Consider the following 113,999-nt stretch of genomic DNA (forward strand, 5'->3'; position numbering starts at 1 on the left):
GCATTGCAGCCGGCGGATACGAGGCACAAAGCTCGGCAAACAGAACCCATACACAATATCAGCCGGCAACGGACACCAACACCCCCGCCCACCAGCGGGGGCGTTCGCGTCTCAAAGCCCAAAAGTGTCGCGGGGTGGAGCAGCCCGGTAGCTCGTCAGGCTCATAACCTGAAGGTCACAGGTTCAAATCCTGTCCCCGCAACCAGTTTCGTAGAACTCGATACGCCGCCCCCAAGGGCGGCGTTGTCGTTTGCGGCACACGCCCGAACGATCTCAGCGCACCCCGCCAGCAAACAACCGCAGCGGTATCGCCGCAGCCATCGCACCATACCCCGCCTCGCTCGGATAGGGTGCGTCGTCAGGAGAACAAAGGGAGGCAGCCGGCACCCGCCCTCTGCACGTTGTGAAATGACGATCCACCACGGCCGCGTATTGGCCGCAGTCGAATGTCGCCTGAGCGACAGGGGCCTGCTAATGCGCATCATTGGGTAGGTAGCGGCTGTAGAGCCAGCCCACCCCGATCAAGCTGAAGCCGAGCGCTGCGAACGAAACAATGCGCGCCAAGCCGCCGAGCCCCGCGGCGTCGAACAGGAACACCTTCACCACCGCGATCAGCATCAACGCCAGGCTGGCGATCCGCCAGTCGCGGAGCGAGCGCACGATACCGATCCAGAGGAACAGGCCGGCGAGTGCGAGTGCGAGGATCGACCGCGCGATCTGCTCGCCCTCGCCGGTTCCGGCATCGAGGGGGGGGAGGGTTTGGCGTAGGAGTGTGAAACTGCCTAGTGTGATTAGCGCCATCAGGGCCAAATCGCGGGTCCGGGACGCGTTTGGGAGCGCGCGGGGGGCGGCCCAGACGAGGAATCCGGCAACCCCATAGGCCGGCACCAGCCAGACGCCGACCTGTTGCGGCACCCAGAGCGGATTGGCGATGATGACGGTGAACCAGAGGAAGTGGGCCACCGCCGTGCCGCCGCAGGCGATGGCGAGCAGCCGCGCGTGGCGGCGCCAGGCGAGCACGGCAGCCGCGGCGAGCAGCATCTGCCAGACGGTTCGTTCGGCCATGGCATAGCGAAACGCGTCGGCCGGCGTGTGAAGTGCGAAGAGCTGCTTGTACGCGACATGCGCGGCGAGCATCAGCGCGGCGCCCGCGATGGCATAGCCGATCCGCCGCATCCGCCTGCGCGGCAGCGTCTCGGCGGGCAACAGGGCCGCGGCCGCGAGGATGGCCAGCCCCGGCAGGCCGATCCGCAGCGTCGCTTCGAGCAGCGGGGGCCATGCCTGTACGGCGACGAAGCGACCCGCCAGCGCAGCGACACCCGCGAACACCCAATGTTCGACCGGCACCGCCGCCCACGCCGTCATCAGCACCACCGCGGTATAGACGGCGGGGATCAGCAGGCCCCGCCGCGTCGCGGCAAGCAGCGCCGTGATCGCCGCCGGCACGAGCGGCAGCCAGAAAGCGGAGACGACCTGCGCCGCGGCGCCATAGCCGATCAACACGGCCGCCGGCGGCCACAGCCACGTGCGCCGCGGCGCCATGAGCCAGCCGAGCAGCGCGGCGACGACCGTCGGCACGCCCCAGGTGACGCAGGTGGTGAGATCGACCGGCTGGGCCACGCCGACAAGCCGCGGCAAGCCCGGATCGGCGAGGAGCAGCAGGGCGGTCAGCAATGCGGCCGCGTCGCCGCTCCGGACGATCCGTTCGTCCTGCGCCCCCACGCCGAGCCGGATCAAGGCGAGCGCGAGCAGCGCGGCGGCCGGTGCCCAGGCCCATTGCGGCAGGGCCTGCATCACCGCAATCTGAAGCAGGGCGGCGGTCGTCATCGTAAGCAGCGCGAAACGGGCGTCGTCGCGTCGCTGCGGATGATGCCAGCCGCGCCAGGCGTTCGCCGCCGACAGCAGCGCGCCAAGGAGCGCAGCGACCGCAGCGGCGCTGCGCGACAGCGTCAGCAAGGGCAGCAGGCCGGCCGCGACTGAGACGGCGGCGATCGACGGCGCATCGATCCTGCGGCTGTCGGCGCGCCAGACCCGCAGCGTGGCGGGCGCGCCGTAGATCGCGGCCATCCCGATCAGCAGCAGCACAAGGCCGGTGCTGTCCGGGTTCGGCCAGGCGAGGCCGAGCAGGATCGCGACCGCGAGGCCGGCGGCCGGCATGTCGGCGAACAGCGGGTCGCGGCGCGACAGCCAGACGATCGCGACCGAGATCAGGCCGAACAGCGCCCAGTGCAGCGGGGCGAAGCCGTCGACCGCCACCAGCGCGGCGAGCTGCGCGCAGCCGACCAGCGCGCCCGCCAGTCGCACCATGCGCGCGCGCTCGCCGACCAGCAGCAATGGCAGCCCGATCGCGAGCGCGAGCGTGTAGAGACCGACCGCCAGCACGTCGGCAATGTCGAACGCCTTCCCGAGTATGAGGAGCGTTCCCCAGCCGAAGCCGCCGACGAGCGCCGCTGCACCGAGCCACCACCAGCGCTGCTGCCGGCCCAATGCGCACAGCCCGCCGACCGTCAGCGTCAGATAGAGGGTGAGCAGCGGCACGTCGGGCTGCGATGCGCCGACGAGCGCCGGCGCGGCGAGGCCGCCGACCAGACCGAGCAGCGCGCTCGGTGCGCCGAAGCGCAGTGACAGGCCGGCAGCGAGCGCGGTGATCGCCGCCAGACCGGCGAAGGCGACGGTCGATCCGACGAGATGATAGAGATTGGCGGCGGCGATCGTCGTGCCATAGAGCGTGGCGATCCCGGCGCCGGCGAGCGCCTGCCGCACGCGCGCGTCGCCGACGCGCTCCGCATATCGCAACGCCGCCTCGGCACCCGCGATCAGGCCGCCGCCGAAGAGCAGGCCCAGGCCGATGCGGACCAGCGGCGAGAGCAGCCCTGCCTGGATCGAATAGCGGACGATCAGTACGCCGGCGACCGCAAGCGTGATGCCGCCGGCCCAGATCGGTAGCCGTCGCCCGAAAATCTCCTCGAACCCCGCGCGCTCGCGCGGGCGGGTGACCGCGTCGGCGGTCGGTGCCGGACGCGGTGCCGCGGGTTTCGGACGTTCGCCGATCACCAGCCTTGCCGGCTCGTGCCGCCGGGCCGGTGCCTCCGCGGGCGGGTGGGGTGGCGCCGGGACCGGGGCGGGGACCGGGAATGGAACCGGGACTGGCGAAGGTGCCGGAGGCGAGCCTTCGTCGACGAGGGGCTCGGCCGGCATTTCGATCGCCGGGGCCGAACGGGCGCCCTGTTCGAGACGATCGATACGCTGCTGTAGCAGCGTCACCTTTCGCCAGAGCGCAGCAAGCGCCGCGATCATGAGGATCATCAGCACGTCCATCGGGCAAGCTCCCTGTGTTGCAGCAAGCATAGCGCCAATGGAGTGCCGGCCAACGCGATTGTCTGTATTTCCCCCGGCCGGCGCGCGCACCCCGCTGTTGCGGCACGCCGTTGCCGACGGTAGCGTCATGGCGATTGGGGACAGCGATGGAAACGATTGGACGCGATCTCAACGAGATGCAGCGCATCCCGTTGGAGGCGGCGCACGTGGCGGCGATCCGTGCGGCGGGTGTGGTGCGGCATTACGCCAAGGGCGACCTGCTCGCCAAGATCGGCACGCCCGCCGACCGTTTCGCCTATGTCGAGGACGGCGAGATCGAGGTGGTCGATCCCTTCACCGGCGAGCGGCTGGTGCCGTCGACACTCGGCCCGACGCAATTCATGGCTGAGATCTCGCTGCTGTCGGGCGGCAGCTGGTCGATGACGATGCGCGCCGCCGCCGATACCCGCGTCGTCGAGGTGCCACGCGAGGACATCCTGCGGCTGATGTCCGAGATCCCGGAGATGTCGGACATCATCATCACCGTGCTGGCGGCGCGGCGACGCCGGCAGCTCGACGCGGGCACCGGCATGCTCGTGCTGGTCGGCGAGGAGGTCGATCGCGCGGTGCGCCGTGTGGCCGAATTCGCGACGCGCAACCGCATTCCCTACCGCTCCTATCCGCTCGGCAGCGAGGATGCCCGCCGGGTCGCGGTGAGTTGCGGCACGCCCGACGATGCGCCGGTGGTGCTGTTCGGCCGCGACCTGATCGTCACCGATCCGACGCCGGAGAAGGTCGCCCGCCTGCTCGGGCTCGACCGCGACATTCCCGATCACGAGCCCTTCGACCTGCTGATCGTCGGTGCCGGACCCGCCGGGGTCGCAGCGGGCGTCTATGCCGGTGCGGAGGGCTTGCGGGCGCTGGTGGTCGACGAAACCGCCATCGGAGGCCAGGCGGGGGCGTCGAGCAGGATCGAAAACTATATGGGCTTCCCGACCGGCATTTCCGGCGCCGATCTGGTCTGGCGTGGCGAGGTGCAGGCGATGAAGTTCGGCACGCGCTTCGTGATGCCGCGGCGCGTCGCGTCGCTGGAGGTGCTGCCCGACGCGCAATTCTGCGCGACCTTCGCCAATGGCGAGCGGGTGCGCGCGAATGCGGTGGTCGTCGCCACCGGCGTGCAATACCGCCGCTTGCCGCTCGATCGGCTTGCCGAGTTCGAGGGGGCGGGCGTCTATTATGCCGCGACCGAGAACGAGGCGCGCTTCTGCCGCGATGCGGAGGTGGTGGTGATCGGCGGCGGCAATTCGGCCGGGCAGGCGGCGATGTTCCTCAGCCGGAGCGCGCGCCATGTCCGGCTGCTGGTACGCGGCGATTCGCTCGCGACTTCGATGTCCAACTATCTGTCGAGCCGGCTGGAGGCCGATCCGGCGATCACGATCGAATATGGCGCGCATGTCGCCGCGCTCCACGGCGGCGACCGGCTGGAGGCGGTGACGATCCGCGACAAGGAGGGGGATCGGCGCGTCGACACCTGCGCGATGTTCGTCATGGTCGGGGCCGCGCCCAATACCGGCTGGCTGGCGGAGCTGGTCGCGCTCGACGACAAGGGGTTCGTGCTGACCGGTGGGGACGTCGGGGCCGCGTCGCCCTATGCGACGTCGCGCCACGGCATCTATGCCGTGGGCGACGTGCGCGCAGGGTCGGTCAAGCGGGTCGCGTCGTCGGTCGGCGAAGGCTCGGTCGTCATCTCCAAGGTCTGGGACTATGTCCGCCGCTGAGCCGCGCCGCCGGTCAGAACAGGGTGGCGCGTTCCGGGTGCAGGCGGTTGATGACGCTGTAGTTGAGCGCCGTCCACCATTCGGAGCCCTCGCCGATCAGCTCCGCCTCCGCGGCGGCGATCGTCGCGGCATCTCCGCTCACCAGAAAGTCTTCGACGTCGTTCATCGAGGCGAAGGCGAAGATCGACACCGCATCGATCTTGCTGCCTTCCGGATCCTTCTGCGTCGAGCCGATCGTATGGAGCTGCGCATAGCGGCGGACGAATTCTCCGGTCGCCGGCTGCGCCATCACCAGCCGTGCGTGGTCGTGCAGCAGGCGTTGCTGGAACGCCTCGCGCGATAGCTCGGGACGGCGCATGTGGATCTTGACGAGGCTGACCGCGTCGCGATGCCGCTCGCTGGGGATGAGGATATATTCGCGGGTGATCTCGCGCGTCACCATGCGGAACGCGGTCTGTTCGTCGGCGATGATCCGCTTGGCGAATTTGTCCTGCCCGAGCGTGCGCTCGATGTCGGCCTCTTCGGCATAGGCGATATAGGCGAGGCCGTCCCAGCGCGGACGATCGAAGGCGGGCACGCGCTGCCACGGATCGGCGGGGAGCAGGCCGTGGTCGTCGACCATCGCGCGATAGGGCGGCGGGAAGGCGGAGGAGGGGCCGCTCGCGATCCGGTGGAGCTGATCATAGCGGACGACCAGCTCCGACGAGCTGCCCGGCTCGTCCCACGCGAATTTGGGGCCGTGCACCTTGCGCCAATATTCGTCCCAGTGCTCGAAGGCGAGGTTGGGGTCGCCCTCGATCGCCAGCGCGTGCGGGCGCCAGTCGGGCAGATGCACCTCATGCCCGTGGCGGCTCTTCGCCGAACCCGCATCCTGCGGGCGGTCGCCGCGCGGCGTAGCGTCGACGCGGCTGACGAAGGTCGGGGTGACGATCAGCGGCTTGCCGCTAGGCGCGTGCGTCTTGCCGAGCGGGGGGCGGTGCAGCGTGTCGCTTCGGTCGAAATCGGTGGGCATGTGCCCCTCAGCGGATGAGCCGCGCTCCTGTTCCCGCGAAAGCGTGATCGCTAGCCGAGCCGGCATGAGCCGGGCCGGCCGGGCGACCGGACGATCAGGCGCCGAGCGCGGACGCGGTCAGCGCCGAGACGCTCGCTGCCAGTTCGGCGTTGCGGAAGGGCTTGGTGAGGCGGGGGATATCGGGATCGATGCCGTCCTCCTCGGCATAGCCGGAGACGATCAGCACCGGCAGGCCGGGATGCGAGGTCTTCAGTTCGCGGGCGAGCTGCGCGCCGCTCATCCCGGGCATCAGGTGATCGGTGACGAGGATGTCGGGGACGAGACCGCCGTCGAGCAACTGCAGCGCCTCCTCGGCCGAAGCCGCCTCGATCACCTCGTAGCTCATGTCGGCGAGCATGTCGGCGGTACTGAGCCGCACCAGCTCCTCGTCGTCGATCAGCAGCGCGGTACCCAGCCCCTTGGCGGCGGGCAGCGCCTCGGCAGCGGCATCGTCGCGACTGACCGCGGTGGCGCTGATCGGCAGCCACAGGCTCATCGTCGTGCCCTCGCCGGGGGTGCTCTCGATCGTCAGGCCGCCGCCGAGCTGCGCGGCGAGGCCGTGGACCATCGACAGGCCGAGGCCGGTGCCCTTGCCGACGCCCTTGGTCGAGAAGAACGGCTCGATCGCGCGCCGCTGCGTCTCCGCATCCATGCCGACGCCGGTGTCGCGGACGCTGAGCCGCACGTAATGGCCGCGCGGCAGGCCACGGCCATCCCGCTCGCGGACGCTCTCGCGCCGTGCCGCGATGGTCAGCTCGCCGCCGTCCGGCATCGCATCGCGCGCGTTCACCGCCAGGTTGAGCAGCGCCATTTCGAGCTGGTTGAGATCGGCCTTGGCCGGCGGCAGTTCGGGCAGGTCGACGTGCACCTCGATCATCGGCCCGAGGGTCGAGCCGATCAGGCCCATCATGCTGTCGACCACGCGCACGACATCGACCGCGGTCGGCTGCAACGGCTGGCGGCGGGCGAAGGCGAGCAGCCGCTGGACCAGCGTCTTGGCGCGTTCCGCCGATTGCAGCGCGCCGCCGATCAGCCGTTGCTCGCGGTCGCTGCCGATCCCCTTGCGCACCAGCATGTCGAGCGAGCCGATGATCGGGGTGAGCAGATTGTTGAAATCATGCGCGACGCCGCCGGTCAGGCTGCCCATCGCCTCCATCTTCTGGCTTTGCCGCAGCGCCTCGCGCGCGACCTCCAGATCGGCCTCGCGCGCCTTGCTGTCGCTGAGGTCGCGGCCGACCGCGACGAAATTGACCCCGTCCGCCTCCGGCGCGACGGTCCATTCGATATCCTTCCAGCCGCCGTCGCGCGTCGCGATCCGGTTCTCGAAGCGCGTCGGCCGCCGCGTCTCGGCCATCCGGCCGATCGCCGCCAGCGTCTGCGGCTCGTCCTCGGGATGCATGAAGCTGGCATAGCCGCGGGTCAGCAGCTCCGCCTCGCTCCAGCCGAGCACCTGTGACCAGGCCGGGCTGACCGCCGACATCATGCCGGCATAATCGGCGCGGGCCAGCATGTCCTGCGACAGCGTCCACAGCCGGTCCCGCTCGGCGGAGCGCAGCGCAATCTGCTCTTCGAGCGTCTCGTTGAGCCGGCGCAGCCCTTCTTCGGCACGGGCGCGCTCGACCGCGGTCTTGACGCGTTCGGCGACCTCCTGGACGAGGCTTTCCTCGGCCGGCGTCCAGACGCGCGGCGTCGCCGACTGGACGGCGAGCAGCCCGACCCGCTCGCTCGCCTCGAACAGGATCACGTCGATGAACGCACCGACCTGACGCTCGGCGAGCCCTGCGCGTGCCTCCGCGCTCAGCCGCGCGTCGGTGTCGACGTCGCGCACCACCACCGGCGTGCCGATGCGATAGGCGCCGAGCAGCTCGGGACCGAAGGCCTCGAGCGAATGCTCGCCGACGATCGACGATACGCCGCGCGCGTGATCGCAGGCGACCGTCATGCGGCCGCCGACGATCTCGGCATAGAAGACGCGGCTGGCGTCGAGCCGCTCGCCGAGCCGCGTGGCGGCAAGGCTGGTGATCGCATAGGGCGTGTCGAGCGGGCGCAACGCGTCGGACAGCGACAGCAGGAAGCCGATCCGCCGTTCGCTCGCGACGCGTTCGGTCGTCTCGCCGAGGATGCAGATCACGCCGCCCGGCGCGCCGCTTTCGTCGAGCACCGGCGAGTAATCGAGATCCATCCACACCTGCTCGGGCCGGCCGTGGCGGTAGAGGGTCAGTTCCTGGTCGTGGTAATGGAGCGTGCCCCCGGCGAGCCCGACCTTCATGACATGATCGTTGAAGTCGGCGACCTCGGGCCAGCCCAGCCGCACCTCGGAGCCGAGCAGCGCGGGGTGGCGACCGCCGGCAAAAGCGGAATAGGCGTCGTTGTAGAGCATCACGCCCGCCTCGCCCCACAGCATCACGATCGGCACCGGCGACCGCAGCAGGATGGCGGTCGCGGTGCGCAGGCTCTGCGGCCATGCTGCGATCGGCCCGAGCGGCGTCGTCGACCAGTCGCGTTCGCCGATCAGCCGGCCGCATTCGCCGCCGCCGTTGAGGACGTCGATACCGGCAGCGTCGGCGATAGTGGATGGCGCGGGAGGGGCCGACATTATGGCAGTAGGATCCTGCAGACTCTCGTGATCACGCAAACGTTTAGTCCCGCGCGCCGACGATGGAAGGGCCAATGTAGCCCAGTCTGTCCCGGCTGTCGCGCCGTTGGTCCCGCGGCGGGCCGCATCCCGCATCGGCCGATGCGGCAGGCCGGGCCGTTTTGGACGCTTCGTGCTTCCCCTCGTACAGGATTGATATACATCAGCGCGCTTATGCACGGGCGGATGAGGATGTCGGCACGGCCATCGATCGCGACCGGATGGTGCGGCCGGTATCGTCAGGGTGGCCGCCGGGCGCATCATCGTAACAAAGGTTTGAGACGTTGGGATGCACGCTGATTCTATGACGATGCCCGATATTGCCGCGACGGATCATCCCATCCAGGCGCCGATCGCGCCCGCCCCGGCGCTGCGCCCCGAGGAACCCTATGCGCGCGACGAACTGCTGCACGAGCTGTTCGATGGCACCTGCCGGCGCCGCGGGGCCGCCGTCGCGCTGCAACTGATCGGCGCCAGCGAGGAATTCGGCCGCAGCACCAGCTGGACCTATGACACGCTCGCGCGGCGCAGCCTCGCGCTGGCGCAGCGGCTGCGTGCGATGGGGATCGGTCGCGGCGACCGGGTGGTGCTGTGCCTGCCGCGCGGGCTCGACCAATATATGGCGATCCTCGGCGTGCTGCGCGCCGGCGCCGCCTATGTGCCGGTCGACTGGGGCTATCCGCAGGATCGCATCGACTACATCATCGAGGACAGCGGCGCGGCGCTGACCCTCACCGTCACCAGCCGGGCCGAGGCGATCGGCGGCGCGACGCTGGCGCTCGACGCCGAACTCGGCGACCTCGCCGCCGAGCCGATCGTCCCGCTCGGCCGCGACCAGACCGGCAGCGTGCCCGGCGACCTTGCCTATATCATCTACACCTCGGGCACGACGGGCCGGCCCAAGGGGGTGATGATCACCCATGCCAATGCGTGCCACCTCGTCCGGTCGGAAAGCGCGATCCTGGCGCTCGACCCGGGCGACGTGGTGTTCGGCGGGTTCAGCCTCGCCTTCGACATGTCGGTCGAGACGATGTGGAGCGCCTTCTTCGTCGGCGCGCGGCTGCTCGTCGCCACCGAGGCGCTCGCCACCAGCGGCCCCGACGTGGCGATCGCGCTGGCGGAGGCGGGGACGACGATCTGGCACGTCGTGCCGTCGCTGATCGCGCTGGTCGAGCATCCGGTGCCGACGCTGCGGCTGATCAACATGGGCGGCGAGGCGTGTCCGCCCGACCTGCCGCGGCGGCTGGCGCGGCCGGGGCTGCGGCTGCTCAACACCTATGGCCCGACCGAGACGTCGGTGACCGCGACCTGGACCGAGGTGCAGCCCGGCCAGCGCATCACGATCGGCAAGCCGCTGCCCGGCTATACCGCGTGGATCGTCGACGAGGCGTTGCAGCCGGTGCCCGCCGGGCAGGAAGGCGAGCTGGTCATCGGCGGCCCCGGCGTCGGCGTCGGGTACGTCAACCGGCCCGACCTTACCGCCGAGAAGTTCACGATGACGCCGTTCGACACCGTGTCGGGCGTGCCGGAGCGCATCTATCGCTCGGGCGACCTCGTCCGGCTCGATGCGGCGGGCGACATCGACTTCGTCGGCCGGATCGACACGCAGGTGAAGATCCGCGGCTTCCGCGTCGAACTCGCCGAGATCGAGGCGGTGATCGGCGAATGGCCCGGCGTGGCGCAGGTCGTCGTGCATTTGTTCAACGACGACGACGGCGCCGAATTCCTCGCCGCCTTCCTCGTCACGCGGGCGAACGAGACGATCGACCTCGCCGGCCTGCGCACGCGCGTCGCCGAGCGCCTGCCCAATTACATGCGGCCCGCCGCCTATCAGACGCTCGCCGCGCTGCCGACGCTGCCCGCATCGGGCAAGGTCGATCGCAAGGCGCTGGTCAAGCCGGCGATCACCGTCAGCACCGACCGCGCGATCGTCGCGCCCGCGACGCCGATGGAGGAGACGCTGCACCGCGTCTGGGCGGAGGCGTTCGCGCCGCAGCCGGTGTCGGTGCTCGACGATCTGTTCGAGGACCTTGGCGGCCATTCGCTGAAGGCGGCGCGGCTGGTGTCGGCGGCGCGCAAGGTGCCGGGGCTCCAGGGGCTGTCGCTCGAGGATGTCTATGCCGCGCCGACGATCCGCGCCCTCGCGCTCCGCGTCGGCGGTTCGGCACCGGTCGCGGTGCAGCAGGCGGACAGTTTCCACCATATCGCGGCGTGGAAGCGCCGGCTGTGCGTCGCGGCGCAGACGGTGGCGCTGCTGCCGATCTACACGCTCGCCGGGCTGCAATGGTTCTCGCCCTATATCGCCTACACGCATCTGGCCGGGCGCGTGGACCGGATCAGCGCGCTGGTGCTGAGCGCCTTGTTCTTCACGATCGTGCCGATCGCGTCGATGTTCCTGTCGATCGCGCTCAAATGGCTGATCGTCGGCCGCTTCAAGGCGGGCGATTATCCCCTGTGGGGCTTCTATTATTTCCGCTGGTGGCTGATCCGGCGGATCATCGGCGTCACCGCGACGCCCTATCTGGCGGGTACGCCGATGATCCGCGGTTATTACCGGCTGCTCGGCGCGAAGGTCGGCGCGCGCGTCCATATCGGCACCGGGATCATCGATACCGCCGATCTGCTCGACGTCGGCGACGATGCGATCATCAGCGACCAGGCGGTGCTCGCCACCAGTTCGGTCGAGCGCGGCTTGCTGCGGCTCGGCACGGTGACGCTGGCGCCGGGCGCCTTCGTCGGGTCGCAGGCGGTGGTCGGCCGCAATGCCGTGCTCGGCGAGGATGCGGTGCTCGACGACATGTCGGCGCTGCCCACCGACGCGGTGATACCGGCGCGCCAGCGGTGGAGCGGGTCGCCCGCCGCTTACGCCGGCGAGGGGCCGGCGCGGCCACCCCGTCATGGCCGCGAGCCGCTCGGCCCGCTGCTCGGGCTGCTGTTCGGCGCCTTCATGCTGCCGATCATCGCCATCCTGCCGATCGCGCCGGGGCTGATCGCGCTGATCGAGCTCGACTGGGCGACCACGGGCTATGCCTATATGCTCGTCGCGCCGTTCCTCGCGACGACCTATGTCGTGATGATGTGCGTGCTGACCGTGGCGGCGAAGCGGCTGATCCTCGGCAAGGTCGCGCCCGCCACCTATGCGCTCGATAGCTGGTTCTACGTCCGGTACTGGCTGGTCAAGCAGATCAACGATCTGGCGCTGCGGCTGCTCCACCCCATCTTCGCGACGCTCTACGTCATTCCCTGGTATCGCGCGCTCGGCGTCAAGGTCGGGCGCCGGGCGGAGATTTCCACCGCCAGCGCGATCGTCCCCGATCTCGTCGAGATCGGCGAGGAGAGCTTCATCGCCGATTCGGTCATCTTCGGCGCGGCGCGGATCGGCCACGGCACGATCGAGCTGGCGCATACCCGCATCGGCCGGCGCAGCTTCATCGGCAATTCGGCGCTGCTCCCGTGCGGCGCGCAGATCGGTGACGAGGTGCTGATCGGCGTGCTCTCCAAGCCGCCCGAGGACCCCGCGCTGGCGCTGGAAAGCGGCAGCACCTGGTTCGGATCGCCGGCGTTCAAGCTGCCGGTACGACAGGTCGCGACGATGTTCGACGAGGGCGCGCGGTTCAATCCGTCGCGCGGGCTGATCGCCACCCGCCTGTCGATCGAGGCGGTGCGCACGACCCTGTCGCTGACCGCGTTTCTCGTCTTCTTCAGCGTGCTGCTGTCGGTGGTTGGCGATCTCGACGATCTCGAACGCGGCGGGCTGGTGATCGGCCTGGCCTTCCCGTTCCTCTACATGGGCTTCTGCCTCGCCTGCGGCGCGTTCGTGCTGGCGCTGAAATGGCTCGTCGTCGGGCGCTACACGGCGACGACCGCGCCCTTGTGGAGCACCTTCGTCTGGCGCAGCGAACTGGTCACCGCCACCTACGAGAATCTGGCGGTCGCCAATCTGCTCGAACCGCTGCGGGGGACGCCGTGGATCGGCGTCTACCTGCGGCTGATGGGAGCGAAGATCGGCAAGCGCTGCTATATCGACACGACCGACCTCACCGAACATGATCTGGTGACGATCGGCGACGATGTCGCGCTCAACGACTTCGCCGGCATGCAGACGCATCTGTTCGAGGACCGGGTGATGAAGGTCGGCCCGATCCGCGTCGGCGACCGTGCGACGATCGGCTCGCTCGCCATCGTCCTCTATGACGCGGAGATCGGCGCCGACGCGCAGCTCGGCGACCTGTCGGTGGTGATGAAGGGCGAGACGCTGCCCGACGGCACCAATTGGGAGGGCAGCCCCGCCCGGATCGCGATGGGTGGATGACGCCGCTGTGGCATGACGGACCGCTCGCCGCGCTGCACTGGGACGGTGCGTCGCCGGTGGTGTGGCGTGCGGCGGCGGAGGGCGCGGGCGCGCGGCAGCAGCTCGCCCAAAGCCTGATCGCGCATCTGACGGGGCGGCAGGGGCAGGAGGTGCGGCTGGCGCGCACCGCCGCCGGCGCGCCGCGCGTGGCGAGTCCCGGCGGCTGGCATATCGGCCTGTCGAGTCGCGGTGGCCATTGTCTGATCGGCGTGGCGACACGGCCGATCGCGGTCGACCGCGAGCTGGTCGATGACGCGCCGCCGTTGTGGGACATGCTGAGCCCGCGGGAAGGGGACGATGTGCGCCGCCTGCCGATCGACGCACAGCCGCGCGCCTGGCTGCGGTGCTGGACGATCAAGGAAGCGCACGCCAAACTGGTCGGCGAACCGCGCCGCATCGCGCCCGAGGGGATCGAGACCGAAATCATCGATCCGGTGCATGCCGTCGCCCGTTACGAGGGGGTGTCGCGATGCTGGACGCGCGCCGACACCGCCGCGATCGAGACGGTGGCGATGTGGGAGGTGACGGCATGAGTCGCGTCGTGGTGCGCCCGTACGAGAGGCCGGACCGTGCGGCGGTCCTGGCGATCTTCGATTCCAACCTGCCCGAATATTTCGGTGCCGGCGACCGCGGCTGGCTCGAGGAGACGCTCGACGACCCCGATGGGCCCGCCTTCGTCGTCGCCGTCGACGGCGTGCCCGCCGCCTTCGGGGGCTATGAGGTCTGGGAGCATTACAACAAGGCGCTGCTATATTGGGGCATGGCGGCGCGGCGCTATCACCGCTGCGGACTCGGCCGGCTGCTGCTGTTCGAGCGGCTGGTGCATGTCGCGCGTTTCGCCGATCCGCCGACCCGCTATGTCACGGTCGACACCTCGCCGCTGGTCGCGCCCTTCTTCCGCCGCTGCGGCTTCGCGCTGACCGCGGTGTGGCCCGAGGGCTATCGCTCCGGCATGGAGATGCACGAGCTGCACATCGACCTCGCCGCGACGACGGTTGCGGCGCTCGATGCGCAGCGCCGCGCGGCGCTGACCGCGGTCGAGGCAGCAATCGCCGGGCGCTGACCCCCGCGCGGCCTCAGTCGCTGCGTTCCTCATGCGCGAGGTGCAGCGCGACGAGGCGTGCCAGCAGCGTCGCCGGAAACAGCTGGCCGATCACCGATTCCAGATTGGCGAGGCTGCGCGCGAGCGGCGCGAGCGGTACGATATCGCCAAAACCGGTGGTGGTGATCGTGGCGAGGCTGAAATAGGTGAAGGCGGCGGTCGAGGTGTTGGCCATATGCGGGGTGAAGCCGCTGCCGCCGAACGCGCCGGGGGCGTGCGTCTGGATCGCGCCATAAGCGATGGCGAACAGCGCCGAGACGTTGAGGTAGAGCAGCACCGCGCCACGGATGCGGTGCGCGGTCACCCGCCCGGCGGCGAAGACATGCGGTGCGACCACCGCGGTCACCGCCGCGTTGAACAGGAAGGCGACGATCGCGATCGCCTCATGCTGTTCGGTGACGGTGAGCTGGAGCGACGCGGAGACGATGCGGCCGAGCGCCGGCCACGCCGTCAGCAGCCCGATCGATACCACCAGCAGCATCCGCCACAGCCGCTGGCGCGTGAAGACGGTGACGCAGATGACGGCGAACGCGATATGGCAGGCGTCGAGCAAGGTACGACCGAACGGCCAGCCTTGCGCGAGCGGTACGACCACGAACAGCGTGATGCCTTGCAGGATGAGCAGCGCGGACAGGCTATGATCGATGCGCCGGTCGCGCTCGGCGAGCGCCGCGACGGTTTGCCCTGGGATCCTCGCGCTGGTCATCGCATCCTCGTCTCCGGCCGCCCTGGCGGGCTAGGCGCGGGCGGCTGAACGGCGGGTTGATGGGCGGACACGATCGCGCGGCGGGCTTTGCCCCAAGATGGTACCGGAATGGCCGCGAGCGCTGATCGACAGGCGCGGTACATTCAGGCACAAGCTGCGCCGATGAGCCACCCAGAGATCGTCAGAGAGCAAGAAGAGGCGGCCGAGCAAGGGGTTACCACCGCCAGCCGGGATATCGATCGCTATCGCTCGATCGTCTTCCCCAATGCCGTGCGCGAACTGCGCAAACAACAGGGTTTCGCCAGACTGCTCGGTTTGTCGGCCGTATTGCCCGACATCCCCTATGTCCGATTGTCCAAGATCGAGCGTGGCGAGGTGGTCGCCAAGGCGAGCGAATTGCGCAGTATCGCCGTCGCGATGCGCGTCGCTCCCGAGGATCTGCTGCTCGACATCGACGATCCCGCGTTCGACATCGCCGATTGGGCGACCGAGTTGCAGGGCTGGACCGAAGAGGAGATCGCCGAGGACCGCTTTGCGGTGCTGCTCGCCGCGGCGATCCGGGCGCGGCGCGACGCCGACCGGACGCTGTCGATCGCCAATGTCGAACGCCGCTTCGGGATCGCGCCGGTGATCCTGTCGCGGCTGGAGAACGGCTACAAGCCGCTCGGCCGCTGGAACGCACAGACGGTGCGGGCGGTGTGCGCCTTGCTCGGCGTCGCCGATGCGCGGGCGCTGCGCGCGTATATCGCGCAAGCCGATGCGGAGGGCGCGCTTCACCCCTATCTGCCCGTCGCGGCGAGCAGCGCTGCGCGTATCGAGAAGACCCGCGCGCGCGTCGCGCTGTTGCGCAAGGAATTGCAGGATCCGATGCAATTGCCGACGGCGCGCACCAAGGCGGCGCAGCCGCTGCGGGTCGTGGCGAGCGCGCCCGAGCCGAACGAGGCGGACACCGCCGTGCTCGCCGCGATCGAACAGTCGGAGACCGCGACGGTGCGGCTGGTCCCGGTGTTCGGCGCGCCGCTCGCCGATGGCCTGATCGACCGCGTGCCGGTCGGCCGTACGGTCGAGGCGCCGCGGCATGCCCAGCCGAACAGCTATGGCCTGCGTGTGTGCCGCGCGACGCTGGGGCCGGCGCTGCCCGCGCATGCCATCGTCGTCGTCGACCCCGACCGCTTCCCCTCGTCGGGCGGGCTCGCCGTCATGCGGGAACCGGGGGGCCTGCGGCTGCTGGTCGTCACCTTCGACCGCCAGGGCCGGATGATCGGCTACAGCCTGAACCCGGATCGCGAGATCGAGCTCGATTCGCTCGAACCCACCGATCTCGGCACCGTCGTCGCGGTCCTGCTCGACTGACGCCGCCGGTCCCGCCCGCGACGGCCGGCGGCCTCAATAGCTCGAATTCACCGCGATCGGCATCGTCGGATCGAAGCGCGACAGAGTGCCCTGCGCACCGTAAGTCGACGTCGCCCGGCCCGCGATCCGCTTCGCCTCGGTGGTGATCGCGCCGATCATCTCGACCGACAGATCGATCTGCCGCTCGAGCGCCGCCGCATTGGCGGCCGAGGTCGTCTCCAGCCGGGCGAGCAGCTCCTCGAGCCGTACCCGCTGCTCCTCGTCCAGTGACCGGTTCCAGTCGACCGTGCTGCGGCCATAGGCCGCGGTCATCTGTTCGAGCTGGCCGACCAGGCGCACCTTGGTCGCGGCCAGTTCGGGCAGGCCGGCGCCGAACGGATTCTGCTGCAGATGCTCGGTTTCCTCGTCCATCAGCGTCAGCAGCGAATGCAGCACGTCGGTCAGTCGCTCGATCATGCCCCTGCTCCCTGCAACCGGATGATCTGGTTGAGCACCGCCGGCGCCAGGCCGAAGCCGCCGCGGCGGGCGATCGCGTCGCCCATCTTTTCGGCGAGCACGCCACGGAACATCTCCTCGCCGTGGCCGCCGCTGAACGCGCCCTCCGACGGCGTCGTGTCCATCATGATGCGGACCATCTGGCCGACGAACACCGCCTCGAACGACTGCGCCGTCGCTGCCGGATCGTTGGCATGATGGGTCGGCTGCGGCGCCGGTATGGCGGGCAGGGCCGCCGCGGGAAGCGGGGCGGAAAGCGTGCTGTCCATCATTGTACCTCGATTTCGGCCTGGAGCGCGCCGGCGGTGCGCAGCGCCTGCAGCACGGTGATGAGATCGCGGGGGCTGACCCCGAAGGCATTCAGGCCGGCGACCAGCGATACCAGCGAGGTCGCATTGTGCAGGATGCCGAGCCCGCGGCCGTTACCGTCGGTCACGCCGATCTGGGTGCGCGGCAGCACCTCGGTGGTGCCGTTGGAGAACGGCCCCGGCTGCGACGCGACCGGTGTTTCGGCGATGCTGATCGTCAGCCCGCCCTGGGCGATCGCGACCGGGCTGATCCGCACGTCGGCGCCCATCACCACCGTGCCGGAGGCCTCGTTGATCACGACGCGGGCGGGCAGGTCGACCTCGACCGGCAGCTCCTCGATCCCCGCCACCAGGTCGATGACGTGATCCGCGGACCCGGCGGGCGGCGTCAGTTCGATCGTGCCGGGATCGAGCACCCGCGCGGTGCGATCGTAGCGGCGGTTGATCACCGCGGCGATGCGATAGGCGGTGGTGAAATCGGGATTCTTCAGCGCCAGCTTGAGCGTCGTCGCCGAGCGCAGCGTATAGGGCACCTCGCGTTCGACGATGGCCCCGCCGGCGATCCGTGCCGACGTGGTCACGCCGCGGCTGATCGACGCGGCGGCGCCCTGCGCGCGGAAGCCGGAGACCGACAGCGGACCCTGCGCCACGGCGTAGATCTCGCCATCGAGGCCGCGCAGCGAGGTGACGAGCAGCATCCCGCCTTGCAGGCTGGTGGCGTCGCCCATCGCACCGATCTGCACGTCGATCGCGCTGCCGGCGCGGGCGAAGGCGGGTAGCGTGGCCGTCACCGACACGGCGGCGACGTTCTGCGTACGCATCGTATCGCCGCGGATGTTGACGCCCATCCGTTCCAGCATCGACTGGATCGTCTCGACGGTGAAGGGGACGTTCTGCGTCCGGTCGCCGGTGCCTTGCAGGCCGACGACCAGGCCATAGCCGACGAGCTGGTTGGGACGGACGTTCTGGACGTCGACGATATCCTTGATCCGCGAAACGGGTCCGGCCATCGCCGTGCCGCACGTCATCAGCGCGACAAGGGCGGCCATTAGGGCGGTCAAATGACGGAATGTGCGTGGCATCACAATCATTATAGGACGGACCGACCCCCCGCGGGCGCGGCGCATCACGCAAGTCGCCGTGCGAGGCGCATGACGTAGCTGATCACTTCGGCGACCGCGGCATAATGTTCGACCGGGATCGGGCGGTCGACCTCCGCGGAGGCGTAGAGGGCACGCGCCAGCGGCGGGCTCTCGACGATCGGCACGTTGGCCTCGCTGCCGATCTCGCGGATGCGCAACGCCATCGTGTCCATGCCCTTGGCGACCACCACCGGCGCGGCCATGGCGCCGTGATCGTATTTCAGCGCGACGGCATAATGGGTCGGGTTGGTGACGATGACGCTGGCGGTCGGCACCGCCGCCATCATCCGCTTGCGGCTGCGCGCCATGCGGATGGCGCGGATGCGCGCCTTGATCTTGGGGTCGCCGTCGCTCTGGCGATATTCGTCCTGCACCTCCTGCCGGCTCATCCGCATCCGGCTCATGAAGGCATGGCGCTGATACATATAGTCGGCGGCGGCGAGGACGATGACCGCCAGCCCGACCGTGCGGACGAGGTCGAAGACGAGCGTGCCGGCCGCCGTCCCGATCGCCTGCGGCGAGGCGCCGATCAGCTGGTCGAGCGCGACGAGATGCGGCTTGAGCAATTGTTCGGCGATGAAGATGATGACGACGAACTTGGCGAGCGTCTTGACGAACTCGACCATCGCCGACTTGCCGAAGATGCGGTTGAGCCCGCCGGTCGGCGACAGCTTCGACCATTTCAGCCCGATGCGGCTCCAGATCAGCGCGGGCGCGCCCTGGAGGAACAGCGGTAGCAGCGCCAGCCCGAACAACAAGGCGAGCAGGGGCCAGGTCGCGCGCAGCATTTCGAGCAGGACCGCGGTGATGACGTCGCGCGCGCCGTCGCTGGTCATCGCATAATCGTCGGCGCGGCTCCACAATCGCACGCACATCGTCCCGAGCCGCGCGAGCGTCCATGAGCCCATGCCGCCGGCCACGATCATCGCGCCGACGAACATCACCGCATGGCGGATCTCCGGCGCGGTGGCGACCTCCCCCTTCTTGGCCGCATCGCGCAGGCGCTTGTCGGTCGGCTGCTCGGTCTTCTGGTCCTTGTCGCCCTCGGCCATGCTACAGCAACTGCCGGTGGAGGAAGGTGATCATCGCATAGCAGAAGCCGGTCAGCGCCGCCCCGAAGGTCATCGCGAACAAGGTCAGCCCGAACAGGATGTTGAGCGGTTGCGCGACGAAGAACACCTGCAGGGTCGGCGCCATCCGTGCGGCAAGGCCGAGCGCGGTGTTGAACAGGATGCCATAGACCACCAGCGGCGCCGCCATGTTGACCGCGAGCTCGGTCGCCCGCCCCAAGTGCGACGATCGCGAGATGCGCCAGATCGGCGGCCGGCGGCAGCGCGCCGACGGGGAACTGGTCGTAGGAATGGACGATCGCGGCAATCCAGAGATGGTGGATGCCCAACGCCATGCACGCGACACCCGCCGCGACCGCGATGAAGCGCGACAGGATCGGCACCTGCCCGCCAAGCGCGGCGTCGGGCACGAGCACGGAGGACAGGCCGATCTGCAGGCTGATCACCGCACCCGCCATCGTCGCGGCGCTGAACAGGACGCGGACTAGCAGCCCGATCGCCAGCCCGACGACCACCTGCGTCACGACGGCGGCGATCAGGGCGCCGCCGCCATCGGGCGGCACGGTCACTCGCTGGTGGAGGAGGCCGTAGAGGCCCAGGGTCAGGCCCAGCGCCAGGACCAGCCGGATCTGCGGCGGGACGCTGTCTTCGGCGAAGACGGGCAGGGCCATCACCACCGCGCCGATCCGTGCGAACAGGATCAGGAAGACGGTGACCTGGATCGACAGGTCGGCCATGCGTGCGTCAGCCGCCGACGATGATCGCGTCGGCGATGCGCGCCATGAACCCGCCCAGCGCCTTGCCGATCATCGGCAGGCTGACGATCAGCACCGCGCCGATCGCGAGCAGCTTGGGCACGAACGTGATGGTGGTTTCCTGCAATTGCGTCAGCGCCTGGAACAGGCTGATCGCGACGCCGACGACAAGGCCGGTGAGCAGCATCGGCCCGGCGACGGTGAGCACGAGCAGCATGGCCGCGCGGCCGAACTCGGCGGCCTGGAACGCGTTCATCCGCTCAGATCTGCATGCGCATGATTTCGGAATAGGCGTTCACCATGCGATCGCGCACCGCGACGATGGTGTTGAGCGCCGATTCCGCCGCACCAACGGCAGTGACGACATCGATCAGATCGCCCTTGCCGGCAACCTGCTTGGCGCTTTCGGTTTCTGCGACGCGCAGCGTGGCGGCGGTGTCGCCGATCATCGACTGCACCATGCCGCCGAAGCTCGTCGGGCCGGTCGCGGCGGCGTCGGTCGGAGCGGCGACGGACGAGACCGCGCCGGCGGCCATCGGCGCATCGTCGGCGGCCGATCCGATGCCGGGCAATGCAGTCAGCGTGCGGCCGTAGGCGGCCGCCGCGTCAAGGGCGCCAATCGACATGGACGTTTCCTTCTTACTTGATGAGATCGAGCGTGCGCATCGTCATGTTGCGTGCGGCTTCGATGGCATTGAGGTTGGCCTGATACGACCGTTGCGCCGCGCGCATGTCGGCCATCTCGATCGGGCCGTTGACGTTGGGCATCTGGACATAGCCGGCGGCGTCGGCCGCCGGATTGCCGGGCTGATAGACCCGGCCGAAGTCGGATTTGTCCGGCGTAATCGACGCGACCTGAACGGTGGTGCCGCCGATCGCGCGATCGACATGCGCCTTGAAGGTCGCGACGCGGCGTCGATACGGATCGCCGCCCGGCGTCTTCGCGACGGAATCGGTGTTGGCGAGATTCTCGGCGATCACCCGCATACGCAAAGCCTGCGCGTGCAGGCCCGATGCAGAGACGTCGATCGACGTGTGCAGGTCCATAGGTCCCCCGGATGGCGCACGGCAGCGGGACATCCGCCATCATGCTTTCACCTCGGCTTATAGGAAGATTTTGCCGGGCGGCCGCCGGCGGCCGCAAAATAATCCTATAAAATCCTCGAAGGAGAGCCGAATGTCCGTGCTTGAAGCCATTCCGGTCGAACTGTCGATCGTGCTGGGATCGACGCAACTGCCCGTCTACCAGATTCTCAAGATGAGCCGCGGCGCGATGATCCCGCTCGATAGCGGGCAGGACGATCCGACGCTGGTCTATGTCAACGACGAGCTCGTCGCTCGCGGCCGCATCCTGGTCGAGGACGAGCGCATGTCGCTCGAGATCACCGACATCATCCAGAAGGCATCCTGATCGATGGAGCTTCTGTCCGCGCTCCGCGCGCTCGGCGCGCTGGGGCTGATCCTCGGCATGCTCGCCGGGGCCCTGTGGGCGGTGCGCCGCTACGACATCAAGCTGCCTTCGCAATGGCTCGGTAGCCGCACCGAGGAACGTCGGCTGGCGCTGGTCGAGCGGTTGGCGCTCGACGGACGGCGTTCGGTGGCGCTGATCCGCTGCGACGGACGCGAACATCTCGTGGTGATCGCGCCGGAAGGCGTCGTCGCGCTGGGCGATGGCGCGCCGACGCGGGCGCCGCTGATCCGCCGGGGGTTCTATGCGTAAGGCGCTGTGGCTGCTGCCCGCGCTGGCGCTGCTCGCGATTCCCGTCCCGGCGCTCGCACAATCCCTCGGCCAGGCCGCCGGTCAGGCGCAGGGCGCCGCCGCCGCGCTCGGCCAGGGATCGATCTCGGGCAAGGCGCTGCAGATCCTGCTGACGCTGACCGTGCTCAGCCTGGCGCCCGGCATCCTGATGACGGTGACGTCCTTCACGCGGATCGTCGTCGCTTTGTCGCTGCTGCGCTCAGGGCTGGGCGCGCCGGGCACGCCGCCGAACCCGGTGCTGATCAGCTTCGCGCTGTTCCTGTCGTTCTTCGTGATGGCGCCGACCTTCACCGCGGCGTGGCACAATGGCGTCGATCCATACAACCACGGCAAGATTACCGAGGCGCAGGCGCTCGAAGAGACGTCGAAGCCGTTCAAGACGTTCATGCTCCAGCATGTCCGGCGCGACGATCTGCACATGTTCGTCGAGCTGTCGCGCGCGCCGGCGGTGCCGATCGCGCAATTGCCGCTACCGACGATCATGCCGGCCTTCATGATATCGGAACTGCGCCGCGCGTTCGAGATCGGCTTCCTGCTGTTGCTGCCGTTCCTGGTGATCGACATCGCCGTCGCGGCGGTGCTGATGGCGATGGGCATGATGATGCTGCCGCCGACGACGATCTCGCTGCCGTTGAAGATCATCTTTTTCGTGCTGGTCGACGGCTGGTCGCTCGTCGCGGGGTCGCTGGTCCGAAGTTTCGGGCACGGATAGCCCGCCGACACCCCTTAGCCGCGCTGCGCGAACCGCAGCGCGCGGGTGTCCAGCCACGGGGCGAGCGTGTCGAACGGCAAAGGATGCTCGAAGATCACGCCCGCCTCGCCTGCGGAGGCCCAGCAGAGCCGGGCGGCGACCAGTGCCGGCAGTCCAGGCCCCGACAGCAGCAAAGGCCGGCCGAGCCGTGGGGTGGTCGGCGTTGCAAACCGCGCGCCGTCGGTTGAAATCTCGATCATCGTTGTGGCGATTGCCGTACTGCCCTGCCACAGGTCGACCGGGCACGATGTGACGAAATGCGGTGTGCGCGGCGACAGCGCCGGCGGTGTGGACTCGTCCGGGAAGCAGCGGGCGAGAAACTGGTCGAGATCGCCGATCGGCACGGCGAAGGTCACGCCGACATGGTCATGCGCCGTCCAGTCGACCTGCCCGGAGGCGGACTGTCCGTTGGGCAGGTCCACCCGGACCCAGTCGTTGCGACCGAGCAGCGTGCAGGTCTGCGCGGTCATCTCGCGGCCCGACATCGCGTGAATGCGGCACAGCGCGTCGCCGCGCGGGCCGACCAGACGAGCGTCGAGCAGGATGGTACGGCGTAATCCTGCCGCGCTTCGGCCGGTAATCTGGGACGATGGCATGGCTGGCCTTCGCTGTTCCGGAAGGGGCGATCAGGCGGGCTGGACCTGCATAACCACCGCCCGCCGGACGCCTTCGCGTCCGAATGTGGCGATGGCGGCATCGAGCACCAGCTTGCGGAACGCATCCACCCGCGGGAGCTGACCATCCGCTCCGGCGGCGAGCGGCGTCCGATAGGCGCGCATGTTGATCGCGTCGAGCAGCAGCGGCATATCGGAACGCACCTTCTCCTGCGCCGCCAGCGTCACCTCGATCTGCGTCGTGATGTTGACATAGCCGGACAGTCGCCCGTTCGGGAGCACCAATGGCAGCAGGATCGTGCCGGCCGAGCAGCGCCGCGACCACGCCGAACGCCTTGGGATCGCTCCCCAGCTGTTCGGTCAGCGTGCTGCCCGTCTTGCCCTCGATACTGCCCTTGGAGACGAGCAGACCGGCCGCGGTCGAGACGATCAGCGCAGGGATCTGGCTGACCAGACCGTCGCCGGCGCTGAGCACGGTATAGGTCCGGAACGCCTCGCCGATCGGCACGCCATGGAAGACGACGCCGACGATCAGGCCGACGACGATGTTGATGCCGGTGATGACCAGCGCCGCGACCGCGTCGCCCTTCACGAACTTCGAGGCGCCGTCCATCGCACCGAAGAAGCCGCTTTCCGCTTCCAGCTCCGAGCGGCGCTCGCGCGCCTGCCGTTCGTCGATCAGGCCGGCGTTGAGATCGGCGTCGATCGCCATCTGCTTGCCGGGCATCGCGTCGAGGCTGAAGCGTGCGGCAACCTCGGCGATGCGGCCGGCGCCCTTGGTGATGACGACGAAGTTGATGACCACCAGGATCAGGAAGATGGTGAGGCCGATCACCGTCTGTCCGCCCATCAGGAAGGTGCCGAACGCGCCGATCACCCCACCGGCGGCCTGTGGGCCTTCATGGCCATTGCCCAGGATCAGCCGCGTCGAGGCCAGGTTGAGGCCAAGCCGCAGCATCGTCGTGATCAGCAGGATCGTCGGGAAACTGGACAGCTGCAGTGGCTTGTCGATGAACAGCGCCGTCATCAGGATCAGCACCGATGCGGTGATCGACAATGCAAGGCCGAAGTCGAGCAGCCAGCCGGGGATCGGCAGGATCAGCATCGCGATGATCGCGACGATGCCGAGCGCCACCGCGATGTCGCGGCTGGGGCCAAAGTTCTGAAGTAACTGCTTGAGTTTAGGCGGCATCATTGATCTCTGGGCGATCCGGCCGGAACCGATGGTCAGGCACCGGCGCCGACGGGGGTCGGCTCGCTGTCCTGCAGGAAGCTGCGCAGCTTGTTACGCATCGTACGCACCGAAATCCCGAGCATTGCCGCCGCCGAGGTGCGATTGCCGCGGCAGCGTGCCAGCGTGTGCAGGATAAGATCGCGTTCGACCTCGGCAATCGTGCGGCCGACGAGTGCGTCGAGCGGATCCGCCGCCGCCGGCTCGACCCGCGCCATCCGCCGCTGTCCGCACAGCCGTGCGAGCACCTCGGGTAGGTCGAGCGTCATGTCGATCGCTACCAGGTTGCGGCGGCGGCGACGATAGATGCGCAGCAGGTCGGGCGCGCTCCAGCCGACCGACATCACCGCGCGCGGGGTACGCGACAGTCCTGCCGCCAGGTCGAGGACCGGACCTGGCGCGCCGATCAGCAACAGGTGATCGGCATCGGCACTGGTCGGCATCAACCGCGGTCCTGGTGGATGATCTCGGTCAGGGTGACGCCGAGCGTACCCTCGATCAGCACCACTTCGCCACGCGCGATCAGCCGGTTGTTGACGAAGATGTCCGCCGGCTCGCCGACCCGGCGGTCGAGTTCGACGACGTCGCCGGTCTTGAGGCGCAGCAGCGTGCCGATGTTCATCCGCGAGCGCCCGAGCACCGCCTGGACGCGCACCGGCACGTCGAACACCGCCTGGAGGTCGTTCGCACTGGGCGGCGCCTCGGGGTCGATATCCGGCGCGTCGTGCACCTCATTGTCGAACTGGGTCGGGGCAAGCTGGCTCAGCTGGGCGTCCTGATCGAGCGTATCGTCGTCGTTCATGCGTTCATCCAATTACGAATAACCGAAGTCGATTCGGCGGGATTGGTCGCGATGACGTCGCCGATCTTCTTGATGGTGGAGGCGCGGATGCGGCCATCGACATTCGCGAGCGAGATGTCGTGGTCGAGCAACGTCATCTCCTCGTCGGCAGGCGCGGCGAGCTGGCCGGGACCGCCCTCGTCGCCGACCGGCGGCTGCGCGGTGAGGTCGATCGGCGCGGCCGGGTCGGTCGCCCCGGCCTCGGCCGGGCGCAACCGCGACAGCGCCATGCGCAGGCCGACCAGCAGCAGTCCGCCGACGATCGCGACCTCGGCGAGGTTGATCAGCATCGACGCGGTCAGCCCGAAGGGCAAGGCGGCGCGTGCGGCCTCTTCCTCGGGTGTCGGGACGAACGACATGCCCTCGACCGCGACGCTGTCGCCGCGCTGCGCATCGAAGCCGACCGCATTCTGGACCAGCCGCGTCAGCCGCTGGCTCTGCGGCACCGGCAGCGGCTTGCCACCGGTATCGATCATCACCGCGACGGTCAGCCGCTCGATCTGGCCCGGAGCGCGGACGCTGACCGAATGCTTGCTGCTGTTCTGGTAGCTGGTGTCTTCGGACGTGTCGGTCTTCGCCGAACGCTGGCTGTCCTGACCGGTGCCATTGACTGCGCCGTTGCTGTCGGGAAGCTGGCTGCTCACCGTCGCGCCGGGGGCGTTCGCCTGGTTCTGCTGGTTCTGGTCGTTCGATTCGACCGTCACCTGATGCGCGATGACCTGCTGGTCGGGGTCGTAGGTCTCGGCCTCCTCGCGCGTCTGATCGCGATTGAGGTTGACGGCGACCTGCGCATGCACCTTGCCCGCGCCGACCACCGGCTCGAGCAGATGCTCGATCTCGCTGCGCAGGCGCCCCTCCATCGAGGCCTGGCGCTCCTCGATCTGCGACGATGTCGCGTCGGTGGAATCGCCGGCGCGCGCAAGCAGGGCACCCTGTTGGTCGACGACCGAAATGCTCTCGGGCGACAGGTCGGGGACCGAGGAGGCGACGAGATAGCGGATCGCCTGTACCGCCTCGCCAGACAGCCGGCCCCGCGTCTTCAGCGTCACCGCCGCGGTCGCCTTGCGCTCCTGGGTCGAGAACAGGTCGCGATCGGGCATCACGATGTGAACGCGCGCCTTGTCGACGTTCTCGAGGCTCTCGATCGAACGCGCGAGTTCGCCTTCGATCGCGCGGCTTTCGTTCAGCTTCTCGCGCGACGAGGAGACGCCGAACGGCTGTTCGTTGTCGAGGATCTCATAACCGATCTTGCCGCCCAGCCGCTCGGACGCGAGCTGCATGCGCAGTTCGGCGAGCTTGTCGACCGGGGCGAGCACGGCGGTGCCGTCGGGCGAGAGCTGGAAGGGCGTGGACTGCGCCTTCAGCTTCTCGGTGATCGACGCCGCCGCCGACGGGTCGAGATCGGTGAACAGATACCCCATTTGCGGGGAGGAACCGTGCAGGGCCAGCGCGCCGACGCCGACGAGCAGCGCCAGGGCCACTCCTCCCATCAGCATTAGACGACGCATGCCGAGCTGCGCGATCAGGGATCGCAATCCATTCAAGGGCGGCCTCACTTGTAGAGCAAGGACACGCCGTCCCTGTTGCTTCCATTATAGTACCGGTCGCCTAGGCAAAACTTGCCGAGAGCAAATTTTCTAGCCCTGGTCTTCGCCGCGCAGCGCCGGGTCGAGCTCGGCCATCACGGCGGCGCGGCGGGCGGCGGCGTCTACGGCCAGCCCTCCTTCGTCCCAGAAGATGACCGCGTCCCCCGGTGCGACCGCCGGGTCGGCCATGGCGGCAAGGTGCAACTGACGGCGATCGTGACGCTGGCGTTCGGCCAGCAGCGTCGTCAACGCCTCATGCTGGTCGGGGTTGATGCGCACGCATAGCCGCGTGCCGCGGGCGACCTGCCCCAGGACGCGGCCGAGCGCCTCGTCGACGGCGCGCAACGGCGCCTGATCGAGCGCATGGCCGGCCAGCGCCTCTGCGGCGGCGAGGGCGACGTCGGCGGCGGCCTGCGACTGTTGGGCAATCGCGTCGGCGAACCGCGCGTCGAGGTCGTCAATTGCGGCGTGGATCGCATCAGCGGCGGACAACAAAGCAGTCGTCGCCTCGTGGCGCGCCTGATCCAGGCCCGCCTGGAACGCCTCGGTCCGCGCGCGGGCCAGCTCATCCTGGTGGTCCCGCTCCATCACCGCCAGCCGCGCGAGCAGATCATGGACGTGATCGGCGAGATCGTTGCTGCCGGCCGCAGCGGGTTCTGCATTGGCCTGGAAGACGCGATCGAAGCCGAACGGCTCGACGCGGGCACGGGGATCCATCATTGGTCAGCAAACCTCATGCAGCAGGCGCACCACCGGCGTTCGGTGGTCAGTAGATCATCGCATCGTCGCTCTTCGAATCGAAGAGCATGATCTCGCCGCGGTCGCTGAGCGTCTTGGCCAGACGTACCAGATTGGCCTGCGCCTCGTCGCAATCGCGCGCCCGGACCGGGCCCATCGACGCAATGTCGCTGCGCACCAGCTTGGCGGCGCGCTCGGTCATGCTCGACAGGAACAGCTGCCGGATGTCTTCCGACGCGCCCTTCAACGCCAGCGTGAGTTCGCGCTTGTTGGCGTTGCGCACCAGCGTCTGCACCGCCGGGGGCAGCAGCTTGCCGAGGTCCTCGAAGGTGAACATCAGGCTGCGGATGCGCTCGGCGGATTCTGGTACGCGTTCGTCGAGCGCCGCCATCATCTGCTCTTCCGACGTGCGATCGAGCGCGTTGAAGATTTCCGCTATCGTCTCGTGCGGATCGGTGCGGTTCGCCCGCGCGAGGTTGGACATGAACTCGCTGCGGAGCGTCTGCTCCACCTCCTGGATTACGTCCTTCTGCACCGTGTCCATGCGCAGCATCCGCAGGATGACGTCCGCCGCCATCTCCTGCGGCAGCTCGGCGAGCACGCGTGCGGCGTGGTCGGGCCGCAGCTTCTGCACGATGACCGCGACCGTCTGCGGATATTCGTTCTTCAGGAAGGCGGCGAGCAGGCTCTCGCTGACGTTGGACAGCTTGTCCCACATCGTCCGGCCGGACGGACCCCGGATGCCTTCCATGATCTCGCGCACCCGGTCGTCGGGCAGGATGCCCGAGAGCAGGCGTTCGGTGGTATCATAAGAGCCATGCAGCGAGGTCATGCCGGTGACCTCGCCCGAGAACTGGACGAGCAGATGCTCGACGACCGCCACCGGCACCCGGCCCAATTGCGAGATGCACGAGGACAATTCGGTGATTTCCTCGAGCGTCAGCTGCTCCCAGATCGGCGCACCATGGGTCTTGCCCAAGGCTAGCATCAGGGCACCAGCCCGTTGCAGCCCCGAGTATTTCTTGAGTTCGACAGGTTCGACGACCGGCGCCATCATGTTCATGCGTACCTCGAAATTCAGCCGTTCATGTCGGCGAGCGCGCGTTTGCGTCTATCTTATAGGAAGAATGCGCACCTGCTTCGTTAGGGAACGTGAAAATGGCAAATCCTTCTTACGGTTTGACGGGCGTGAACTACACTAACGAGACGGCCGCCGTCCGCACCGCGCGCAAGGCGTTCAAGACGCCGCCGACCAAGGCGCCGTGGAAGCAGGCAGCGAAAGAGTCGACCGCCCTGTCCGCGGTCACCGCTGCGGCATCAGCCGTTCGGTCAATGCGGTCCATCATCGATCCCCCGAACAACCAGGAGTCGAAGGGGATCGGTGATGTGGAGACAAGCTTCATCACCTATCGCGCGCTAACCCGGCTGAAGTCCTTGGCGCAGGCAGCACAGCAGCCCGGTCTGCCGGACTCGGAACGCAAATCCCTGCAGAAGGCGTTCAGCAAGGGGATGTCCGATCTGCAGACGTTTATGGCCGCGGCGCCGAGCAACGCACTGACGCTCGTCTTCGGCCCCATGCAGAGCCGTGTCAAAGGCGCCATGACCCTCCCGACGCAGGACAGGACAGTCGGCAAAGGCGCGGGCGTCGTCGACGACTTCACCGCACCGATGACGACGCTCACCGGCAAGGAGGTTTTCACCATCCAGCTCGACGACGCAGGTCACCACGATACGGTGACCGTCGACCTGTCCAAACTCGCTTCGCAGCCGCCATCGCTGGAGCAAGTCACCAAGGCGTTCAATGAGGCAGTCGCCGCGCCGGCGAGCGGCTATGCCTATAAGGTCACGTTCGCGGTCGCCATGATCGACGGGAAATATGGCCTGACGATGAAGTCGGACGCGGGTGCGACGGTGTCGTTGCAACAGGCAAACGCCGGGGATGCGTTGATGGTAGTCAGCGGCAAGGCGGTCGGGGGGAAGCCGGGCGCGGCGGACATCAACCGCTGCACCGATGTCAACGATGCGTTGAAGCGGGAGATGATCGGTTCGATCGCTGCGACCGATCGTACGGCGAGTGCCGATGCTCAGGCCACAGCCAAGGCCAAAACGACAGATGATGCGAAAAGGACCCATACCGACGGCTCGGACACCAAGTCTGCGCTGCCGACCGTCTTGGCGAACTTGCAGCCGCAGGCATCAACGACGGCCGCAGACGGCTTCACCTATGTCGTTGGCGCGACGAGCGGCGATTTGGGCACCTATCGGTCGAAGGGAAACAAGGATCTCTTCCTGACCAAGGTCGACAGCGAAGGGAAGATCGTCTGGCAGCACGGGCTGGGGGTAACAGGCACGGCCGAGGGCAAGGCAATCAGTGTCGCGCCCAACGGAGACGTGATCATCGCCGGATCGGTGACCGGCCCTCTCGCTGGCAATGCCGGCTACGATCGCGACATGCTGGTGGCCAAGTACAGTGCCAGCGGTGAAAAGCAATTTGCCACCTCCATCCCATCGTCAGGGGACGATGAAGCGACGGCAGTCGCCGTTGCCAACGACGGCTCGATCTATATCGGCGGCCGCGTCGCCGGGACGGGTGACGGCGGCGCCTATGTCGCACACCTGGATACCACCGGAAAAATCGTTGAAGAACGGCAAATCGACACCCCCGGCTTCGACAAGCTGAGCGCGCTGAAAATCGACGCGTCGGGCAATCTGTTGGCTCTCACGCGCGAAAACGGTGTCGCCCGCCTGCGGCGTATGGACGCGAACAAGCTGGCGACGGATCTCGGGATGGTCGAGCTTGGCAGCGCGGATGCACGCGCCCTCGCTGTCGGCGCTGATGGCACGATCGCCGTCGCCGGCGCAACGCAGACCGCGCTGCCCGACAACGCCAATCTTCCCGCGGACAACAAGCAGGACGGGTTCGTCACCACGATCCGGAGCGATCTGACCGGCGCACGGACGACCTACATCGGTTCTGCGGGTGATGATGAGATCGACAGCGTCGCCTTTCTGGGCAGCCAGATTTTCGTGGGTGGCCGGACGACCGGCATTCTTGATGGTAAACGTGAAGGCACAGTCGACGGGTTTGTCGCGCGTATCGATGCCGCCAGCGGGAAGATCGGCAACATTTCGCAATTCGGGAGCTATGAGGGGGCGTTGGAGCCCGTCATGGTGTCGGCAGCGACTGGCGGCGCGAATGCGCTTGGTGCGCTAGGTCTGCGTCGCGGTGCGTGGAATGATGAAATTGCCACCTCGCTGACCGCCCAGTTCGGGCTTGCCGAAGGCGACAGTTTCAAGGTGCAATTGGATGGTGGTACCGCATACAGGGTGCGGATCGGCACCAACGAAACCTTGGGCAGCTTGAGCCTCAAGATTCGCACTGCGCTCGGCAGCAGCGCCGTCACGCTGACGACACCCCGCAACTCGGATGGATATAACCAGCTGACGTTCAGCGTCGCGCAGGGGCACACGCTCAGCCTGACAGCAGGCCCGAAGGATCGGGATGCGCTCGCCAAGCTGGGCATCGATCCGGTGCGCCTGCATTCCGATCCGCCCCGCAAGCCTACCGATCCGAAGGTGACGCCTGGCGGGAGCTTTGGACTGTCGCTTGACGCCACCACGCTGAACTTATTGACTAGCGCCAAGGCCAAGGCGGCACTGGACAAGATCAACAGTGCTATCTCAAAAACCCAATCTGCATATCGCTCGCTCTATTGGGATGACGGCAAGGCGGCCCGCGTCAACGGCGCGATCGGCGCGGGAACGTCCTATCAACAGGCGCAACTCGCCAACTACAAAGCGGCGCTCGACCGTCTGACCGCCGGTAGCAGCGACACCAATATCAGCAGCTTATTCTGACGCTGAGTGAAGGAACAGGATCATGTCCGACCCTATCCCGCTGATCGACGGGTTGACCCGCTCGATGAAGCATCTCGCCGAGCGCCAGCGCGTCGTGGCGCAGAACATTGCCAATAGCGAAACACCTGCGTTCCGCGCGCAGGATGTCGAGGCGCCGGACTTTTCGTCGCTTCTGACCCATAAGGGCGTGCCGCATGTCGCACGACCGCGGGTCAGCGCGACGACCGGCATGGTGGCGCTCGGTGTGCCGGCGACCACCGGCGGCCAGATCATCGCGGATTCGAATGTCACGGAAACCAAGCCCGACGGCAACAACGTCACGCTCGAGGACCAGTTGCTCAAGATGGGCCAGATTCAGGCCGACTTCCAGACGATGACCGATCTGTATCGCAAGCAGATGGGCCTCATCCAGATGGCGATCGGCCGCTAATACCGCCGCTGATACCGCCACTGGAACCAGAGTGCGGCCGCCCGGCCGCGCCTGTCCGATACCGGCGGTCGCGGGCCAGCTCGACCGGCCGGACTGTGATTACAGCGTGCGGCCGGCGACGCGTGGCCGCTTGCCCTTGGGCCGCTCGCCCTTGGGCCGCGCGGCGTGACGCTTGCGGCGCGCGGCAGCCGATCAGAACAGGCCGTCGTCGTCGATCGCTTCGGCGACCGCAATCGCCATGCCGGGCAGCAGGAAGCCGGCATGCACGTCGCGCTCCGACGCCATCGTATAGGATGCGGCAATGCGCTGCAGCAGATCGCGGAGTGCGGCGTCCGCGGCGTCGGACAATTTATCAGGCGCGCGATTGCCCAGCACCGACAGCCGTTCGCCCGCCGCGCGGATCGCCGAGCCCACCGCCAGCTGGCCGGACAGATCGCCGCCCGCGGTATCGAGCGCGTCGATCAGCGCGCGGGCATCGTTGCCGCCGTCGCGGACGCCGCGTTCGCTGCGGCCGCAGCCGGCATGGACCGCGGCGAGCGCGTGCGCCAGCCGGTCGCCCGATCCCGCGCCCTGGTCGCGCTGCGCATCGGCGATCGCCTGGCCCGCCTGGGACAATGCGGTCATCGCCGTGCCGATCTGCCTGGTCGCGTCATCGAGCTGGACCGCACAGGCGCCGACCTCGACCGCGATCACGGCGACCGCGCGGCCCATCATGCCGAAGCGGCCGCACAGCAGGCGGGTGTTCACCGCAATGTCCTGCACATCGCGACGGATCAGCCGCAGCCCTTCGAACCGTTCGGCGAGTGCGCTGACCGCGCTGGTGGTCATGTCGACCATCGCATTGGCGCGACTGTCCGCCTCGAGCAGGTGCTGCGTGAGGTCGCTGATCTCGGACACGTCGTGGTCGAGGCTGGTCAGCACGCCGCCGCTGCCGCCGCGTTCGTGCTCGGATATCACGTCGAGCAGGCTGCGCGTCTCGTCGCCGAGCGACGCCAGCGCGTGGACGAGGCGTGCGGCGTCCTGTTCGAAGTCGCCGGCGAGCGCCTCGGTCTGCGCGGCGGCGAGTGCCTGGATATGGGCCGCCACCGTCGCCGCGTCGGCGGCGTCGGCCAGCGCAAGCCCGTCGATCATCGTCAGCATCGCGACGACATGCTCGAGCCGCTGGCGGGTGATGTCGCCGATCTGCAGCGCGTTGAGCGCGACGGCGATCCGCCCCTCGATCTCGCGCGCGACCGCGGCGACCCGGCGGGCGACCGCCTTCAGCGCGGTGAGATAGGCTTCCAGATCGGCAGCGTTGCGTTCCAGCCGATCGGGCACCTCCGGCACCACCCGGGCGCATTCAGCGAGCAATTGGCTGGCGGATTGCCGGCCGCTCGCCATGCCTTCGGTCAGCTTGGACAATTCCGACAGGATCTGCGTCAGATGCTGTTCGCCCTGCGCCAGTCGCGCGAGCATATTGTCGACGAAGGTGAGGAAGATCGGCTCGCCCGAGGCGGCGATCTTGATGTTGGGGCCGTAGATGGCGAGCAGGCGCAGCGTGGCGCGCATCTCGAGCACCTGCGCGCGGATCGCGTCCGCCTGCCGGTCGATGCCGGCAAGGTCCGCGTCGCGGCGCGCCTGGGTGACGGGCAGCGCGGTCAGCCGCTGCGCGATCGCCTTGAAATCGCCCACGGCGGCGGCGGCGGTATCGTCGTCGATCGCCAGCGTGACGCCGTCGAGCGCGGTGATGACGCGCTGGATGGCATCGACCGCATGGGCGAGCGTCGCCCCGGCGGCGAGGAAGCGGTCGTCGAGCCCTGCCGCGAGCGTGGCGAGTTGGGTCGCCAGCGCCGGGTCCGGCGACGGCAAGGACGAAAGCGCGACGGGAGAAAGGATCATCGAACGTCCTCGGAACCGGAGATGCGCGGTCACGACCGGATCAGGCGGCGGGGACCAGTTTGCGGACGATGCGCAGCAACGCCTCGCTCTCGACCGGCTTGGTCAGCCAGCCGGTCGCGCCGGCCGACTTGGCGAGGTTGCGCATGTCCTGGCTCGATTCGGTGGTGAGCAGGACGATCGGCATGAAGCCATAGCCGGGCAGCTTGCGCGCCTCGCGGACCAGATCGATCCCGCTCATCGCGCCCATGTTGAGATCGGTGATCATCATCGTCGGCTTGAGGCCGCCCTGCAGCAGCGCGAGGGCCGCTTCGCCGCTTTCCGCCTTGTGGACGGTCAGGGTGGTGGTGGCGAGGGTCATGCCGATGCTCATCAGCATCGAGGGGGAATCGTCGACAATCAGGATGGACATTCTTGCTCCGTGGCAAATTGGTGGGGGGAGGCGGGTGCCGGCGGCGCGGCGGTCAGCAGCGGCAACAGCCGCACCATGTCCGGCGCATCCGTGGTGCCCTGCGTCGCGGGGCGGAAGGCGAGCAGCACCTGCACCAACGCGCCGTGCATGCCGGTGCATCTGGTCAGGACCACCTTCGCCCTGGGATGGGTGGTGAGGAAGGCGACGAGTTCGAGCGCTTCCTCGACCGCGCAGCGGCCCTCGAAATGCGCCTGCGTCTTCGTATAGCGGATCGGCATCACAGCATCTCCTTGAGATCGAGGATCAGCAGGACGCGGCCGTCGCCGAGCAGGGTGGTGCCGCAATAGCCCGGCACGCCGGCGAGAATGCCGTCCATCGGCTTGAGGATGACGTCCATCCCCTCGCGGAAATCGTCGATCACCAGCCCGACGGTGCGGTTGTCGAAGCGGCAGACCAGCACCGCCTCGCCGCGGTCGTCGGCGCTGCGGCGGTTGGCGGCGGCGACGTCGAGCCTGTGCGCCATGCGGACCAGCGGCACGACCTCGTCGCGCAGCACGAACACCTCCTCCTGCTTGATCCGGCGGATCGCGTCGGGGGCGAGGCGGACGGTCTGGACGACGACGTCCATCGGGATGCCGTACAGGCTGTCGCCGATGTCGACGACCATCACCCTCGTCACCGCCATGCTGAGCGGCATGGTGAGCCGCGTGGTGGTGCCAAGGCCGAGCTGCGAGGTGACCGCGACGCGGCCGCCGAGCTTCTGGACCGTGCTGAGCACGACATCCATGCCGACGCCGCGGCCCGACAGGTCCGACACTTCCGCCGCGGTCGAGAAGCCGGGCCGGTAGATGAGGTTGACCGCCTCCTGATCGCTCAGCCGGTCGGCCTCCTCGCGGGTGACGACGGCTTTCGCGACCGCGGCGTCGCGGATCGCGGCGGGATCGATGCCGCGGCCGTCGTCGCTCACCTCGATGACGACGCTGTCAGTGTCCTGGAAGGCGCGCAGGCGGACGGTCGCCGCCGCCGGCTTGCCCGCCGCGATACGGGCCTGCGGCCGTTCGATGCCATGGTCGAGCGAGTTGCGGACGATGTGGAGCAGGGGATCGCCGAGCGCCTCGATGATCGTCTTGTCGGCGGCGGTGTCCTCGCCCTCGATCGCGAGGTCGACCTGCTTGTCGAGCCGGCGCGCGATGTCGCGGATCAGCCGCGGGAACCGGTCGAAGATCTCGGCGACGGGCAGCATGCGGACCTGCATGATCGCGCCCTGCATCTCCTGCGTCAGCCGGTCGATGATCGCATATTGTTCCTTGATCTCGCGCGCCATGTCGCGCGAGCCGTGGATTTCCTCGGCGCGCTTGGCGAGGAAGGGGAGGGCGTTCTTCGACACGACCAGCTCGCCGATCAGCGTCATCAGCAGGTCGATCTTGCCCTGGTCGACCTTGAGCGTGCGCGCGGCGGCGCGCGCGGCATCGCTCGCCGCGCCGTTCGGGGCGGCGGGGAGCCGCACGTCGACCGGCAGCGGCACCTCCACTTCCACCGCCTCCGCCACGGGGGACGGTGTGGCGGCGGCAGGCGCGTCGAGCGTGGCGAGGAACGCGAGCAGCGGCGCCACGTCGGTGGTGCGATGCGCCTGGGCAAGCGCCGCCTGCCAATCCGCGACCAGCGCGCCACGGCCCAGGCTGTGCAGCACATTGGTGACGATGGTTGCGGTCGATGGCAGCCGCGCGGGATCATAGCCGGTGCGGCGGAGGATCCGCGACTGCGTCGCCAGCACGTGCGCGACCGGCGGCAGCGCCTCCGTGGCGGTTTCGACCGCGTGCGGCGCGGGCGCGGCGGCGACCGGCGGTGCCTGATCGCTCGCGGCGGCGAGCGCGCGGATCTCGATCTGGTCGAGTTCATAGGCCATCGTCTGTTCGATGGTCTCGCGCGTTGCACCGGTCAGGGCGGTCAGCCGCAGGTTGCAATGATAGGGGTCGAAATCGGCGCCAGCGACCCATGGCTCGCGCGGCACGATCGCCAAGCCAAAGATGTCGGGCAGTTCCTGGATCGAGGCGACGGGGTCGGTGCCGCTATAGAAGCAGCCGGCGTCGGGCTCGTAGCGGACGACGAGAACGGAGTTGCCATCGGCGGCGCGGGCGCGGGCGGCGGCGAGCGCCGCGGCATCCACCTCGCCGAGCCAGTCGTCGGGCGCCACCGCCAGCGCGGCATCGGGCGCGGCGACCGCAACCGTGCCCTCGCCGAGATGCGCGCGCAACAGGGCGGCGCCATGCGCGGCGACGCGATCGGCATCGGCTGCAAGGCGGCCGTCATTCTCCAGCTGTTCGATGAAGATGCCGACCTGGTCGAAGCTGTCGAGCAACTGGTCGACGATATCGGACTGCAAGGCGAACTCGCCGATCCGAACCGCCGACAACAGGTCTTCGCCGGCGTGGACCAGCCGGGTGAGCGCGGGCACATCGAACAGGCCCGACGATCCCTTCAGCGTGTGGACCGCGCGGAACACCTCGTTGATTGCGGCGCCGTCCGCGGGATTGCGTTCGAGCACGAGCAGACCCGCCGCGGCGGCCTGCAGCAGCTCTCGCGCCTCCTGGATGAAGCGCGCCATCAACGCGTCGTTCATGCGGCCACTCCGGTGAGCAGCCGGGCGGTCTCGATCAGGATCGCGGGCGTGGCGGGCTTGACCAGATACAGATCGGCACCGGCCTCATAGGCGCGATCGGCGTCGCAGCCCGCCGCCTCGGTGCTGATCGTGACGATCGGCACGGCCTGCATCGTGCTGTCGGCGCGCAGCCGCGCGATCATCGCATAGCCGTCCATTTTCGGCATGTTGACGTCGACGATCATCAGGTCGAACGCGTCGAGCAGCGCGCGTTCGAGCCCCTCGAGACCGTTCGCCGCCTCGTCCACCGCGAAGCCGGCGGATTCGAACACCGAGCGATAATAGAGGCGCGTGGTCATGCCGTCATCGACGATCAGGATGCGCTTGCCGTTGGCGGGCTTAGTCATGGTCGGCGGGCCTCTGGTACAGGATGGTGCTGCCGTAGCGGCGCGGCTCGAACATGGAGGACATGCGGCTCATGCTTTCCGAATGGCCCAGGCAGATGACGCCGCCCGGCCGCATGCTGTCGTAGAGCGTCTCGACGGCCTGCCGACGCGACGCGTCGTCGAAGTAGATCAGCATGTTGCGGCAGAAGACGACGTCGATGTCGCGGTATCGGCGCATCGCCATCGCATCCGAAACGTTGACGACGGTGAAGTCGATCGACTGGCGCAGCGCGGCACAGATCCGGAACCCGTCGGCGTGCGGCGTGAAATATTTGCCCTTCAGTTGCGCGGACAGGCGATGGACGGCGCGGTCGCTGTAGATGCCGGCCTTGGCATCGGCGATCACCCGGCTGTCGATATCCGACGCCAGGATCTGGATGTCGTAGGTATCCGCCTGCGGCCAGTGTTCGAGGATCTGCATCGCGATCGAATAGGGCTCTTCGCCGGTCGAGCAGGGCAGCGACCAGATGCGGATCGGCTTGCCCGGCGCACGATGCCTGGCGATGTCCGGCAGGACATGCTGCACCAGCGCGTCGAACTGATAGTCCTCGCGATAGAAATAGGTCTCGTTGACCGTCATCGCGTTGACGAGATGCTGCATCTCGATGCCCGAGGTCTCGAAGCGCACCAATGTGAAATATTCGCGGAACGTCGTATGGCCGGTCGCGAGGATACGGTCCTGCAGGCGGCGTTCGACGAAATAGGCTTTGGTGTCGCTGAACATCATGCCGGTCTTGCGGTAGAAGAACTCGCAGAACTTGGCGTAATCCTGGGGCGAGATGCTCGGCACACCCGCCGGCGGCGCGGCGGCGGCCGGTTTCGGCGTGCTCAGCATTGGCCGATCCTCTGTACCGCGACCTGCACGGCGAAGGCGATGAAGCTGTCGCCGGGGAAGCGCGCGGGCAGGGCGAGCAGCGCCGGCACCGCGGCTTCGTCGCCGACCTCCGCCAGCCCGTCGATCGCCGCGGCGCAGACGTTGACGTGCGTGTCGGCGAGCGCGTCGAGCAGCCAGGCGGCGGCGCGCGGATGCGGCAGGACGCTGAGCAGGTTGGCGGTGAAGATGCGCACGTCGCTGTCGGGATCGTGCAGCAGCTGTTCGATATGCGGGGCGACCTCCTCCGGCATCGCGGCCAGAGCCTCGATCGCGGCGTTGCGTTGCGGCGCGCCTTCGCTGCGCAGCAACGGCAGCAGCGCCGTCACCACGGCGGGCGAGCGGCGGCGGATCAGCGCCGCCATGATCGCTTCGCGCACGCTCGGCGCGGTTTCCTGCGCCAGGCGGGCGCAGAGCGGCGCGACGCCGTCGTCGCGAGTCTCCAGGCCGCGCACGGCGGCGCGGCGATCCGCGCCGCTCGGTGCGGCGAGCTGCTCGACCAGATAGGCGAGCGAGCCCGCCGTTTCGTCGGACGGTTCTGCGACATTGTCGATGGGGGCCTTGACCAGCGGCACAAGCGGTTCCTGTTCGTTATGACGCGGTGGCGCGCCGGCCTGGGGTGAGCCATTTGGCGATCTGTCCGGCGATGGCGTCACTCGCGAGGACGAGGTTCGCCCCGGCGCGCCGGATGAGTTCGTTGGGCATGCCGAACACCGCACAGCTTTCGGCATCCTGCGCGATCGTGCGCATGCCGCGGCGGTGCCAGCGCGCCATCGCCTCCGCACCGTCATCGCCCATGCCGGTCAGCTGGACGCCGATCAGCCGGTCGGCGGGGACGTGTTCGGCCGCGCTCTCGACCAGCCGGGTGACGCTGGGATGCCAGCTATGCTGTTCGCTGGCGGGCACCGACATGGCGCTGAGCACGCCGCCGCGCCGGGCGACGACCATGTCGGCATCGCCGCGCGCGATATAGACGTTGCCGCCGAGCAACGGCGCCGGCGCGCGCACCTCCTGCACCCGGATCGCGCACAGCGCGTCGAGCCGCCGGGCGAAGACGCCGGTGAAGCTGCTCGGCATATGTTGCGCGACGAGAACCGGCCACGGCAGGTCGGCGGGCAGCGCGGGCAGGATCGTTTCGAGCGTCGACGGACCGCCGGTCGACACGCCGAGGATGACGAGGCCCGGCTCGATTGTGCCGTCCTTCATCATCCGCTCGGGCGGCGGCGGGGCGGGGCGGGGCGCCGGCTTGGCGACCCCGGCGCGTCCGCGCACCCGCGCGCCGGCCGCCATCTTCACCTTGGCGACGAGCTGCGCGGCGATCTCGTCGAGCGACAGCGAGATGGTGCCGCCCGGCTTCTGCACGAAGTCGATCGCGCCGAGGCTCAGCGCCTGCAACGTGGTCTCCGCCCCCGCCTCGGTGATCGACGACACCATGATAACGGCGCGCGGGCTGCCCACCATGATCCGCGACAGACAGGTGATGCCGTCCATTTCGGGCATGTTGACGTCGAGCGTCACCACCTGCGGATCGAATGCGTCGACGATCTCGAGCGCCTCGACGCCGTTGCGCGCGGTGCGTACGTCGAAGCCGGGTTGCTGTTGGAGAAGCTGCGACAGGTGACGCCGCATCAGGGCGGAATCGTCGACGACGAGAACTCGGGTCATGGCAGGCTCAAGCGGCGATCGCCGACTGGGGCAGGGGTGGCAGGACGTCGGTCGCCGGCTCGATCAGGCAATCGACGTCGAGCAGCTGGATCATCCGGTTCTGGGCGGTGAGATTGGCGACGCCGCGGACGACCTTGGCGCGCGCGCCGGACAGATCGGGCGCGGGCGAGATCGTCGCATCGGGGATGCGGCCGACTTCCGAGACGCTGTCGACGATGAAGCCGACGTGCTGGCCGTGGATGGTGAATACCATGATCCGCTGACGATCCGACCGCGTCGCCTCCTCCAGGCCGAAGCGGCGGCGCTGGTCGATGACCGGAAGCACCGTGCCGCGCAGGTTGATGACGCCCTCGACGAAATCGGGCGTGCCGGGAACATGGGTGAGCTGGTCGGGGACGCGCACGATCTCCTGCACCGCCTCCACCGGCACGCCATATTCCTCGCCCATCAGGCGGAAGATCACATATTGCGCGTCTTCAGGCGCGGTATCGCTCATCGTGGATGCTCCTTCGGCAGCGCCGTCCTGCGCGGCGCCGGCTGTCCCCTGCGCCGCACGCAGCGCGCGCAATTCATCGACGTCGAACATCGCGTCGGCCGACAGCACCGACACCAGCCGACGGCCATCGTCGAGGCGGCAGATCGCGCGGATGTCGCTATGACCGTCGCGCGACTGGAGCGCGGCGGGTACCGGCTCGACCAGCGCGCGCTCGACGCGCAGCACCGCCTTCACCTTGTCCATCACGACGCCGACCGACAGCGTTTCGCCATCCTGCTCGCCGGGCAGCGAGACGACGACGACCTTGTTGGCATCGGTGAACGCCTCGACCGGCATGCCGAACATGGTGCGCAGCGACACCAGCGGCAGCAGGCGGTTGCGCAGCGTGGTGACGCCGAGCACGTGGCCGGGGGTGCCGGGCACCTGGGTGATCGCGGCCGGCAGCTGGACGATCTCCTGCACCTCGCCGATCGGGAAGGCATATTCCTGACCGTCCACCTCGAAGCTCACCAGCTGATCCTCGTCGGCGGCAGCGTCGGCGGCATCCTGGTCGAGCGTGACCGCGGTCGGGCCGGAGACATCGGCGAACCGCAGCGCCGCGTCCTGCGCCGCGAAGGTGCGGCCGATCGATTTGGACACGTCGAGCACCATGACGATGCTGCGGCCGTCCTCTTCCTTGATCATGCCGGTCAGCAATTCCGTGTCGATCGTCGCCTGGACCTGCGTCACCGGCTCCAGCCGCTCGCGCTCGACCGTGACGACATTGGCGACGCGGTCGACCATCAGGCCGACGGGGTGGCCGTGATCGAGCACGACGACGCGGCTGGCGTCGTCTGTCAGCACCGGCGGCAGGCCGAACAGATTGCGCAGGTCGAGCACGGGCAGCACCGTGCCGCGCAGATTGGCAAGGCCCATCAGCGCCGGCGGGCTGAGCGGCATGCGCACCACGTCGGGAACGCGGATGATCTCCTTCACCTGCGCCAGCGGCACGGCGAACATCTCGCCGGCGCTGTGGAAGATCACGAACTGGCAGAGGTCGCCGCGTTCGTGAGGTGCGGCCATGGGGACGGCGGAGGTAACGTCCTCCGCCGTGATCGTCGTCGTTTCGGTCATGCGCCCGTCCTTTCGTGTCGGTCGGGGATCAGGCGGCCTGCAGTTCGTCGGCCAGCGAGGCGATCTCTTCGATCGCGGCGGCGAGCTGTTCGGCGCCGCGCGCCTGTTCGCGGGCGGCGTTGCTTGCCTCGTTCGACGTGCGCACCGCCTGTTGCGCGGCGGTGGCGATCTGTTCGATCGCGATCTGCGTCTCGCCGAGTGCGCGCGCGACCTCGGCCGCGGCGGTCGAGATTTCGCCGCTGCTGCGGACGACTTCGCTGACGTCGGTGGCGATCCGTTCGAGCCCGGCCGAGATGACGCGGCTCTTCTCGACCTCGCTCGCCGCGGTGTCGGCGATGTCCTGAAGGTCGGTGCGGACGATGCCGATCGTGTCCTGGATGCCCTTGACGGTGTCCTTGATCCGCTCGGCATTCTCCGCCGAGTCGCGGGCGAGGTTGCGGATGTCGGTCGACACGACCGCGAAGCCCTTGCCGAATTCACCTGCGCGCGCCGCCTCGACCGAGCCGCTGACCGCGAGCATGTTGGTCTGGATCGACACGGTGGTGATCGCGTCGATGATCTTGTCGATGCGGCGGCTGACCTGTTCGAGCGCGCTGATCTGGTCGCGGCTGTGGCGGCCGGCGGCGACCGACTCCGCCACGCCCTGCATCATCGCGCCGACCAGCGTCTTGTTGTCGTCGAGCAGCCTGGCGATCTCGTCGCCCTTCTCGGCACCCGCAGCGGCAGCGGCGGCGGCCGATTGCGCGTTCTGCTCGATCTGCGCGATCGCGGTCGACGACTGCTGGGTGGCGGCGGCGGACTGTTGCGAGCCGCGGTTGATCTGTTCGAGCGCGGTCGACACCTGCGCCGAGGCGCGGTTGATCTCCTCGATTGCGCTCGACAGCTCTTCGGCGGCCGAGGCGACTTCCTCGGCGCTCTTGCTGATGTTGGTGCTGTTCTTCAGCTCCTCGGCAAGCTGGCCGAGTTCCTGCGCGGCCTGCTCGCTCTGTTCGAGCGCGCCGGTCTGCTGTTCGATCGTGTTGCTCGATTCCTGGCAGGCGGCGGCCTGTTCCTCGGCGGCGGCGGCGATGACCTCGGCGCCCTTCAGCGCTTCGTTGGCGGCGAGCACCGCATCTTCGGCGCCGGTGGCGATGGTCGAGCAGCCCTTCATGATCTCCGCCATTTCCGTGCGGATCCGGTCGAGACCGGCGGTGACCACCGTGCCCTTCTCCGCCTCTTCACGCGCGGAATTGGCCGACTTCTCGATGCCCTCGGCGACCTGCTTCACGTCTTCCTGCACCTGGACGATGAGATCCTGGATGTCGCGGGCGGACTTTTCGCTGGTTTCGGCGAGAGTGCGCACCTCGTCGGCGACGACCGCAAAGCCCTTGCCGTGCTGGCCCGCGCGCGCCGCCTCGATCGCGGCGTTGAGCGCGAGCAGGTTGGTCTGGTCGGCGATGCGCGCGACGGCCTTGACGACCTCGCCGATCGCGCTCGCCTGGCGATCGAGTTCCTCGACCAGCTTGACCGACGCGTCCTGGCGCTCGGACGCGCGAACGATCGCACCGAGCGAATTGGCGACGTCGCTGCTCGTCGTCGCGACCAGGTCGGAGAGCGACTGCGTCAGGTCCATCGACCCGTCGGCGCGCACCTTCATGTTGCGCAGCAGTTCGGCGGCGAGCGTCATCGACTTCATCGTCTGCTGCGCGGCGGCGGCGGCCTGTTCGGCGCCGACACTGATCTGCTCGGCTGCTTTGCGCAACTCCTCCGACGCCGCAGACGCTTCCGCGATGCCGCTGGACAGTTCCGCGATTGCGGAAGCCAGTCGTTCCGACCCTTTCTGCTGGCGGGCAAACGTTCTCGCGCGCCGCTTCTCGGCATCGGCGGTCAGGCGAACGCTGCTGCTGTTCATGGAGCCGGCGCGGATGTTCGTCTCGGCTGGAGACGAGATGGTGTTTTTCTTGGCGAGAGACATGGCCAACTCCAGAAGTTCGGTATTGGGTCCACATATGACAGATTTCATAAATATGTGTTAAAAATGGACCCAAGTCGGTTCGGAAGCGTTACGATTGGCAACGCATTCAATTTGCAGAACTTCTTGAAATCGGATCAGCGATCCGGCGGCAGGCGAATGGCCGAATTCATCTGGATCAGTAGGATTTTAGCTGGCTTCATCGCGCATGCCGGCGCTGTCGGGACATACGTCGAGAGAAAGGTCCGATGCGGCTATGTTTCGGGCTCCTATGGCAGGCCGTGGCGGATGCCCGCGGCGCTGCGCGGCTCAATCGCGATACCGGAGCGCCTCCAGCAACAGCGCGAATGCGACCGAGGGTTGCCGCCGCGAGGGATAATAGAGGTAGTAACCATCGAACGGCGCACACCAATCCGCCAGCAGGCGGACGAGCGATCCGTCGGCGACGAGGGGGGCGACTCGGTCTTCCACCACATGCGCGATGCCGCAGCCGGCGCAGGCGGCGGTGAGGATCATCGACACGTCGTTGAGCACGATCTGGCCGGCGACCTTGACGTTGAGGGCGCGGCCATCCTTCTCATATTCCCAGGCATAGAGGCTCCCGTTCGCCATCCGCATGTTGACGCAGGCATGGCCGGCGAGATCGTGCGGGGTCAGCGGCGTGCCGCGACTCGCAAGATATCCGGGCGTCGCCACCGTCGCCATGCGCAACCGCGGCCCGATGCGGACCGCGACCATATCCTGTTCCAGCCGTTCGCCGAGGCGGACGCCCGCGTCATAGCGTTCGGCCACGATGTCGGTCAGCCCGCGCTCGATGTCGAGCTCGACGCAGATGTCGGGATAGGTTGCGGTGAGCCGTTCGATCGCCGGCCACAACAGCGTGCGCGCGGGATGTTCGGACGTGGTGATCCGCACCGTCCCGGCGGGCCGCTCGCGCAGGTCGGTGAGCGCCGCAATGCGATCGTCGATCGCGGCGAGCGCGGGGCGGAGCGCGTCGAGCAGCCGCTCGCCTGCTTCGGTGGGCGCGACGCTGCGCGTGGTGCGGGTGAGCAGGCGCAGGCCGAGCTTCGCCTCCAGCCGCCGCATCGCATGGCTGAGCGCCGATTGCGACACGCCGAGCCGGACCGCGGCACGGGTGAAGCTGCGCTCCTCCGCGACGGCGAGGAACAGCGTCAGGCTGGCGAGATCCTCGCGGTGCAGCTGCGAATTCATGACCGGGGTTCATAGGCCCAAGCGATCGACCCTGTCTAATCGGGGGAGATGCGACGGCCTATCTGGTGCGCGAACCAACCGGAGGACGAATGATGCGGACGCGAATACTGGGCCGCAGCGGTCTTGAAGTGTCGGCGTTGGGGCTGGGGTGCATGGGGCTGAGCTATGCCTATGGGCCGGCGACCGAGCGCGGCGAGGCGATCCGGCTGCTGCGTGGCGCGCACGAGCGCGGCGTCACCTTCTTCGACACCGCAGAGGCTTATGCCCAGGGCGCCAACGAAGAGCTGCTCGGCGAGGCGCTTGCGCCGGTGCGCGACGACGTGGTGATCGCGACCAAGTTCGGCTTCACCAACGGGGTGGTGGCCGACGGGCTCGACAGCCGGCCGGAGACTATCCGCGCCGTCACCGACGCGGCGCTGCGGCGGCTGCGGACCGACCATATCGACCTGCTCTACCAGCACCGGGTCGATCCCAACGTGCCGATCGAGGATGTCGCAGGCACGGTGCGAGCGTTGATCGAGGCCGGCAAGGTGCGCCATTTCGGCCTGTCGGAGGCGGGTGCCGACTCGATCCGCCGCGCGCATGCGGTGCAGCCGGTGACGGCGTTGCAGAGCGAATATTCGCTGTGGTGGCGCGAGCCCGAGGCCGACATCCTGCCGTTGCTGGAGGAGCTCGGCATCGGTTTCGTGCCGTTCGCGCCGCTCGGCCGTGGCTTCCTGACCGGCACGATCGATGCCAAGACGACGTTCGACGCCAACGACTTCCGCAGCAACGTCCCGCGCTTTTCAGCGGAGGCGCGGCAGGCCAATCAGGCGCTGGTCGATCTGGTCGCGACGTTGGCGGCGGAGAAGGCGGCGACGCCGGCGCAGATCGCGCTCACCTGGCTGCTGGCGCAGCGGCCCTGGATCGTGCCGATCCCCGGCACGACCAAGCTGCACCGGCTGGAGGAAAATCTCGGCGCGGTCGACGTGTCGCTCAGCGGTGACGATCTGGCGCGGATCGCAGCGGCACTGGCCGGGATCGAGATCCACGGCGAACGCTATTCGGCGGCCCAGCAACGGTTCGTCAGCCGCTGACCGCGTCTCCGCTCGCTGAAGGGGGGGCGACGGATGTCGGTCATAGGCGGGATCGACACCCAAGCGCCGAAAAAACTCCTCTCCGCCAGAGCAGGGCTATCGCACATGGACGCTCGCTCGGGTCCGCCGCCCTCCAATCCCACCCCGTCACCCCGGACTCGTTCCGGGGTCCACTCTGCGGCGAGGAGATCGGCTTGATGCAACACCGTTTCCTTGCCGCCCGGTGGACCCCGGAACGAGTCCGGGGTGACGGGTAAGAGGAGGAAGCCGATCGAACCTCATCATTGCAGTCAAAAGCGATAGCCCTCCCCGAGCGGGGCAGGAATCAGGCTAAAGTTCGACCCCGCCCAGCACGATGGGCGCCGTTACGCCCGCATCGGCTCGTGATACGGGCAGCCATTCACCCGCGCGCGGAAGTCGGCGGAGTGGCGATACGGTGCGTTGCGCGCGCGGTTGATGTTGCCGAGCGGGCGATGCGCCTCGATCCCCGTCCAGACGCTGAACCGGCTTTCCTCGTTGATCGCGCGGACATGCTCCGCCGACCAGCTATCCTGCGGCGCGGCGCGGACGATGCCGACCCGCTGGAACGGTGCCTCGTCCTCGTCCCATTCCACCGTCGGGTCCTCGATCGGCTGGCGGTCGAGGTCGCGGCACAATTGCACCCGGAACTCCCAAGCGGCATCGATGTCGCGCATCTCGCGACGCACCTCCTCGCGGATGGCGTCATCGCGGCCGTCGACGTCGATCGTCTGGCCGGTCAGCGCGGTCATCGCCGGTGCGATCGGCTTGAGGCTGAACTTGGCGACATAGTCGCCGTAGCGGAACGGCGTGACGCTGTAATAGGTCTCGCCGAGGGGCTCGACATTGGGGGCGCCACCGAGCGAATTGATCGCCGCGCTCTCGACCCCGACCGTCTCCAGCGTCGCGCGCACGCCCTGCAACACGGTCGACAGCACCTTCTTGGTGCCCTCCAGCCGGTCGGTCGTCTTGGCGAGCAGCTTGAGGTTGCCGAGGAATTTGTCGGCGGTCTTGGCCTGGAAGACGGTGCCGTTGACCATCACGAAATCCTGCGCGCTGCCCTCCGCGCCCGGCAGGCGGGCGCCGTCGACGTCGAACACCTTCATCGCAAGCCCGCGCGGCAGGCTGATCGCGTCGGGCAGGATGTCGCCCGCGTTGGTCGACAGGCGCAGCAGCACCTTGTGCGTGCCGGCACGGGCGAACAGGCCCTGGGCGAGGTCCGGCGGCAGATCGGCATCGACGGTGAGCTCGCCTTCGAGCAGGCCGTGCGCCTTGGCGTGGACCGAGCGGACGGCGTGACCATAATCCTCGGCGGTGCGCTCCAGGATCGTGTCGAAGGTGGTGCAGAGCGCGGTGATCGTCTCGGCCTCGTCGGGCTGCACGTCCTCGAGCTCGGGGCGGTAGCGGATGGGGGCGTCGGTCATCGAAGGTCTCCTGTTCGGGCAGGTAAACGCGGGGCGGACGATTCCGCCCCGCGACAGCGATCAGCGCTTGGCGGGCGCCGCCGCGAACGCCGCCTTCAGCCGGGCGACGGCAAGGGCGTTGGCGTCCTTGGCGCCGCGGACGATCTGCGCCATGCCGAAGAATTCGTGCGTGACGCCGGGGAAGGTGCGCTGCTCGACCCGATCGCCGGCCTTGCGCATCGCGACGGCGAGCGTCTCGCCGTCCGAGCGCAGCGGATCGATCTGCGCGTTGATGATCGTCGTCGGCGGCAGGCCGCGCAGGTCGGCGGCGACCAGGTTGAGCCGCGGGTCCTGCGCATCGGCGGCGCGGCTCTGGTAGTAATAGCCGAACCAGTCGAGCATCGCGGCATTCAGCGGCTTGGCGTTGGCCGAGTCGCGGCGCGACGGCAGCGTCTTGCTGCTGTTGGCGATCGGATAGACCGACACGATGTGCAGCGGGGCGGTCAGGCGGTTGTCGCGCGCATAGATGGCGGTGGCGACGGCAAGATTGCCGCCCGCACTCTCCCCGGCGAGCGCCACCTTGGCGGGATCGCCGCCCCAGCTCGCCGCATTCTGCAGCGTCCAGCGATAGGCGGCGGCGGCATCGTCGTGCTGCGCCGGGAATTTGAATTCGGGCGCGTGGCGATATTCGACCGAGACGACGATCGCGTCGAGCGCCTTGGCCATCGCGCGCGGTGCCGCATCATAGGTATCGACGTCGGCGATCACCCAGCCGCCGCCGTGATAATAGACGATCACCGGCAGCGCGGCGCCGCCCGTCGGAGCGTTGGCGGGCTTGTAGATGCGCGCGAACTGCTTGGGATCGGCGCCATAGGGCTTGTCCTGCGTCGTCACCGCGGCATCGGGCGTGGTCGGCAGGCCGCGCCGGGCCATCGCCGCCTTGGCGCCATCGGCCGCGGAGGGCTGCATGCGCGCCTCGGCCGGCGTCAGCGTCTCGATCGGCTTGCCACCGAGCCCGGCAAGCGCGTCGAGCACCGCCTGCATGTCGGGCGCCGCCCTGGGCGGCTGCACCGCGGTGGCCGCCGGTGCCGGCGGCGGCGGCGCGGTCGGCGAGGGGGCGGATTGCGCCCCGGCGATCGTCGATGCGAGCAATGCGACGACAAGTGCGGACGCGGCGCGCCCGGGCATACGGCTGACGGTCATGATCCCTCCTGTTGGTACGGCTTAGGAACAACCCGGACCAATCTATGTTGCTGTACGGAACCGGACCAAGGGGCGCCGGCAGCGCGGGAATGCGGACGGCGAATGGCGACGGCGGTGAATCGGATCAAGGCGCAGGATCGCGGCACCAGCAACCGCTTGCTGATGCAGCTGTCGGACGAGGACTGGGCGTTGTTGGCGCCGCATGTCGAGCGCACCTCGTTTGCGGTGTGGGACGATATCGCGCGTGCCGGCGAGCGGATCGGCAGCGTCTGTTTCCTCGACGAGGGGATCGCCGGTATCCTCGACGCGCTGGAGGGCGATCGCCGCTATGCGGTCGCGCTGGTCGGCGCGGAGGGATTCATCGGTTGGCCGTTGCTGCTCGGCGACGACCGTTCGCCCTATGACGTGACCATGCGCGCCGAACATGGCGAGGCGCTGCGCCTCCCGGCGGACGTCCTGCTCGCCGCCGTCGAGGAGAGCGCGGCGCTGCGCAGCGTGCTGCTCCGCTTCGTGCAGACATTGATGGTGCAGATGGGGCGGACGATCGTGTCGTCACTGGCGCATCCGATCGAGCGGCGGATGGCGCGCTGGATCCTGCTGTATCACGACCGCGTCCGCGAGGACGACATCTGCATGACGCACGAGGAATTCCGGCTGATGCTCGGCGTGCGGCGCAGCAGCGTCACCGACGCGCTGCACCGGTTGGAGGAGGAACAGGCGATCCGCGCCTTTCGCGGCCGCGTCGTGGTGCGCGACCGTGCCACGCTGATGCGGCTGGCGGGCGACACCTATGGGCATGCCGAGCAGGAATATCGCCGCCTGCTCGGCCCGCCATAGGCGCGAGGACGGGTCAGAAACCGCGGCGCAACGTCACGAACCACTGACGCGGCGCGCCCGCGAGCAGCGTCTGGTTGTCACCGCTGGCGACATAGCCGTTGGTGCCGATCGTCGAGATATAGCGCTTGTCGGTGAGGTTGGTGACGCTGCCCTCGATCGTCAGCCCTTCCAGCGCGCCGCCAATGCCGCGCATGCGATAGCCGATGCTGGCATCGGTCGAAACGCGGCTGGTGGCGGGGATTGGTGACGCTTTCGCGACGTTTACGGGACGGGAGGGTGACACGGGCCGGATCGGCCCTTCCAGCCGCAAAAAGCCGTCAGAGTCGTTCTATAATTGCAACAGGTCTGAGGACATTACCCGTATTTAACGAGGTCTTTAGAATTTCAGTCCAATTTGAACTTTAGAGGCTGATTCGGATCGATGAAGAGGCCGACCATCGCTTCGCGGGATTGGCCCGCCCCTCATCGAAGGACCTGAAGATGTTGACCTGGTTCGCTAATCATGCGCCTATCCGTACCAAGTTCAAGGTGCTGCTCGCCCTCCATGGCGCGATCTCCGCTGCCGGCGTCGTCACCACCTATCTCGCTGCCGAGGCGACGCCGGTCGAGGCGAGGATCTATGTCGCCGTCGCCGCGGTGCTGTTCGTCGTGACGCTGCTCGCCGTGCTGTTCAGCGGCAAGGTGATCAGCGATCCCTATGTCGCCTCGGTCGTGCGGATGGAAGGCCTGGCGGCGGGCGATCTCAAGACCCCGATCGCTTATGGTGACCATCGCGACTGCATCGGCCGGATGTCGCGCGCGGTCAGCGTCTTCAGGGAGAATGCGGAAACGGTCCAGGCCGCCGCCGCGGCACAGCAGATCGTCGTCGGCGCGCTGGGCGAAGGCCTGACGCGGCTGGCGTCGAGCGACCTCAGCTATCGTATCGAGCAGAGCTTCCCGGCCGATTACGAGCGCCTGCGCGCCGACTATAATCGCGCGCTGGACGCGGTCGCCGAGACGATGCGTGCCGTGACCGAAGCGACCAGCGGCATCAACAACGGCGCGATCGATATCCGCCAGGCGTCCGACGACCTGTCGCAGCGCACCGAACAGCAGGCCGCGAGCCTGGAAGAGACGGCCGCGGCGATGGACGAGATCACCTCGACCGTCCGCCAGACCGCCGCGGGTGCGGTGCGCGCCAACAGCGTCGTCGAGGAAGCGCGCGTCGAGGCCGAACAGTCGGGCCAGGTCGTCCGCCGCGCCGTCGACGCAATGGGCGGGATCGAGCGCGCCTCGAACGAGATTTCGGACATCATCTCGGTGATCGACGGCATCGCCTTCCAGACCAATCTGCTGGCGCTCAACGCCGGCGTCGAAGCGGCGCGGGCCGGCGACGCGGGCCGCGGCTTCGCGGTCGTCGCCTCCGAAGTGCGGGCGCTCGCCCAGCGCTCGGCCGAAGCGGCCAAGGACGTCAAGACGCGCATCACCGCCTCGTCGGAGCAGGTCGATGCCGGCGTCGAGCTGGTCAGCGAGACCGGCAAGGCGCTCGACCGGATCATCGGCCGGATCGGCGAGATCAGCACGCTCGTCGGGCAGATCGCCTCCGCCGCCGAGCAACAGGCGACCGGCCTGCAGCAGGTCAACACCGCGGTCAGCGAAATGGACGGCGTCACCCAGCAGAATGCCGCGATGGTCGAGGAAGCGACCGCCGCCGCCCGCAGCCTGTCCGCCGAGGCCGATGAGCTGGCCCGTCAGGTCGCGCGCTTCAAGCTGTCCGCCGGGGGCAATGAGCCGCTCCTGCGCGCCGTGCCGGTCGTGCACCAGTTGCAGGATCGCGCCGCCGACGCAGGGCGCCGGATCGCCCGCTCCGCACGCCGCAGCGGCAGCGGCGGGGCGAGCACCGCGGTCGCCGTCGCATCGGACGATTGGTCCGAATTCTAAGGCGATCACGCGCGGCAGCGGCCGGTCTGTCTAGGAAGTAAGAAGCGGAAGGGGGGTAGCGTGCAGTTTCATCGTCATCATCATCACGACCAGCGCCGCCGCTCCTCGATCCGGCGTGGCGCGGGTCGCCGCGCCGGCGCCCGTGACCGCCGCACGCCAGACGCGATCGCGCGCGACATCCGGCCGATTACACCCAAAATGGGTGCTCAACGTCGCGTTAAGTGGTGCCTGCCAACTCCCGTCGCCATGGACCGAGCGGACCGTTTCCGCCGGTCGTCGATGGAGACGTTGCCGATGTTGAGCTGGTTCGAGAAGCGGGCGCCGATCCGCGTTAAATTCCGCGTTCTCGCCGCCTTCCAGGCGCTGCTCGGCGCGATTGCGGTCGGGCTCACCGCGGGATCGTGCACCGGCGTGATCCACACCAGCCTGGCGTTCGACGCCGTCGTCGCCGCGCTGACCGTGGTGATCATGTGCGCGACGACGCTGTTCGCGGGCGGCATCATGTGCCGCCCCTATGTCCAGACGGTGCTGCGCATGGAGGCGCTCGCCGCGGGCGACCTGCAATCGCCGATCGAGCATACCGACAACAAGGATTGCGTCGGCCGGATGACGCAGGCAATGGCGATCTTCCGTCGCAACATGGAAGAGGCCAATACCGCGGGCGCGCAGCGCGCGATGGCGGCGGCGCTTGCCGAGGGGCTGGGACAGCTCGCGCAGGGCAATCTGACCTTCCGCATCACCAGCGACTTCCCGGCCGACTTCGTCGCGCTGCGCGACGATTTCAACGCCGCGATGGACGCGATGATGGCGGCGGTGTCCGCGGTCAACCACGCCGCGGCGAGCATCGACACCGGATCAGGCGACATCCTCCAGGCCTCCGACGATCTGTCGCAGCGCACCGAGCAGCAGGCGGCGAGCCTAGAAGAGACGGCGGCGGCGATGCAGGAGATCACCGCGACCGTCCGCGACACCGCCGCCCGCGCCGATCGCGCCAATGGCGTCGTCGGGGCCGCCCGCGGCGAGGCCGAGGAATCGGGCCAGGTCGTCGCCCGCGCCGTCGACGCGATGGGCGGGATCGAGCGCGCCTCGGACGAGATTTCGGAGATCATCTCGGTGATCGACGGCATCGCCTTCCAGACCAATCTGCTCGCGCTCAACGCCGGCGTCGAGGCGGCACGTGCCGGCGATGCCGGCCGTGGCTTCGCGGTCGTTGCGTCCGAAGTGCGCGCCCTGGCGCAGCGGTCGGCCGAGGCGGCCAAGGACGTCAAGACGCGGATCACCGCCTCGTCGATCCAGGTCGATGCCGGCGTCGCGCTGGTCAGCGCGACCGGTGAGGCGTTGCAGCGGCTGATCGGCCGGTTCGGCGAGATCAGCGCGCTGGTCGCGCAGATCGCCACCGCCGCCGAGCAGCAGGCGACGGCCTTGCAGCAGGTCAACACCGCCGTCGGTGAGATGGACGGCGTCACCCAGCAGAATGCCGCGATGGTCGAGCAAGCGACCGCCGCCGCCCGCAACCTGTCCGCCAACGCGAGCGAACTGGTCGAGCAGATGGTGCGCTTCCGCACCGACCGTCGCGCGCCGCCGGCGCTCAAGGCGGTGCCGGCCGGGAACCGCGTCCATCAGCTTCAACAGCGCGCGGCCGACGAAGGCCGCCGCATTGCCGGTCAGTCGACCCGCCGGAACCCCGCTCTCGCGGTGGCCGGCGACGACTGGTCCGCCTTCTGACCTCTAGCGAACGTAGCGAAAGTCGAACCCGCATGTCCTCGCCCGCCACTTCCCTGCTTCCCGAGACGCTCGATACGTCCGCGGCCAGCCCGCTGCGCATCGCGCTGCTCGACCGTATCGATCGCGGCGAGCCGGTCCATCTGGACGGCAGCGAAGTGACGCGCGCGGGGCTCGCCTGCCTCCAGGTGCTGGCGAGCGCGCGTGCCACCGCGGTCGAGCAGGATGTCGAATTCCGACTGGAGAAGCCCAGCGAGGCGCTGGCGCGGATGATCGGCCTCGCCGGGCTCGACGAGGCGCTCGCCCTGTCGGGCGACGACGATCGCGATCTGGACGCCTGAAAGGATTGATGATGAACCTCGACGAGATCCAGCAGATCTTCTTTCAGGAATGCGACGAAGGCCTCGCCACGATGGAGGCGAGCTTCGGCAGCGTCCGCCAGGGCGAATATGATACCGAGACGATCAACACGATCTTCCGCGCGGTCCATTCGATCAAGGGCGGCGCGGGGGCGTTCGGCCATGAGCGGTTGCAGGCCTATGCGCATGAATATGAGACGCTGCTCGACCTGGTGCGCAACGGCACGCTGACGCTCAATCCCGACCTGCTCGGCACGATCGTCGGCGCGTTCGACATGCTCGCCGACCATGTCGCCGCGGCGCGCGACGGCGGCGAGCCGCCGGCCGACGGCGCGATGCTCGCGCGGCTGGTCGCCGCTGCCTCGCCCGATGCCGCCGCGGCCGCACCCGCGCCGGCCCCGGCGCCGGCGCCGGCGGCGCCCGCCGCCGCTGCCGAGGCGGAGTCCGACATGGATTTCGCGCCGGTGGCGTTCGCCGTCGACGATTTCGACGACCTGTTCGCGATGTGCGAGGCGCCCGCGCCGATCGGCGCCGATGGCGACTGGCAGGTGACCTTCATCCCCGGCGCCGACGCGCTGGAGAATGGCGGCGATCCGCTGCTGCTGCTGCGCGAGCTGACGATGCTCGACGGCAAGGTGCTCGCCGCCGACCTGTCGGCCTTGCCGCCGCTCAACCAGCTTCATCCCGAGCGCTGCTACCTCGGCTGGACCGCGATCGTGCCGGGCGCGGTGGCGGAAGACGATATCCGCGCCATCTTCGAGTTCATGGGCGAGTGCGAGCTGCGCGTCGAGCGGATCGGCGGCAGCCCCGCGGCCGCGGACAATGACGATCTGCCGTTCGACCTGCCGCTGCCGACGCTCGATGCCGAGCTGGACGCGCCGGTGCCGCCGCCGGCCGCCGCCGCGCCGGCCGCCGCTCCCGAACCCGCGCCGGTCGTGCCGCTGCTGCCGCCCGAACCGGCCGCACCGCGCGCCGCGGTCGCGCCGCCCGCGCAGACCATCCGCGTCGATCTCGACAAGCTCGACCGGCTGGTCAACCTGGTCGGCGAGCTGGTCATCACCCAGGCGATGCTGGCGCAGCGCCTGTCCGAACATGCCATGGCAGGGATTTCCGAACTGACCGACCTCGACCATCTCACCCGCGAGTTGCAGGAATCGACGATGGCGATCCGCGCGCAGCCGATGAAGACGGTGTTCAGCCGCGTGCCGCGCATCATCCGCGAACTGGAGGTCGAGACCGGCAAGCGCGTGCGCCTCGATATCGTCGGCGAGATGACCGAGGTCGACAAGACCGTCGTCGAGCGCATCGGCGAGCCGCTGACCCACCTCATCCGCAACGCGGTCGATCACGGGCTGGAGACGCCCGCCGAGCGGCTCGCCGCGGGCAAGCCCGAAGAGGGCGTCGTGACGCTGTCGGCGGCGCATCACTCCGGGCGCATCGTCATCACCGTCGCCGACGACGGCCGTGGCATCGATCGCAAGCGCGTCCGCGCCAAGGCGGTCGAGCGCGGCATCATCGCAGCGGATGCGCTGCTCAGCGACGAGGAGACGGACAATCTGATCTTCGCGCCCGGTTTCTCCACCGCGGCGACGGTATCGAACATCTCGGGCCGCGGCGTCGGCATGGACGTGGTGCGCAAGAACGTCCAGGCGCTCGGCGGCCGTATCGGCATCACCTCGCATCTCGGCTCGGGGTCGAGCTTCGCGCTGTCGCTGCCGCTGACGCTGGCGGTGCTCGACGGCATGATCGTCACCGTCGGCGACCAGACGTTCGTCATCCCGCTCGGCCATATCGTCGAGAGCCTGCGTCCCGATCAGGACGGCGTGAAGGTGCTCGGCCCGAGCGCGTCGCTGCTCGATGTCCGGGGCTCCTACGTGCCGGTCCATCGCGTCGCCGAGCAGCTCGGCATCGATGGCGCGCAGACCGATCCGTCGCAGGCGGTGCTGATCGTCGTCGAGTCCGACGTCGGCCAGGCGATCCTGATGGTCGATTCGATCCAGGACCAGCGCCAGGTCGTCGTGAAGAGCCTCGAGGCGAATTATACCGCGATCCCCGGCCTCGCCGGCGCCACGATCCTGGGCGACGGCCGCGTCGCGCTGATCCTCGACGTCGATGCGCTGATCTCGCGCTGGCGCCGTGACCGCGTCGCCGCGGCACCGCTGGGGCTCGCTGCATGAACGCGGTGACACTGACGGCCAACCGTCCGACCGAATTCCGTTTCGAGCCTGCCGACCATGCCGCGATCAGCTCCTTCGTCTACGACGCGGCGGGCATCCTGCTGCCGCCGGGCAAGATGCAGCTGGTATATGGCCGGCTGGCGCCGCGGGTGCGGGCCCGTGGGCTGACCTGCTTTTCCGATTACATCGACCTGATCAGCGACGACGATGTCGAGCGTACCCGCGCGCTCGATGCGCTGACCACCAACCACACCAGCTTCTTCCGTGAGGCGCATCATTTCGATCACTTCATGGAACATGCCTGGCCGGCGCTCGACCAGCGGCTGGCGACGCGCGGCAAGGTGCGGATCTGGTCGGCGGCCTGTTCGAGCGGGGAGGAGCCCTATTCGCTGCTGATGGCGATGTTCGGCACCGAACGCGGCAACGGCCAGCGGCTGGCGCGCACCGATCTGCGCATCCTCGGCACCGACCTGTCGACCGAGATCCTGGAGACGGCCCGCGCCGGGCGCTATTCGCTGGAGACGGCGGCGAGCATCCCGCAGTCGCTGCGGTCGATCTGGATGACGCGCACCGGCGATCAGGCGGAGGTGAATGCCCTGATCCGCGAGCGCGTCGCCTTCCGCAAGCTCAACCTGCTCGAAGCCTGGCCGATGAAGGGCATATTCGACGCGATCTTCTGCCGCAACGTCATGATCTATTTCGACGAGACGACGAAGGAGCGGTTGCAGTCGCGGCTCGCCGCGCAGCTCGTCCCCGGCGGCTACCTCTACATCGGTCATTCGGAGCGGCTCGCCGCGTCGGTGGCATCGCAGTTCACCTGTGTCGGACGGACCACGTTTCAGAAGGTAAGGTCATGATCGCCTCGCACCCGAAGACCGCACCGACCCGTGTCCTCATCGTCGACGATTCGCCGACGATGCGCGCGATGGTGTCGCACAGCCTGTCGCGCTACGACGATATCGAGGTGATCGGCACCGCCGACGGGCCGCACACCGCGCGCGAGATGATCAAGGCGCTCAACCCCGACGTGATCACGCTCGACATCGAGATGCCGGACATGAACGGCATCGAATTCCTCGAGAAGATCATGCGGTTGCGGCCGATGCCGGTGGTCATGCTGTCGACCCTGACCGGCCGTGGCGCCGAGGCGACGATCCGCGCGCTCGAACTGGGCGCGTTCGACTGCTACGAGAAGCCCAAGACGGCGTTCGGCGAAGGGCTGGGCGACGATCTTGCCGAACTGGTCCGCACCGCGGCGAAGAGCCGTCGGCGTCCGCGCTTCGTCACGCCGGCGGCGAAACCCGCCGCCGATTACCAGCCGCGCCCCGATGCGATGATCGCGATCGGATCGTCGACCGGGGGCGTCGAGACGCTGATCGAGCTGCTGTCGGGCTTCCCGGTCAATTGCCCGCCGACGGTGATCGTCCAGCATATGCCCGAATCCTACGTGCCGACCTTCGCCGCGCGGCTCGACCGGCTGTCGGCGCCGCACGTCAGCGTGGCGCGGTCGGGCGCGCCGCTGGAGCCGGGGCAGGTCTATGTCGCGCCGGGCGGCTCGCACCATCTCGAGGTGACCGGCGGCACGCTGCGCCGCTGCCGGCTGGTCGCCGACGAGAAGATGAGCGGCCACCGGCCCTCGGTCGACCGCCTGTTCCTGTCGGCGGCGCGCTGGGCGGGCGGATCGGCGGTCGGCGCGATCCTCACCGGCATGGGCGCCGACGGGGCGCAGGGCCTGAAGAAGATGAAGGAGGCCGGCGCGATGACGATCGGCCAGGATCAGGACAGCTGCGTCGTCTACGGCATGCCCGCCGCCGCGATGCAGATCGGCGCGGTGACGGTGCAGCTGCCGCTGTCGCGGATCGCCGGGCGGCTGCTGACCGAGTGCCGGGCATGAAGACCGCGGTGCGGACGGCCGATGGCCTCAGACGGATCACGATCATGCAGGGCGAGACCAAGGTCTCCGACGATCCCGAGGCGGTGCTGACCACCGTGCTGGGCAGCTGCATCTCGGCCTGCCTGTTCGATCCGGTCGCCAAGGTCGGCGGCCTCAACCACTTCCTGCTGGCCGAACCCGGCAGCGGCGACGTCGATGTCTCGTCGCTGCAACGCTACGGCGTCTATGCGATGGAGGTGCTGATCAACGCGATGCTGGCGATGGGCGCGACGCGCACCAATTTGAAGGCGCGGATCTACGGCGGGGCGTCGCTCCGTGACGGCTTCCGCGACATCGGCGCGACCAACGCCCTGTTCGCGCGCCGCTTCCTGCGCGACGAGCGGATCGCCCTGGTCGGTGAGGATGTCGGCGGCTACGGCGCCCGCCGCGTCGAATTCCGCCCGACGCTGGGCCTCGCGCGCTGCCGCGTCGCCAGCATCCGCCCGGTCGAACAATTGCGCGTCGCTCCCGTCCCCGTCCCGGTCGCCGCGGTCGGCGACGTCGAGTTCTTCTAATGCGCTCCCCCAATCCCAGTGAAGGAATTTCCGTGTCCAGTACCATCATGACCGTCGACGATTCACCAAGCATGCGGATGCTGTTGAGAGCGGCGCTCACCGACCTGGGCTATCAGGTCCTCGAGGCGGAAGACGGCGTGCAGGCGCTCGAACGGCTGGACGGCGTCGAGCCCGACCTGCTGATCACCGACATCAACATGCCCCGGCTCGACGGCTTCGGCCTGATCGAAAAGGTGCGCGAACAGGACCGGCATCGCAATCTGCCGATCCTGGTCTTGACGACCGAAAGCTCCGACGAGAAAAAGCAGCGCGCCCGTTCGGCCGGCGCAACTGGTTGGATCGTCAAGCCTTTCCACCCGGAGAAGCTTGCTGCGGCGATCCGCCGCGTGCTGCACTGACCGTCCTTTCAGGAGACTTTTGCATGTCCCGCCAGCTCATTACCTTCCAGATCGGCGAGCAGATCCTCGGCGTCGATATCATGGCGATCCGCGAGATCCGCGCCTGGTCGCCGGCCACCCCGCTGCCCAACGTGCCGCCGCACGTCCGTGGCGTCGTCAACCTGCGCGGCATCGTGCTGCCGGTGCTCGACCTCAGCCACCGGCTCGGCTGGGGGATGACCGACCCGTCGGCGCGTCACGTCATCATCGTCGTGCGGATCGGCGAACAGTTACAGGGCTTGATCGTCGATGCGGTCAACGACATCGTCACCGTGCCCGACGACGGCATGCAGCCGCTGCCCGATATCGGCGAGACGCCCGCCGCGCAGTTCCTCGAAGGGCTGGCGACGATCGACCAGCGCCTGATCCTGGTGCTCGCGCTGGAGCGGCTGATCGACAGCACGCTCGCTTTGCCCGACGCGGCGTAAACGCACGATTCATCGCATTTCGGTAAAGCTGCCCGGGTCGCGGACGTTCCTGCTTCTTTCGTCTCCATTTTTTCGTTCAAGGAAGTCTGGCCATGGCCGCTGCGGTCAAAGTTCTCGTCGTCGATGATTCGCTCACCATGCGCGCGCTGCTGTCGGGCGCGCTGGAGCGCATTCCCGGAGTGGTCGTCGTCGGATCAGCGGACGGGGCGGAAGAGGCGCGCGCGATGCGCCAGCAATTCCACCCCGACGTGATGACGCTCGACGTCGAGATGCCCGGGATGAGCGGCATCGAATATCTCGCCGAGCTGATGGAAGACCGGCCGATGCCGGTGATCATGTTCTCGACGCGCACCGAGGCCGGGGCGGAAGCCTCGATCGAGGCGCTGCGGCTCGGCGCGATCGACTGCTTTCCCAAGCCCAAGGTCGCGGTGGCGGCGGAGTTCGACAAGATCCTCGCCAAGCTCGGCAAGCGCATCAAGGCCGCCAAGGGCGCGATGGTGAAGAGCAGTTCGGCCGCCAAGGCGGTCGCGGCGCCGCCGATCGACTGGAACGGCCGCCTGCTCGCGATCGGCGGCGAGGCGGCGGCGACGCAGGCCTTGTTCGACCTGTTCGGCAGCTTCTCGGCCAATTGTCCGCCGACCGTCGTCGTCCAGCACCTCGGGGCCGGCCTCGCCGGGACGATGATCGACAAGATGGCGGCCGAGATCGCGCCGAAGATCGTGCTGGCCGAAGACGGCATGGCGATCGAACAGGGGACGATCTATCTCGCGCCGCCGGGCGATCATCATGTCGTCGTCGACGGCTGGCCCAACGGCAAGCTCCGCATGCTGCCGCGCGACCCCGTTGCGGGCGAGCGGCCGTCGATCTCGATCCTGTTCGCGTCGGTCGCCAAGGCGGCCGGCGCCGAGGCGGTCGGGCTGCTGCTCGGCGCCGACGGCGAGGATGGCGACGCCGGTGTGCGGGCGCTCCAGGCCGGCGGCGGCTATTGCATCGCGCCGGCCGAGCAACGCGCCGATGGCTTCGTCATGACCCGCCGGATGGCCTCGCAACCCGTGCCGCTCGACCAATTGTCGCGCAGCGTCATCAGATTGTGTTCCAAATGATCGATCTTACCGACCCTGCATCAGCGACGACCCGCGGCGTCGAGCCGGCGCTGGCGCATGCACTGGCCGACGAACTGACCGGCCTGACCGGTGTGCTCGCCGATCTCGCCTACGACCTCGCGGCCAATGCCGAGACGTTGCGCCAGCATATGCACAGCCTGCAGGCGATCGACCGGATCACCCAGGCGCAGCTGGCGATGGCGGACGTGCTACGCTCGGCGGCGTCCTCCGAGGAGCGGATCGCGGCGGTGACGCTGGAGGAACTCGCCAAGGGGCTGCTCACGTCCTTGCACCGCTATCGCCATGAAGGCGTGCCGGACTGATCGGCTTGATCTGACCGCGCTTCGACCTCGGCGCGGGATATGGGGGCGGGAACCCGTTGATCCCCGCCCTCGATCGTCAGGCCTTCTTGCGCGCGCGCTTCGGTGCGGCGGCGGCGGCGGTGTCTTCTTCCTCGTCGGGCTGGTCTTCACCCGCTTCGGTCAGCGCCTCGCCGAGCGCCTTGAGCTTGTCCTGCGACTTGTCCGCCTTGTCGGCGATCTTGGTCGTCGCCGCGCCGAGCCGATGCAGCAGCGCATGGATGCGGTCGGCGTCCGGCGTGTCCTTTTCGAGCTGCTTGCGCAGCGAGCCGAGATCGCGGAGGATGCCCTTGGCGCCGGGCACATCCAGATCGGCCAGCGCGGCTTCCCAATCCTCGACCATGTCGGCGCCCTTGTTGGGCTTGGTCTCGTCGAGCCCGCGATTGATCGCGTTCATCGTTCCGGCAAACTTAACGGCCATGCGGCTCATCCTCTCGTGGGGAAATCCCACGCCGCCAACGAGGCACCTAACATATGTGTCCGGCAGAAACGCGCCGTATCAACAATTTACCGGTTGCGCAGCCGCAACGACCAGCCGCGCTATTCCGCCAGCGCACGGTCGCTGACGAACATGTTGTTGGCCCGCTCGTGCGCGAAGGTGCTGGGATTGCCGTGGCCGGGGATGAAGGCGGTGTCGTCGCCGAGCGGCCACAGCTTGGTGACGATCGTCTCGATCAACTGCTTGTGGTTGCCGCCGGGCATGTCGGAGCGGCCGACCGACCCCTGGAACAGCACGTCGCCGACCTGCGCGAACTTCGAGGGCGCATGGTGGAAGATGACATGGCCTAGCGTGTGGCCGGGCGTTTCATAGACGTCGAGCACCAGATTGCCGACCGTCACCGTATCGCCCTCGACCAGCCAGCGGTCCGGTTCGAAGGTGACGCCGGTCATGCCGTAATTGCGTCCATCGTCGTCGAGCCGCGCGATCCAGAAGCGATCCGCCTCGTGCGGTCCCTCGATCGGCACGCCGAGATCGTCGGCGAGCGGCTTGGCCTCGCCGGCGTGATCGATATGGCCGTGGGTCAGCAGGATCTTCTCGACGGTGACGCCGGCCTGCGCAACCGCCGCCTTGATCCGCGGCAGGTCGCCGCCGGGATCGACGATCGCCGCCTTCATCGTCTCGGTGCACCAGATCAGCGTGCAGTTCTGCTGGAACGGCGTCACCTGGACGATGACGGCCTTCAGGGGCGTGGCGGGGCGCGGCGTATCGGTCATGGCCGCGAGATAAGCGTCTGAGCGGATGCGGGCAATCGCCGCTTGCGCCCACCGCATCGCGCCGTGCATTTGTGACAGGATGCTGAATGCACCTTTCGTGTTGCTCGACGATGCCCGTGACGGCGGCAGCGCGCGGCTCTACCGCGACCCGGTCGAGATCGTCCGCGCCGACCGCGCGACGGAGGTGCTGCCGGCGCTGGAGCGGCTGCGCGCGGCACGCGGGCGCGGGCTGCACGCGGCGGGCTATCTGACCTATGAGGCGGGCGCGGCGCTGATGCCGCGCGCGCTGCCGGCGCGCGACGGCGACGGGCCGCTATTGTGGTTCGGGCTGTTCCCCGATTACCGCCTGCTCGACGGGGCTGGCGTCGCCGCGCTGCTGCCCGATCCGGCGGGCGCCCGGGCCGCGGCGCCGCGGCCGCGGATCGCACGCGATCGCTATGATGCGGCGCTGGCCGAGGTGCTGGCGCTGATCCGGGCGGGCGACATCTATCAGGCGAATTTCACGCTGCGGGCCGATGTGCCGGTCGTGGGCGATCCGCTCGCGCTCTACGCCGGGCTGCGGCGGAGCGCGGCGGCCGGATATGGCGCGCTCGTCGCGACGGGGGAGCGGCATCTGCTGTCGCTGTCGCCCGAATTGTTCTTCGCGCTCGACGGCGCGACGCTGACCTGTCGGCCGATGAAGGGGACCGCGACGCGCGGCGACACGCCGGAGGAGGATGCGACGCGCATCGCCACGCTGCGCGGCGATGCCAAGCAGCGGGCGGAAAACCTGATGATCGTCGACCTGATGCGCAACGACCTGTCGCGCGTCGCGGCGCCGGGCAGCGTCGCGGTGCCCGACCTGTTCACGGTCGAAAGCTACCCGACCGTGCATCAGATGACCTCCACCGTCACCGCGCGGCTTGGCGAGGGCAGGGATGCGGTCGACGTACTCGCGGCGCTGTTCCCCTGCGGCTCGATCACCGGCGCGCCCAAGCAGCGCAGCATGGAGGTGATCGCGACGGTCGAGGAGGCGCCGCGCGGCATCTATACGGGGTCGATCGGCCGGATCGACGCCGATGGCGATGCGGCGTTCAACGTCGCGATCCGCACGCTCGCGCTGGCCGATGGCGCTGCGGTCGCCGAACTGGGGCTGGGCTCGGGCATCGTCGCCGACAGTCGCGCCGACGAGGAATGGGCGGAGGTGCGCGCCAAGGGCGCGTTCGTGACCGCCGGCCAGCCGGCGCTCGACCTGATCGAGACGATGGCCTTCGATCCCGAGGACGGCGTGATATTGCTCGAACGCCATCTCGCGCGCTTGACCGCGAGCGCGGCGGCGCTTGGCTTCCGCTTCGACCGGCATGTCGTGCGCAACGAATTGCAGGCGGCGACCTTCCGCCTGCGCAAGGCGGCGCGGATACGGCTGCTGCTCGCGCAGGGCGGGGCGATCGCGATCGAGATCGCCCCCGCGCCAACGGCCTATGATCGCCCGCTGCGCGTCGCGGTGGTGCCGCTGCCCGTCGCGGCCAGCGACTTCCGCCTGCGCCACAAGACCAGCGATCGCGGCTTCTACGATGCGGCGCGGCGTGCGGCGGGGACGGACGAGGTCGTGTTCGTGCGGCCCGATGGCCTGTTGACCGAAGGCAGCTTCACGTCGCTGTTCGTGCCGGCGCGCGACGGCCGCCTGGTGACGCCGTCGCGCGACCTCGGCCTGCTGCCCGGTGTGTTGCGCGCCGAATTGATCGATACGGGCCGGGCGAGCGAGGGTTATCTGTCGCGCGACGCCCTCGACACGCCATTTTTTGTCGGAAACGCGCTGCGCGGGCTGATCCCGGCGGTTGTTGCGATTGCGAAAGAGCCGGTGCTGTCGCTATAGGCGCGGCGTCCTTTCCGCCATCGAGGCCCGATTCATGAAGCCCTCCGCCGCCCTCGGCCGCATCAGCCCGTCTCCGACGCTCGCCATCACCAGCCGCGTGCTGGAGCTGAAGCGCGCGGGCGTCGACGTGATCGGCCTCGGCGCGGGCGAGCCCGACTTCGACACGCCCGACTTCGTCAAGGAGGCGGCGATCCAGGCGATCCGCGACGGCAAGACCAAATATACCAATGTCGACGGCACGATCGAGCTGAAGCAGGCGATCGTCGCCAAGTTCGCGCGCGACAACAACCTGACCTACACGACCGATCAGGTGACGGTGAACGTCGGCGGCAAGCATACGCTGTTCAACGCGATCGTCGCCACGGTGAATTCCGGCGACGAGGTGGTGATCCCGGCGCCTTATTGGGTGAGCTATCCCGATGTCGTCCAGTTCGCCGGCGGCACGCCGGTGTTCGCGGTCGCCGGACCGGAGCAGGATTACAAGCTGTCGCCCGAAGCGCTCGAAGCGGCGATCACCGAGCGGACCAAGTGGGTGATCCTCAACTCGCCGTCCAACCCGACCGGCGCCGCCTATTCGGTGGATGAGCTGAAGGCGCTCGGCGCGGTGCTGGCGCGCCATCCGCACGTCTGGATCTTCGCCGACGATATGTACGAGCATATCGTCTATGACGATTTCCGCTTCGCGACGATCGCCGAGGTCTGCCCCGACCTGTACAAGCGCACGCTGACGGTGAACGGCTGTTCCAAGGCCTATGCGATGACCGGCTGGCGGATCGGTTTCGCCGCGGGCGCGCCGTGGCTGATCAAGGCGATCGCCAAGCTCCAGTCGCAATCGACCAGCAACCCCTGTTCGATCGCGCAGGCGGCGGCGGTCGCGGCGCTGACCGGCCCGCAGGATTTCCTGAAAGAGCGCAGCCGCGCCTTCCAGGGCCGGCGCGATCTCGTGGTCGGCATGCTCAACGCGATTCCCGGCATGACCTGCCCGACGCCGGAAGGCGCCTTCTACGTCTACCCGTCCTTCGCCGAGCTGATCGGCAAGACGACGCCGAACGGCCGCAAGATCGAGAGCGACGAGGATTTCGTCGGCTATCTGCTCGACGATGCCAAGGTGGCGGCGGTGCAGGGCGCGGCGTTCGGCCTCTCGCCGGCGATGCGGATCAGCTATGCGACCTCGGACGAGCTGCTGCGCAAGGCGTGCGAGCGCATCCAGCAGGCGTGCGCCGACCTGCGCTGAGCCACCGGGCGGGGCCGCATCGGCCGCACCCTGCTGGACGATGAACGCCGCGGCCACGCGGCGTTAATGCAGCGTTTCTATAAATGATATTGCGAACGGGACGCAGAGAGACGATCTCGGCGTCTGCAATGGGGCAGCGTCCATGACCTGCTCGTCCGACAACAAAGGCATGCGTCATGAGCAAGGTGATCAAGAGCGGCTTCTTCTGGCAATTCGTCGGCGGCTTCGCCATCGGTGCGGTCGGCGTCGTCACCTTGCATCCGGCGAGCGCGCAGCCGGTGCAGCCGCTTCCCGCCGCCTCGCCGATCGTGCAGGCGCAGTAAGCCATTCCCGCGGCTGCCCTTGGTGAGCGGCGATCGCTACCCCATCTGGGTACCATGCTGAAAATCCTGTTGCCGATCGCGGGCGCTGCCGCCGCCGTCCTCGCCTCCACCGGCTTTGCCGAGGCCGAGCGCGCCGTACCGATCCCCGCCGCCAGGGTCGACGTGCCCGCCGCGGCTGGGGCGCAGACGGCGGTGTTCGCCGGTGGCTGCTTCTGGGGCATGGAGGCGGTGTTCGAGCATGTGAAGGGCGTGCGGTCGGTGACCGCGGGCTATGCCGGCGGCACGGCGCGCACCGCCACCTACGATCAGGTCTCGACCGAACGGACCGGCCATGCCGAGGCGGTCAGGCTGGTCTACGATCCGCGCGTGGTCAGCTATGCGACGCTGCTGCGCGTCTATTTCTCGATCGCGCACGATCCGACACAGCTCAACCGGCAGGGGCCGGACAGCGGCCCGAGCTATCGCTCCGCGGTGTTCCCGCAGGACGCGCGCCAGGCGGCGGTGGCGCGCGCCTATATCGCGCAGCTGGCAGCGACGAAGAGCTTCCCCGCGCCGATCGTCACCAGGGTGGAGCAGGGCGGTTTCTACCCGGCCGAGGCCTATCACCAGAATTTTTACGACCGGAACCCGACCCACCCGTATATCGTCCATTGGGACAAGCCCAAGGTCGCGGCATTCAAGGCCGGCTTCCCGACGCTGTACCGGTAACGCCGAAATCCTCCCCCTCCGGTGCAGGGCTATCGCATTTAACGCGGGCCGCCTTCCAACCCCACTCCGTCACCCCGGACTCGTTCCGGGGTCCACTCCGCGGCGAGGAGAAAGGCTAGATCCGGCACCGTTCCCTTGCGGCGAGGTGGACCCCGGAACGAGTCCGGGGTGACGGGTAAGAAAAGGAAACCGATCGAACCTCTCCATCGCAGCCATATGCGATAGTCCTGCCCTTGCGGGCCGGAATGCGGTCACGCCGCGATCGGGAAGCGAAGCAACCGTCGTTCCACCGGCACCAGCGCCTCGGCGCCGCGGCCGACCGCCTTGGTCAACGCGGGATGGTCGACGTCGAGTCCCCCCGTCAGCGCGCCGAAGGCGGGCAGCACGATCTTGCGCTCCGTCGCGACGAAGCAGCGCCGCGCCACCTGCTTGCCGCGGACATGGATGCGCAGCTTGGGGTGGAAATGCCCCGACAATTCGGGCCGGGTCTCGTGCGGATCGGCCTCGTGGCGCAGGATCAGGCCGGCGACCGCCGCCTCGTCCGCCGTCTCGCCGCCGCAGCGGTCCTTGATATCGGGGTCGTGGTTGCCGGTGATCCACGTCCAGCGCAGTCCGTCGGTCAGCGCGCGCAGCCGGATCTGCGCCTCCTGCGGCAGCCGCTCGCAGCCGTCGCTGTCGTGGAAGCTGTCGCCGAGGCACCACAGTTCCTCCGCGCCGGTCGCCTGCACCAGCCGCGCCAGATCGGCGAGCGTCGCCAGCGAGTCATAGGGCGGCAGCATCTGGCCGCGCGCGGCATACCAGCTCGCCTTCTCGAAATGCAGGTCGGCGACCAGCAACGCACGCCGCGCCGGCCACAGCAATGCCCCCTCAGGCAAGGCGTAGAGCGCGTGACCACCGAACGAAAAGGGAACCATCGCTTCGCCTTGCCCGCAAAGAACCCGACGATCAAGAGCTTGCGCGGCGCCGTGGAAATCCGCTTGCGTGGGCGGCCAATCGGCGTAAAGCGCGCCGTCCTTCCGCCGGAAGGCTTTTGTCAGGGGTAGTCGCGCGCATGTCGCTCGCCGTCGAAGCACCCGCTTCCCATCGTCAGTCCCACCCCGCGCTGATCGCCCTGACCATCGGCGCGATTGGCGTGGTGTTCGGCGACATCGGCACCAGTCCGCTCTACGCATTCCGCGAGGCGTTGCAGCAGTCCGCCGCCGACGGCATCGACGCCAGCGAGATCCTCGGCGTGCTCAGCCTCGCGCTGTGGACGCTGACGCTGATCGTCACGATCAAATATGTGCTGTTCCTGATGCGCGCCGACAACCATGGCGAGGGCGGCGTGCTCGCGCTGGCGGCGCTGGCGCGGCGGTCGCTCGGCATGCGCAGCCGCGTCGCGCTGGTGCTCGGCGCGGCGGGCGCGGCGCTGTTCTACGGCGATGCGATCATCACCCCGTCGCTGTCGGTGCTGTCGGCGATGGAGGGGCTGCGGACCATTCCGAGCGCCGCCGAATTCTTCGACGAAGGCACGATCCGCGCGCTGACGATCGTCATCCTCGTCGCGCTGTTCCTGATCCAGCGGCGCGGCACCGCGATCGTCGCCCGGCTGTTCGGGCCGGTGTGCATCCTGTGGTTCCTGACCATCGGCGGCCTCGGCATCTGGCATATCGCCGACGAACCCTCGATCTTCCGCGTGCTGCTGCCGCAATATGGCATCCGCTTCCTCGCGACGCACGGCACGGTCGGGCTGTTCGTGCTCGGCGCGGTGTTCCTGACCGTCACCGGCGCCGAGGCGCTGACCGCCGACATGGGCCATTTCGGCAAGAAGCCGATCCGCATCGCCTGGCTGTTCCTCGTCTTTCCGGCGCTGATGCTCAATTACCTCGGCCAGGGCGCGTTCGCGCTGTCGCATCTCGAGGCGGCGCAGGCGGCGGGCATGCGCTTCCAGAACCAGGACTGGTTCTTCCTAATGGCGCCCGAATCGGTGCGCGGGCCGCTGATCGTGCTGGCCGGCTTCGCCACCGTCATCGCCAGCCAGGCGGTGATCACCGGTGCCTTCTCGCTGACCCAGCAGGCGGTGCAGCTCGGCCTGCTGCCGCGGATGAAGCTGCGCCAGACCTCGGCCGATTTCGTCGGCCAGATCTATCTGCCGACGATCAACTGGCTGCTGCTGGTCGGCGTGCTGGTGCTGATCATCCAGTTCAAGACCTCGTCGGCGATGGCCGCGGCCTATGGCATCGCGGTGACCGGCACGATGGTGGTGACGACGTTGCTCGGCTATCTCGTCGCGCGGCACGTCTGGCACTGGCGGCGCGGCTGGGCGCTGGCGGCGATCCTGCCGTTCCTGTGCCTCGACCTGATCTTCTTCGGCGCGAACATCCTGCGCGTGATCGAGGGCGGCTGGGTGCCGCTGGTCATCGCCGCGGCGATCGGCCTGCTGATCTACACCTGGGTGCGCGGCAAGGGCATCGTCCGCGCGTTCGAGGCGCGGCAGAGCATCCCGCTCGCCGACCTCGCCGCCGCGCTCGCCAAGCGGCCGCCCGAGCGGGTGCCGGGCACCGCGGTGTTCCTCACCGCCAACCCGCATTCGGCGCCGGGCGCGCTGCTCCACAATCTCAAGCACAACAAGGTGCTGCACGAGCGCAATCTGGTGGTCAGCATCCGCACCACCGATCGGCCGGTGGTCGACGCCGCACACCGCCGGACCAGCGAACGGCTCGACGACAATTTTGAGATCGTCGTGCTGACCTACGGCTTCATGGAATCGCCGGACGTGCCGGCCGACCTCGGCGTCGGCGGCAAGACCGAGATGCGCAGTCTGGATGCGATGAAGACCAGCTTCTTCATCGGCCGCAACACGCTGAAGCCCGAGGCGGATGTCGGCATGCCGATGTGGCAGGACCGCATCTTCATGTTCATGCAGCGCAACGCCGCCGACCCGACCGAATTCCTGAAGATCCCGCCGGGCAAGGTGCTCGAACTCGGCGAGCAGGTGACGGTGTAGGCCATTCCTCCCCCGCAAGGGGGAGGTGGCACCGCGAAGCGGTGACGGAGGGGGAGGACAGGGTGGGAGCTCAACGACGATGCTTCCGCGCTGTCCTCCCCCTCCACCATTCGGCTGGTGCCGAACGGTCCCCCTCCCCCTGGCGGGGGAGGATTTGGTCAGTCGATCTGCATCGCCTCGGCGGCCAGCGCCTCGGCCTCGATCAGCAGATGATCGTCGGCCGAGCCGGTCGCCACCTTCTCGCGGCCGATCAGCGTCAGCACCGGCACGGCGAGCGGCGTGACCCGCTCCAGATCGACGTGGAGCATCGTCTCCGCGGCGCGATCGAGCAGGCCGGCGAGGCGTCCGACATCGGTCATGCGCGCGCGGGCGTCGTCCCAGGCCGCCTGCAACAGCAGATGCGTCGGCTCGTATTTGCGCAGCACGTCGTAGATCAGGTCGGTCGAGAAGGTGACCTGCCGCCCGGTCTTGCGCTTGCCGGGATGCTGACGCTCGACCAGCCCGCCGATCACCGCCACCTCGCGGAAGGCGCGCTTGAGCAGATGCGATTGCTGCACCCAGTCGACGAATTCGTGTTCGAGGATGTCGGGGCTGAACAGCGCGGCGGGATCGGTGATCTTCTCGATCCCGTAGACCGCGAGCGCATAATCGTTGGCCACGAAGCCGAGCGGCTTCAGCCCCTCCGCCTCCATGCGCCGCGTGATCAGCATGCCGAGCGACTGGTGCGCGTTCCAGCCTTCGAAACTATAGGCGACCATGTGGTTGCGCCCCTCGCGCGGGAAGGTCTCTACCAAGAGCTGGCCCGGGCGGGGCAGGGCGGAGCGTTTCGCCTGAAACTCCAACCATTCACGCACGTCGTTGGGGAAGCGCGCCCATTGCGTCGGATCGGCGAGGAAGCCGCGGACCCGGTCGGCGAGGTTGGTCGACAGCGGCATGCGGCTGCCGCCATAGGTCGGGATGCGCGCCGGCTTGGACGAGGCGCGGACGATCAGATCCTCGGTATCGATCTTCTGCACCTCGCAACTCAGGCCGGCGAAGAAGAAGGTGTCGCCGGGGCTGAGCTGCGCCGCGAAGCCTTCCTCGACCTTGCCGAGGTTGCGGCCGTTCTTGAAGCGGACGTTGAGCATCGTCGCCTCGACGATGATGCCGGCGTTGAGCCGGTGCTGCGTCACGAACTTGGGGTGGCTGACGCGCCACAGCCCGTCCGCTTCCTGCGTCAGCCGCTTGAACCGGTCGTACGCCTTCAGGCTGTAGCCGCCGTCGCGAATGAAGCCGAGGACGCGGTCGAACGTCTCGTCGGTCAGCGCCGAATAGGGCAATGCCGAGCGGACTTCGTCGAGCAGCGCCGCCTGTTCGAACGGCGCGGCGCAGGCCATCGCCATGACGTGCTGCGCGAGCACGTCGAGCGCGCCGGGGCGGAACAGGTCCGGGTCGAGCTCGCCCGCCTCGACCGCGTCGAGCGCGGCGCGCGCTTCGAGATATTCGAAGCGGTTGCCGGGGACGAGGATCGCCTCCGACGCTTCGTCCAGCCGGTGGTTGGCGCGGCCGATCCGCTGGAGCAGCCGGCTCGATCCCTTGGGCGCGCCCATCTGGATGACGCAATCGACATCCCCCCAGTCGACGCCGAGGTCGAGGCTGGCGGTCGCGACCAAAGCGCGCAGCCGGCCCGACGCCATCGCGCCTTCCACCTTGCGCCGCGCCTCCAGCGCGAGGCTGCCGTGGTGGACGCCGATCGGCAGGCTCATCGTGTTGACCTTCCACAGGTCCTGGAAGATCAGCTCGGCGAGGCTGCGGGTGTTGCAGAAGATGATCGAGGTCTTGTGCAGCTCGATCTCGGCCATGACCTGTTCGGCGGCGTACCGGCCCGAATGGCCCGACCAGGGCACGCGGTCCTCGGGCAGCAGAATGGCGATATTGGGATCGGCGCCCGCTTCCCCCTGCACCATCGCCACCTGATCGATGTCGCCATCGGGGGCGAGCCAGGCGCGATAGCCGTCGGAATCCGCCACCGTCGCGGACAGCGCGACGCGGCGCAGGCCGGGGCTGATCCGCTGCAGCCGCGCCATGCACAGCGAGAGGAGGTCGCCGCGCTTGCCGGTGGCGAAGGCATGGACCTCGTCGATGACGATCGTCCTGAGACCCTCGAACATCGTGAAACTGTCGGGATAGCTGAGCAGCAGCGACAGCGATTCCGGCGTGGTCAGCAGGATCTGCGGCGGGCGGACGCGCTGGCGCGCCTTGCGGTCGCTGGGCGTATCGCCGGTGCGCGTCTCGACCCGCAGGCTGAGGCCCATTTCGTCGATCGGGGTGACGAGGTTGCGCTGGATGTCGACCGCCAGCGCCTTGAGCGGCGAGACGTAGAGCGTGTGGAGGCCCTCGGTCGGTGCCTCGATCAGTTCGGCGAGCGTCGGCAGGAAACCAGCGAGCGTCTTGCCGGCGCCGGTGGTGGCGACGAGCAGCGCATGGCGGCCGGCACGCCCTTCGCGCAGCATGTCGAGCTGGTGGAGGCGCGGCCGCCAGCCGCGGGTGGCGAACCATTGGGCGAGCGGCTGGGGAAGATCCATCGCCCCCTATGTAGGGAGCGCAGCGGGGCGGGGGAATGTACGCCGCCAAAACGCTGATTTTGTCAGAAGGGTCGAAGAAAGTCGCGCCGAAGAGCGAGCGGCGCGTATCGACGGCTCGAGCCGCCGCAAGCAGGATCGCAAGGATGATCCGCCATCGCAGTCCCGCCCGGCCTACCGCTGCGATCGATCGATATCCCCACCAGATCCGTCACCCCGGACTCGTTCCGGGTGCACCGGGGCGCGGGCGTGCTGTTTCCTCTCCGGCCTTTCTCCTCGCCGCAGGCTGGACCCCGGAACAAGTCCGGGGTGACGGATCTGGTGGGATGAGGGCTTGCCGACCAACATGCTTGGTCGCCGGAGTTGTAAAGGTCCTCCGTGCCGCGGGGTGCCGGTCTCCGCGTGACTTGTCCTTATCTGCGCCTCTGCGCACACCAACCTCCTTCGTGGCTTCGCGCGAACCAAAACGCCACACCCGCAGTCCCCCGCACCTGACCGCCGCCACCAACGGCTATCCCGATCGCGCGGGTGGCGCTATCCGGCGGATATGGTTGCCAATCCCTCGACCCCGCCGACCGTCGTTCCCGTCGGCGACAATCCCACGCCGATCTGGGGCATGAGCAATGCCGAACGGCTGCGGCGGATAGCCGTCGCGCGCAAGCTGCCGGTGGGCGAGGCGGGCGGCGGCAGCGCGCTGCTCGTCAACCTGGCCTTTGCCTTCGATCCGTCGTGGCTGCCGCACCTGCTGAGCCGGCCCGGAACGGTGCTGACCCGCGAGGGCGTGCCGGTGCTGGCGCATGTCGTCACCATCGCGGACGCCGACCGCGTCCGCGCGGCGATGCTGGCGGACCGGCCGGTCGCCGCCGATGGCCTCGCGGTGATCGAGGCGGAGGACGAGAACGGCATCTTCAACGAGGCCTTGCGCAAGCGCGAGCGGCCGTTCGCCGACCGGCTGACCCCGGCCAGCGTCCCCGCGATCGAACGCGCGAGCTATACCGGCGCCTACAAGGGCGTGACCGACCTCCTCACCAAATATCTCTGGCCCGAATGGGCGCTGTGGCTGACCCGGCTCTGTGCCCGCGCCGGCATCTCGCCCAATCAGGTGACCGCGATCGGATCGGTGCTGTGCATCATCGCGACGGTGGCCTTCTGGTACGGCTGGTTCTGGAGCGGGCTCGCGATCGGCCTCGTCTTCATGGTGCTCGACACGGTCGACGGGAAACTGGCGCGCTGCACGATCACCTCGTCGGCGCTGGGCAATGCCTGGGATCATGGTGTCGACCTCGTCCATCCGCCCTTCTGGTGGTGGGCGTGGGCGACGGGGTGCGCCGCTTATGGCCGGCCGCTCGACCATGACACGTTCGTCGCGGTGATCGCGGCGATGCTGTTCGGCTATGTCGCGCAACGGCTGATCGAGGGCGCGTTCATCGCCAAGTTCGGCATGCACATCCACGTGTGGGAGCGGTTCGACAGCCGCTTCCGGCTCGTCACCGCGCGGCGCAACCCGAATATGGTGATCCTGTTCGCCGGGCTGCTGGTCGGGCGGCCGGATTGGGGGATCGTCGCGGTGGCGGTGTGGACGATGCTGTCGCTGGTCGTGCACCTCGTCCGGCTGGGGCAGGCGATGGCGGCCAGGGCGCGCGGGCGGAGGATCGTCAGCTGGCTGGCGTGAATCCCGACAGGCCCGACGCAGGGATCGAGGCGGGCATCGAGGCGGGGATGTTCCCCGGCGGGCCGATGCGCGCGATCGCGCGCAATCTCGGCTGGATGCTGGCGAGCCGCGGCGTGCTCGCGGTGCTCAGCCTCGTCTATCTCGCGATTGTCACGCGCACGCTCGGCGTGTCGGGGTTCGGCCGGTTCGCGCTGATCACCGGCGCGAGCCAGGCGCTCGCCACTGTCGTCGGCTTCCAGACGTGGCAGATCATCGTCCGCTACGGCACCGAACATCTCGCCCCCGGCGGCGAGACGCGGCTGGCGCGGCTGTTCAAGGCGTGCGGGCTGCTCGATCTCGCGAGCGCCGTCGTCGGCGTGATCCTTGCCGCCATCATCATCCGCATCTGGGGCGAGCCGCTCGGCGTGCGCCCCGTCCATATGCGCGCGACGATGCTGTTCACGATCGCGCAATTGCTGTCGATCCGCTCGACTCCGCTCGGCATCCTGCGGCTGCGCGACCGCTTCTCCTTTGCCGCGGCGGCGGATAGCGTGACGCCGGTGATGCGGCTGCTCGGCGCGGTCACCGCGGCGATCTTCGTTCCTTCGGTCAGCGGTTTCCTGGTCGCCTGGGGGCTGGCCGAGGTGCTGACCGCGGCGGCCTATTGGGCGGCGCTGGCACGCACCGGCGACCTCAAATTGCTGTTCGCGCGCGGCGTCGGCGTGCGCGACGTCGTCGTCGACCATCCCGGCATCATCCGCTTCTCGCTCGCCACCAACGCCAGTTCGTCGCTCGGCCTGTCGAGCAAGCAGATCCCGCTGCTGCTGGTCGGCGGCACCGTCGGCACCGCCTCGGCGGGCGCGTTCCGGCTCGCGCTGCAACTGGCGCAGGCGCTGACCAAGGTGTCGCAATTGCTCGCCCGCGCCGCCTTTCCGGAGATCGTGCGCGCGGTCGCCGCGGGGGGACTCGCGAAGGTACGGCGGATGATCCTGCGCTCGTTCCTGATGGCCACCGTCGTCGGTGCGGTCGCCTTCCTGCTCGTCGTCTTGCTCGGCCATCCGGTGCTGACGCTGATGGGCGGCAAGGCGTTCGGCCGCGCCTATCCGATCCTGCTGTGGCTCGCCGCGGCGGGGTGCATCGACCTCGTCACCGTCGGGTTCGAGCCGCTGCTGCTCGCCGCGAACCGCATCGGCGCCACGTTCATCGCGCGCGCCGTCGGCATCCTCACGCTGTTCGGCGTCAGCTTCTGGCTGAGCCCGTCGCTGGAGGTGATCGGCGTGTCGATCGCGGTGCTGGTCAACGCGCTGGTCGTCGCGCTGCTGCTGGGCCTCGCCACGCAATCCTTGCTACGGGTGAAACCAACCGCGCCGGTCTGAGTTTGCCATTCTCCGACTGAACGAGCGAAATCCCACAGATCAGGTGAATTTTTCTTGGTGGGGCCGCAATCCTGCCCATTTCCTCTGTGACAGTTTGGTGAAGGAAACGTGACGGAGGACGCAGTTGGCGACACGGATTGCAGGACGATGGGGTGCTGGGCAGGCCCTGCTGGGGTCGGCCGGTGCGGCGCTGTTTCGTCGTCCCGCCGCACCGCCGGTGCCGCAGGTCGGCCGGCGCGTCGCGCCGACGGTGGCGCGCGCATCCGTGCCGCTGCGCGTCGGGGTGATCGCCAACGGGCGCAGCCATCGTAACCTCAAGCACGGCATGCGGCTCGATCACTGGCCGGATGTCTCCTATGCGGCGCCCGACACGTTCGAGGCGCTGGAGGAGACGCTGCGCGACTATGCCGCGCGCGATATCGGGCTGCTGGTGGTCAACGGCGGCGACGGCACGTTGCGCGACGTGTTGACCGCGGCGGCGCGCGTGTTCGACACGCTGCCGGCGATGGCGATCATCCCGTCGGGCAAGACCAATGCGCTGGCGCTCGATCTCGGCATCCCCGACGATTGGGAGGTGCGCGACGCGATCGCGGCGGCGCGGGCCGGGCAGTTCGTGCCGCGCGCGCCGGTCGAGATCCTGCGTGGCGACGATCCGCGGCCGGCGGCGCGCGGCTTCCTGCTTGGCATGGGCGGCTTCGTCCGCGCCACCGAACTGGCGCAGAGCACGCATCGCGTCGGTGCGTTCAACGGCGTCGCGGTGGCGCTGTCGCTCGGCTGGAGCATGGCGCAGACGCTGTTCGGCGGGGCCAACAACGCGTGGCGGCGCGGCACGACGATCCGCGTCGCCGAGGACGGCCGCACGCCGGTGACGCGGCAGCTCTACCTGCTGCTGACCTCGACGCTGGAGCGGATGCCGGTCGGGCTGAAGCCGTTCGGACGGCCACGGCCGGGGCTGAAGCTGCTGACCGTCGACGCGCCGCCGCGGCACCTGTTCCGCATGCTGTCGCCGATCCTGACCGGCACCCCCGGCAGTCCGGCGGTCGCCAAGGGCTTCGCCCGCACCGACCCGTCCGAAGTCCGCGTCCAGGCCGACGAGGGCTTCATCCTCGACGGCGAACTCTTTGCGGGCGGCGACCTGACCATCCGGGCGGGAGATCCGATCCGGTTCGCCGCGCCGTGAGCGAGACGTTGCTGTCGTTCGTCGCCGACGAACTCGACACCCCGGTGAGCGCGCCGATCGCCGCCGCCGCGCGCGAGGTGACGCAGCGGCTGGGGGGAATCGCGGTGCTGTTCTACGGATCGGTGCTGCGCACTGGCGACCTGGACGGCGTGCTCGACTTCTATGTTCTCACCCCGAAGGTGACGGGCTGGGGCCTGCGCGCCTGGGCGACGCGGACGCTGTGGCCCGACGTGAGCTTCCACGAGATCAGCGTCGGCGCGCGGGTGATCCGCGCCAAGGTGGCGGCGATGCCGCTCGATACCTTCTGCCGCGCCGTCGAGGGGCGGACGGTCGACACGACGATCTGGACGCGCTTCGCGCAGCCGGCGGCGCTGATCTGGGCGGTCGATCCGCTGGTGCGGACGCGGGTGGTGCGTGCGGTGGCCTATGCCGCGGCGACCGCTGCAAGGTTCGCCGCGGTGCTGGGGCCGCAGCACGGCCAGCCGGCGGCATTCTGGCTGGCGCTGTTCCGCCAGACCTATTCCGCCGAACTGCGCGTCGAGGCGCCGGGGCGCGAGCGGCAGATCCTCGCCTTCGTTCCCGATCGCTTCGACCGGCTGCTGCCCTTGGCGTGGCAGGGGGCGGGGATCGGCCATCAGCGGCGCGGCGACGACTATGCGCCTATGGTCGCCGAGCGCGACATGCGCGCGACGCTGGCGGCGTGGTGGCTGCGCCAGCGGCTGGGCAAGTGGCTCAACGTGGCGCGGCTGGTGAAGGCGGCCTTCACCTTCGAGGGCGCGGGCCGCTACGGCTTGTGGAAGCTGCAACGGCACACCGGCGTCGACCTGCCGCTGACGCGCTGGCGCGAGCGGCATCCGATCCTCGCGGCGCCGGGCGTGATGTGGCGGGTGTGGCAGACGCGCGCGTCATGACCGTCCATGCGCTGGTGCTCGCCGGGTCGCGCGGCGGCGTCGATCCGCTCGCCGACCATGCCGGCGTCGCGGACAAGGCGCTGATCCGCATCGGCGGCGTGACGATGCTCGAACGCGTGGTCACCGCCCTGCGCGCGGCGGGGATGGCGCGGATCGCCGTGTCGGCCAATGCGCCGGCGGTGCGCGCCGAGGCGCTGCGACTCGGCGCCGAGGTGATCGATGCCGCGGCGGGCCCGAGCCTCAGCACGTTGCACGGGATGCAGGCGCTCGGCGCACCGTTGCTGGTGACCACCGCGGATCATGCGCTGCTGCGGCCGGAATGGATCACCGACTTCCTCGCCGATGCGCCCGCCGGGGCCGATGTCGCGGCGCTGCTCGCGCGGCGCGACGTAATCGAGCGCGACGCGCCGCCGACGCGGCGCACCTATCTGCGCTTCGCCGATGGCGGCTGGTCGGGATGCAATCTGTTCCTGCTGCGCACGCCCGCGGCGGAGGCGGCGGTCGACCTGTGGATGTCGGTCGAGCAGGATCGCAAGCGGCCGTGGCGGATCGTGCGGCGGCTGGGGCCGGGGACGCTGCTGCGCTACCTCGCCGGGCGACTGACACTCGACGCGGCGCTGGCGCGGCTCGGCGCGGTCGTCGGCGTGCGCGCGGCGGCGGTGGCGGCGCGGCACGGGCTGGCGGCGGTTGACGTCGACAAGCCCGCCGACCTCGATCTGGTGCGCGGGCTGGTCGAGCGGGGCTGAGCCTCAGCCGTTCCAGTCGACGATTGGCCAGCCGCGCTGGGCGGCGACGCGGCGCAGCGCGGCATGGGGATTGACCGCGACCGGCTCGTCCGCCCAGTCGAAGCTCGGCATGTCGGAGACATGGTCCGAATAGAAACGGATGTGCGCGGCACCGCGCTCGATGCCCTGCGCCGTCAGCCACGCCACGATCATCGCGCGCTTGGCCGGACCATAGCAATTGCCCCCCTCGATACGGGGCAGCAGGTGGCCGCGCGGGTCGATCGCGGTGCTGGTCGCAATCAGCGCGTCGGCGGCGACATCGCGTGCGATCGCCTCGGCGTAGAAGCGATAGGCTGCGGTCGCGACGACGATGCGATAGCCCGCGGCGCGATCCGCGGCGATCTGCGCGCGTGCCTTGCGGCGGATCTGCGCCGGGCCGAAGCGGACCAGCCAGGCGGCGGCAAGGCGCTCGGCGCGGGCCGGTGACAGCGTGCCGAGCGCGGCGCGATGCATCACCTGCTTCAGCCGGTCGCGATGGAGCAGGCCGATCCCGCGCAGCCCTGCCGCGCCGAGCACGACCGGCAGCAGCGCCAGCCGCCACGGCGCGTGGCGCAGCACGGCGTGGAGCAGGAAGGGGGTCCAGGTCGGTGCGCGGGTGATCGTGCGATCGAGGTCGTAGATCGCGATTCGGTGCGGTGCATCGGAGGCGTGGGCGGCGGGTCGCATGATGCGGCGATGCCTCCAGACGATGGCTTTCGCATGGCAACGCGGAAGCGGTTGCGGCGCGTCGGTGCGCGCGCTACGCGCAGCGTCCCATGCGGTCCTATCAGCCTTCGTCGGACCGTCGCCGGGCGACCTCGCTGGCGCTGACGGTCGCCGCGCATCTGCTGATCTTCTTCCTGCTCTGGCGGCTCGCGCCGGTGCTCGACCCGCCCAAGGAGCCGGGGCGGTCGCTGACCGTCAACATGCTGCCGGTCGGCGACAATGAATCGACGTCGACCAGGACGACCAAGGCACCCGCCCGCGCCGCCGCCAAGGCAAGCCGGCGCACCGCGCCCGAGCCGCCCGCCGCACCCAAGGCGCCGGCGCCCGACGCATCGGTGCCGCCGCCGGTCGATACCCCGTTCCCCGGCTATCTGGTGCTCAACAAGAGCGATTTCGCCGCCTCGGATGTCGGCCGGCTGCCGTCGCGCAAATCGGGCGGCAGCGCCGGCAAGCAGCTCGCCGCCGCGGACGGCGCGGGCGACGGCGATGCGGGCGATTCGAGCGCGGCGGCGGGTGTCGGGCCGGGCGGGCAGCGGCTGTACAATGCCGAATGGTATGTCGAACCGGCGCAGTCGCAGCTGTCGCCCTATCTGCCGCCCAACGTACCGAAGGGCGCCTGGGCGGAGATCGCCTGCCGCACCGCCGCCAATTACCGCGTCGAGGATTGCGTGCAGCTCGGCGATTCGCAGCCCGGATCGGGGCTGGCGCGCAGCATCCGCGAGGCGGCGTGGCAGTTCAAGGTCCGCCCGCCGCGGATTGGCGGCAAGCCGCAGGTGGGCGCCTGGGTGAGGATCCGGATCAGCTTCACGAAATAGAAGAGCCCCCCAGGTGGGGCTATCGCATATGACGACGGCAGCGAGGTTCGCTCGTCACCCTCTTCCTATCCGTCACCCCGGACTTGTTCCGGGGTCCACCGGGCCGCGAGAGAATGCTGTGTTCTCAAGCCACTCTCCTCGCCGCAGGGTGGCCCCCGGAACAAGTCCGGGGTGACGGGGGAAGTCTGGCAGGCACGGGTAAAATAGAATACCCGAATCCCCTCGCCCCATCGCGAATTCGGGAGACGACCTCAGGCGTCGCCGCAAACGCAACGGCGGAACCGACGCTACCCCCGTTCCCGCGCCCGCCGGTACGTCCCCAGCAGCCGCAGCCATTTGGAGTGGAACCCCAATTCCTCCAGCGCGCGGTCCACGGCGGCATCGCCCGGCTTGCCCTCGATATCCGCATAGAATTCGGTCGCGGCGAACGAGCCCGAGCGTTGGTAGCTTTCGAGCTTGGTCATGTTGACGCCGTTGGTCGCAAAGCCGCCCATCGCCTTGTAGAGCGCGGCAGGGACGTTCCTCACCTCGAAGATCAGCGTCGTCATCCACGGGCCGTCGCCGACCGGCGGCTTGCCGCCGCGCGCCAGCACGACGAAGCGCGTCGTATTGTGGTCGGCATCGGCGATGTCGACGCCGAGCAGGTTGAGCCCGTACAGCGCCGCCGCGCCCGGCGGTGCCAGCGCCGCGACGCGGGGATCGCGGCGTTCGGCGACATAGGCGGCGGCGCCGGCGGTGTCGGGATAGGAGACCTGGTGGATGTCGTGCGCCTTCAGCCAGTGGCGGCATTGGCCGAGCGCCTGCGGGTGGCTCATCGCCTCGCGCACCTCGTCGCGGCTGCCGGTGCCCATCAGCGCGTGGCGGATCGGCAGGAAATGCTCGCCGGTGATCACCAGTCCCGATTCCGGCAGCAGGAAATGGATGTCGGCGACGCGGCCGTGCAGCGAATTCTCGATCGGGATCATCGCGCAATCGGCGCGGCCGTCGCGCACCGCGTCGATCGCATCCTCGAAGGTGAAGCAGGGCAGCGGCAGGCCGTCGGGAAAGGCCTCGGCGACCGCGACATGGCTGTTGGCGCCGGGCGCGCCCTGAAAGGCGATCGCGCGTTCGGGGTTGGCAGCGGCGGCGGCGATCATCGCGGCGACGATCGGGCGGGCGGGGGCGGCGTAGGTCTCCATCGACCGGCGGCGGTAGAACGCCCGCCGCCGGCCAGCAAGCGCATGCTTGCGGAGCAAGACGCCGTTTCCTATGGGTTCGTGGCGCAAAGCAAAAAATAGGGGCAGCGTTAGGCAGATGGATAACCGCACCAACACGATCGCCGGGTGGACGCTGGCAGCCTGCGGGGTTGCGCTCGGTCTGTCGATCGTCGGCGGCATGGCCTTCCACAGCGAACGCCCCGAAAAGCCCGGTTATGCCATCGAGGGCGTCGAGGCCGAGGGCGGCGCGGGCGGCGGTGCCGCCGACGTGCCGATCGCGACGCTGCTGCCCACCGCCGATGTCGCCAAGGGCGCGGAAGTGTTCAAGAAGTGCGCCGCCTGCCACACCGTGACGCAGGGCGGCCCCAATGGCATCGGCCCGAACCTGTACGGCACGCTGGGCGAGCCGATCGGCCAGGGCAAGGGCGGCTTCGCCTTCTCCGACGCGCTGAAGGGCGTCGGCGGCAAATGGGACTTCGACAAGATGAACGCGTGGCTGACCAGCCCGCGCAAGTTCGCGCCGGGCACCAAGATGACCTTCGCCGGCCTCGGCAACCCGCAGGATCGCGCCAACGTGATCGCCTATCTCAACGCGCAGGGTTCGAACCTGCCGCTGCCCGCCGCGCCGGCCGCCGGCGCCGCCGCGCCCAAGCCCGATGCCAAGGCGCCGGAGGGCAAGGATTCGGTCACCAACACCGATGCGGTGAACAACCTCGCCAACACCGGCACACCCGCCTCGGGCGCACCGTCGGTCGACCCCAATGCCGCCGTCGAGGGCGCCAAGGCGGGGAAGTAAGCGGGTCTGTCGCCGACCGAGCGGGCGTTTTCCGCCGGCCCTTCGCCGTCCTGCCCCTCTCCCAATGGAAGAGGGCGCGCGCAACGCCAAGGCGCAAGGGCGGAGCGAGACGCACGGCCGACCAAGCCCACTCCGTCACCCCGGACGTGTTCCGGGGTCCACTCCGCGGCGAGGAGACAGGCTTGATCCGACCCCATTCCCTTGCGACTGGGTGGACCCCGGAACACGTCCGGGGTGACGGATCTGACGAGGACGGCGATCGAACCTCACCACCCCAGCCATATGCAACCTCGGGCGGGACGGGCTGACGACGCCCGCACATGTCATCCCCGCGGAGGCGGGGATCCATACACGCTGACGGTGCGACTCAAGCCCGACCCGCGCGTCTGGATCCCCGCCTTCGCGAGGATGACCTGTGTGGGGTTCGCGTGGGGTGCCACTCGCAGAGGCAAGCGCGCCCCTTACCCGTCCTTCTTCGCCTGTTCCTCGTAGAAGGCGCGGACCACGTCCCACGCCTCTTCGGCGGTTTCGACGTAGGTGAAGATGCCGAGGTCGCGCTGGCTGACCACGCCCTCGTCGACGAGCGCCTGGAAATTGACGACCTTCTCCCAGAATTCGCGGCCGAACAGCAGCACGGGGATCGGCTTGATCTTGCCGGTCTGGATCAGCGTCAGCAGTTCGAACAGCTCGTCGAACGTGCCGAACCCGCCCGGGAACGCCGCGAGCGCGCGTGCGCGGAGCAGGAAGTGCATCTTGCGCAGCGCGAAATAGTGGAACTGGAAGCTCAGCGACGGCGTGACATAGGGGTTGGGCGCCTGCTCGTGCGGCAGGACGATGTTGAGGCCGATCGATTCGGCGCCGACGTCGCTCGCGCCGCGATTGGCCGCCTCCATGATCGACGGACCGCCGCCCGAGCAGACCACGAACTGGCGCATGCCGTGCTGGTCGCGCGGCACGCGGCTGGCGATCTGCGCCAGTTCGCGCGCGACGTCGTAATATTTGCTCTTGGCGACCAGCCGCTCGGCGATGCCGCGCGCGGTGTCGTCGCTCGCCATCTCCAGCATCGCATGCGCCTTGGCCGGCTCCGGGATGCGCGCCGAGCCGTACATCACGAAGGTGGAGGCGATCTGCGCCTCCTCGAGCAGCAATTCGGGCTTGAGCAGCTCGAGCTGGAAGCGGATCGGGCGGAGGTCCTCGCGCAGCAGGAAGTCCATGTCCTGGAAGGCGAGCTTGTAGGCGGGATGCTCCGTCTGCGGCGTCGAGATCGCCTGTTGCGCGCTGGCGGCGTCCTGACTGGCGCGGGGGAAGACCCGCTCGGGGAGGCGTGTATCGGTCATCCGCGGGCGTTAGAGCAAAGCCGGAAGGGGCTCAACGCCCGATCTTCCCGGCGCAGTGTCGCCAGTCCCGCAACCCCGGGCTTGAGCCGAGGCTGTCGCATATGCACGGTCGTTCGAGTCCGTCGCCTCCCACCCCATCCCGTCACCCCGGAACATGTCCGGGATGACGGCTCCAATGAGGACGCCGATCGAACCTCACCCTGCATGACGGGATATGGCCCTGTCCCGCAACCCTCACCGGCACAGGCCGGCGTGATCGTCCTCCAGATGCAAGTGGTTGCGATGCGCGGCATTATAAGCGGGCGACAGCACCGTGCCGAAGCGCTTGCAGGCCGATGCGTGGATCGTCGACAGGAAGCGCTGCACCTGCGGGTCGGGCGAGGTCCAGTCGCCCAGGATCGTCACCCGCCGCCCGTCCTTGAGCGTGACGCCGCCGACGTCGATCGCATTGGCGATCGCATGGCCCGAGCGGCGATCGCCGCCGCGCCGCGTGCCGACGACGTTGCGACAGGCATAGCTGCCCATGCTCTGGACGCTGGCAAGTTCGCTGCCGAGGATCTGATAGGCGGCGGGCGCCACCGCGTTGCGCACCCAACCGGAAAACGCCCGCGCCTCCCCGCAGCGGATCGCGGTGATGCCGGTGACGGGCACGCCGATTTCGGTCAGCTGCACCGCGCCCGACAGGCCACAGCCGTTGCCGAAATCCTTGTCGGGCAGCACGCGATAGCGGACGTCCATCTGGCGCAAATCGGCGAGGCATTGCGCGGTCTGACGCGCCGAGACGGTCGTGATCGATTCGCGCTGCGCCGCGGGGCGTTCGCTCCGGCCGCAGGCGGCGAGCGCAAGGACGAGGAGCAGCGCCGAAGCCCGCCGGTCAGGCCATGAGATCATGGGCTGCGTCTACAGCGCATCGGCCGACCGCCAAGGCCTTGCACGACAGTACCGGCCATCGTGCGACGATCCGGGTCGCCAGCAGGGTGAGCAGATGACCGTCTGGCGGCGCGGCGGGAACCCGGGGACAGAGGCCCCGTCCTCAGGGGAGGCCGGTTCGGTCTTCCACATGCAAGTAGATGAATGTTTCTATCTGTCATGGCTGGCGCCACGCAGGTAAATGTCGAGCCGATCCAAAGTGCGGGTTGCCAGCGACGCCAAGCCTCTCTAGGGCGGTCGGCGGGCCACGCCGCCCCAACGCGGCGCGTGCTCTCTGTGAGGAGAGACTATTTTGACGGATACCGCTACCGCCCCCGACGCACGGGGTGCGTCCAAGCCAGCCACCAAGCCGGCTCGTCCCTTTTTCAGCTCCGGTCCCTGCGCCAAGCCTCCCGGCTGGAACGCATCGCAGCTCGCCACCGAATCGCTCGGCCGCTCGCATCGCTCGAAGATCGGCAAGCAGCGGCTCCAATATGCCATCGACCTGATGCGCGAGACGCTCGGTCTGCCCGACACGCACCGGATCGGCATCGTCCCCGGCTCCGACACCGGCGCATTCGAGATGGCGATGTGGACGATGCTCGGCGCGCGCCCCGTCACGACGCTCGCTTGGGAGAGCTTCGGCGAGGGCTGGGTGACCGACGCGGTCAAGCAGCTCAAGATCGATCCCACCGTCATCCGCGCCGATTACGGCCAGCTTCCCGATCTCGACGCCGTCGACTGGTCGAACGACGTGCTGTTCACCTGGAACGGCACCACTAGCGGCGTGCGCGTACCCGATGCCGATTGGATTCCCGCGGATCGCGAGGGCCTGAGCTTCGCCGACGCGACCTCGGGCGTGTTCGCCTATGACATCGACTGGGCGAAGATCGATGTCGCGACCTTCAGCTGGCAGAAGGTGCTGGGCGGCGAGGGCGGCCATGGCGTGCTGATCCTCGGGCCCCGCGCGGTCGAGCGGCTGGAAAGCTATACCCCGGCCTGGCCGCTGCCGAAGGTGTTCCGCCTGGTCTCCAAGGGCAAGCTGACCGAGGGTATCTTCAAGGGCGAGACGATCAACACTCCGTCTATGCTCGCGGTCGAGGACGTCATCGTCAGCCTCGAATGGGCGAAGTCGCTCGGCGAACGCGGCCTGATCGGCCGGTCGGACGCCAATGCCGCGGCGCTCGACACAATCGTGGCGGAGCGGGACTGGCTCGGCCATCTCGCCGCCGATCCGGCGACGCGGTCGAAGACCAGCGTCTGCCTCACCGTCGCGGGCGCCGACGAGGCGTTCATCAAGGCGATGGCGTCGGCGCTCGAGAAGGAAGGCGCCGCCTATGACGTCGCCGGCTATCGCGACGCGCCGCCGGGCCTGCGCATCTGGTGCGGCGCGACCGTCGACACCGCCGATATCGAGGCACTCGGCCCGTGGCTCGACTGGGCCTACGCGACCGCCAAGGCCGCGGCTTAACTCCAAACAGTCATCCCCGCGCAGGCGGGGATCCATACACGCAGGTCGTCGAAGGAGCCGCAACGTCAGCGGCTATGGATCCCCGCCTCCGCGGGGATGACGATCGTTGTTCGAAGGAATTACCATGCCCAAAGTCCTCATCAGCGACAAAATGGACCCCAAGGCCGCGCAGATCTTCCGCGAGCGCGGCGTCGAGGTCGACGAGATCACCGGCAAGACCCCCGACGAGCTGAAGGCGATCATCGGCCAGTATGACGGCCTCGCCATCCGCAGCTCGACCAAGGTCACCAAAGAGATCCTCGACCATGCGACCAATCTGAAGGTCGTCGGCCGCGCCGGCATCGGCGTCGACAATGTCGATATCCCCGCGGCATCCGCCAAGGGCGTGGTGGTGATGAACACGCCGTTCGGCAATTCGATCACCACCGCCGAACATGCCATCGCGCTGATGTTCGCGCTCGCCCGCCAGCTGCCCGAGGCCGACGCCTCGACCCAGGCGGGCAAGTGGGAGAAGAACCGCTTCATGGGCGTCGAGCTGACCGCCAAGACGCTCGGCCTGATCGGTGCGGGCAATATCGGCTCGATCGTCGCCGATCGCGCGCGCGGGCTCAAGATGAAGGTGGTGGCCTTCGATCCGTTCCTCACCCCCGAGCGGGCAGTGGAGATGGGCGTCGAGAAGGTGACGCTCGACGAGCTGCTGGCGCGCGCCGACTTCATCACGCTGCACACGCCGCTGACCGACCAGACGCGCAACATCCTCTCCGCCGAGGCGCTGGCCAAGACCAAGAAGGGCGTGCGCATCATCAATTGCGCGCGCGGCGGCCTGATCGACGAGGCGGCGCTGAAGGAAGGGCTCGACAGCGGCCATATCGGCGGCGCCGCGCTCGACGTGTTCGTCGAGGAGCCGGCCAAGACCTCGCCGCTGTTTGGCACGCCCAATTTCGTGTCCACGCCGCATCTCGGCGCGTCGACCACCGAGGCTCAGGTCAATGTCGCGATCCAGGTCGCCGAGCAGATGGCCGACTTCCTCGTCTCGGGCGGCGTCACCAACGCGCTCAACATGCCGAGCCTGTCCGCGGAGGAAGCGCCCAAGCTCAAGCCCTATATGGCGCTCGCCGAAAAGCTCGGCAGTCTCGTCGGCCAGCTCACCACCGGCGCGATCACCCGCATCTCGGTCCATACCGAGGGCGCGGCGGCGGAATTGAACGCCAAGCCGATCACCAGCGCGGTGCTCGCCGGCTTCCTGCGCAACCAGACCGACACCGTCAACATGGTCAACGCGCCGCTGCTCGCGCGCGACCGCGGCGTCGAGGTGCGCGAGGTGCGCACCGAGCGCGAGGGCGATTACCACACGCTGCTGCGCGTCTCGGTGAAGACCGCCGACGGCGAGCGGTCGGTTGCCGGCACCTTGTTCGGCGATCAGGCGCCGCGCCTCGTCGAGCTGTTCGGCATCAAGGTCGAGGCCGATCTGGTCGGGCCGATGCTCTATGTCGTCAACGAGGACGCGCCGGGCTTCATCGGCCGGCTCGGCACCGCGCTGGGCGAGGCGGGGGTCAATATCGGCACTTTCCACCTCGGCCGCCGCTCGGCGGGCGGCGAGGCGGTGCTGCTGCTCTCGGTCGACGAGCCGGTCGACGGGGAATTGCTCGCCAAGGTCAAGGCGCTGCCCGGCGTGAAGACCGCGATGGGCCTGACCTTCTGATCGGGCTTAGGTGATGGACACGGGGGCAATGGCGTCGCGATACAGCGTTGCCCCCGTTCCCGCCCATGGATAGGGGAAGCGCACGATGACACCCCTGCTTCCCGAAGGCTTTCGCGATCGATTGCCGCCGCACGCCGATGCCGCCGCCGCCGTCGAGGCGCGCGTGCTCGAAGCGGCGCGCCTCTATGGCTATGAGCGCGCCGATCCGCCGCTGGTCGAATATGCCGACGCCCTGGGCTCGCGGCTCAAGGACGGCGCGCTGACCGACGCGGTGCGCTACGTCGATCCGGTGTCGCAGCGCACGCTGGCGATCCGTCCCGACGTCACCGCGCAGATCGCGCGCATCGCGGCGACGCGCATGGGCCATCATCCACGTCCGGTGCGGCTGTCCTATGCCGGTCCGGTGCTCAAGCTGCGCAGCCCCGAGCTGGCGCCGGCGCGCGAATGGCGCCAGATCGGTTGCGAGCTGATCGGCCTCGATTCGATCCCCGCCGCACAGGAGGTGGTTGCCGTGGCCGTGTCGGCGCTGAGCGCCGCAGGCGCGACGGGCCTGTCGATCGACTTCACCTTGCCCGATCTCGTCGACACGCTTGCCGCCGGGCCGTTGCCGGTCGCGGCCGAGCATATCGCGCTGCTGCAGGACCGGCTCGACGCCAAGGATGCCGGCGCGGTTGCGGCGATCGCGCCGGATTACCTGCCGCTGATCGAGGCGGCGGGGCCGTTCGACAGCGCGATCGCACGGCTGCGCGCGTTCGACACCGGGCAGGTGCTCGCCAGCCGGCTCGACGGGCTTGCGGCGATTGCCGCCGGACTGGACGGCGTCGCACTAACGCTCGACCCCACCGAGCGGCACGGGTTCGAATATCAATCGTGGCTCGGCTTCTCGCTGTTCATCGCCGGTGCGGCGCGCGAGGTCGGCCGCGGCGGGACCTATGCGGTGATGCATGCGGGCGGCGCCGAAGAGGTGGCGACGGGCTTTTCGCTCTACGCGGACGCGATCCTGGCAACCGCCGGCACGGTCGATCGCCGTCGCCTGTTCCTGCCCTTCGGCACGCCGCCCGAGGCGGGCACCGCGATGCGCGCCGCCGGCTGGGTCGCGGTCGCCGCACTGACGCCCGCCGACACGCCCGAAGCGCAATTGTGCACGCATCTCTACGCCGAAGGCGAAGCCCGCTCACTCTGATCGTTTCGCTGCCGTAAGGACGATGACAGCGGTGCGGCGGGGGGATTACGCTGATCGCGGCGGCGATCCTGCCGTCGATCCGATGGAGAGCATCATGTCGTTTGGCGACTTGTGCCTTTTCCTGGGGGCGTTGTTCGGCTTCGGCACCCTTCTGTTGAAGGTTGTCGAGGTGGCGCGTCACCGGTAGGCCACGGGCGGGGGCGCGTTGCCGCGCGTCCCCAAACGAAAGAACCCCCGCCATTGCCGTGACGGGGGTTCATCCAATGGCAAAGCCATGTCGTTTGGCACTACCCTTATAGCGCATCCGTACGGCCATGACAATCGCGCGCCAGACGGTTGACCGGGCGGGCGCACCCCGGTAGGCGCGCCTTCGCATCTCAGGACCGTTCGTGTGCCGAGTCCTGTCGAAGGGCGCACGGATCAACGCCGGCAGGCGGAGACCTGTATCCATGGCCAATGTAGCAGTCATCGGCGCGCAATGGGGCGACGAAGGCAAGGGCAAGATCGTCGACTGGCTCGCCGAGCGCGCCGACATGGTGGTGCGCTTTCAGGGCGGCCATAACGCCGGCCACACGCTCGTCGTCGGCGACAACGTCTATAAGCTCTCGCTGCTGCCGTCGGGCATCGTCCGCGGCACGCCGAGCGTGATCGGCAACGGCGTCGTGCTCGACCCCTGGGCACTCAAGGCGGAGATCGAGCGGCTGGCGGCGCAGGGCGTGTCGGCCACCCCGGAAACGCTCCGCATCGCCGACAATTGCGCGCTGATCCTGCCGTTGCACCGCGATCTCGACGGGCTGCGCGAGGACGCGTCGGGCGCCGGCAAGATCGGCACCACCCGGCGCGGCATTGGCCCCGCTTACGAGGACAAGGTCGGCCGCCGTGCGATCCGCGTCTGCGATCTGGCGCATCTCGACGATCTCGGGCCGCAGCTCGACCGGCTGCTCGCGCATCACGATGCGCTGCGTGCCGGTTTCGGCTCGCCCGCGATCGACCGCGAGGGCCTGATTGCGGAGCTGCGTGACATCGCCGGCTTCGTGCTGCCCTTCGCCAAGCCGGTGTGGCGCGACCTCAACGAGGCACGCAGCCGCGGCAAGCGCATCCTGTTCGAGGGCGCGCAGGGCGTGCTGCTCGACGTCGACCACGGCACCTATCCGTTCGTCACCTCGTCGAACACGATTGCCGGCACCGCGGCGGGTGGATCGGGCCTGGGGCCGGCGGCGGTCGGCTTCGTGCTCGGCATCGCCAAGGCGTACACCACCCGCGTCGGATCGGGGCCGTTCCCGACCGAGCTGGAGGATGAGACCGGCGAGCGGCTCGGCGTGCGCGGTCACGAGTTCGGGACCGTTACCGGACGCAAGCGCCGCTGCGGCTGGATCGACACCGTGCTGCTGCGCCAGTCGGCGGCGGTCGGCGGGATCACCGGCATCGCGTTGACCAAGATCGACGTGCTCGATGGCTTCGAGCAGGTGAAGATCTGCACCGGCTATCGCCTGCGCGGCGAAGAGCTCGACTATTTTCCGGCGCATGCCGCGGATCAGGCGGCGGTCGAGCCGATCTACGAGGTCATGGAAGGTTGGCAGGAATCGACCGCGGGCGCACGGAGCTGGGCGGACCTGCCAGCGCAGGCGATCAAGTACATCCGCCGTGTCGAGGAGCTGATCCGCTGCCCCGTCGCGCTGGTGTCGACCAGCCCCGAGCGCGAGGACACGATCCTGGTCCGCGACCCCTTCGCCGACTGACCTCAGACACGAAAAAGCCGGGCGGTGTGAGCCGCCCGGCTGTTTCTCACATCAGTGACGATGCTTATTGCGGGGTGGTCGTGCCGCCGGTAGTTGTGCCGGTCGAGCCGCCCATCGTTCCGGTGGTCGAGGTGCCACCCATGGTGCCGGTCGTGCCGCCGCCCATCGTACCCGTGGACGAACCCGTACCGGTGCCGGTTGTGCCGCCCATCGTGTCCGTGCCGCCGGTGGTGCCGGTGGTCGTGCCGGTGCTGCCGGTCGTATCCATCGTGCCGGCACTCGTGCCGCCGGTGCGGCTGCTACGGCTGCTGCGCGACTTCTTGGCCGAACGGCTCTGCGTCGTGGTGCCCGACGTTGCCGAAGAGTCGGTCGGCGAGGTGGTCGTCTGACCGCCCATCGTTCCGGTGGTGCTGCCGGATGTCGTACCACCCATCGATCCGCCTGCGGTGCCACCCGTGGTCGTCTGAGCATAGGCTGCGGCGGGGATCAGCATGGCCGCTGCCATGATTGGAATGATCTTACGCATCGTTCTCTCCTGCAAATTCTTGCTCGCCCCCAACGGGTCGATACGGAGAGGGTTCCGCTTGGTTAACGATTAGCGACCCGTCTGGCCGCGATGGAGCAACGCCTGGTCGGCAAGCACGAGGGCCATCATCGCTTCCACGACCGGTACGCCGCGGATGCCGACGCACGGGTCGTGGCGACCTTTCGTCGCGATATCCGCGGCCTGGCCGGTGCGGTCGATCGTCTCGACCGGGATCAGGATCGAACTGGTCGGTTTGAACGCGACGCGCAGCCGGATCGGCTGTCCGGTGGCGATGCCGCCGGTGATGCCGCCGGCATGATTGGCGAGGAAATCGGGGCCGTCCGCACCGGGCCGCATCGCATCGGCATTGGCCTCGCCGGTCAGCGCCGCGGCGGCGAAGCCGTCGCCGATCTCGACGCCCTTGACCGCGTTGATCCCCATACAGGCATGCGCCAGTTCGGCGTCGAGCTTGGCATAGAGCGGTGCACCCCAGCCGGCGGGCACGCCCGTCGCCTCGCAGGCGACGACCGCGCCGAGCGACGATCCCGCCTTGCGCGCGCCGTCGACCAGTGCCTCCCAGCGCCCCGCGGCGGCGGGATCGGGACAGAAGAAGGGATTGGCGTCGATCGCCGCATCGTCGAACGCGGCATAGTCGATCGCGTCGCCGCCGATCGCCTCGACCCAGCCGCGGATGCGCACCTGCGGGATCACCGCGCGCGCCACCGCGCCCGCCGCGACGCGCGATGCCGTCTCGCGTGCCGACGACCGCCCGCCGCCGCGATAGTCGCGGAAACCGTATTTGGCGTCATAGGCGTAATCCGCATGGCCCGGCCGATAGGCAAGCGCGACCTCGGAATAATCCTTCGATCGCTGGTCGACATTCTCGATCATCAGGCTGATCGGCGTGCCGGTGGTGCGGCCCTCGAACACGCCCGATAGGATGCGAACCTGATCCGGCTCGCGCCGCTGCGTGGTGAAGCGCGAGGTGCCCGGGCGGCGCTTGTCGAGCCACGGCTGAATATCCGCCTCGCTCAGCGCGATCCCCGGCGGGCAGCCGTCGACGACCGCGCCGATCGCGGGCCCATGGCTCTCGCCCCAGGTGGTGAAGCGGAACAGATGGCCGAAACTGTTGATGCTCATGTCAACCCCATCCCTTCACCAGACTGAGGGGTCAAGTCACGCGGACTTGTCGCGTCTCAAGCCAACGCGATATCCGGCGCGTCCTCTGCCTTCATGCCGATCACGTTATAACCGGCGTCGACATGGTGGATCTCGCCGGTGACGCCGCTCGCCAGGTCGCTGAGCATGTAGAGGCCGGCGCCGCCGACATCCTCGATCGTCACGGTGCGGCGCAGCGGGGCGTTCAGCTCGTTCCACTTGAGGATATAGTTGAAGTCGCCGATGCCGCGCGCAGCCAGCGTCTGGATCGGGCCCGCCGAAATCGCGTTGATGCGGATATTGTCGGGGCCGAGGTCGACCGCGAGATATTTGACGCTGGTCTCCAGCGCCGCCTTGGCGACGCCCATGACGTTGTAATGGGGGATGACCTTTTCCGCGCCATAATAGGTCAGCGTCAGGATCGAGCCGCCCTCCGGCATCAGCTTGCGCGCGCGCTGCGCCACCGCGACCAGCGAATAGGCCGAGATGTTCATCGTCATCAGGAAATTGTCGAGCGTCGTGTCGTAATAGTGGCCGCGCAGCTGCGACTTGTCGGAATAGCCGATGGCATGGACGACGAAGTCGATCGTCGGCCATTCCGCTTCGAGCGCTGCAAAGGTCGCGTCGAGCGCCGCCATGTCGGACACGTCGCAGTCGAACAGCCGCGCCACGCCCAGTTGCTCGGCGAGCGGGCGCACTCGCTTCTCCATCGCCGCGCCCTGATAGGAGAAGGCAAGTTCGGCACCATGTTCGGACAGTTGTTTCGCGATCCCCCAGGCGAGCGACTTGTCGTTCGCCAGACCCATGATCAATCCACGCTTGCCCGCCATCAAACCCGTCACGCCGTCTTTGCCTCCGCTGTCGTCTGCGTCCCCTGTAGCGCCGGTTCGGGGGGTTCCGCCAGTGCTGCGTTGAGATGCGCGCCGAACACGAGTCCCAGCCCGATCAGATAGAAGAACAACAGCATGACCACAACGCCGGCAAGACTGCCATAGGTGAGGTCATAGCTGCCGAGCTGCGAAAGCACCTTGGGCACCAGCGCGGTCATGCCGACCCACCACAAGGTGGTGAACGCCGCGCCCGGCCATTTGCGGCAGCTGGAATAGCGATATTTGGACGGCGTCACCGAATAGAACAGCAGGTAGAGCGCGCCGAACATCACCAGCCCGGGGATGATCCGCGACAGGCCGACCCAGCCGGCGATCCCTTCGGCAAAGGGCAGCAGGCGATAGATGAACTGCTCCGCCGCGGTCAGGATACCCTGTACCAGGAAGCTCATCAGCGCGATGATCACCGACAGGATGATGACCCCCGACGACGACAGCCGCGATCGCCAGAAGGGTACGCTCGCCTTCACGCCATAGGCGCGGTGGAAGATGTCGCGGATCGTCTCGACGAAGCTGCCGACCGTCCACAACCCGACCAGTCCGCCCAGCCACAGCAGCGAGCCGGTGCGCGCCATCAGCACGTCGGCGATCGGCTTGCGCAGGATGTCGGCGACGTTGGGCGGCAGCACGTGCAGGAACGAGGCGACGGCGCGCTGCGTCTCCTCGCTCTGGCCGAGCAGCGACAGCACCGCCGCGGCGGTGATGAAGAACGGAAACACCGTCATCAGGGCGAGATAGGCGAGGTTGCCGGCGTGGATGAAGCCGTCGTTGAACACGCCAAGCCCGGCACGCTTGGTGATTTCCCAAGCGGCCGGGCCGGGTTTCAGCTTGGCGAGCTGATGGCGGGCGCGATGGCGCTGATGCGCGCGGTCCTCGGGCGTAAGGGCGGTACTGTCGGTCACTTCGGCGTCAGACGCCCATGGCCGCCCGTGGGTTCCGCGTGTCGTTCCATCCTGCCACGAACTGCTGCAAGGCGGCGTCATCCGCCGGCACGTCGATCAGCAGCGTGATGAGCTGGTCGCCGCGCGTGCCGTCCTTCTTGTGGAAGCCCTTGCCCTTGAGGCGCAATGTCTTGCCCGAGCTGGTCCCCTTGGGGATCGTCAGCATCACCGGCTTGTCGACGGTCGGCGCGCGGACCGACCCGCCCGCCACCGCTTCCTTGAGCGTGATCGGCAGGTTGAGGCGCACGTCGTCGCCGTCGCGGCTGAAATAGCGGTGCGGCTGCACCTCGATCGAGACGATCGCGTCGCCGGCGCCGCCGGGGCCGGGTTCGCCCTTGCCGCTCAGCTTCATCTGCGTGCCGTTCTCGACGCCGGCGGGCAGCTTGAGATCGATCGTCTTGCCATCGCCGAGCGTCACGCGCTGCGGCGTCAGCATCGCCGCGTCGACGAACGGCACCTGCAGGCGATAGGTGATATTGGCGCCCTTGGGCTGCGGTCGCCGGCCGAAGCCGCTGGCGAAGCCGCCGCCGCGCGCCTGGCCGCCGCCGAACAGGCCCTCGAAGATGTCGCTCATGTCGGCATCGCCGCCGCCGGTGCCGAATTCGTAGCCGGCGCTGCTGAAGCCGCCGCCGGGGCCCGCGCCAGCGCGGCCGGCACCGGGCCGGGCGCCGCCGAAGCCGAACGGCGCGGCCGGATTGCCGTCGCCATCGATCTCGCCGCGGTCGTAGCGTGCGCGCTTGTCCTTGTCGTTCAGCAGGTCGTACGCATTGGTGACCTGGCTGAACCGCTCCGACGCCTTCGGATTATCCTTGTTGCGGTCGGGATGCAGTTCCTTGGCGAGCTTGCGATACGCTTTCTTGATGTCCGCCTCGGACGCGCCGCGGGCGACGCCCAAGGTTTGATATGGATCGGCCATTGGTTCCCCATTGGTGTATTACGGACCTATGTGGGGGAGGGCGGCGCGCAACGCAATCGCTCGCTGCATCGTTGGTGCGTTCGAGGAGACTCGAGACGACCGAGACGCAGCCGATGCAGGCGACCGATCCGGATCACGCGGCCACGCCCGCCCACGATGATGGCGTCGAGAAGCCCTCGGCCAAGTCCGAGAGCGAAAGCAACGGCGGCGCTTATCCCAATCCGTATACCGGCAAGAGCCGTCAGGATAATGTTGGCGGCGGCTTCCTGGGGCACGGCGGGCAGAGCGGCATGGATTATTCCGGCACCGGCGACGGCGACACCGACGAAACCGTCGGCAACGGGAATGCGGTGACCCGGTAGCTGTCGGCGCGAGGACCGGGATCGGCGCTCCTTCGTGCCGCCGACAGAAGCGGGCGGCGACGGGCGGTAACGGGGTAGAAGGTGATTCGCGCGAAGGCGCGAAGGCGCGAAGATGGTGCGTTCGCTGCGCCGCAGGCGCCGTTCGACGGGCGATGCGAGGGGGGGGGCGAAGGGTCTTCCAGGCGGATTGGACATCCAAGCTTCGAAGAAAACTCCTCCCACGCCATGGAGTCCGGGTTGAACGGCCCCCGGCCGTTCAACGTCATGCTGGGCGCATGACCGACCCGGCACTGCGGCGCGGCGAAGCCGCGACGGAGCACGGCTATCGCAAATGGCTGCGGTGATGAGGTTCGAGTCGTCACCCCCTATCCGTCACCCCGGACTTGTTCCGGGGTCCACCGGGCCACAAGAGAACGGTGTCCCATCAAGCCTTTCTCCTCGCCGCAGAGTGGACCCCGGAACAAGTCCGGGGTGACGGTTGGTGTTGGAAGGCGGCGGACTCAAGCGAACCTCCATAGGCGATAGCCCGCTCTGGCGGGGAGGCGTTTGATTGAACGGCGATCCCGCCTCGCGCTCCGCGCGCCGATCGCGTCACGATCGTCATCGCCGAAGCTCACGCCGCAAGCGCGACATCTTCGCGCCTTCGCGCGAATCGATCGTCTTCCATGGACGATGAGGAAGGACCGGCCGCCCAGGGCGACCGGTCCAAATGCCATCAGCGCGCCGGCGTGGGCGCCGGAGCCGGGGCCGGCAGCGGTGCCGGCGCATTCGCCGCGGGCGGCGGCGGAGGCGGCGCATTGCTGCCGTTCACGGGCGGCGGCGGCGGAGCGTCGCGGCCGTTGCCCGGGGGCGGGGGCGGGGGCGGGGTGCCGGCCGGACCTGCGCCGGGCGGGGGCGGCGGGGGCGGTGCATCAGGGCCGCCCGGACCGCCGGGACCGCCCGGGCCACCGGGGCCGCGCGGACCGGGGCGCGGGCCGACTTCGCTCACCTGGCCCGAGGGGCCGACGAGGAAGTGGGCGCGCAGCTGGCCGTCGTCGTAGCGGCCCTGCACCAGCACCGCATTGCCGCGGGTCACCGTGGCGGTGCCGTCGCGGCCGGCGTCGATCATCGCGCGGCCGCTGCCGTCCTGGACGACGAACCGGCCGCCGAACACCTCCGCGACGCGGCCCTTCACCGTGACGATGCCGCCGCTGTTCGGCAGCTTGGCGATCGGCGTCGCGATCGTCGGTGCCATTTCGATGCTCGGGCGGGTGAGGGCGACCGCCCCCGCGCCGCCGGCCGCACCGACCGCGATCAGCGCGGCGGCACCGAGCGCCAGGCGCTGGCGGGTTCCGATATGTAGTCTTGCCATCGATCGTCTCCGTATGTGTGTCGATGGAACTGGTCTACGCCGAGTCGGCCGACCCCCGCTGAACCGGGCGGTTCAGATTCGGTTTAGCGATCGGGGATAGGGCCGCCGCATGCGCATCTTGCTTGTCGAAGACGATCCAGACCTGGGACCCGCGATCGCGCGTGCGCTGCGCGCCGAGCATTTCGCGGTCGATCTGGTCGCCGACGGCATCGACGCCGGCCATCTCGGCGAGACCGAGACGTATGACGCGGCGGTGCTCGACCTCGGGTTGACCGGCAAGGACGGTATCACCGTGCTGCGCGACTGGCGCGCCGCCGGGCGGGCCTTGCCGGTGCTGATCCTCACGGCGCGCGATGGCTGGTCGGACAAGGTCGCCGGCTTCAAGGCCGGCGCCGACGATTATCTCGTCAAACCGTTCCGCGTCGAGGAACTTGTGATGCGGCTGCGGGCCCTCGTCCGCCGCGCCGCCGGCCACGCCCAGCCCGTGCTGAGCTGCGGGCGGCTGTCGTTCGATACGCAGATCGGCCATTTCGAACTCGATGGCCTGCCGCTGAAGCTCACCGCCTTCGAATGGCGCGTGCTGTCGGCGCTGATGCTGCGCCGCGAGGCGGTGATCGAGCGGCTCGACCTGCTCGAACGCGTCTATGAAGGCGATGCCGATGTCGATTCGAACAGCCTCGAGGTGATCGTCGGCCGGCTGCGCCGCAAGATCGGTGCGGAGATGATCGAGACGATCCGTGGTCGCGGCTACCGCCTGACCTGCGGCGAGGGCTGAGACGGTGCCGAAATCGATTCAGGGCCGCATGCTGCTGCTGTCGGCGGTGGCGATCCTCGCCGCGCTCGGCATCGCCGGCTGGGCGATCGCCGGCGTGCTCGAACGCGTGGTGACCGAGGGGATCGACCGGCGGCTCGATGCGGAGATCGCGCTGCTCGCGAGCACGGTGGACGGCGACGGCCGCGTCGACCGCGCGCGGCTGGCCGCGCGCGGGGGGGCGCTGGAGGCGGGGCGCGGCTGGCACTGGCGGATCGCGGGGCCGGACGGCGCGATCGGCTCGGCCGATCTGCCGCGGCTGCGCGCCGGTCCGCATCCGGCCGACGCGCCGCCGCCCCCCGGACCTCCGGGACCACCGCTGCCGGAGGACGCCGCGGGGCCGCAGGTGCTGGAAGGGGCCGATCGGGCCGGGCGCAGCGTCCACGCCCGCCGCCTGGTGATGACGACCCGCCGTGGCGACGTGGCGCTGCTCGCGGTCGCGCCGCGCGCGGTGATCGCGCGGCCGTTGCGGGACGCGCTGCTGCCGCTGCTCGCCGCGCTGGCGATCCTTGCGGTGCTGCTCGCCGTCGCCAGCATCGTGCAGTTGCGCCTGGGGCTCCGGCCGCTCGCCCGGATGCGCGCGCAGGTCGCCGCGATCCGCGGCGGGACGCGCGACCAGGTCGACGAGGATCAGCCGGTCGAGCTGCGCGGCCTCGCCGCCGAACTCAACGCGCTCGCCGCCGATCGCGCCGCGGCGCTCGCCACCGCGCGTCAGTCCGCCGCCAATCTCGCGCATGCGCTCAAGACGCCGGTGGCGACGCTGGCGCTCGGCCTGCGCGACGATCCCACTGCCGCGGCCCAGCTCGCGCGGATCGACGCCACGATCCGCCACCATCTATCCCGCGCCCGCGCCGACACCAGCGATACGCGGGCCAGTACCCGCGTCGCGCCCGCGGTGGCGGATCTCGCGGTGGCGATCGGCCGGTTGCACGCGGCGCGCGGCATCGCGGTGACGCATGCGGTCGCCGGCGATCCCGTCGCGGCGATGGACGCGCAGGATTTCGACGAACTGCTCGGCAATCTGCTCGACAATGCCGCCCGCCACGCCAGCGCGCAGGTGTGGGTCGAGGCCCGGCCGCAGCGCGACGATGCGCGTCGGCTCGACCTGATCGTCGCGGATGACGGTACCGGCATCCCCGCCGCCGACCGCGCCCGCGTGACCGAGCCGGGCGTGCGGCTCGACGAACGTGGCGAGGGGCACGGCTTCGGCCTCGCGATCGTGCGCGAACTCGCCGAGCTGCACGGCGGCCGGCTGGTGCTCGCCGAGCGCGAGGGCGGCGGGCTGGAGGCGCGGGTCAGCCTGCCCGCACGGCACCAATCGCCGTCCGAAGCGTAACGCCTCCCGAATCCGTTTCGCGAGGTGCGCATGTCTTCTGCCCTGTTCCAGCCGATCACCATCGGCACCAAGACCCTGTCCAACCGCATCGTCATCGCGCCGATGTGCCAATATTCCGCCGAGAACGGGCGGATGACCGACTGGCATCTCATCCACCTCGGCCATCTCGCGCTGTCCGGCGCCGGGCTGCTGACCATCGAGGCGACCGCGGTCGAGCCCGAGGGGCGGATCACCTATGGCGACGTCGGCCTGTGGGACGATGCCACCGAGGCGGCGATGGCGCGCGTGCTCGAGTCGATCCGCCGCCATTCCGACATGCCGATCGCCATCCAGCTCGCCCATGCCGGCCGCAAGGCGTCGACCGACCTGCCGTGGAAGGGCGGCAAGCAGATCGCCCCGGGCCATCCGGACGGCTGGCAGACCGTCGCGCCGTCGCCGCTGCCCTTCGCCGAGGGCGAGAACCCGCCGACCGAATTGCGTGTCGAGGACCTCAAGCGGCTGGTCGCGGCGTTCGCCGACTCCGCGCGCCGGGCCGCGCGGCTGGGCATCGACGCGGTGCAATTGCATGGCGCGCATGGCTATCTGCTCCACGAATTCCTCTCGCCGCTCTCCAACCGCCGCACCGACGATTACGGCGGCAGCCTCGAGAACCGGATGCGCTTTCCGCTCGAAGTGTATGACGCGGTGCGCGCCGCCTTCCCGGCGGACCGGCCGGTGACGATGCGCGTGTCGGGCAGCGACTGGGTCGAGGGCGGCTGGGACGCCGAACAGACCGTCGCCTTCGCCCGTGTGCTGGAGGCGCGGGGCTGCGCCGCGATCCACGTGTCGAGCGGCGGGCTCGACCCGCGCCAGCAAATCCCGGTCGGGCCGAGCTATCAGGTGCCGCTCGCCCGCGCGGTCAAGCAGGGTTGCGGCATGCCAGTGGTCGCGGTCGGGCTGATCACCGACTATGAACAGGCCGAGGCGATCGTCGGCACCGGCGATGCCAATATGATCGCGCTTGCCCGCACCATCCTCTACGATCCGCGCTGGCCGTGGCATGCCGCCGCGCACTTGGGCGCACGGGTCAAGGCGCCGGACCAGTATCTCCGCTCGCAGCCGCGCCAGTATCGCGACCTGTTCGACGTGGATTGAGCCTGCGCGCGGCTTTTGTCAGACTAGACGGGAGCCGCGCTTCGGTGAAAGGAGCGCGCAACCCATGTGGAGAGGAATGCGCGATGACCGATCATAATGTTCGTACCGTCCTGCCGGTGCAGGCGATCCTGGGCGAAGGCCCGGTGTGGGTGGCGCGCGAGCAGGCCTTGTGGTTCGTCGACATCAAGAGCCGCCACATCCACCGCTTCGATCCGGCGACCGGCGACGCCAGGCGTTGGGACGCGCCGGATCAGGTCGGCTGGATGCTGCCGAGCGCCGATGGCGGGATGATCGCCGGGCTGCGCACCGGGCTGCACCGGTTCGACCCGGCCGACGGCAGCTTCACCTTCCTTGCCCGGCCGGAGGGTGATCCTGCCGGCAACCGCCTCAACGATGCCGCGACCGATGGCGCCGGGCGGATCTGGTTCGGCACGATGGACGATGCCGAGATGGACATGAGCGGCCGCGTCTACCGCCATGCCGACAGCGTCGTGACCGACAGCGGCCTGGCGCCGGTGTGCATCACCAACGGCCCGGCGATCGCCGGTGACGGCGTGACGCTCTACCACACCGACACGATCGGCAAGACGATCTGGCGCGCGACGATCGGGGCCGACGGCACGCTCGGCGAGGCGGTGCCGTTCGTGACGATCGAGGAGGATGCCGGCCATCCCGACGGCTCGGTGGTCGATGCCGAGGGCTGCCTGTGGGTGGCGCTGTGGGGTGGCTGGGGCGTGCGGCGCTACGATCCGTCGGGTGCGCTGATCGGCACCGTCCGGCTGCCTGCATCGAACATCACCAAGATCGCCTTCGGCGGGCCTGACCTGCGCACCGCCTATGCGACGAGCGCGCGCAAGGGGCTGACCGAGGCGGCGCTGGCCGAGCAGCCCGAGGCGGGCAACCTCTTCGCCTTCGATCCCGGCGTGGCCGGCGTGCCGGTCACCCCGGTGGCGCTGTAAGGGAGGCGCCCGCTTCGGCGGGCGGTCCCCGAAGCGCGGAACGCTTTCACCCAAATTCGTCACCCCGGACGTGTTCCGGGGTGACGGTGGGTTTGGCACGGGGACAACCCTAGGCTGACGCCGAATCCCTCCCCCGCCGAAGCGAGGGAGGAACCGGGCCTTTACCGCGGGCTGGCTTCGCGCTTGCCGTCGAGGCGGCGGGCGATGCCCCAGGCGTTGTCGTCGTGCAGCGCCTTGGGAAGCAGCGCCGGCGCGAGGTTCTGGTAGCATACCGGACGCAGGAAGCGCGCGATGGCGAGCGTGCCGACCGAGGTCGTGCGCCCGTCGCTGGTCGCCGGGAAGGGACCGCCATGGACCATCGCCGGCGCCACTTCGACGCCGGTCGGCCAGCCGTTGGCGAGGATGCGGCCGACGCGGCGCGCGATCACCGGGACTAGCTTGGCGGCATCGGCCTCGTCCGCCGGATCGACCTGCAGCGTCGCGGTCAGCTGGCCTTCGAGCTTGGCGATCACCGAGGCGATCTCCCCGATGTCGCGGCAGCGCACCAGCATCGACGACGAACCGAACACCTCGTGCGACAGCTTGACGTCGGCGAGGAACTGGTCCGCGGTCGTCTCGAACAGCGCGCCGACCGCCTGGTTGACGCCCTCGCCGGTTTTGCCGCGCGCGACGGTGCGCACCGCCTCGTGGCTGGCGAGTTCGGCGACGCCCTTTTCGAAGCTGGCGTGGATCCCGGGCGACAGCATCGTCGCCGGCTGGCTCTCGGTCAGCGCCTCGCCCGCCGCCTTGACGAAGGCGTCGAGCTCGGGGCTGTCGACCGCCAGCACCAGGCCGGGGTTGGTGCAGAACTGGCCGGCACCCATGGTCAGCGAGCCGACATATTCCTTGGCCAGCGCCGCGCCACGGTTGGCGAGCGCGGCCGGGAACAGGATGACCGGGTTGATGCTCGACATCTCGGCATAGACCGGGATCGGCTCGTCACGCTCGGCGGCGATGCGGACGAGGGCGAGGCCGCCGCCGCGCGACCCGGTGAAGCCGACCGCCTGGATGCGCGGATCGGCGACCAGCGCGCCGCCCAGCTCGTTGGTCTCGCCGGGCAGATAGGAGAAGACTCCCGCGGGCAGGCCGGCGTCCTGCACCGCCTTCTGGATCGCGCGGGCGACCAGCTCGCCGGTGCCGGGATGCGAGGGATGGCCCTTCACCACGACCGGGCAGCCCGCGGCGAGCGCCGAGGCGGTGTCACCGCCCGCCACCGAGAAGGCGAGCGGGAAGTTGGACGCGCCGAACACCGCGACCGGGCCGATCGCCAGATTGACGCGGCGCAGATCGGGGCGCGGCAGCGGCGCCCGGTCGGGGAGGGCGGGATCGATCGTCGCGTCGAGGAAGTCGCCCTGGCGCACGACGCCGGCGAACAGCTTGAGCTGGCCGACGGTACGGCCCCGCTCGCCTTCGAGGCGGGCGCGCGGCAGGCCGCTTTCGGCCATCGCGCGCTCGATCAGCGCGTCACCGATATCGAGGATGTTCTGTGCGATGCCTTCGAGGAAGGCAGCGCGCAATTCGAGATCGGTCGCGGCATAGGTCGGGAAGGCTTCCTCGGCGAGGGCGCAGGCCTCGGCCACCGCATCGGCGCGGGCCGACGAGAAGTCCGGGGTCAGCGTCTCGCCGCTTGCCGGGTTCACCGCGGTGAACCGGTTTGCGGCCTGGCGTGCTTCGCCACCGATCAGCAGGGCGCCGTCGATCATGGAAATACCTCTCTCGGAAATTGTCCGAGTTATTCTAGGGACGCGATCGCTCCGCGACAATGGTGCACGTCGCGACAATCCCGCACATGCGTTGCAACAGACGGATGCCGGTCGATGCGATCAATGATCGGCTTCGAAGGTCACCGCATCGTCGGTGTTGTGCGGATCGAGATCCCATACCGCGGCGACCTCCTCCACCGCGCGTCGCGCGATCGCGTCGAGCTGCTCGGGACAGAAGGCCTGCACGTCCCAATTGTGCCCGGCGCTGCCGTCCCAGGGGTCGGCAAGCGTCGGCAGCATGAACTCGATCCGCGCGCCCTCGCTGTCGAGCGAGAGACGCAGCGCCGCCTGGTTGAGCTCGTCGCGCAACGCCGCCGCGCCCAGCAGCGGCCGGCTCATCGCAGTACCTGCGCGCGCGGCAGGGAATAAGCATCGGCCATGATCGTCTCCTTCGACTCACCGGCAAGCGCGGCACGGACCCGATCGTTCCCGATCCGCATCGACCTTGCAATGCCCCTGTCACAAACCGGCACGCCGTGGTCACTCTCCGGCGAAGGGAGAGGTGCGGCGCCTGCCGCCGCGCATCGATATGGATCAGTAGGTTGATCATTCTCCTCGCCGCCGGAAACCGCCATGAGGGCGCGATGCGTCATCTGCTTCCCTGTGCCGTCCTGCTCGCCTCTGCCGGCGCGCTTCCCGCTGTCGCCCAGACCGATCCGGTCGATGCCCCCGATATCGTCGTCACCGGCCGCGGCCTGCCCGTGTCGCCGGGCGAGCGCGCGTTCGACATCGTCACGATCGACCGCGACCGGCTTCAGGCCAATGCCAGCGCGCGGCTGGAGAGCGTGCTCGCCGACGTCGCCGGGCTCCAGCAGTTCCGCCGCTCGGACAGCCGCACCGCCAATCCGACCAGCCAGGGCATCACGCTACGCGGCATCGGCGGCAATGCGTCGAGCCGCGCGCTGCTGATCCTCGACGGCGTGCCGCAGGCCGATCCGTTCGGCGGCTGGGTCGCCTTCCCGGCCTACGCCACCGGCCGGCTGGGTCACGTGCGGGTGACGCGCGGCGGCGGCAGCGGCTATTTCGGTCCCGGCGCGCTCGCCGGCACCGTGCAGCTCGACAGCGCGACGCCCGACCAGCTCGCCCCGCTCGATGCGAGCCTGTTCTACGGCAGTCGCGATTCGCTCGAAGCGCAGGGTTCGGCCGCGCTGGTTCGCGACGGCGGCTTCGCAACGCTGTCGGGCGCCTATGCGCGCGGCGACGGCTTCGTGCCCACCGTGGCGACGAGCCGCGGTCCGGTCGATCGCGCCGCCCCTTATGAACAGGCCTCGGGCGCGCTACGCACCGTCGTCACCCTCGCACCATCGACCGAGATACAGGCCAACCTCATCGCCTTCACCGATCGGCGCGAGCGCGGCACCGCCTTCACCGCCAACCGCTCCGACGGTGCCGACGCGAGCCTGCGCCTCGTCGGCCGCGGCGCGTGGGGCTGGTCCGCGCTCGCCTATCTCCAGACGCGCGCCTTCGCGTCCGGCTTCGCCAGCATCAACGCCGCGCGCACCACCGTCAGCCAGTCGCTGGACCAATATAACACCCCCGCCACGGGCCTCGGCGCGCGGTTCGAGGTGCAGCCGCCGCTCGGCAGCGCGATCGACCTGCGGCTCGGGGCCGATATCCGCGACGTGTCGGGCAAGACGCAGGAGCTGTTCACCTTCGTCAACGCCAGCCCGACCCGGCGCCGCGTGGCGGGCGGTTCGACGCGCACGCAGGGCCTGTTCGCCGACGGCAGCGTCGCGTTCGGCGACCTGACGCTGACCGGCGCCGGGCGCATCGACTGGTGGCGGATCGATGACGGCTATCTCAGCGAGCGCCCGCTTGCCGGGGGCGCGGCACTGACCGACTCGCGCTTCGCCGACCGCGACGGCAGCGAATTCACCGGCCGGCTCGGCGCCGCATGGCGGGCCGCCGATGCCGTCACGCTGCGCGCGGCGGGCTATCGCGGCTGGCGCCTGCCGACGCTCAACGAACTCTACCGCCCGTTCCGCGTCGGCAATGACGTCACCGCCGCCAACGCCGGTCTCGCCCCCGAGCGGCTGACCGGCATCGAGGGCGGCGTGACGCTGACGCCGTTCGCCGGTGCCAGCCTCGCCGCGACGCTGTTCCACAATCAGCTCGACGACGCGATCGCCAACGTCACCCTGTCGTCGACGCCGACCAGCGCCTCGCGCGTCCGCCGCAACCTCGATGCGATCCGCTCGACCGGTGTCGAGGTCGATGCGCGCTACGCGACCGGGCCGTTCACCGCGCTCGCCTCGTGGAGCCATGTCGATGCGCGGGTGCGTGCCTCTGGCGCGGGCGCGGCGCTCGATGGCCTGCGGCCCGCGCAGACGCCGCGCGACGCGGTGTCGGCGACGCTCGGCTGGCGGCGGCAGCGTGCCGCGCTCTCGGCGACGCTGCGCCACGTTGCGCGCCAGTTCGACGACGACCAGAACAGCCGCAGCCTCGCCCCCGCGACGACGCTCGACGGCTATGCCGCGCTGCCGGTGACGCGGGTGCTCACCCTCGAGGTGCGCGCCGAGAACGTCTTCGATGCGCGGGTCGAGGCGGGGATCAGCGGCGCCAACATCGTCGAACGCGCGACCCCGCGCACGCTGTGGATCGGGGTCCGCGCGCGGCTCGACTGAGCCCGCGCGCCTCGACGCCGGGCGCCGGGGCGATTACACGCGCCCGGGTGACCGCTCCCCTTCGCCTCCGCCTCGACGCCGCCGCCCTCGCCGACAATTGGCGCACCCTCGACCGGATGAGCGGTACGGCGGCGTGCGGCGCAGCGATCAAGGCGAACGGCTATGGCCTTGGCGCGGCCGAGGCCGCAGGCCACCTCGCCGCCGCCGGGTGCCGCGACTTCTTCGTCGCGACCTGGGCGGAGGCGGAGCGGCTGGCCCCCCTCGGCCTGCCGCTGTCGGTGCTGCACGGCGTGCGCGCCGAGGACATGCCGCTGGCGCTGCAGGGTATCGCGCGACCCGTGCTGAGCACCGAGGCGCAGGTCGCCCGCTGGCGCGCGGCGGGTGGCGGCGCCTGCGACGTGATGGTCGATACCGGCATGAACCGGCTCGGCGTCGCGCCGGCGGCGGTGCGCGACGGCCTGCTCGATGGGCTGACGATCGAGACGCTGATCAGCCATCTCGCCTGCGCCGACGAGGACAGCGCGATGAACGCCCGTCAGCGTGACGCCTTTGCCACGCTCGTCGGCACCACCGGCGCGCGGCGGATGAGCCTCGCCAATTCGGCCGGCATCGCGCTCGGCGCCGATTACGCCTTCGACCTGACCCGGCCCGGTATCGCGCTGTACGGCGGCGTCGTCCGGCCCGAATTCGTGGGGATCATCCGGCAGGTGGTGACGCCGGAGGCACAGGTGTTGCAACGCCGCACCGTGCCCGCGGGAGAGACGGTTGGCTACAACGCCACCTGGACCGCGCGGCGGGCGACCGAGGTGGCGATCCTCAACCTCGGTTATGCCGACGGCTATGTCCGTGCCTTATCGGACCGCGGCAGCGCGAGCGGGGGCAGGCTGCCGGTGATCGGTCGCGTCTCGATGGATTTGATGGCGCTCGACGTCACCGCGACGCCGGAGGTCGCGGAGGGCGACTGGATCACGCTCGACTTCGCGCTGCCCGACGCGGCGGCTTGGAGCGGCATGTCGCAATACGAGCTGCTGACGCTGCTTGGACAGCGCTATGCGCGGCGGTGGGGGTGATCAGGCCGCTTCGGGGCCCGTCCATACGTCGAACGGCCGCGCCCGAATCCACCGCGTCGCCAGCCATTTGACGCCGCTGCGCACCGGCTCGCCGGCGTGGCGGGAAAGCGGATCGATCGTGCCATCCTGCCGCACGTTATCGAAGATAACCGCATCCCCCGTCCGCGGCGTGATACGAACATCGCCGGCAGCAAAATATGTCGCGCCGCCGGTAAAGCCGTCGTTGAGATAGATGAGCACGGTCTTGATCCGCTGGTTGCGAACGCCTTCGATCGAATCCAAATGTGGGCGGAACTCCTGCCCCGGGCGATAGCGTAGCACCGCAAGCGCCTCGCCCTGTGCGACATCAGTACCGGTAACGGCGGCGATACGCTGGTTAAGTGCCCGGATGACGGGACTTTCTCGTGTCGGGCCGATGACCGCTCCGTCAGACGTGCGGACGGAGTTGGCGACGTTCGCACCGGTACGTGGATCGACGACAACGGCGGGGAGCAGCAGATCAGCGGCTGCCTGTGCAACGTGGAGGCATTCCGCTGGTGAGAGCAGGCGGCTGACGTGTCGTATATTCGGCTGGGTCGCGAGGGTCCTTGTCGCCAGGGCCTCCGCGGGGGTGCCGTCTGCGTGCAATGTCATCGCCGCGAGGAGGTTGATCTGTTCGACCGCCGCCGGATGCGCGGTTCGGGAAAGCAATTGGATCGCCGACGTCCAATCGGCGGTCGCCCCACTGCCATTGGCAGCGAGTGCCGCTTCCATCAGTGCAGCTTCTTGATGACCGATCGCTGCAGCCGACCGAAGCGACCGCCTTGCACCGGTGAGGTCACGGGCGATCGGCTGACCGGCGAGCTTCCAGACAGCCTCACGGAAAAGTGCGTCCGCGTCGCCTCCGGCGGCGGCCGCCGTGACCAGGTCGATTGCCTGCCGGGTTTGACCTTGCGCCAGCAACTGATCGGCCCGCGCCACGGTGCCTTCGGCCATGATCGTCCTCCCAAAAAAAGGGCCGGTGGCGAACCACCGGCCCATCAGGCAGGTAAGGGGTGTTTAGAAGCGGGCGCGGACGCCCGCATAGATGTTGCGGCCCCGGATATCATAGATCGAGCTGCCCGCACCGGTGCCCGACGAACCGAGCGGCGGAATTTTGTTGAAGACGTTGTCGACGCCGCCATAGAATTGGAAGTTCTTACCGAAGTTTCCAAGGTCATTCAGGTTCCAAGTGAATCGCAGGTCGTGATAAAAGACGCGCGGATACTTGCGGATGTCAGCATAATCCAGGTTGTTTGGTGGGCATCCGGCCGCCGTGCAGGCCGACGGCAGTTCGTTGAAGTCCTCATAGAAATTGACAAACATCGGGCCGATGTACCGGAGGCGGTAGCCTAAAGTAAACGATCCGACGCTCAAGTCATTGTCGAGTCGGAATTCGTCCTGCGCATCACCTAATTCACTCAGCAGGCGGTTCTCGAAGTTGGGTAGCGTCGGATTCTCGAAATTGCTCGACTTGAGGAGGTGAGTGTAGATCAGGTTGGTGTTGAAGCGGACTTCGCTGCTAAATTCCTTCCGATAGGCGGCCTGGACGTCGATGCCACGGCGCACTCGCTTGGCGAAATTGACGCCTGCCGACACCAGCGAGTTGCCGAGGATCTGACCGGGCTGCTCGCCCAGCGAGCCGGCACCGGAACCACGATAGCGGGTGAACAAAGAGCAGAAGATGTTGTTGAGGTTGGGCTGATCGTAGCAGTTGTTCGCAATCTGCTGTGCAGTAAGCGAAACGATTACGTTGTTCACCTTGATGTCGAAATAATCGACGGTCAGCGAGAAGCCCGGCACAGCTTGGGGCTGGACGATCGCGCCGAGTGTCAGCGACTTCGAGGTTTCCGGCTGGAGGTTGGGATTGCTGCCGCTGATGATCGGCAGCGAATAGCTGACGTTCGGCAAGCCGGCGAGCAAGGTCGCACCCAAATCGGCAAGGCAGTTCCCGGCACGGTTGGGGTTGTTTGCGATGTTCCCCGAGGCGCACGGGTCGAGGAAACCCGGAGCGAAGTTGGGGACTGCCGGGAAGCCGGTCTCAGACACGTTGGGTGCGCGGACCGATTTGCCGTAATTTGCGCGGAACCGAATGTCGCGGATCGGTGCCCACTCACCGCCGAAGTTGTACGTCCAGACTGTGCCAACCGCGCCGGTGTAGTCGGACACGCGTCCCGCACCGTTGATGGTTAGTTCATGGAAGAAGGGCGTATCCTTGAGCAGCGGGATGCGCACCTCGCCGAAGGCTTCCTTGACCTCGAACTTGGGCGGATCGAATTCACCGATGATGACGGCGTTCGTCGCGCCGCTCTCGATAAACGGATCGTTCTGGTAGCGGGCACGCTCGCGCCGGTATTCACCGCCCAGCGAGAAGCCGATCGGGCCGCCGGGCAGCGAGAACAGCTGACTGAGATCGCCACCGATATAGCCCTGCACGTCGAACTGCGACAGGCTCGCCCGGTTGCGCGCGTTATAACGGAAGTAGTTGGCTGCGCTGCTGTTATCAGCTCCGCCAAACGGATTGTAGGGTACGCAGGCCGCGATGTCGTTCGCAAGCCGCGCGTCACTGCCCGCGAATGCGACCCGTGCCGCGGGATCGAATTGCGCCCGGCATTGTATTTGGCCCGTGGTTGGATTGCGTCCGGCATCGAGCGACAACAGGAAACGCTGACGATCGAGATAGCCGAAAGTCACCGTATCTTCGGTGAATTTGCCATAGTTGACCGAGACTTCGTAGTTCCAGACGCTGGCGAAATCGCCGCGAACACCGCCAACGATACGATAGGTATCACGACGGAATTGCTCGTCGCGAATGCCCGAATCAGCAAGGACGCGGGAATCGACGAAGCGGTACGTACCCGCTGCAATCGCGGCGCGATCGTCTGCATTCAACGGACCGCCAATGCCTTGGCCCTGCCGTGCTGTCCGGTTGAAGCTGCTCGTAACACCGGTGACGCTGCAGGGGGCGGTCAGACTGGGGTTGCAGCCCGAGGCAAGGATCGCATTGGCGATCGTCGTGCGATCCGCGGGATTAAGGAACGGGTTGTCGAGCCTGATGCGCTCACGCAGATCGAGCTGGCTGAAGGTGCCTTGGATGAAGGACGGCCCTGCATTGGAGCCCAGGCTGTCGACCCTGTTCCATTTGGCCTCGACAAACGGTTCAAAGGCGGGGCTGACGGTGAAGTGCGCGAGCAGGTTGAAGTTGAGACGCTGCTGATAAGGCAGCACCGACAGCAACTCTCCTTCACGGCCGGTTTGACCGTTGCCACCCAGAATGCCGCCGATGATACCCTGGCCGTAGCGGGTGCCGGTCTGCGGCGTGAGGCGACCATCGGGTGTGAAGATGTAGGTGCAGTTGTACGGCGTCCCGACCGTCGAACCCGAGCCTATGCCTGGTGCGCCGTTGGTGGTGCCGATACCCGTGCCGCACTGCGCGTTAGCGCCGGGCTGGGTGATCGGGACGAGGCCGAAGCGGTTGATCGCAGCGCTGCGCATATCGCGCAAGAAGGTACGATCGGGAAAGCCGTCGCTGCCGTTCGGCAGGGACGGGTCAACGTCGACGAGACCCAGGCCATCGACCCGTCGAAACCAAGGGATGTCCGACCCGAACACGCGCTGCTGATGAGAATATTCGCCGTGCAGGGTGATGTTGGCCCGGCCATCGGCGAACGTCTTGCCTGCCATCGCGGAGACATATTGATTGCCGCCGAAGCCCTTCTCGGAAACGCCAGCCTGGCCGCGAAGCTGAATGCCATCGTATTCGCGGCGGAGAACGAAGTTGACGACGCCCGCGATCGCGTCCGAGCCGTAGATCGACGACTGAGCGCCCGTGACGATGTCGATACGCTCGATCAGGTCGTTCGGGATGGTGTTGACGTCCGGCGAGACGGCATTGTTCAGAATATCGGCGGCAACGTGGCGCCGTCCATTGACCAGCACCAGCGTTCGCGACGTTCCAAGGCCGCGTAGATCCAGCAAGTTAAGACCCGCGATGCCGATACCCGACCCAGGGTTCTGCTGGGAGAACGTGCTACGCAGCTGCGGCAGGTTGTTGAGCAGGTCACCAACGTTGGTGTTACCCTGCTGGAACACCGCGTCGCCCGCGATGGACGTCACCGGAACGGCGGAATCAAGGTTGGGCCGGCGGATGCGCGACCCGGTTACAAGAATTTCTTCCGGGTTGGCGTCTTTCGGATCGACGGCATCGCTGGCCTGCGCGATCTCGGCAGGCGTTCCGACCGATGGCGTTACCGCTCCGGCTACTCCGCCCGCTGGGGTGCAATTCTCCGTGGTCTGGTTTGTGCACGTTGGCAGCGTACCTTGATCCGTAGTCTGCGCGAACGCGTTCGTCGCGAGCAGCATACCGCCCGCGAGCGCACTCGCGGAGAGCAACCAGTTCTTCATGTGTGTCCCCTGTTTAGGCTTTTGCCTTTTTCCAGGGGACTATGGTGTCTTAATCGAGGCGCCCCGAACAAGGGGTTTCGCCATCTAATATCTGGAATCGCTCAAATTTTGCCCGCGGTGTCGCCTAAATGACACGAAAATGACGGCTTATGTTTCGTGATGTTGCGTTATCCCAACCGTCCGCATCACCGCTCCACGCACATCGCGATCCCCATGCCCCCGCCGATGCACAGCGTCGCCAGGCCCTTCTTCGCGTCGCGCTTCTGCATCTCGTAGAGCAGCGTGGTCAGCACGCGCGCGCCGCTGGCGCCGATCGGGTGGCCGATGGCGATCGCGCCGCCGTTGACGTTGACCTTGTCCGCATCCCAGCCGAGCTCCTTGCCGACCGACAGCGCCTGCGCCGCGAACGCCTCGTTCGCCTCGATCAGGTCGAGGTCGGCGATCGTCCAGCCGGCCTTCTCCAGTGCCTTGCGCGACGCCGGCACCGGGCCGATGCCCATCACCGAAGGGTCGACGCCCGCGCTTGCCCAGCTCTTGATCGTCGCCAGCACCGGCGTGCCGCGCTTCTCGGCTTCGGCGCGGCTCATCAGCACCAGCGCGGCGGCGCCGTCGTTGAGGCCGCTCGCATTGGCGGCGGTGACGGTGCCGTCCTTCTTGAACGCCGGGCGCACGCCGCCGACGCTGTCGATCGTCGCGCCGGCGCGGATATACTCGTCGTCGGCGACGACGGTGTCGCCCTTGCGGCCCTTGATCGTCACCGGCGCGATCTCGTCGCGGAAACGCCCGCCGCCGCGCGCGGCCTCCGCCTTGTTCTGGCTGGCGACCGAGAAGGCGTCCTGGTCGGCGCGCGTCACCTGATATTGTTCGGCCAGATTTTCCGCGGTGATGCCCATGTGATAGCCGTTGAACACATCGGTCAGGCCATCGACCACCATCGTATCGACGAGGCTGATCGCACCCATTTTCGTGCCGCCGCGCATCGTCTGCGCATGCGCGCTCATCGACATGCTCTCTTGGCCGCCCGCCACCACGATCGACGCGTCACCGGTCTGGATCGCCTGGCAGGCGAGCGCGACCGCGCGCAGGCCCGATCCGCACACCTGATTGACGCCCCAGGCCGGCACTTCCTTGGGGATGCCCGCCGCCATCGACGCTTGCCGCGCCGGGTTCTGGCCCTGTGCGGCGGTGAGCACCTGGCCGAGGATCACTTCCGAGACCTCGGCGCCGTCGACGCCGGCTTGGGCGAGCGCCGCCTCGATCGCCACCCGGCCCAGCTCATGCGCGGGGGTGGCGGCGAAGGCGCCGAGGAAGCTGCCGACGGGGGTGCGCTTGGCGGCGGTGATGACGATCTCGGTCATGATGGTCCTGCTCCTACTTTGGGCCGTGTCTACCCGGCGGCAGCGCCGCGATCCAGTGGGCGAGCGGCTCCCACAGCATCGCCCGGCCACGGCCGCCGACGATCATCCCGACATGGCCGAGGCCGAGATCGCGGCGGTCGGCGAGCCCAGCGGCGGTGGCGGCGGGCACGATCCGGTCGGTGAGCGAGACGAACTCGACCGCCGGACAGGCGAGCCGCGCAGGCGAGGCGGGGGCGCCGCGGATGATCCATTCGCCCGTCCCCGGCGCGTCCTGCGCGACGAACCGTTCGAACAGGTCGCGCGCCGCGGCGAGCGGCAGCGGCTCGCCCGCGTTCGCCCAATCCTCCAGCCGCACGAAGGCGCGCGCCGCGGCGCTGTCGGGGTCGAGCCGCCCGAACGATTCGTATTTCGCGACGGTGCGCGCCGGATCGAGCCGCCAGAAGCCCGCCTGCAACACCTCCATCGGCAGCACGCCGAGCGCCTCCGCGGTCGGCCTAGCCGCCTGCCACAGATCGAGCATCGCCGGCGCGGCATCGCCGTAACCGGCGAAATGCCACGGCGCGGCGATCGTCGCGAGGCCCGCCACCGGGGTGGCTCCCGCCGCCGCCAGCGCCATCGTCCCTCCGAGGCAATAGCCGACCAGCACCGGCGGCTCGTCGAGCTGCTCGATCAGCGGCAGCAGCAGCGATTCGATATGGGCGGTCATGTCCATCTCGCGATCGGCCGCGCCGGGCGTGCCCCAGTCGACCAGCGCGACGCGGAATCCCTGCGCCGCCATCCAGCGCACCAGCGAGGCGTCACCGAGATCGAGGATTGCCGGCGGGTTGATCAGCGATGGCACGAACACGACCATCCGGCCGCGCCCGCCATAATAGCGCAGGCACGCCCGCCCGACGGCGGCGAGCGCCGGCATCGGCGCGGGCGGGGCAGGGCGCGGCGCCTGCTGATAGGCGGCGAGCCCGGCGAGCGCCGCGGCGGTCCGCTCGGGCTGTGCTGCGGTTTCGCTGCGCAACATGTCAAGGAACAGCGGCAAGGGCCGCGGGCCGTGTTGCGGTGCGAAAAATTGCGGCGTAACATCCTCCTCAGTCACGGCAACGGACCGTCGCGCGACAGGGGAGCGGTATGAAGAAGCAGGCCAGGGGCGACGGAATCGTCATCATCAAGAAATACGCCAACCGGCGCCTTTATAATACCGAGACCTCGTCCTACATCACGCTCGAGCATCTGGCGACGATGACCCGCGAGGGCCGCGACTTCAAGGTCGTCGATGCCAAGACCGACGACGATATCACCCACAACGTGCTGACCCAGATCATCATGGAAGAGGAAAGCCGCGGCCAGACGATGCTGCCGGTCAGCTTCCTGCGCCAGCTCATCTCGATGTACGGCGATTCGATGCAGGCAATGGTGCCGGGCTATCTGGAGGCGTCGATGGACAGCTTCCGCCGCAACCAGGAACAGTTCAAGACCGCGGTCGAGGGCGCCTTCGCCCATTCGCCCTTCGCCGAGATCGCCAAGCGCAACCTGCAGATGCTCGAAGTCGCGGCGCAGGCGTTCCAGGCGCCGGTGGTCGCGCCGATCACCCCCGCGGCCGCGCCGAGCCCGGCCAGCAAGGACGACCAGATCGCCGCGCTCAAGGCGGAACTGTCGCGCCTGCAGGACAAGGTGGAAAAGCTCGGCTGAGGCGGGGCGCATGCCGGCGATGTTCTGGGCGGCGGGCGCGACGGTGCTGCTCGCGCTTGCAGCGGCCTTTGCCGATCGCCGCCGGCGGCTGCGCGCCGATCCCGACCGCGTCGGTTTCGTCGACTGGCGTACCGTCCAGATGGCGGCGCTGCTCGCGACGATCCTGCTGGTGAGCCTCGGCCTGCACATGCGGTGAGGCGGGGCCGTCGATGGGTGTCCGTGTGACCGGGCCAGAGACAAGAAGGGGTTGATTCACGCGAAGGCGCGAAGGCGCGAAGAGAAGGGAAGAGTTTTGCGCGCAGAGGCGCGGAGGCGCAGAGATGGCAGGGCCGCGTCAGCGGCCTTCATCCTTCACAACGTTGGTTTGCAAGGCGCTTCGCGCCAGACGCGACATCTCTGCGCCCTCTGCGCCTCTGCGCGAACCAAATTCCTTCTCTCTTCGCGCCTTCGCGCCTTCGCGTGAATCAAACCTCTTCCTTACGACGGAAGACCTCGGTCTCTGCCCTGAACTCCCGCGCGCGCGGGAGCTCGGAACGGGGCAGGGACTTCCGCAGGGGGCTCGCAGCCCCGACCCTGCGCCTCAATAGAATTGCCGCAGGGTCAGCGTCCGCGCCGTCCCGTCGCACAGATCGAGCCGCACCGCCGTGCCCGGCGCGCCGATCGCCCATTTCGCCAGCGCGCTCGTCGGATAGTCGGCGGTGATCGGCTGGCCGTTGATCCGGCAGATCGTCTCGCCCGGCTTCCAGCCGGCCGCCGCCGCCGGCCCGCCGCGCATGACGTGCAGCACCTTGAGCCGGTCGCGCTCCAGCCCGACGAGGAGGCCGCTGGTCGAGCGCAGCGGCGGCGCGTCCGCATCGGACCCCGGCTTCAGGACCATCCGCCCCGCGCCGGGATCGAGCAGCACGCGATAGTTCTGCAACAGCCCCGATCCGATCCGCCCCGCGACACCGATCGTCTCGGAGAACCCGGCGGCGGGCTCGACCCGCGCCTCGACGTTGCGGATCGTTTGCTGGCCGAGCGACACCGCCGGCAGGATGGCGAGCGTGCTCACCGTCTCGCCGGCGAGGCCGAAGGAGATGGTCGTCGTCGTCGGCAGCCGCGCGATCCCGGCCGCCTTGGCGGAGGCGGCGGACAGCGTCAGCGCTGATCCGTCGCCGGTATCGACGATCATCGGCGACAGGCGCCGGCTGCCGATCGTCGCGCTGCTTTCGTAGACGCGGCGACCGGCAGAGATGGTCAGCGGCGCGATCGCCCCGACGAACGGCATCCGCCCCGACGGCAGCAGGCGGAAGCGGTGGTTTGCATAATCGATATCGAGCGCCTGCCCGCCGGTGACGTCGCGGCCGATCAGCATGTCGACCGCCTGCGCGCTGCCGGTGGCGAGCGCGGGCAGGTCGGCGACGGTGACGCCGCCGCCGCTGCGGGTGAGGCCGCCGATCGTCAGCCGCCGCGTCGCCAGCCAGCCGACGGCCACCGCGCCGTTGCCGCCGCCGCCGATCGCGGTCGCCTGACCGTTGGCGGTGACCCGCGCCGGATCGGCCGCGGCGGATTTGGCGGCGAGCACCGAATAGCTCACCCCGGTGTCGAGGATCGCGGTCACCGCCCGTCCGTCGAGTGTCAGCGTGAAGCGGATCTGGTTGCCCGGGGTCAGGTCGAACGGCACCCAGCGCGTCTCGCTGTCGGCGGCGAGCGTGACGGTGCCCTCGCGCCCCGCGGGCTGGGGCGAGGCGGCGAGCAACAACAGAGGCAGGAACAGGCGCATCGCCCGACCCTAACGACGGATCGCGGGCGCTGCCACAAGGGGTTGGGATGGTTGCCGAGGTTCGGGGCGTCGGTCCGGCCTACCCGTCACCCCCGACGTGTTCCGCGTCCACTCCGTGGCGAAGGGAAACGGTCGAGGGGGAGTGCGCGCCTGTGGTCCGGTGGACCTACCGCAGGCGATCCTACAGGCACGCCTCCAGATACGCCTGGTCGAACCCGAATTGCTTCGCCTTGTCGAGCGTATAGGGCCGCAGCCCCATCGAGCGGTACTCGCCGATG

General features: G+C 68.7%; 101 protein-coding genes, 1 tRNA gene and 3 pseudogenes (1 of these 105 running past the window's edge). 49 read left to right on the forward strand and 56 right to left on the reverse strand.

Annotated features, from left to right (window positions below; all coding sequences use genetic code 11):
* Positions 1-128: 128 nt before the first annotated feature.
* A tRNA-Met gene (locus HD841_RS19020) sits at positions 129-205 on the forward strand.
* A 266-nt stretch (positions 206-471) separates the two neighbouring features.
* On the opposite strand, the gene HD841_RS19025 is transcribed toward HD841_RS19020, so the two are convergent.
* Positions 472-3,306: a DUF2339 domain-containing protein gene (locus tag HD841_RS19025; protein WP_179510482.1), complete on the reverse strand. Its 2,835-nt coding sequence runs from the start codon at positions 3,304-3,306 to the stop codon at positions 472-474.
* 158 nt (positions 3,307-3,464) lie between these two features.
* Here HD841_RS19025 and HD841_RS19030 point away from each other — a divergent pair, with 158 nt between their 5' ends.
* Entirely contained in the window at positions 3,465-5,075 is a 1,611-nt protein-coding gene (locus HD841_RS19030; RefSeq protein ID WP_179510483.1) for an FAD-dependent oxidoreductase, read from the forward strand.
* Positions 5,076-5,088: 13 nt separating this feature from the next.
* Here HD841_RS19030 and HD841_RS19035 read toward each other — a convergent pair whose 3' ends face one another.
* On the reverse strand, positions 5,089-6,087 hold the full coding sequence (locus HD841_RS19035) for an EthD domain-containing protein (RefSeq protein ID WP_179510484.1): 999 nt from the start codon (positions 6,085-6,087) through the stop codon (positions 5,089-5,091).
* A gap of 94 nt (positions 6,088-6,181) precedes the next feature.
* Positions 6,182-8,722 (reverse strand): GAF domain-containing hybrid sensor histidine kinase/response regulator, encoded by a 2,541-nt coding sequence (locus HD841_RS19040; protein ID WP_179510485.1) that lies wholly within the window; start codon positions 8,720-8,722, stop codon positions 6,182-6,184.
* A gap of 328 nt (positions 8,723-9,050) precedes the next feature.
* Between HD841_RS19040 and HD841_RS19045 the strand changes: the two genes are divergently transcribed.
* From HD841_RS19045 to HD841_RS19055, 3 genes are read left to right on the forward strand one after another with little or no spacing between them, the layout of a single operon-like run.
* Entirely contained in the window at positions 9,051-13,073 is a 4,023-nt protein-coding gene (locus HD841_RS19045; protein ID WP_257015806.1) for a Pls/PosA family non-ribosomal peptide synthetase, read from the forward strand.
* Complete coding sequence (locus HD841_RS19050) at positions 13,070-13,645, forward strand: 4'-phosphopantetheinyl transferase family protein (protein WP_179510486.1); 576 nt, start codon at positions 13,070-13,072, stop codon at positions 13,643-13,645. Before HD841_RS19045 ends, HD841_RS19050 begins: the two co-directional genes overlap by 4 nt.
* On the forward strand, positions 13,642-14,175 hold the full coding sequence (locus tag HD841_RS19055; RefSeq protein WP_179510487.1) for a GNAT family N-acetyltransferase: 534 nt from the start codon (positions 13,642-13,644) through the stop codon (positions 14,173-14,175). The genes HD841_RS19050 and HD841_RS19055 overlap by 4 nt, the downstream gene beginning before the upstream one ends.
* A 13-nt stretch (positions 14,176-14,188) precedes the next feature.
* Here the strand turns inward: HD841_RS19055 and HD841_RS19060 are convergent, their stop codons facing one another.
* On the reverse strand, positions 14,189-14,920 hold the full coding sequence (locus HD841_RS19060; RefSeq protein ID WP_179510488.1) for an ion channel: 732 nt from the start codon (positions 14,918-14,920) through the stop codon (positions 14,189-14,191).
* A gap of 162 nt (positions 14,921-15,082) precedes the next feature.
* On the opposite strand from HD841_RS19060, the gene HD841_RS19065 reads away from it, so the two are divergent.
* Positions 15,083-16,273 (forward strand): XRE family transcriptional regulator, encoded by a 1,191-nt coding sequence (locus HD841_RS19065; protein ID WP_179510489.1) that lies wholly within the window; start codon positions 15,083-15,085, stop codon positions 16,271-16,273.
* Between the two features lie 33 nt (positions 16,274-16,306).
* On the opposite strand, the gene HD841_RS19070 is transcribed toward HD841_RS19065, so the two are convergent.
* The 9 genes and pseudogenes from HD841_RS19070 to flgC form a co-directional block, all read right to left on the reverse strand.
* A complete protein-coding gene (locus HD841_RS19070; protein WP_179510490.1) occupies positions 16,307-16,729 on the reverse strand; it encodes a flagellar export chaperone FlgN in 423 nt (140 codons plus the stop codon).
* Positions 16,726-17,037, reverse strand: a complete 312-nt coding sequence (locus HD841_RS19075) for a rod-binding protein (protein ID WP_179510491.1) — start codon at positions 17,035-17,037, stop codon at positions 16,726-16,728. The genes HD841_RS19070 and HD841_RS19075 overlap by 4 nt, the downstream gene beginning before the upstream one ends.
* A complete protein-coding gene (locus HD841_RS19080; protein ID WP_257015810.1) occupies positions 17,037-18,125 on the reverse strand; it encodes a flagellar basal body P-ring protein FlgI in 1,089 nt (362 codons plus the stop codon). Before HD841_RS19080 ends, HD841_RS19075 begins: the two co-directional genes overlap by 1 nt.
* A 77-nt stretch (positions 18,126-18,202) precedes the next feature.
* Complete coding sequence (gene flhB, locus HD841_RS19085) at positions 18,203-19,270, reverse strand: flagellar biosynthesis protein FlhB (protein WP_179510493.1); 1,068 nt, start codon at positions 19,268-19,270, stop codon at positions 18,203-18,205.
* A gap of 1 nt (position 19,271) precedes the next feature.
* Entirely contained in the window at positions 19,272-19,508 is a 237-nt protein-coding gene (locus tag HD841_RS20895; RefSeq protein ID WP_306455806.1) for a flagellar biosynthetic protein FliR, read from the reverse strand.
* A gap of 73 nt (positions 19,509-19,581) precedes the next feature.
* A pseudogene (locus tag HD841_RS20900) lies at positions 19,582-20,025 on the reverse strand (flagellar biosynthetic protein FliR); the annotation flags it as partial.
* Between the two features lie 7 nt (positions 20,026-20,032).
* Positions 20,033-20,299, reverse strand: a complete 267-nt coding sequence (locus HD841_RS19095) for a flagellar biosynthetic protein FliQ (RefSeq protein WP_179510494.1) — start codon at positions 20,297-20,299, stop codon at positions 20,033-20,035.
* A gap of 4 nt (positions 20,300-20,303) precedes the next feature.
* The gene (locus tag HD841_RS19100) at positions 20,304-20,669 is read right to left on the reverse strand and encodes a flagellar hook-basal body complex protein FliE (RefSeq protein ID WP_179510495.1); all 366 of its coding nucleotides are present in this window, start codon (positions 20,667-20,669) and stop codon (positions 20,304-20,306) included.
* Positions 20,670-20,682: 13 nt separating this feature from the next.
* Positions 20,683-21,090 carry a flagellar basal body rod protein FlgC gene (flgC, locus tag HD841_RS19105; protein ID WP_179510496.1) on the reverse strand — a complete coding sequence of 136 codons (408 nt, stop codon included), beginning with the start codon at positions 21,088-21,090 and terminating at the stop codon, positions 20,683-20,685.
* Positions 21,091-21,220: 130 nt separating this feature from the next.
* Between flgC and HD841_RS19110 the strand changes: the two genes are divergently transcribed.
* From HD841_RS19110 to fliP, 3 genes are read left to right on the forward strand one after another with little or no spacing between them, the layout of a single operon-like run.
* Positions 21,221-21,454, forward strand: a complete 234-nt coding sequence (locus tag HD841_RS19110; protein ID WP_179510497.1) for a FliM/FliN family flagellar motor switch protein — start codon at positions 21,221-21,223, stop codon at positions 21,452-21,454.
* A gap of 3 nt (positions 21,455-21,457) precedes the next feature.
* Positions 21,458-21,763: a flagellar biosynthetic protein FliO gene (locus tag HD841_RS19115; RefSeq protein WP_179510498.1), complete on the forward strand. Its 306-nt coding sequence runs from the start codon at positions 21,458-21,460 to the stop codon at positions 21,761-21,763.
* Positions 21,756-22,514 (forward strand): flagellar type III secretion system pore protein FliP, encoded by a 759-nt coding sequence (fliP, locus tag HD841_RS19120; protein WP_179510499.1) that lies wholly within the window; start codon positions 21,756-21,758, stop codon positions 22,512-22,514. The genes HD841_RS19115 and fliP overlap by 8 nt, the downstream gene beginning before the upstream one ends.
* 14 nt (positions 22,515-22,528) lie before the next feature.
* On the opposite strand, the gene HD841_RS19125 is transcribed toward fliP, so the two are convergent.
* From HD841_RS19125 to HD841_RS19155, 7 genes and pseudogenes are all read right to left on the reverse strand, one after another.
* Positions 22,529-23,023, reverse strand: a complete 495-nt coding sequence (locus HD841_RS19125; protein ID WP_179510500.1) for a hypothetical protein — start codon at positions 23,021-23,023, stop codon at positions 22,529-22,531.
* A 448-nt stretch (positions 23,024-23,471) separates the two neighbouring features.
* Positions 23,472-24,359: pseudogene (locus HD841_RS19130) on the reverse strand (FHIPEP family type III secretion protein); the annotation flags it as partial.
* A 35-nt stretch (positions 24,360-24,394) separates the two neighbouring features.
* Positions 24,395-24,841, reverse strand: a complete 447-nt coding sequence (locus HD841_RS20905; RefSeq protein WP_179510501.1) for a helix-turn-helix domain-containing protein — start codon at positions 24,839-24,841, stop codon at positions 24,395-24,397.
* Complete coding sequence (gene fliN / locus HD841_RS19140) at positions 24,841-25,200, reverse strand: flagellar motor switch protein FliN (RefSeq protein ID WP_179510502.1); 360 nt, start codon at positions 25,198-25,200, stop codon at positions 24,841-24,843. The genes HD841_RS20905 and fliN overlap by 1 nt, the downstream gene beginning before the upstream one ends.
* Positions 25,197-26,747, reverse strand: coding sequence for a flagellar basal-body MS-ring/collar protein FliF (fliF, locus tag HD841_RS19145; RefSeq protein ID WP_257015814.1), 1,551 nt, complete (start codon positions 26,745-26,747; stop codon positions 25,197-25,199). Before fliF ends, fliN begins: the two co-directional genes overlap by 4 nt.
* Positions 26,748-26,876: 129 nt before the next feature.
* Positions 26,877-27,545, reverse strand: coding sequence for a FliH/SctL family protein (locus HD841_RS19150; RefSeq protein WP_257015817.1), 669 nt, complete (start codon positions 27,543-27,545; stop codon positions 26,877-26,879).
* Between the two features lie 46 nt (positions 27,546-27,591).
* Complete coding sequence (locus HD841_RS19155; RefSeq protein ID WP_179510504.1) at positions 27,592-28,626, reverse strand: flagellar motor switch protein FliG; 1,035 nt, start codon at positions 28,624-28,626, stop codon at positions 27,592-27,594.
* Positions 28,627-28,721: 95 nt separating this feature from the next.
* On the opposite strand from HD841_RS19155, the gene HD841_RS19160 reads away from it, so the two are divergent.
* Together HD841_RS19160 and HD841_RS19165 are read left to right on the forward strand one after the other, a co-directional pair.
* Positions 28,722-31,421, forward strand: a complete 2,700-nt coding sequence (locus HD841_RS19160) for a hypothetical protein (protein ID WP_179510505.1) — start codon at positions 28,722-28,724, stop codon at positions 31,419-31,421.
* Between the two features lie 22 nt (positions 31,422-31,443).
* On the forward strand, positions 31,444-31,851 hold the full coding sequence (locus tag HD841_RS19165) for a flagellar biosynthesis protein FlgB (protein ID WP_179510506.1): 408 nt from the start codon (positions 31,444-31,446) through the stop codon (positions 31,849-31,851).
* Between the two features lie 192 nt (positions 31,852-32,043).
* On the opposite strand, the gene HD841_RS19170 is transcribed toward HD841_RS19165, so the two are convergent.
* The 11 genes from HD841_RS19170 to HD841_RS19220 form a co-directional block, all read right to left on the reverse strand.
* Complete coding sequence (locus HD841_RS19170; RefSeq protein ID WP_179510507.1) at positions 32,044-33,729, reverse strand: hypothetical protein; 1,686 nt, start codon at positions 33,727-33,729, stop codon at positions 32,044-32,046.
* A 40-nt stretch (positions 33,730-33,769) separates the two neighbouring features.
* Positions 33,770-34,138: a response regulator gene (locus HD841_RS19175; protein WP_179510508.1), complete on the reverse strand. Its 369-nt coding sequence runs from the start codon at positions 34,136-34,138 to the stop codon at positions 33,770-33,772.
* On the reverse strand, positions 34,126-34,416 hold the full coding sequence (locus tag HD841_RS19180) for a hypothetical protein (RefSeq protein ID WP_179510509.1): 291 nt from the start codon (positions 34,414-34,416) through the stop codon (positions 34,126-34,128). Before HD841_RS19180 ends, HD841_RS19175 begins: the two co-directional genes overlap by 13 nt.
* Positions 34,416-36,758, reverse strand: coding sequence for a chemotaxis protein CheW (locus tag HD841_RS19185; RefSeq protein ID WP_179510510.1), 2,343 nt, complete (start codon positions 36,756-36,758; stop codon positions 34,416-34,418). The genes HD841_RS19180 and HD841_RS19185 overlap by 1 nt, the downstream gene beginning before the upstream one ends.
* The gene (locus HD841_RS19190) at positions 36,755-37,144 is read right to left on the reverse strand and encodes a response regulator (RefSeq protein ID WP_179510511.1); all 390 of its coding nucleotides are present in this window, start codon (positions 37,142-37,144) and stop codon (positions 36,755-36,757) included. Before HD841_RS19190 ends, HD841_RS19185 begins: the two co-directional genes overlap by 4 nt.
* Positions 37,137-38,018, reverse strand: coding sequence for a CheR family methyltransferase (locus tag HD841_RS19195; RefSeq protein WP_179510512.1), 882 nt, complete (start codon positions 38,016-38,018; stop codon positions 37,137-37,139). Before HD841_RS19195 ends, HD841_RS19190 begins: the two co-directional genes overlap by 8 nt.
* Positions 38,012-38,629 carry a HEAT repeat domain-containing protein gene (locus HD841_RS19200; RefSeq protein WP_179510513.1) on the reverse strand — a complete coding sequence of 206 codons (618 nt, stop codon included), beginning with the start codon at positions 38,627-38,629 and terminating at the stop codon, positions 38,012-38,014. Before HD841_RS19200 ends, HD841_RS19195 begins: the two co-directional genes overlap by 7 nt.
* 16 nt (positions 38,630-38,645) lie before the next feature.
* The gene (gene cheB / locus HD841_RS19205; protein ID WP_179510514.1) at positions 38,646-39,719 is read right to left on the reverse strand and encodes a chemotaxis-specific protein-glutamate methyltransferase CheB; all 1,074 of its coding nucleotides are present in this window, start codon (positions 39,717-39,719) and stop codon (positions 38,646-38,648) included.
* 7 nt (positions 39,720-39,726) lie between these two features.
* On the reverse strand, positions 39,727-41,328 hold the full coding sequence (locus HD841_RS19210; protein WP_179510515.1) for a chemotaxis protein CheW: 1,602 nt from the start codon (positions 41,326-41,328) through the stop codon (positions 39,727-39,729).
* A gap of 28 nt (positions 41,329-41,356) precedes the next feature.
* The gene (locus tag HD841_RS19215; RefSeq protein WP_179510516.1) at positions 41,357-43,282 is read right to left on the reverse strand and encodes a methyl-accepting chemotaxis protein; all 1,926 of its coding nucleotides are present in this window, start codon (positions 43,280-43,282) and stop codon (positions 41,357-41,359) included.
* A gap of 306 nt (positions 43,283-43,588) precedes the next feature.
* Positions 43,589-44,479 (reverse strand): LysR family transcriptional regulator, encoded by an 891-nt coding sequence (locus tag HD841_RS19220; RefSeq protein ID WP_306455809.1) that lies wholly within the window; start codon positions 44,477-44,479, stop codon positions 43,589-43,591.
* Positions 44,480-44,583: 104 nt separating this feature from the next.
* On the opposite strand from HD841_RS19220, the gene HD841_RS19225 reads away from it, so the two are divergent.
* On the forward strand, positions 44,584-45,567 hold the full coding sequence (locus HD841_RS19225; RefSeq protein WP_179510518.1) for an aldo/keto reductase: 984 nt from the start codon (positions 44,584-44,586) through the stop codon (positions 45,565-45,567).
* A 365-nt stretch (positions 45,568-45,932) separates the two neighbouring features.
* Here the strand turns inward: HD841_RS19225 and HD841_RS19230 are convergent, their stop codons facing one another.
* A complete protein-coding gene (locus HD841_RS19230; RefSeq protein WP_179510519.1) occupies positions 45,933-47,009 on the reverse strand; it encodes a catalase family protein in 1,077 nt (358 codons plus the stop codon).
* A gap of 60 nt (positions 47,010-47,069) precedes the next feature.
* Entirely contained in the window at positions 47,070-48,191 is a 1,122-nt protein-coding gene (locus tag HD841_RS19235; RefSeq protein ID WP_257015821.1) for an alpha/beta hydrolase, read from the reverse strand.
* 102 nt (positions 48,192-48,293) lie between these two features.
* Between HD841_RS19235 and HD841_RS19240 the strand changes: the two genes are divergently transcribed.
* Positions 48,294-49,028 carry a Crp/Fnr family transcriptional regulator gene (locus HD841_RS19240; protein ID WP_179510520.1) on the forward strand — a complete coding sequence of 245 codons (735 nt, stop codon included), beginning with the start codon at positions 48,294-48,296 and terminating at the stop codon, positions 49,026-49,028.
* 13 nt (positions 49,029-49,041) lie between these two features.
* On the opposite strand, the pseudogene HD841_RS19245 reads toward HD841_RS19240, so the two are convergent.
* A pseudogene (locus HD841_RS19245) lies at positions 49,042-49,254 on the reverse strand (hypothetical protein); the annotation flags it as partial.
* A 254-nt stretch (positions 49,255-49,508) separates the two neighbouring features.
* Between HD841_RS19245 and HD841_RS19250 the strand changes: the two are divergent.
* The 11 genes from HD841_RS19250 to HD841_RS19300 all read left to right on the forward strand — a co-directional run bounded on the left by HD841_RS19250 (position 49,509) and on the right by HD841_RS19300 (position 59,945).
* On the forward strand, positions 49,509-50,948 hold the full coding sequence (locus HD841_RS19250) for a methyl-accepting chemotaxis protein (RefSeq protein ID WP_179510521.1): 1,440 nt from the start codon (positions 49,509-49,511) through the stop codon (positions 50,946-50,948).
* 294 nt (positions 50,949-51,242) lie between these two features.
* Positions 51,243-52,673 carry a methyl-accepting chemotaxis protein gene (locus tag HD841_RS19255; protein WP_257015823.1) on the forward strand — a complete coding sequence of 477 codons (1,431 nt, stop codon included), beginning with the start codon at positions 51,243-51,245 and terminating at the stop codon, positions 52,671-52,673.
* A 32-nt stretch (positions 52,674-52,705) separates the two neighbouring features.
* A complete protein-coding gene (locus HD841_RS19260; protein ID WP_179510522.1) occupies positions 52,706-53,011 on the forward strand; it encodes an STAS domain-containing protein in 306 nt (101 codons plus the stop codon).
* Between the two features lie 11 nt (positions 53,012-53,022).
* The gene (locus HD841_RS19265) at positions 53,023-55,206 is read left to right on the forward strand and encodes a chemotaxis protein CheA (protein WP_179510523.1); all 2,184 of its coding nucleotides are present in this window, start codon (positions 53,023-53,025) and stop codon (positions 55,204-55,206) included.
* Positions 55,203-56,063, forward strand: a complete 861-nt coding sequence (locus HD841_RS19270; protein WP_179510524.1) for a CheR family methyltransferase — start codon at positions 55,203-55,205, stop codon at positions 56,061-56,063. The genes HD841_RS19265 and HD841_RS19270 overlap by 4 nt, the downstream gene beginning before the upstream one ends.
* Positions 56,060-57,100 carry a protein-glutamate methylesterase/protein-glutamine glutaminase gene (locus HD841_RS19275; RefSeq protein ID WP_179510525.1) on the forward strand — a complete coding sequence of 347 codons (1,041 nt, stop codon included), beginning with the start codon at positions 56,060-56,062 and terminating at the stop codon, positions 57,098-57,100. Before HD841_RS19270 ends, HD841_RS19275 begins: the two co-directional genes overlap by 4 nt.
* Positions 57,097-57,654 (forward strand): chemotaxis protein CheD, encoded by a 558-nt coding sequence (locus HD841_RS19280; RefSeq protein ID WP_179510526.1) that lies wholly within the window; start codon positions 57,097-57,099, stop codon positions 57,652-57,654. Before HD841_RS19275 ends, HD841_RS19280 begins: the two co-directional genes overlap by 4 nt.
* Positions 57,655-57,686: 32 nt before the next feature.
* On the forward strand, positions 57,687-58,052 hold the full coding sequence (locus tag HD841_RS19285) for a response regulator (RefSeq protein ID WP_179510602.1): 366 nt from the start codon (positions 57,687-57,689) through the stop codon (positions 58,050-58,052).
* A gap of 23 nt (positions 58,053-58,075) precedes the next feature.
* Positions 58,076-58,519, forward strand: coding sequence for a chemotaxis protein CheW (locus tag HD841_RS19290; protein WP_179510527.1), 444 nt, complete (start codon positions 58,076-58,078; stop codon positions 58,517-58,519).
* Between the two features lie 92 nt (positions 58,520-58,611).
* Entirely contained in the window at positions 58,612-59,622 is a 1,011-nt protein-coding gene (locus HD841_RS19295; RefSeq protein ID WP_179510528.1) for a chemotaxis protein CheB, read from the forward strand.
* The gene (locus HD841_RS19300; RefSeq protein ID WP_179510529.1) at positions 59,619-59,945 is read left to right on the forward strand and encodes a hypothetical protein; all 327 of its coding nucleotides are present in this window, start codon (positions 59,619-59,621) and stop codon (positions 59,943-59,945) included. Before HD841_RS19295 ends, HD841_RS19300 begins: the two co-directional genes overlap by 4 nt.
* A 76-nt stretch (positions 59,946-60,021) precedes the next feature.
* On the opposite strand, the gene HD841_RS19305 is transcribed toward HD841_RS19300, so the two are convergent.
* Both HD841_RS19305 and HD841_RS19310 read right to left on the reverse strand, forming a co-directional pair.
* Entirely contained in the window at positions 60,022-60,402 is a 381-nt protein-coding gene (locus tag HD841_RS19305; RefSeq protein WP_257015826.1) for a hypothetical protein, read from the reverse strand.
* Positions 60,403-60,521: 119 nt separating this feature from the next.
* Entirely contained in the window at positions 60,522-61,196 is a 675-nt protein-coding gene (locus tag HD841_RS19310; protein ID WP_306455808.1) for an MBL fold metallo-hydrolase, read from the reverse strand.
* A 79-nt stretch (positions 61,197-61,275) separates the two neighbouring features.
* Here HD841_RS19310 and pabB point away from each other — a divergent pair, with 79 nt between their 5' ends.
* The 4 genes from pabB to msrA all read left to right on the forward strand — a co-directional run bounded on the left by pabB (position 61,276) and on the right by msrA (position 65,316).
* Positions 61,276-63,051 (forward strand): aminodeoxychorismate synthase component I, encoded by a 1,776-nt coding sequence (gene pabB / locus HD841_RS19315; protein WP_179510530.1) that lies wholly within the window; start codon positions 61,276-61,278, stop codon positions 63,049-63,051.
* Between the two features lie 34 nt (positions 63,052-63,085).
* Positions 63,086-64,285 (forward strand): pyridoxal phosphate-dependent aminotransferase, encoded by a 1,200-nt coding sequence (locus HD841_RS19320; RefSeq protein WP_179510531.1) that lies wholly within the window; start codon positions 63,086-63,088, stop codon positions 64,283-64,285.
* 176 nt (positions 64,286-64,461) lie between these two features.
* Entirely contained in the window at positions 64,462-64,608 is a 147-nt protein-coding gene (locus HD841_RS19325; protein WP_179510532.1) for a hypothetical protein, read from the forward strand.
* A gap of 54 nt (positions 64,609-64,662) precedes the next feature.
* Positions 64,663-65,316, forward strand: coding sequence for a peptide-methionine (S)-S-oxide reductase MsrA (gene msrA, locus HD841_RS19330; RefSeq protein ID WP_179510533.1), 654 nt, complete (start codon positions 64,663-64,665; stop codon positions 65,314-65,316).
* Positions 65,317-65,567: 251 nt separating this feature from the next.
* On the opposite strand, the gene pdeM is transcribed toward msrA, so the two are convergent.
* A complete protein-coding gene (pdeM, locus tag HD841_RS19335) occupies positions 65,568-66,230 on the reverse strand; it encodes a ligase-associated DNA damage response endonuclease PdeM (protein WP_179510534.1) in 663 nt (220 codons plus the stop codon).
* A 137-nt stretch (positions 66,231-66,367) separates the two neighbouring features.
* On the opposite strand from pdeM, the gene HD841_RS19340 reads away from it, so the two are divergent.
* Complete coding sequence (locus HD841_RS19340; RefSeq protein WP_179510535.1) at positions 66,368-68,302, forward strand: potassium transporter Kup; 1,935 nt, start codon at positions 66,368-66,370, stop codon at positions 68,300-68,302.
* Positions 68,303-68,460: 158 nt separating this feature from the next.
* Here the strand turns inward: HD841_RS19340 and HD841_RS19345 are convergent, their stop codons facing one another.
* Positions 68,461-70,866, reverse strand: coding sequence for a ligase-associated DNA damage response DEXH box helicase (locus tag HD841_RS19345; protein ID WP_179510536.1), 2,406 nt, complete (start codon positions 70,864-70,866; stop codon positions 68,461-68,463).
* Positions 70,867-71,410: 544 nt separating this feature from the next.
* Between HD841_RS19345 and HD841_RS19350 the strand changes: the two genes are divergently transcribed.
* The 5 genes from HD841_RS19350 (at position 71,411) to HD841_RS19370 (ending at position 76,727) form a co-directional block, all read left to right on the forward strand.
* A complete protein-coding gene (locus HD841_RS19350) occupies positions 71,411-72,535 on the forward strand; it encodes a CDP-alcohol phosphatidyltransferase family protein (RefSeq protein ID WP_179510537.1) in 1,125 nt (374 codons plus the stop codon).
* On the forward strand, positions 72,532-73,890 hold the full coding sequence (locus HD841_RS19355; RefSeq protein WP_373563075.1) for a lipopolysaccharide biosynthesis protein: 1,359 nt from the start codon (positions 72,532-72,534) through the stop codon (positions 73,888-73,890). Before HD841_RS19350 ends, HD841_RS19355 begins: the two co-directional genes overlap by 4 nt.
* Before the next feature lie 124 nt (positions 73,891-74,014).
* A complete protein-coding gene (locus HD841_RS19360) occupies positions 74,015-75,070 on the forward strand; it encodes a diacylglycerol/lipid kinase family protein (protein ID WP_179510538.1) in 1,056 nt (351 codons plus the stop codon).
* Positions 75,067-75,981 (forward strand): hypothetical protein, encoded by a 915-nt coding sequence (locus HD841_RS19365; RefSeq protein WP_373563076.1) that lies wholly within the window; start codon positions 75,067-75,069, stop codon positions 75,979-75,981. The genes HD841_RS19360 and HD841_RS19365 overlap by 4 nt, the downstream gene beginning before the upstream one ends.
* Entirely contained in the window at positions 75,960-76,727 is a 768-nt protein-coding gene (locus HD841_RS19370) for a nucleotidyltransferase family protein (protein WP_373563077.1), read from the forward strand. Before HD841_RS19365 ends, HD841_RS19370 begins: the two co-directional genes overlap by 22 nt.
* Positions 76,728-76,730: 3 nt before the next feature.
* On the opposite strand, the gene HD841_RS19375 is transcribed toward HD841_RS19370, so the two are convergent.
* Positions 76,731-77,432 (reverse strand): HAD family hydrolase, encoded by a 702-nt coding sequence (locus HD841_RS19375; protein ID WP_179510539.1) that lies wholly within the window; start codon positions 77,430-77,432, stop codon positions 76,731-76,733.
* An 89-nt stretch (positions 77,433-77,521) separates the two neighbouring features.
* Here HD841_RS19375 and HD841_RS19380 point away from each other — a divergent pair, with 89 nt between their 5' ends.
* The gene (locus HD841_RS19380; RefSeq protein WP_179510540.1) at positions 77,522-78,286 is read left to right on the forward strand and encodes a hypothetical protein; all 765 of its coding nucleotides are present in this window, start codon (positions 77,522-77,524) and stop codon (positions 78,284-78,286) included.
* 287 nt (positions 78,287-78,573) lie between these two features.
* Here HD841_RS19380 and HD841_RS19385 read toward each other — a convergent pair whose 3' ends face one another.
* Complete coding sequence (locus HD841_RS19385) at positions 78,574-79,464, reverse strand: prephenate dehydratase (protein WP_179510608.1); 891 nt, start codon at positions 79,462-79,464, stop codon at positions 78,574-78,576.
* A gap of 115 nt (positions 79,465-79,579) precedes the next feature.
* Here HD841_RS19385 and HD841_RS19390 point away from each other — a divergent pair, with 115 nt between their 5' ends.
* Complete coding sequence (locus tag HD841_RS19390; RefSeq protein ID WP_179510541.1) at positions 79,580-80,278, forward strand: c-type cytochrome; 699 nt, start codon at positions 79,580-79,582, stop codon at positions 80,276-80,278.
* Between the two features lie 461 nt (positions 80,279-80,739).
* On the opposite strand, the gene HD841_RS19395 is transcribed toward HD841_RS19390, so the two are convergent.
* Together HD841_RS19395 and HD841_RS19400 are read right to left on the reverse strand one after the other, a co-directional pair.
* A complete protein-coding gene (locus HD841_RS19395; RefSeq protein WP_179510542.1) occupies positions 80,740-81,615 on the reverse strand; it encodes an LOG family protein in 876 nt (291 codons plus the stop codon).
* Between the two features lie 234 nt (positions 81,616-81,849).
* Positions 81,850-82,506: an extensin family protein gene (locus HD841_RS19400; RefSeq protein ID WP_179510543.1), complete on the reverse strand. Its 657-nt coding sequence runs from the start codon at positions 82,504-82,506 to the stop codon at positions 81,850-81,852.
* Between the two features lie 331 nt (positions 82,507-82,837).
* Here HD841_RS19400 and HD841_RS19405 point away from each other — a divergent pair, with 331 nt between their 5' ends.
* From HD841_RS19405 to HD841_RS19420, 4 genes are all read left to right on the forward strand, one after another.
* Positions 82,838-83,995: a phosphoserine transaminase gene (locus tag HD841_RS19405; RefSeq protein ID WP_179510544.1), complete on the forward strand. Its 1,158-nt coding sequence runs from the start codon at positions 82,838-82,840 to the stop codon at positions 83,993-83,995.
* Positions 83,996-84,119: 124 nt separating this feature from the next.
* Positions 84,120-85,697, forward strand: coding sequence for a phosphoglycerate dehydrogenase (serA, locus tag HD841_RS19410; RefSeq protein WP_179510545.1), 1,578 nt, complete (start codon positions 84,120-84,122; stop codon positions 85,695-85,697).
* A gap of 85 nt (positions 85,698-85,782) precedes the next feature.
* Entirely contained in the window at positions 85,783-86,880 is a 1,098-nt protein-coding gene (locus tag HD841_RS19415) for an ATP phosphoribosyltransferase regulatory subunit (protein WP_179510546.1), read from the forward strand.
* Positions 86,881-87,329: 449 nt separating this feature from the next.
* Positions 87,330-88,619 (forward strand): adenylosuccinate synthase, encoded by a 1,290-nt coding sequence (locus HD841_RS19420; RefSeq protein ID WP_179510547.1) that lies wholly within the window; start codon positions 87,330-87,332, stop codon positions 88,617-88,619.
* 64 nt (positions 88,620-88,683) lie between these two features.
* On the opposite strand, the gene HD841_RS19425 is transcribed toward HD841_RS19420, so the two are convergent.
* The 5 genes from HD841_RS19425 to HD841_RS19445 form a co-directional block, all read right to left on the reverse strand.
* The gene (locus tag HD841_RS19425; protein ID WP_179510548.1) at positions 88,684-89,145 is read right to left on the reverse strand and encodes a hypothetical protein; all 462 of its coding nucleotides are present in this window, start codon (positions 89,143-89,145) and stop codon (positions 88,684-88,686) included.
* Positions 89,146-89,214: 69 nt separating this feature from the next.
* The gene (gene aroC / locus HD841_RS19430; protein ID WP_179510549.1) at positions 89,215-90,285 is read right to left on the reverse strand and encodes a chorismate synthase; all 1,071 of its coding nucleotides are present in this window, start codon (positions 90,283-90,285) and stop codon (positions 89,215-89,217) included.
* A 56-nt stretch (positions 90,286-90,341) separates the two neighbouring features.
* Entirely contained in the window at positions 90,342-91,133 is a 792-nt protein-coding gene (fabI, locus tag HD841_RS19435) for an enoyl-ACP reductase FabI (protein WP_179510550.1), read from the reverse strand.
* Positions 91,134-91,141: 8 nt separating this feature from the next.
* Entirely contained in the window at positions 91,142-92,092 is a 951-nt protein-coding gene (locus HD841_RS19440; protein ID WP_179510551.1) for a YihY/virulence factor BrkB family protein, read from the reverse strand.
* A 7-nt stretch (positions 92,093-92,099) separates the two neighbouring features.
* A complete protein-coding gene (locus tag HD841_RS19445; protein ID WP_179510552.1) occupies positions 92,100-93,047 on the reverse strand; it encodes a DnaJ C-terminal domain-containing protein in 948 nt (315 codons plus the stop codon).
* Positions 93,048-93,160: 113 nt separating this feature from the next.
* Between HD841_RS19445 and HD841_RS19450 the strand changes: the two genes are divergently transcribed.
* The gene (locus tag HD841_RS19450) at positions 93,161-93,409 is read left to right on the forward strand and encodes a hypothetical protein (protein WP_179510553.1); all 249 of its coding nucleotides are present in this window, start codon (positions 93,161-93,163) and stop codon (positions 93,407-93,409) included.
* Between the two features lie 715 nt (positions 93,410-94,124).
* Here HD841_RS19450 and HD841_RS19455 read toward each other — a convergent pair.
* The gene (locus HD841_RS19455; RefSeq protein WP_179510554.1) at positions 94,125-94,760 is read right to left on the reverse strand and encodes a hypothetical protein; all 636 of its coding nucleotides are present in this window, start codon (positions 94,758-94,760) and stop codon (positions 94,125-94,127) included.
* Positions 94,761-94,869: 109 nt separating this feature from the next.
* Between HD841_RS19455 and HD841_RS19460 the strand changes: the two genes are divergently transcribed.
* The 4 genes from HD841_RS19460 (at position 94,870) to HD841_RS19475 (ending at position 99,000) form a co-directional block, all read left to right on the forward strand.
* A complete protein-coding gene (locus HD841_RS19460; RefSeq protein ID WP_179510555.1) occupies positions 94,870-95,535 on the forward strand; it encodes a response regulator in 666 nt (221 codons plus the stop codon).
* A 4-nt stretch (positions 95,536-95,539) separates the two neighbouring features.
* Entirely contained in the window at positions 95,540-96,907 is a 1,368-nt protein-coding gene (locus HD841_RS19465) for a sensor histidine kinase (protein WP_373563078.1), read from the forward strand.
* A gap of 30 nt (positions 96,908-96,937) precedes the next feature.
* Entirely contained in the window at positions 96,938-98,041 is a 1,104-nt protein-coding gene (locus HD841_RS19470) for an NADH:flavin oxidoreductase/NADH oxidase (RefSeq protein WP_179510556.1), read from the forward strand.
* An 83-nt stretch (positions 98,042-98,124) separates the two neighbouring features.
* Positions 98,125-99,000 carry an SMP-30/gluconolactonase/LRE family protein gene (locus HD841_RS19475; RefSeq protein WP_179510557.1) on the forward strand — a complete coding sequence of 292 codons (876 nt, stop codon included), beginning with the start codon at positions 98,125-98,127 and terminating at the stop codon, positions 98,998-99,000.
* Positions 99,001-99,161: 161 nt separating this feature from the next.
* On the opposite strand, the gene HD841_RS19480 is transcribed toward HD841_RS19475, so the two are convergent.
* Both HD841_RS19480 and HD841_RS19485 read right to left on the reverse strand, forming a co-directional pair.
* Positions 99,162-100,742, reverse strand: a complete 1,581-nt coding sequence (locus tag HD841_RS19480; RefSeq protein ID WP_179510558.1) for an aldehyde dehydrogenase (NADP(+)) — start codon at positions 100,740-100,742, stop codon at positions 99,162-99,164.
* Positions 100,743-100,862: 120 nt separating this feature from the next.
* Positions 100,863-101,141, reverse strand: a complete 279-nt coding sequence (locus tag HD841_RS19485; protein WP_179510559.1) for a hypothetical protein — start codon at positions 101,139-101,141, stop codon at positions 100,863-100,865.
* A 245-nt stretch (positions 101,142-101,386) separates the two neighbouring features.
* On the opposite strand from HD841_RS19485, the gene HD841_RS19490 reads away from it, so the two are divergent.
* Both HD841_RS19490 and alr read left to right on the forward strand, forming a co-directional pair.
* Positions 101,387-103,426, forward strand: a complete 2,040-nt coding sequence (locus HD841_RS19490; protein WP_179510560.1) for a TonB-dependent receptor — start codon at positions 101,387-101,389, stop codon at positions 103,424-103,426.
* Positions 103,427-103,473: 47 nt separating this feature from the next.
* Positions 103,474-104,496 carry an alanine racemase gene (gene alr, locus HD841_RS19495; RefSeq protein WP_179510561.1) on the forward strand — a complete coding sequence of 341 codons (1,023 nt, stop codon included), beginning with the start codon at positions 103,474-103,476 and terminating at the stop codon, positions 104,494-104,496.
* Here alr and HD841_RS19500 read toward each other — a convergent pair whose 3' ends face one another.
* The 4 genes from HD841_RS19500 to HD841_RS19515 all read right to left on the reverse strand — a co-directional run bounded on the left by HD841_RS19500 (position 104,497) and on the right by HD841_RS19515 (position 111,291).
* Positions 104,497-105,471 carry a 2OG-Fe(II) oxygenase gene (locus tag HD841_RS19500; RefSeq protein ID WP_179510562.1) on the reverse strand — a complete coding sequence of 325 codons (975 nt, stop codon included), beginning with the start codon at positions 105,469-105,471 and terminating at the stop codon, positions 104,497-104,499.
* 63 nt (positions 105,472-105,534) lie between these two features.
* Positions 105,535-108,918: a TonB-dependent receptor domain-containing protein gene (locus HD841_RS19505; protein WP_179510563.1), complete on the reverse strand. Its 3,384-nt coding sequence runs from the start codon at positions 108,916-108,918 to the stop codon at positions 105,535-105,537.
* 185 nt (positions 108,919-109,103) lie between these two features.
* Positions 109,104-110,276, reverse strand: coding sequence for an acetyl-CoA C-acetyltransferase (locus tag HD841_RS19510; protein WP_179510564.1), 1,173 nt, complete (start codon positions 110,274-110,276; stop codon positions 109,104-109,106).
* 13 nt (positions 110,277-110,289) lie between these two features.
* On the reverse strand, positions 110,290-111,291 hold the full coding sequence (locus HD841_RS19515) for an alpha/beta fold hydrolase (RefSeq protein WP_179510565.1): 1,002 nt from the start codon (positions 111,289-111,291) through the stop codon (positions 110,290-110,292).
* A gap of 107 nt (positions 111,292-111,398) precedes the next feature.
* Here HD841_RS19515 and phaR point away from each other — a divergent pair, with 107 nt between their 5' ends.
* The gene (gene phaR / locus HD841_RS19520; protein ID WP_179510566.1) at positions 111,399-111,959 is read left to right on the forward strand and encodes a polyhydroxyalkanoate synthesis repressor PhaR; all 561 of its coding nucleotides are present in this window, start codon (positions 111,399-111,401) and stop codon (positions 111,957-111,959) included.
* A 10-nt stretch (positions 111,960-111,969) separates the two neighbouring features.
* The gene (locus tag HD841_RS19525; protein ID WP_179510567.1) at positions 111,970-112,155 is read left to right on the forward strand and encodes a hypothetical protein; all 186 of its coding nucleotides are present in this window, start codon (positions 111,970-111,972) and stop codon (positions 112,153-112,155) included.
* Between the two features lie 384 nt (positions 112,156-112,539).
* Here HD841_RS19525 and HD841_RS19530 read toward each other — a convergent pair whose 3' ends face one another.
* On the reverse strand, positions 112,540-113,721 hold the full coding sequence (locus HD841_RS19530; RefSeq protein ID WP_179510568.1) for an aspartyl protease family protein: 1,182 nt from the start codon (positions 113,719-113,721) through the stop codon (positions 112,540-112,542).
* Positions 113,722-113,902: 181 nt separating this feature from the next.
* Positions 113,903-113,999, reverse strand: the 3' end of a protein-coding gene (locus tag HD841_RS19535; protein WP_179510569.1) for a CpaF family protein. It continues 1,445 nt past the right edge of the window; only the last 97 of its 1,542 coding nucleotides appear in the window; the start codon falls outside the window, past its right edge; it ends in the stop codon at positions 113,903-113,905.

The sequence above is a fragment of the Sphingomonas melonis genome (assembly GCF_013409985.1).
Lineage (GTDB): Bacteria > Pseudomonadota > Alphaproteobacteria > Sphingomonadales > Sphingomonadaceae > Sphingomonas > Sphingomonas melonis_A.

Excerpts from the sequence above, each read along its gene's own strand:
- HD841_RS19025 (WP_179510482.1), bottom strand. The coding sequence starts at position 3,306 with ATGATCCTCATGATCGCGGCGCTTGCTGCGCTCTGGCGAAAGGTGACG.
- HD841_RS19030 (WP_179510483.1), top strand. The coding sequence starts at position 3,465 with ATGGAAACGATTGGACGCGATCTCAACGAGATGCAGCGCATCCCGTTG.
- HD841_RS19035 (WP_179510484.1), bottom strand. The coding sequence starts at position 6,087 with ATGCCCACCGATTTCGACCGAAGCGACACGCTGCACCGCCCCCCGCTC.
- HD841_RS19040 (WP_179510485.1), bottom strand. The coding sequence starts at position 8,722 with ATGTCGGCCCCTCCCGCGCCATCCACTATCGCCGACGCTGCCGGTATC.
- HD841_RS19045 (WP_257015806.1), top strand. The coding sequence starts at position 9,051 with ATGCACGCTGATTCTATGACGATGCCCGATATTGCCGCGACGGATCAT.
- HD841_RS19050 (WP_179510486.1), top strand. The coding sequence starts at position 13,070 with ATGACGCCGCTGTGGCATGACGGACCGCTCGCCGCGCTGCACTGGGAC.
- HD841_RS19055 (WP_179510487.1), top strand. The coding sequence starts at position 13,642 with ATGAGTCGCGTCGTGGTGCGCCCGTACGAGAGGCCGGACCGTGCGGCG.
- HD841_RS19060 (WP_179510488.1), bottom strand. The coding sequence starts at position 14,920 with ATGACCAGCGCGAGGATCCCAGGGCAAACCGTCGCGGCGCTCGCCGAG.
- HD841_RS19065 (WP_179510489.1), top strand. The coding sequence starts at position 15,083 with ATGAGCCACCCAGAGATCGTCAGAGAGCAAGAAGAGGCGGCCGAGCAA.
- HD841_RS19070 (WP_179510490.1), bottom strand. The coding sequence starts at position 16,729 with ATGATCGAGCGACTGACCGACGTGCTGCATTCGCTGCTGACGCTGATG.
- HD841_RS19075 (WP_179510491.1), bottom strand. The coding sequence starts at position 17,037 with ATGGACAGCACGCTTTCCGCCCCGCTTCCCGCGGCGGCCCTGCCCGCC.
- HD841_RS19080 (WP_257015810.1), bottom strand. The coding sequence starts at position 18,125 with ATGGCCGCCCTTGTCGCGCTGATGACGTGCGGCACGGCGATGGCCGGA.
- flhB (WP_179510493.1), bottom strand. The coding sequence starts at position 19,270 with ATGGCCGAGGGCGACAAGGACCAGAAGACCGAGCAGCCGACCGACAAG.
- HD841_RS19095 (WP_179510494.1), bottom strand. The coding sequence starts at position 20,299 with ATGAACGCGTTCCAGGCCGCCGAGTTCGGCCGCGCGGCCATGCTGCTC.
- HD841_RS19100 (WP_179510495.1), bottom strand. The coding sequence starts at position 20,669 with ATGTCGATTGGCGCCCTTGACGCGGCGGCCGCCTACGGCCGCACGCTG.
- flgC (WP_179510496.1), bottom strand. The coding sequence starts at position 21,090 with ATGGACCTGCACACGTCGATCGACGTCTCTGCATCGGGCCTGCACGCG.
- HD841_RS19110 (WP_179510497.1), top strand. The coding sequence starts at position 21,221 with ATGTCCGTGCTTGAAGCCATTCCGGTCGAACTGTCGATCGTGCTGGGA.
- HD841_RS19115 (WP_179510498.1), top strand. The coding sequence starts at position 21,458 with ATGGAGCTTCTGTCCGCGCTCCGCGCGCTCGGCGCGCTGGGGCTGATC.
- fliP (WP_179510499.1), top strand. The coding sequence starts at position 21,756 with ATGCGTAAGGCGCTGTGGCTGCTGCCCGCGCTGGCGCTGCTCGCGATT.
- HD841_RS19125 (WP_179510500.1), bottom strand. The coding sequence starts at position 23,023 with ATGACCGCGCAGACCTGCACGCTGCTCGGTCGCAACGACTGGGTCCGG.
- HD841_RS20905 (WP_179510501.1), bottom strand. The coding sequence starts at position 24,841 with ATGCCGACCAGTGCCGATGCCGATCACCTGTTGCTGATCGGCGCGCCA.
- fliN (WP_179510502.1), bottom strand. The coding sequence starts at position 25,200 with ATGAACGACGACGATACGCTCGATCAGGACGCCCAGCTGAGCCAGCTT.
- fliF (WP_257015814.1), bottom strand. The coding sequence starts at position 26,747 with ATGCGTCGTCTAATGCTGATGGGAGGAGTGGCCCTGGCGCTGCTCGTC.
- HD841_RS19150 (WP_257015817.1), bottom strand. The coding sequence starts at position 27,545 with ATGATGGATCCCCGTGCCCGCGTCGAGCCGTTCGGCTTCGATCGCGTC.
- HD841_RS19155 (WP_179510504.1), bottom strand. The coding sequence starts at position 28,626 with ATGAACATGATGGCGCCGGTCGTCGAACCTGTCGAACTCAAGAAATAC.
- HD841_RS19160 (WP_179510505.1), top strand. The coding sequence starts at position 28,722 with ATGGCAAATCCTTCTTACGGTTTGACGGGCGTGAACTACACTAACGAG.
- HD841_RS19165 (WP_179510506.1), top strand. The coding sequence starts at position 31,444 with ATGTCCGACCCTATCCCGCTGATCGACGGGTTGACCCGCTCGATGAAG.
- HD841_RS19170 (WP_179510507.1), bottom strand. The coding sequence starts at position 33,729 with ATGATCCTTTCTCCCGTCGCGCTTTCGTCCTTGCCGTCGCCGGACCCG.
- HD841_RS19175 (WP_179510508.1), bottom strand. The coding sequence starts at position 34,138 with ATGTCCATCCTGATTGTCGACGATTCCCCCTCGATGCTGATGAGCATC.
- HD841_RS19180 (WP_179510509.1), bottom strand. The coding sequence starts at position 34,416 with ATGCCGATCCGCTATACGAAGACGCAGGCGCATTTCGAGGGCCGCTGC.
- HD841_RS19185 (WP_179510510.1), bottom strand. The coding sequence starts at position 36,758 with ATGAACGACGCGTTGATGGCGCGCTTCATCCAGGAGGCGCGAGAGCTG.
- HD841_RS19190 (WP_179510511.1), bottom strand. The coding sequence starts at position 37,144 with ATGACTAAGCCCGCCAACGGCAAGCGCATCCTGATCGTCGATGACGGC.
- HD841_RS19195 (WP_179510512.1), bottom strand. The coding sequence starts at position 38,018 with ATGCTGAGCACGCCGAAACCGGCCGCCGCCGCGCCGCCGGCGGGTGTG.
- cheB (WP_179510514.1), bottom strand. The coding sequence starts at position 39,719 with ATGACCCGAGTTCTCGTCGTCGACGATTCCGCCCTGATGCGGCGTCAC.
- HD841_RS19210 (WP_179510515.1), bottom strand. The coding sequence starts at position 41,328 with ATGACCGAAACGACGACGATCACGGCGGAGGACGTTACCTCCGCCGTC.
- HD841_RS19215 (WP_179510516.1), bottom strand. The coding sequence starts at position 43,282 with ATGTCTCTCGCCAAGAAAAACACCATCTCGTCTCCAGCCGAGACGAAC.
- HD841_RS19225 (WP_179510518.1), top strand. The coding sequence starts at position 44,584 with ATGCGGACGCGAATACTGGGCCGCAGCGGTCTTGAAGTGTCGGCGTTG.
- HD841_RS19230 (WP_179510519.1), bottom strand. The coding sequence starts at position 47,009 with ATGACCGACGCCCCCATCCGCTACCGCCCCGAGCTCGAGGACGTGCAG.
- HD841_RS19235 (WP_257015821.1), bottom strand. The coding sequence starts at position 48,191 with ATGACCGTCAGCCGTATGCCCGGGCGCGCCGCGTCCGCACTTGTCGTC.
- HD841_RS19240 (WP_179510520.1), top strand. The coding sequence starts at position 48,294 with ATGGCGACGGCGGTGAATCGGATCAAGGCGCAGGATCGCGGCACCAGC.
- HD841_RS19250 (WP_179510521.1), top strand. The coding sequence starts at position 49,509 with ATGTTGACCTGGTTCGCTAATCATGCGCCTATCCGTACCAAGTTCAAG.
- HD841_RS19255 (WP_257015823.1), top strand. The coding sequence starts at position 51,243 with ATGTTGAGCTGGTTCGAGAAGCGGGCGCCGATCCGCGTTAAATTCCGC.
- HD841_RS19260 (WP_179510522.1), top strand. The coding sequence starts at position 52,706 with ATGTCCTCGCCCGCCACTTCCCTGCTTCCCGAGACGCTCGATACGTCC.
- HD841_RS19265 (WP_179510523.1), top strand. The coding sequence starts at position 53,023 with ATGAACCTCGACGAGATCCAGCAGATCTTCTTTCAGGAATGCGACGAA.
- HD841_RS19270 (WP_179510524.1), top strand. The coding sequence starts at position 55,203 with ATGAACGCGGTGACACTGACGGCCAACCGTCCGACCGAATTCCGTTTC.
- HD841_RS19275 (WP_179510525.1), top strand. The coding sequence starts at position 56,060 with ATGATCGCCTCGCACCCGAAGACCGCACCGACCCGTGTCCTCATCGTC.
- HD841_RS19280 (WP_179510526.1), top strand. The coding sequence starts at position 57,097 with ATGAAGACCGCGGTGCGGACGGCCGATGGCCTCAGACGGATCACGATC.
- HD841_RS19290 (WP_179510527.1), top strand. The coding sequence starts at position 58,076 with ATGTCCCGCCAGCTCATTACCTTCCAGATCGGCGAGCAGATCCTCGGC.
- HD841_RS19295 (WP_179510528.1), top strand. The coding sequence starts at position 58,612 with ATGGCCGCTGCGGTCAAAGTTCTCGTCGTCGATGATTCGCTCACCATG.
- HD841_RS19300 (WP_179510529.1), top strand. The coding sequence starts at position 59,619 with ATGATCGATCTTACCGACCCTGCATCAGCGACGACCCGCGGCGTCGAG.
- HD841_RS19305 (WP_257015826.1), bottom strand. The coding sequence starts at position 60,402 with ATGGCCGTTAAGTTTGCCGGAACGATGAACGCGATCAATCGCGGGCTC.
- HD841_RS19310 (WP_306455808.1), bottom strand. The coding sequence starts at position 61,196 with ATGACCGATACGCCGCGCCCCGCCACGCCCCTGAAGGCCGTCATCGTC.
- pabB (WP_179510530.1), top strand. The coding sequence starts at position 61,276 with ATGCTGAATGCACCTTTCGTGTTGCTCGACGATGCCCGTGACGGCGGC.
- HD841_RS19320 (WP_179510531.1), top strand. The coding sequence starts at position 63,086 with ATGAAGCCCTCCGCCGCCCTCGGCCGCATCAGCCCGTCTCCGACGCTC.
- HD841_RS19325 (WP_179510532.1), top strand. The coding sequence starts at position 64,462 with ATGAGCAAGGTGATCAAGAGCGGCTTCTTCTGGCAATTCGTCGGCGGC.
- msrA (WP_179510533.1), top strand. The coding sequence starts at position 64,663 with ATGCTGAAAATCCTGTTGCCGATCGCGGGCGCTGCCGCCGCCGTCCTC.
- pdeM (WP_179510534.1), bottom strand. The coding sequence starts at position 66,230 with ATGGTTCCCTTTTCGTTCGGTGGTCACGCGCTCTACGCCTTGCCTGAG.
- HD841_RS19340 (WP_179510535.1), top strand. The coding sequence starts at position 66,368 with ATGTCGCTCGCCGTCGAAGCACCCGCTTCCCATCGTCAGTCCCACCCC.
- HD841_RS19345 (WP_179510536.1), bottom strand. The coding sequence starts at position 70,866 with ATGGATCTTCCCCAGCCGCTCGCCCAATGGTTCGCCACCCGCGGCTGG.
- HD841_RS19350 (WP_179510537.1), top strand. The coding sequence starts at position 71,411 with ATGGTTGCCAATCCCTCGACCCCGCCGACCGTCGTTCCCGTCGGCGAC.
- HD841_RS19375 (WP_179510539.1), bottom strand. The coding sequence starts at position 77,432 with ATGCGACCCGCCGCCCACGCCTCCGATGCACCGCACCGAATCGCGATC.
- HD841_RS19380 (WP_179510540.1), top strand. The coding sequence starts at position 77,522 with ATGCGGTCCTATCAGCCTTCGTCGGACCGTCGCCGGGCGACCTCGCTG.
- HD841_RS19385 (WP_179510608.1), bottom strand. The coding sequence starts at position 79,464 with ATGGAGACCTACGCCGCCCCCGCCCGCCCGATCGTCGCCGCGATGATC.
- HD841_RS19390 (WP_179510541.1), top strand. The coding sequence starts at position 79,580 with ATGGATAACCGCACCAACACGATCGCCGGGTGGACGCTGGCAGCCTGC.
- HD841_RS19395 (WP_179510542.1), bottom strand. The coding sequence starts at position 81,615 with ATGACCGATACACGCCTCCCCGAGCGGGTCTTCCCCCGCGCCAGTCAG.
- HD841_RS19400 (WP_179510543.1), bottom strand. The coding sequence starts at position 82,506 with ATGATCTCATGGCCTGACCGGCGGGCTTCGGCGCTGCTCCTCGTCCTT.
- serA (WP_179510545.1), top strand. The coding sequence starts at position 84,120 with ATGCCCAAAGTCCTCATCAGCGACAAAATGGACCCCAAGGCCGCGCAG.
- HD841_RS19415 (WP_179510546.1), top strand. The coding sequence starts at position 85,783 with ATGACACCCCTGCTTCCCGAAGGCTTTCGCGATCGATTGCCGCCGCAC.
- HD841_RS19420 (WP_179510547.1), top strand. The coding sequence starts at position 87,330 with ATGGCCAATGTAGCAGTCATCGGCGCGCAATGGGGCGACGAAGGCAAG.
- HD841_RS19425 (WP_179510548.1), bottom strand. The coding sequence starts at position 89,145 with ATGCGTAAGATCATTCCAATCATGGCAGCGGCCATGCTGATCCCCGCC.
- aroC (WP_179510549.1), bottom strand. The coding sequence starts at position 90,285 with ATGAGCATCAACAGTTTCGGCCATCTGTTCCGCTTCACCACCTGGGGC.
- fabI (WP_179510550.1), bottom strand. The coding sequence starts at position 91,133 with ATGGCGGGCAAGCGTGGATTGATCATGGGTCTGGCGAACGACAAGTCG.
- HD841_RS19445 (WP_179510552.1), bottom strand. The coding sequence starts at position 93,047 with ATGGCCGATCCATATCAAACCTTGGGCGTCGCCCGCGGCGCGTCCGAG.
- HD841_RS19450 (WP_179510553.1), top strand. The coding sequence starts at position 93,161 with ATGCAGGCGACCGATCCGGATCACGCGGCCACGCCCGCCCACGATGAT.
- HD841_RS19455 (WP_179510554.1), bottom strand. The coding sequence starts at position 94,760 with ATGGCAAGACTACATATCGGAACCCGCCAGCGCCTGGCGCTCGGTGCC.
- HD841_RS19460 (WP_179510555.1), top strand. The coding sequence starts at position 94,870 with ATGCGCATCTTGCTTGTCGAAGACGATCCAGACCTGGGACCCGCGATC.
- HD841_RS19470 (WP_179510556.1), top strand. The coding sequence starts at position 96,938 with ATGTCTTCTGCCCTGTTCCAGCCGATCACCATCGGCACCAAGACCCTG.
- HD841_RS19475 (WP_179510557.1), top strand. The coding sequence starts at position 98,125 with ATGACCGATCATAATGTTCGTACCGTCCTGCCGGTGCAGGCGATCCTG.
- HD841_RS19480 (WP_179510558.1), bottom strand. The coding sequence starts at position 100,742 with ATGATCGACGGCGCCCTGCTGATCGGTGGCGAAGCACGCCAGGCCGCA.
- HD841_RS19485 (WP_179510559.1), bottom strand. The coding sequence starts at position 101,141 with ATGAGCCGGCCGCTGCTGGGCGCGGCGGCGTTGCGCGACGAGCTCAAC.
- HD841_RS19490 (WP_179510560.1), top strand. The coding sequence starts at position 101,387 with ATGCGTCATCTGCTTCCCTGTGCCGTCCTGCTCGCCTCTGCCGGCGCG.
- HD841_RS19500 (WP_179510562.1), bottom strand. The coding sequence starts at position 105,471 with ATGGCCGAAGGCACCGTGGCGCGGGCCGATCAGTTGCTGGCGCAAGGT.
- HD841_RS19505 (WP_179510563.1), bottom strand. The coding sequence starts at position 108,918 with ATGAAGAACTGGTTGCTCTCCGCGAGTGCGCTCGCGGGCGGTATGCTG.
- HD841_RS19510 (WP_179510564.1), bottom strand. The coding sequence starts at position 110,276 with ATGACCGAGATCGTCATCACCGCCGCCAAGCGCACCCCCGTCGGCAGC.
- HD841_RS19515 (WP_179510565.1), bottom strand. The coding sequence starts at position 111,291 with ATGTTGCGCAGCGAAACCGCAGCACAGCCCGAGCGGACCGCCGCGGCG.
- phaR (WP_179510566.1), top strand. The coding sequence starts at position 111,399 with ATGAAGAAGCAGGCCAGGGGCGACGGAATCGTCATCATCAAGAAATAC.
- HD841_RS19525 (WP_179510567.1), top strand. The coding sequence starts at position 111,970 with ATGCCGGCGATGTTCTGGGCGGCGGGCGCGACGGTGCTGCTCGCGCTT.
- HD841_RS19530 (WP_179510568.1), bottom strand. The coding sequence starts at position 113,721 with ATGCGCCTGTTCCTGCCTCTGTTGTTGCTCGCCGCCTCGCCCCAGCCC.